Origin of the sequence: Streptomyces kronopolitis (assembly GCF_050953795.1) — a bacterium.
Classification (GTDB): Bacteria; Actinomycetota; Actinomycetes; order Streptomycetales; family Streptomycetaceae; genus Streptomyces; species Streptomyces kronopolitis_A.
Window position 1 is genome coordinate 6,842,576 of the sequence record NZ_CP191850.1, and the last position, 115,343, is coordinate 6,957,918.

At 72.9% G+C, this 115,343-nt stretch carries 92 protein-coding genes and 1 pseudogene (2 of these 93 running past the window's edge); 42 read left to right on the top strand and 51 right to left on the bottom strand.

Annotation, left to right across the window (positions count from 1 at the left end; all coding sequences use genetic code 11):
- The 5 genes from egtC to ACQP17_RS30195 all read right to left on the bottom strand — a co-directional run.
- On the bottom strand, positions 1-381 hold the 5' portion of the coding sequence (egtC, locus tag ACQP17_RS30175; RefSeq protein WP_433859112.1) for an ergothioneine biosynthesis protein EgtC. The gene continues 375 nt to the left of window position 1, outside the view; 381 of the gene's 756 nt are visible here — the first part of the coding sequence; the start codon lies at positions 379-381; the stop codon falls past the left edge of the window.
- Between the two features lie 37 nt (positions 382-418).
- Complete coding sequence (gene egtB, locus ACQP17_RS30180) at positions 419-1,738, bottom strand: ergothioneine biosynthesis protein EgtB (protein WP_433859113.1); 1,320 nt, start codon at positions 1,736-1,738, stop codon at positions 419-421.
- Complete coding sequence (gene egtA, locus ACQP17_RS30185; protein ID WP_433859114.1) at positions 1,735-3,012, bottom strand: ergothioneine biosynthesis glutamate--cysteine ligase EgtA; 1,278 nt, start codon at positions 3,010-3,012, stop codon at positions 1,735-1,737. Before egtA ends, egtB begins: the two co-directional genes overlap by 4 nt.
- Before the next feature lie 425 nt (positions 3,013-3,437).
- A complete protein-coding gene (locus ACQP17_RS30190) occupies positions 3,438-3,704 on the bottom strand; it encodes a hypothetical protein (RefSeq protein ID WP_229699653.1) in 267 nt (88 codons plus the stop codon).
- Between the two features lie 67 nt (positions 3,705-3,771).
- The gene (locus tag ACQP17_RS30195) at positions 3,772-4,092 is read right to left on the bottom strand and encodes a hypothetical protein (protein ID WP_433859115.1); all 321 of its coding nucleotides are present in this window, start codon (positions 4,090-4,092) and stop codon (positions 3,772-3,774) included.
- Positions 4,093-4,566: 474 nt separating this feature from the next.
- Here ACQP17_RS30195 and ACQP17_RS30200 point away from each other — a divergent pair, with 474 nt between their 5' ends.
- Positions 4,567-5,034, top strand: coding sequence for a hypothetical protein (locus ACQP17_RS30200; RefSeq protein ID WP_433859116.1), 468 nt, complete (start codon positions 4,567-4,569; stop codon positions 5,032-5,034).
- 24 nt (positions 5,035-5,058) lie between these two features.
- On the opposite strand, the gene ACQP17_RS30205 is transcribed toward ACQP17_RS30200, so the two are convergent.
- Entirely contained in the window at positions 5,059-5,535 is a 477-nt protein-coding gene (locus ACQP17_RS30205) for a polyketide cyclase (RefSeq protein WP_433859117.1), read from the bottom strand.
- Positions 5,536-5,731: 196 nt separating this feature from the next.
- Positions 5,732-7,177: a glyceraldehyde-3-phosphate dehydrogenase gene (locus tag ACQP17_RS30210; protein ID WP_364875938.1), complete on the bottom strand. Its 1,446-nt coding sequence runs from the start codon at positions 7,175-7,177 to the stop codon at positions 5,732-5,734.
- A gap of 249 nt (positions 7,178-7,426) precedes the next feature.
- On the opposite strand from ACQP17_RS30210, the gene ACQP17_RS30215 reads away from it, so the two are divergent.
- From ACQP17_RS30215 to ACQP17_RS30230, 4 genes are all read left to right on the top strand, one after another.
- Positions 7,427-8,497 carry a glycosyl hydrolase family 18 protein gene (locus ACQP17_RS30215; protein ID WP_433859118.1) on the top strand — a complete coding sequence of 357 codons (1,071 nt, stop codon included), beginning with the start codon at positions 7,427-7,429 and terminating at the stop codon, positions 8,495-8,497.
- Positions 8,498-8,667: 170 nt separating this feature from the next.
- Positions 8,668-9,666 (top strand): NADPH:quinone oxidoreductase family protein, encoded by a 999-nt coding sequence (locus ACQP17_RS30220; RefSeq protein WP_433859119.1) that lies wholly within the window; start codon positions 8,668-8,670, stop codon positions 9,664-9,666.
- Complete coding sequence (locus ACQP17_RS30225; RefSeq protein WP_433859120.1) at positions 9,663-10,895, top strand: acyl-CoA dehydrogenase family protein; 1,233 nt, start codon at positions 9,663-9,665, stop codon at positions 10,893-10,895. The genes ACQP17_RS30220 and ACQP17_RS30225 overlap by 4 nt, the downstream gene beginning before the upstream one ends.
- Entirely contained in the window at positions 10,892-12,049 is a 1,158-nt protein-coding gene (locus ACQP17_RS30230) for an acyl-CoA dehydrogenase family protein (protein ID WP_433859121.1), read from the top strand. Before ACQP17_RS30225 ends, ACQP17_RS30230 begins: the two co-directional genes overlap by 4 nt.
- 16 nt (positions 12,050-12,065) lie before the next feature.
- On the opposite strand, the gene ACQP17_RS30235 is transcribed toward ACQP17_RS30230, so the two are convergent.
- Positions 12,066-12,608 carry a Ser-Thr-rich GPI-anchored membrane family protein gene (locus ACQP17_RS30235; protein ID WP_433859122.1) on the bottom strand — a complete coding sequence of 181 codons (543 nt, stop codon included), beginning with the start codon at positions 12,606-12,608 and terminating at the stop codon, positions 12,066-12,068.
- A 203-nt stretch (positions 12,609-12,811) separates the two neighbouring features.
- On the opposite strand from ACQP17_RS30235, the gene ACQP17_RS30240 reads away from it, so the two are divergent.
- The 13 genes from ACQP17_RS30240 (at position 12,812) to ACQP17_RS30300 (ending at position 38,105) form a co-directional block, all read left to right on the top strand.
- The gene (locus tag ACQP17_RS30240) at positions 12,812-14,176 is read left to right on the top strand and encodes a hypothetical protein (RefSeq protein WP_433859123.1); all 1,365 of its coding nucleotides are present in this window, start codon (positions 12,812-12,814) and stop codon (positions 14,174-14,176) included.
- 356 nt (positions 14,177-14,532) lie between these two features.
- A complete protein-coding gene (locus tag ACQP17_RS30245; protein ID WP_433859124.1) occupies positions 14,533-15,762 on the top strand; it encodes a S1 family peptidase in 1,230 nt (409 codons plus the stop codon).
- A gap of 195 nt (positions 15,763-15,957) precedes the next feature.
- Positions 15,958-16,389, top strand: a complete 432-nt coding sequence (locus tag ACQP17_RS30250) for an acyl-CoA thioesterase (protein ID WP_364876275.1) — start codon at positions 15,958-15,960, stop codon at positions 16,387-16,389.
- Between the two features lie 139 nt (positions 16,390-16,528).
- Positions 16,529-18,550, top strand: a complete 2,022-nt coding sequence (locus tag ACQP17_RS30255) for a LodA/GoxA family CTQ-dependent oxidase (RefSeq protein WP_433859125.1) — start codon at positions 16,529-16,531, stop codon at positions 18,548-18,550.
- On the top strand, positions 18,547-19,683 hold the full coding sequence (locus ACQP17_RS30260) for an NAD(P)/FAD-dependent oxidoreductase (protein ID WP_433859126.1): 1,137 nt from the start codon (positions 18,547-18,549) through the stop codon (positions 19,681-19,683). Before ACQP17_RS30255 ends, ACQP17_RS30260 begins: the two co-directional genes overlap by 4 nt.
- A gap of 467 nt (positions 19,684-20,150) precedes the next feature.
- Positions 20,151-27,137, top strand: a complete 6,987-nt coding sequence (locus tag ACQP17_RS30265; RefSeq protein ID WP_433859127.1) for an SDR family NAD(P)-dependent oxidoreductase — start codon at positions 20,151-20,153, stop codon at positions 27,135-27,137.
- Entirely contained in the window at positions 27,130-31,758 is a 4,629-nt protein-coding gene (locus ACQP17_RS30270) for a beta-ketoacyl synthase N-terminal-like domain-containing protein (protein WP_433859128.1), read from the top strand. The genes ACQP17_RS30265 and ACQP17_RS30270 overlap by 8 nt, the downstream gene beginning before the upstream one ends.
- Entirely contained in the window at positions 31,748-32,062 is a 315-nt protein-coding gene (locus ACQP17_RS30275; protein WP_433859129.1) for a phosphopantetheine-binding protein, read from the top strand. Before ACQP17_RS30270 ends, ACQP17_RS30275 begins: the two co-directional genes overlap by 11 nt.
- 7 nt (positions 32,063-32,069) lie before the next feature.
- Complete coding sequence (locus ACQP17_RS30280; RefSeq protein ID WP_433859130.1) at positions 32,070-32,861, top strand: alpha/beta fold hydrolase; 792 nt, start codon at positions 32,070-32,072, stop codon at positions 32,859-32,861.
- A gap of 2 nt (positions 32,862-32,863) precedes the next feature.
- Positions 32,864-34,102, top strand: a complete 1,239-nt coding sequence (locus ACQP17_RS30285) for a glycosyltransferase (RefSeq protein ID WP_433860045.1) — start codon at positions 32,864-32,866, stop codon at positions 34,100-34,102.
- Between the two features lie 5 nt (positions 34,103-34,107).
- Complete coding sequence (locus tag ACQP17_RS30290) at positions 34,108-35,961, top strand: class I SAM-dependent methyltransferase (RefSeq protein WP_433859131.1); 1,854 nt, start codon at positions 34,108-34,110, stop codon at positions 35,959-35,961.
- The gene (locus tag ACQP17_RS30295; RefSeq protein WP_433859132.1) at positions 35,958-36,914 is read left to right on the top strand and encodes a galactokinase; all 957 of its coding nucleotides are present in this window, start codon (positions 35,958-35,960) and stop codon (positions 36,912-36,914) included. Before ACQP17_RS30290 ends, ACQP17_RS30295 begins: the two co-directional genes overlap by 4 nt.
- A 39-nt stretch (positions 36,915-36,953) precedes the next feature.
- Positions 36,954-38,105: an alkaline phosphatase family protein gene (locus tag ACQP17_RS30300; protein ID WP_433859133.1), complete on the top strand. Its 1,152-nt coding sequence runs from the start codon at positions 36,954-36,956 to the stop codon at positions 38,103-38,105.
- Positions 38,106-38,238: 133 nt separating this feature from the next.
- Here ACQP17_RS30300 and lysX read toward each other — a convergent pair whose 3' ends face one another.
- Both lysX and ACQP17_RS30310 read right to left on the bottom strand, forming a co-directional pair.
- Positions 38,239-41,556, bottom strand: a complete 3,318-nt coding sequence (gene lysX, locus ACQP17_RS30305) for a bifunctional lysylphosphatidylglycerol synthetase/lysine--tRNA ligase LysX (RefSeq protein WP_433859134.1) — start codon at positions 41,554-41,556, stop codon at positions 38,239-38,241.
- Positions 41,557-41,624: 68 nt separating this feature from the next.
- On the bottom strand, positions 41,625-42,479 hold the full coding sequence (locus ACQP17_RS30310) for an Ig-like domain-containing protein (RefSeq protein ID WP_433859135.1): 855 nt from the start codon (positions 42,477-42,479) through the stop codon (positions 41,625-41,627).
- Between the two features lie 421 nt (positions 42,480-42,900).
- Here ACQP17_RS30310 and ACQP17_RS30315 point away from each other — a divergent pair, with 421 nt between their 5' ends.
- On the top strand, positions 42,901-43,095 hold the full coding sequence (locus tag ACQP17_RS30315; protein ID WP_129250376.1) for a hypothetical protein: 195 nt from the start codon (positions 42,901-42,903) through the stop codon (positions 43,093-43,095).
- A gap of 30 nt (positions 43,096-43,125) precedes the next feature.
- On the opposite strand, the gene ACQP17_RS30320 is transcribed toward ACQP17_RS30315, so the two are convergent.
- The 6 genes from ACQP17_RS30320 to xylB form a co-directional block, all read right to left on the bottom strand.
- The gene (locus ACQP17_RS30320) at positions 43,126-44,355 is read right to left on the bottom strand and encodes a phosphodiester glycosidase family protein (RefSeq protein ID WP_433860046.1); all 1,230 of its coding nucleotides are present in this window, start codon (positions 44,353-44,355) and stop codon (positions 43,126-43,128) included.
- A 177-nt stretch (positions 44,356-44,532) separates the two neighbouring features.
- Positions 44,533-45,177 carry an N-acetylmuramoyl-L-alanine amidase gene (locus ACQP17_RS30325; RefSeq protein WP_433859136.1) on the bottom strand — a complete coding sequence of 215 codons (645 nt, stop codon included), beginning with the start codon at positions 45,175-45,177 and terminating at the stop codon, positions 44,533-44,535.
- A gap of 242 nt (positions 45,178-45,419) precedes the next feature.
- Complete coding sequence (locus ACQP17_RS30330) at positions 45,420-46,835, bottom strand: family 2B encapsulin nanocompartment shell protein (protein WP_433859137.1); 1,416 nt, start codon at positions 46,833-46,835, stop codon at positions 45,420-45,422.
- A gap of 104 nt (positions 46,836-46,939) precedes the next feature.
- Positions 46,940-48,352, bottom strand: coding sequence for a family 2B encapsulin nanocompartment shell protein (locus ACQP17_RS30335; RefSeq protein ID WP_433859138.1), 1,413 nt, complete (start codon positions 48,350-48,352; stop codon positions 46,940-46,942).
- Positions 48,353-48,519: 167 nt separating this feature from the next.
- On the bottom strand, positions 48,520-49,794 hold the full coding sequence (locus ACQP17_RS30340; RefSeq protein ID WP_433859139.1) for an ROK family protein: 1,275 nt from the start codon (positions 49,792-49,794) through the stop codon (positions 48,520-48,522).
- 56 nt (positions 49,795-49,850) lie between these two features.
- Positions 49,851-51,281 carry a xylulokinase gene (gene xylB / locus ACQP17_RS30345; RefSeq protein ID WP_433859140.1) on the bottom strand — a complete coding sequence of 477 codons (1,431 nt, stop codon included), beginning with the start codon at positions 51,279-51,281 and terminating at the stop codon, positions 49,851-49,853.
- 233 nt (positions 51,282-51,514) lie between these two features.
- Here xylB and xylA point away from each other — a divergent pair, with 233 nt between their 5' ends.
- Entirely contained in the window at positions 51,515-52,678 is a 1,164-nt protein-coding gene (gene xylA, locus ACQP17_RS30350; RefSeq protein WP_364875992.1) for a xylose isomerase, read from the top strand.
- Positions 52,679-52,829: 151 nt separating this feature from the next.
- Here xylA and ACQP17_RS30355 read toward each other — a convergent pair whose 3' ends face one another.
- Entirely contained in the window at positions 52,830-53,795 is a 966-nt protein-coding gene (locus ACQP17_RS30355) for an acetylxylan esterase (RefSeq protein WP_433859141.1), read from the bottom strand.
- 135 nt (positions 53,796-53,930) lie between these two features.
- Between ACQP17_RS30355 and ACQP17_RS30360 the strand changes: the two genes are divergently transcribed.
- Positions 53,931-54,788 carry a hypothetical protein gene (locus ACQP17_RS30360; RefSeq protein ID WP_433859142.1) on the top strand — a complete coding sequence of 286 codons (858 nt, stop codon included), beginning with the start codon at positions 53,931-53,933 and terminating at the stop codon, positions 54,786-54,788.
- 73 nt (positions 54,789-54,861) lie between these two features.
- Here the strand turns inward: ACQP17_RS30360 and ACQP17_RS30365 are convergent, their stop codons facing one another.
- The 5 genes from ACQP17_RS30365 to ACQP17_RS30385 form a co-directional block, all read right to left on the bottom strand.
- Positions 54,862-55,692, bottom strand: coding sequence for an amino acid ABC transporter ATP-binding protein (locus tag ACQP17_RS30365; protein WP_433859143.1), 831 nt, complete (start codon positions 55,690-55,692; stop codon positions 54,862-54,864).
- Between the two features lie 5 nt (positions 55,693-55,697).
- The gene (locus ACQP17_RS30370; RefSeq protein WP_381468768.1) at positions 55,698-56,483 is read right to left on the bottom strand and encodes an amino acid ABC transporter permease; all 786 of its coding nucleotides are present in this window, start codon (positions 56,481-56,483) and stop codon (positions 55,698-55,700) included.
- A gap of 11 nt (positions 56,484-56,494) precedes the next feature.
- Positions 56,495-57,292, bottom strand: a complete 798-nt coding sequence (locus ACQP17_RS30375) for an ABC transporter substrate-binding protein (protein WP_433859144.1) — start codon at positions 57,290-57,292, stop codon at positions 56,495-56,497.
- 164 nt (positions 57,293-57,456) lie between these two features.
- A complete protein-coding gene (mmuM, locus tag ACQP17_RS30380; protein ID WP_433859145.1) occupies positions 57,457-58,377 on the bottom strand; it encodes a homocysteine S-methyltransferase in 921 nt (306 codons plus the stop codon).
- A gap of 112 nt (positions 58,378-58,489) precedes the next feature.
- Positions 58,490-61,534, bottom strand: a complete 3,045-nt coding sequence (locus tag ACQP17_RS30385) for a glycoside hydrolase family 2 TIM barrel-domain containing protein (RefSeq protein ID WP_433859146.1) — start codon at positions 61,532-61,534, stop codon at positions 58,490-58,492.
- Between the two features lie 328 nt (positions 61,535-61,862).
- Here ACQP17_RS30385 and ACQP17_RS30390 point away from each other — a divergent pair, with 328 nt between their 5' ends.
- Together ACQP17_RS30390 and ACQP17_RS30395 are read left to right on the top strand one after the other, a co-directional pair.
- The gene (locus ACQP17_RS30390) at positions 61,863-62,255 is read left to right on the top strand and encodes a nuclear transport factor 2 family protein (RefSeq protein ID WP_433859147.1); all 393 of its coding nucleotides are present in this window, start codon (positions 61,863-61,865) and stop codon (positions 62,253-62,255) included.
- A gap of 387 nt (positions 62,256-62,642) precedes the next feature.
- Positions 62,643-62,825: a hypothetical protein gene (locus ACQP17_RS30395; protein ID WP_433859148.1), complete on the top strand. Its 183-nt coding sequence runs from the start codon at positions 62,643-62,645 to the stop codon at positions 62,823-62,825.
- A gap of 160 nt (positions 62,826-62,985) precedes the next feature.
- Here the strand turns inward: ACQP17_RS30395 and ACQP17_RS30400 are convergent, their stop codons facing one another.
- Positions 62,986-63,768: a hypothetical protein gene (locus tag ACQP17_RS30400; protein ID WP_364876010.1), complete on the bottom strand. Its 783-nt coding sequence runs from the start codon at positions 63,766-63,768 to the stop codon at positions 62,986-62,988.
- A 382-nt stretch (positions 63,769-64,150) separates the two neighbouring features.
- Between ACQP17_RS30400 and ACQP17_RS30405 the strand changes: the two genes are divergently transcribed.
- Positions 64,151-65,050, top strand: a complete 900-nt coding sequence (locus tag ACQP17_RS30405; RefSeq protein ID WP_433859149.1) for an oxygenase MpaB family protein — start codon at positions 64,151-64,153, stop codon at positions 65,048-65,050.
- 34 nt (positions 65,051-65,084) lie between these two features.
- Here ACQP17_RS30405 and ACQP17_RS30410 read toward each other — a convergent pair whose 3' ends face one another.
- Complete coding sequence (locus tag ACQP17_RS30410; protein WP_433859150.1) at positions 65,085-65,696, bottom strand: class I SAM-dependent methyltransferase; 612 nt, start codon at positions 65,694-65,696, stop codon at positions 65,085-65,087.
- Positions 65,697-66,179: 483 nt separating this feature from the next.
- Here ACQP17_RS30410 and ACQP17_RS30415 point away from each other — a divergent pair, with 483 nt between their 5' ends.
- Complete coding sequence (locus ACQP17_RS30415) at positions 66,180-66,794, top strand: GTP-binding protein (protein WP_433859151.1); 615 nt, start codon at positions 66,180-66,182, stop codon at positions 66,792-66,794.
- Positions 66,795-66,851: 57 nt separating this feature from the next.
- Here the strand turns inward: ACQP17_RS30415 and ACQP17_RS30420 are convergent, their stop codons facing one another.
- Positions 66,852-67,280, bottom strand: a complete 429-nt coding sequence (locus tag ACQP17_RS30420) for a PPOX class F420-dependent oxidoreductase (protein WP_433859152.1) — start codon at positions 67,278-67,280, stop codon at positions 66,852-66,854.
- Positions 67,281-67,447: 167 nt separating this feature from the next.
- Here ACQP17_RS30420 and ACQP17_RS30425 point away from each other — a divergent pair, with 167 nt between their 5' ends.
- Together ACQP17_RS30425 and ACQP17_RS30430 are read left to right on the top strand one after the other, a co-directional pair.
- A complete protein-coding gene (locus ACQP17_RS30425; RefSeq protein WP_364876019.1) occupies positions 67,448-67,855 on the top strand; it encodes a roadblock/LC7 domain-containing protein in 408 nt (135 codons plus the stop codon).
- A gap of 79 nt (positions 67,856-67,934) precedes the next feature.
- Positions 67,935-68,834 carry a DUF6397 family protein gene (locus ACQP17_RS30430; RefSeq protein WP_433859153.1) on the top strand — a complete coding sequence of 300 codons (900 nt, stop codon included), beginning with the start codon at positions 67,935-67,937 and terminating at the stop codon, positions 68,832-68,834.
- On the opposite strand, the gene ACQP17_RS30435 is transcribed toward ACQP17_RS30430, so the two are convergent.
- Complete coding sequence (locus tag ACQP17_RS30435) at positions 68,765-69,634, bottom strand: acyl-CoA thioesterase (protein ID WP_364876021.1); 870 nt, start codon at positions 69,632-69,634, stop codon at positions 68,765-68,767. The genes ACQP17_RS30430 and ACQP17_RS30435 overlap by 70 nt on opposite strands.
- A gap of 52 nt (positions 69,635-69,686) precedes the next feature.
- The gene (locus ACQP17_RS30440) at positions 69,687-72,200 is read right to left on the bottom strand and encodes a DEAD/DEAH box helicase (RefSeq protein WP_433859154.1); all 2,514 of its coding nucleotides are present in this window, start codon (positions 72,198-72,200) and stop codon (positions 69,687-69,689) included.
- A 1,320-nt stretch (positions 72,201-73,520) separates the two neighbouring features.
- On the opposite strand from ACQP17_RS30440, the gene ACQP17_RS30445 reads away from it, so the two are divergent.
- Positions 73,521-74,312: a metal-dependent hydrolase gene (locus tag ACQP17_RS30445; RefSeq protein ID WP_433859155.1), complete on the top strand. Its 792-nt coding sequence runs from the start codon at positions 73,521-73,523 to the stop codon at positions 74,310-74,312.
- Between the two features lie 323 nt (positions 74,313-74,635).
- Here ACQP17_RS30445 and ACQP17_RS30450 read toward each other — a convergent pair whose 3' ends face one another.
- Both ACQP17_RS30450 and ACQP17_RS30455 read right to left on the bottom strand, forming a co-directional pair.
- Entirely contained in the window at positions 74,636-76,417 is a 1,782-nt protein-coding gene (locus ACQP17_RS30450; protein WP_433859156.1) for an ABC transporter ATP-binding protein, read from the bottom strand.
- Positions 76,414-78,219, bottom strand: a complete 1,806-nt coding sequence (locus ACQP17_RS30455) for an ABC transporter transmembrane domain-containing protein (protein ID WP_433859157.1) — start codon at positions 78,217-78,219, stop codon at positions 76,414-76,416. The genes ACQP17_RS30450 and ACQP17_RS30455 overlap by 4 nt, the downstream gene beginning before the upstream one ends.
- 236 nt (positions 78,220-78,455) lie before the next feature.
- On the opposite strand from ACQP17_RS30455, the gene ACQP17_RS30460 reads away from it, so the two are divergent.
- Positions 78,456-79,202 carry a L,D-transpeptidase family protein gene (locus tag ACQP17_RS30460; protein ID WP_433859158.1) on the top strand — a complete coding sequence of 249 codons (747 nt, stop codon included), beginning with the start codon at positions 78,456-78,458 and terminating at the stop codon, positions 79,200-79,202.
- Positions 79,203-79,324: 122 nt separating this feature from the next.
- Here the strand turns inward: ACQP17_RS30460 and ACQP17_RS30465 are convergent, their stop codons facing one another.
- Positions 79,325-80,767, bottom strand: a complete 1,443-nt coding sequence (locus tag ACQP17_RS30465; protein WP_433859159.1) for a Gfo/Idh/MocA family protein — start codon at positions 80,765-80,767, stop codon at positions 79,325-79,327.
- 328 nt (positions 80,768-81,095) lie between these two features.
- Between ACQP17_RS30465 and ACQP17_RS30470 the strand changes: the two genes are divergently transcribed.
- Positions 81,096-82,466 (top strand): alpha-amylase, encoded by a 1,371-nt coding sequence (locus ACQP17_RS30470; RefSeq protein WP_433859160.1) that lies wholly within the window; start codon positions 81,096-81,098, stop codon positions 82,464-82,466.
- A 24-nt stretch (positions 82,467-82,490) separates the two neighbouring features.
- Here the strand turns inward: ACQP17_RS30470 and ACQP17_RS30475 are convergent, their stop codons facing one another.
- Entirely contained in the window at positions 82,491-85,460 is a 2,970-nt protein-coding gene (locus ACQP17_RS30475; RefSeq protein WP_433859161.1) for an FAD-binding and (Fe-S)-binding domain-containing protein, read from the bottom strand.
- A 32-nt stretch (positions 85,461-85,492) separates the two neighbouring features.
- Positions 85,493-85,951 carry a MarR family winged helix-turn-helix transcriptional regulator gene (locus tag ACQP17_RS30480; protein ID WP_433859162.1) on the bottom strand — a complete coding sequence of 153 codons (459 nt, stop codon included), beginning with the start codon at positions 85,949-85,951 and terminating at the stop codon, positions 85,493-85,495.
- 125 nt (positions 85,952-86,076) lie between these two features.
- On the opposite strand from ACQP17_RS30480, the gene ACQP17_RS30485 reads away from it, so the two are divergent.
- Both ACQP17_RS30485 and ACQP17_RS30490 read left to right on the top strand, forming a co-directional pair.
- Complete coding sequence (locus tag ACQP17_RS30485) at positions 86,077-87,894, top strand: ABC transporter ATP-binding protein (RefSeq protein ID WP_433859163.1); 1,818 nt, start codon at positions 86,077-86,079, stop codon at positions 87,892-87,894.
- A 101-nt stretch (positions 87,895-87,995) separates the two neighbouring features.
- Complete coding sequence (locus tag ACQP17_RS30490; RefSeq protein ID WP_433859164.1) at positions 87,996-88,382, top strand: DoxX family protein; 387 nt, start codon at positions 87,996-87,998, stop codon at positions 88,380-88,382.
- Here ACQP17_RS30490 and ACQP17_RS30495 read toward each other — a convergent pair.
- Genes ACQP17_RS30495 through ACQP17_RS30505 form a run of 3 tightly spaced genes read right to left on the bottom strand, consistent with a single transcriptional unit; the run spans position 88,360 to position 91,243 of the window.
- Positions 88,360-89,007 (bottom strand): LutC/YkgG family protein, encoded by a 648-nt coding sequence (locus ACQP17_RS30495; protein ID WP_433859165.1) that lies wholly within the window; start codon positions 89,005-89,007, stop codon positions 88,360-88,362. The two genes, ACQP17_RS30490 and ACQP17_RS30495, sit on opposite strands and share 23 nt — an antisense overlap.
- Positions 89,004-90,494, bottom strand: a complete 1,491-nt coding sequence (locus ACQP17_RS30500; protein ID WP_433859166.1) for a lactate utilization protein B — start codon at positions 90,492-90,494, stop codon at positions 89,004-89,006. The genes ACQP17_RS30495 and ACQP17_RS30500 overlap by 4 nt, the downstream gene beginning before the upstream one ends.
- A complete protein-coding gene (locus tag ACQP17_RS30505; protein WP_433859167.1) occupies positions 90,491-91,243 on the bottom strand; it encodes a (Fe-S)-binding protein in 753 nt (250 codons plus the stop codon). The genes ACQP17_RS30500 and ACQP17_RS30505 overlap by 4 nt, the downstream gene beginning before the upstream one ends.
- 122 nt (positions 91,244-91,365) lie before the next feature.
- Here ACQP17_RS30505 and ACQP17_RS30510 point away from each other — a divergent pair, with 122 nt between their 5' ends.
- Together ACQP17_RS30510 and ACQP17_RS30515 are read left to right on the top strand one after the other, a co-directional pair.
- The gene (locus tag ACQP17_RS30510) at positions 91,366-92,709 is read left to right on the top strand and encodes an MFS transporter (protein ID WP_433860047.1); all 1,344 of its coding nucleotides are present in this window, start codon (positions 91,366-91,368) and stop codon (positions 92,707-92,709) included.
- A 191-nt stretch (positions 92,710-92,900) separates the two neighbouring features.
- Positions 92,901-93,353: an ankyrin repeat domain-containing protein gene (locus tag ACQP17_RS30515; protein WP_433859168.1), complete on the top strand. Its 453-nt coding sequence runs from the start codon at positions 92,901-92,903 to the stop codon at positions 93,351-93,353.
- Positions 93,354-93,496: 143 nt separating this feature from the next.
- On the opposite strand, the gene ACQP17_RS30520 is transcribed toward ACQP17_RS30515, so the two are convergent.
- The 8 genes and pseudogenes from ACQP17_RS30520 to ACQP17_RS30555 all read right to left on the bottom strand — a co-directional run bounded on the left by ACQP17_RS30520 (position 93,497) and on the right by ACQP17_RS30555 (position 101,763).
- Positions 93,497-94,144 (bottom strand): class I SAM-dependent DNA methyltransferase, encoded by a 648-nt coding sequence (locus ACQP17_RS30520; RefSeq protein WP_433859169.1) that lies wholly within the window; start codon positions 94,142-94,144, stop codon positions 93,497-93,499.
- A 92-nt stretch (positions 94,145-94,236) separates the two neighbouring features.
- A complete protein-coding gene (locus tag ACQP17_RS30525) occupies positions 94,237-95,202 on the bottom strand; it encodes an oxidoreductase (protein WP_433860048.1) in 966 nt (321 codons plus the stop codon).
- A 584-nt stretch (positions 95,203-95,786) separates the two neighbouring features.
- The gene (locus tag ACQP17_RS30530) at positions 95,787-96,920 is read right to left on the bottom strand and encodes an NAD(P)-binding domain-containing protein (RefSeq protein ID WP_433859170.1); all 1,134 of its coding nucleotides are present in this window, start codon (positions 96,918-96,920) and stop codon (positions 95,787-95,789) included.
- A 179-nt stretch (positions 96,921-97,099) separates the two neighbouring features.
- On the bottom strand, positions 97,100-98,305 hold the full coding sequence (locus ACQP17_RS30535; RefSeq protein ID WP_433859171.1) for an LLM class flavin-dependent oxidoreductase: 1,206 nt from the start codon (positions 98,303-98,305) through the stop codon (positions 97,100-97,102).
- A 1-nt stretch (position 98,306) separates the two neighbouring features.
- On the bottom strand, positions 98,307-99,353 hold the full coding sequence (locus ACQP17_RS30540; protein ID WP_433859172.1) for an ABC transporter substrate-binding protein: 1,047 nt from the start codon (positions 99,351-99,353) through the stop codon (positions 98,307-98,309).
- A gap of 185 nt (positions 99,354-99,538) precedes the next feature.
- Positions 99,539-100,309: pseudogene (locus ACQP17_RS30545) on the bottom strand (ABC transporter ATP-binding protein); the annotation flags it as partial.
- On the bottom strand, positions 100,282-101,244 hold the full coding sequence (locus tag ACQP17_RS30550; RefSeq protein ID WP_433859173.1) for an ABC transporter permease: 963 nt from the start codon (positions 101,242-101,244) through the stop codon (positions 100,282-100,284). The pseudogene ACQP17_RS30545 and the gene ACQP17_RS30550, both read right to left, overlap by 28 nt.
- Before the next feature lie 429 nt (positions 101,245-101,673).
- Complete coding sequence (locus ACQP17_RS30555) at positions 101,674-101,763, bottom strand: putative leader peptide (RefSeq protein WP_433859174.1); 90 nt, start codon at positions 101,761-101,763, stop codon at positions 101,674-101,676.
- A 145-nt stretch (positions 101,764-101,908) separates the two neighbouring features.
- On the opposite strand from ACQP17_RS30555, the gene ACQP17_RS30560 reads away from it, so the two are divergent.
- Entirely contained in the window at positions 101,909-102,331 is a 423-nt protein-coding gene (locus tag ACQP17_RS30560) for a secondary thiamine-phosphate synthase enzyme YjbQ (RefSeq protein ID WP_433859175.1), read from the top strand.
- 170 nt (positions 102,332-102,501) lie between these two features.
- Here ACQP17_RS30560 and ACQP17_RS30565 read toward each other — a convergent pair whose 3' ends face one another.
- Together ACQP17_RS30565 and ACQP17_RS30570 are read right to left on the bottom strand one after the other, a co-directional pair.
- Positions 102,502-103,059, bottom strand: coding sequence for a DUF3291 domain-containing protein (locus ACQP17_RS30565; protein ID WP_433859176.1), 558 nt, complete (start codon positions 103,057-103,059; stop codon positions 102,502-102,504).
- Positions 103,060-103,837: 778 nt separating this feature from the next.
- On the bottom strand, positions 103,838-104,632 hold the full coding sequence (locus ACQP17_RS30570) for an SDR family NAD(P)-dependent oxidoreductase (protein WP_433859177.1): 795 nt from the start codon (positions 104,630-104,632) through the stop codon (positions 103,838-103,840).
- Positions 104,633-105,210: 578 nt separating this feature from the next.
- Here ACQP17_RS30570 and ACQP17_RS30575 point away from each other — a divergent pair.
- Positions 105,211-105,396, top strand: a complete 186-nt coding sequence (locus ACQP17_RS30575) for a hypothetical protein (RefSeq protein ID WP_433860049.1) — start codon at positions 105,211-105,213, stop codon at positions 105,394-105,396.
- A gap of 289 nt (positions 105,397-105,685) precedes the next feature.
- Here ACQP17_RS30575 and ACQP17_RS30580 read toward each other — a convergent pair whose 3' ends face one another.
- On the bottom strand, positions 105,686-105,952 hold the full coding sequence (locus ACQP17_RS30580) for a DUF4404 family protein (protein WP_433859178.1): 267 nt from the start codon (positions 105,950-105,952) through the stop codon (positions 105,686-105,688).
- A gap of 209 nt (positions 105,953-106,161) precedes the next feature.
- On the opposite strand from ACQP17_RS30580, the gene ACQP17_RS30585 reads away from it, so the two are divergent.
- Positions 106,162-106,632, top strand: a complete 471-nt coding sequence (locus ACQP17_RS30585) for a pyridoxamine 5'-phosphate oxidase family protein (RefSeq protein WP_433859179.1) — start codon at positions 106,162-106,164, stop codon at positions 106,630-106,632.
- Positions 106,633-107,311: 679 nt separating this feature from the next.
- Here ACQP17_RS30585 and ACQP17_RS30590 read toward each other — a convergent pair.
- Positions 107,312-107,683 (bottom strand): VOC family protein, encoded by a 372-nt coding sequence (locus tag ACQP17_RS30590; protein WP_433859180.1) that lies wholly within the window; start codon positions 107,681-107,683, stop codon positions 107,312-107,314.
- Positions 107,684-107,761: 78 nt separating this feature from the next.
- Here ACQP17_RS30590 and ACQP17_RS30595 point away from each other — a divergent pair, with 78 nt between their 5' ends.
- A complete protein-coding gene (locus ACQP17_RS30595) occupies positions 107,762-108,223 on the top strand; it encodes a MarR family winged helix-turn-helix transcriptional regulator (protein WP_433859181.1) in 462 nt (153 codons plus the stop codon).
- 310 nt (positions 108,224-108,533) lie between these two features.
- The gene (locus ACQP17_RS30600; RefSeq protein WP_433859182.1) at positions 108,534-109,016 is read left to right on the top strand and encodes a DedA family protein; all 483 of its coding nucleotides are present in this window, start codon (positions 108,534-108,536) and stop codon (positions 109,014-109,016) included.
- Between the two features lie 182 nt (positions 109,017-109,198).
- Here ACQP17_RS30600 and ACQP17_RS30605 read toward each other — a convergent pair whose 3' ends face one another.
- Positions 109,199-109,768: a CGNR zinc finger domain-containing protein gene (locus tag ACQP17_RS30605; RefSeq protein ID WP_433859183.1), complete on the bottom strand. Its 570-nt coding sequence runs from the start codon at positions 109,766-109,768 to the stop codon at positions 109,199-109,201.
- Positions 109,769-109,870: 102 nt separating this feature from the next.
- Between ACQP17_RS30605 and ACQP17_RS30610 the strand changes: the two genes are divergently transcribed.
- The 3 genes from ACQP17_RS30610 (at position 109,871) to ACQP17_RS30620 (ending at position 112,135) form a co-directional block, all read left to right on the top strand.
- Positions 109,871-111,034: an epoxide hydrolase family protein gene (locus ACQP17_RS30610; RefSeq protein WP_433859184.1), complete on the top strand. Its 1,164-nt coding sequence runs from the start codon at positions 109,871-109,873 to the stop codon at positions 111,032-111,034.
- Positions 111,035-111,272: 238 nt separating this feature from the next.
- Positions 111,273-111,887: a hypothetical protein gene (locus tag ACQP17_RS30615; protein ID WP_433859185.1), complete on the top strand. Its 615-nt coding sequence runs from the start codon at positions 111,273-111,275 to the stop codon at positions 111,885-111,887.
- Complete coding sequence (locus ACQP17_RS30620) at positions 111,884-112,135, top strand: hypothetical protein (RefSeq protein WP_433859186.1); 252 nt, start codon at positions 111,884-111,886, stop codon at positions 112,133-112,135. Before ACQP17_RS30615 ends, ACQP17_RS30620 begins: the two co-directional genes overlap by 4 nt.
- Positions 112,136-112,195: 60 nt before the next feature.
- On the opposite strand, the gene ACQP17_RS30625 is transcribed toward ACQP17_RS30620, so the two are convergent.
- The 3 genes from ACQP17_RS30625 to ACQP17_RS30635 all read right to left on the bottom strand — a co-directional run.
- On the bottom strand, positions 112,196-113,011 hold the full coding sequence (locus ACQP17_RS30625; RefSeq protein ID WP_433859187.1) for an SDR family NAD(P)-dependent oxidoreductase: 816 nt from the start codon (positions 113,009-113,011) through the stop codon (positions 112,196-112,198).
- 228 nt (positions 113,012-113,239) lie between these two features.
- Positions 113,240-114,466: an MFS transporter gene (locus ACQP17_RS30630; protein ID WP_433859188.1), complete on the bottom strand. Its 1,227-nt coding sequence runs from the start codon at positions 114,464-114,466 to the stop codon at positions 113,240-113,242.
- Between the two features lie 235 nt (positions 114,467-114,701).
- Positions 114,702-115,343 carry the 3' portion of a hypothetical protein gene (locus tag ACQP17_RS30635; protein WP_433859189.1) on the bottom strand. The gene runs 486 nt beyond the window's last position, so the window shows 642 of its 1,128 coding nt (coding positions 487-1,128); its start codon lies beyond the right edge, outside the window — the gene reads right to left on this strand; it ends in the stop codon at positions 114,702-114,704.

The window sequence follows — 115,343 nt, forward strand, 5'->3', positions numbered from 1 at the left end:
CGGGGCGAGCGAGTCGGGCCAGCCGGTCACCGCGCCGTTGTGGCTGAACAGATGGCGTCCGCCGGCGAACGGCGCGGCCGCGGCCTCGGCGTCCGCGCCGGCGACCGTGGCGTCCCGCACGGCGGCGAGCAGCGCGCCGGTGCGCACCACCCGCGCCAGGTCGGGCAGCAGCTCGTCGCCCCAGATCGGCCCGGCCCGCCGGTAGCGGGCGGGCACCGGGTCGCCCGGCGCGTACCAGCCGACGCCGAAGCCGTCCGCGTTGACCGTGCCGTGCCGCTGGTGGCGCGGCGCCCACGACTGGCGGTAGAGGCTGTGCGGCGGGGACAGCACCAGCCGCTCGAAGGGTATCTCGGGCCCCAGATACGCAACATGACGGCACATCAGAAACGGGCCTCCCGGGCCGGCCGGGCGGTGGACCTCATGCGCCCGCCTCCGGGTCGGCATCGCGGGCGGTACGGAAGCCGGCGAAGATCTGCCGCCGCACCGGCAGGTCCCAGTTGCGGAAGGTGCCCCGGCAGGCAACCGGATCGACGGCGAACGACCCGCCGCGCAACACCTTGTGCTCGTCGCCGAAGAACACCTCGGAGTACTCCCGGTAGGGGAAGGCGGCGAACCCCGGGTAGGGCAGGAAGTCGCTCGACGTCCACTCCCACACATCGCCGATCAGCTGCCGTACGCCCAGCGGGGACTGCCCCTCGGGGTAGCTGCCGATCGGGGCGGGCCGCAGATGCCGCTGGCCGAGATTGGCGTGGGCCGGCGTGGGGTCCTCGTTGCCCCAGGGGTAGCGCCTGGCCCGCCCGGTCGCCGGGTCGTAGCGGGCGGCCTTCTCCCACTCGGCCTCGGACGGCAGCCGCCGCCCCGCCCAGCGGGCATAGGCGTCCGCCTCGTACCAGCTCACGTGCAGCACCGGTTCGTCCGGCGGCACCGGCTCGGTCACCCCGAACCTCCGGCGCAGCCACTGGCCGCCGTCCCGCTTCCAGAACATCGGGGCGCGCAGCCCGTGTTCCTGTACCTGCGCCCAGCCCTCCGGGGCCCACCAGCGCGGGTCCTCGTAGCCACCGGCTTCCAGGAACCGCTGGTAGGCGCCGTTGCTGACGGGCGTGGTGTCGATGAGGAAGGCCGGGACCAGCCGCGGGTGGGCGGGCCGTTCGTTGTCCAGCGCCCAGGGCTCGGTGGAGGTGCCCATGGTGAACGGGCCGCCGGATATCAGGACCTCGGCCGGAATGATCTCGTCCGTGACGGGCGGCGGCTCGGGCGCGGTGAGCACGGCGGGGCCGCTGCGCAGCTGGTGGGTGATGAGCATGGTCTCGTCGTGCTGCTGCTCGTGCTGGGCGATCATGCCGAAGGCGAAGCCGGAGTCCAGCAGCGGACCGCCGTGCAGCGGGGTGCTCTGAAGGATGTCCAGCACCCGGCCGCGGACCTCGGCGACATAGCCGTGCGCCTCGTCCGGCGCCAGCAGCGGCAGCGAGGGACGGCTGGCGCGGGGGTGCTCGAAGGCGTCGTAGACGGAGTCGATGTCGGGGCGCAGCGCGTCACGGCCGCCGACGGTGCGCAGCAGCCACTGCTCCTCCTGGTTGCCGATGTGCGCCAGGTCCCACACCAGGGGGGACATCAGCGGGGAGTGCTGGGCGACGAGATCGGGATGCTCGACGCAGGTGGTCAGCAGCCGGGTGCGGTCGCGGGCGGCCAGCAGCGCCGAGGCAGCCCGCTCACGAAGGAGCTCGGGGTCGATGGTCACTGGCTGTCCTTCCCAACGATGAGGTCGCCCTCCGCGGCGTACAGGGCGTCGAGATGGTCGTCCGCGGGGCAGCGGCCGCGTGCCACATAGCGCTCGGTGAACTCCGCGACCGCCGCGCACACCTCGGGCGAGGCGGCGAGCCGCGGCAGGGCCTCCTGCGCGGCGGCGAAGCAGGCCACCGCGGCGGCGTGCAGCTCGGGGTCGGTCAGCGCCCCGCGGGCGGCGCGCCGCCACAGCGGGTTGCGCGGCGCCGGCCGCGCACCGGCGGTCTCCGCGAGGGGCTTGACGACGCGGTAGGCGCACTCCGTGGCCTCCGGGTCGTCGAACAGCGCGGCGGTGACGGCCAGCGGCACGATCCACCCGGCCTCGCCCGACTGCGCGTCGATCATGCGCAGTTCCAGATGGCCGCGGGGGCGCACCGGCGGGAAGAGCGTGGTGACGTGGTAGTCCAGATCCTCCTGGGTGGGCGGCCGGGGGACGCCGGTGCGGACCCACTCCCGGAAGGTGAGCCCCTCCGGCGCGTCCCAGGGGCCGTCCTCGGCGCGGATGCACATCACCGGCGCGTCCATGACGTAGCGCACCCAGGCGCCGCGCGGGTCGGGCCCCTGCGGCGGGGCGAGCGTACGGGCCGGGTCGAGCTGGGACCAGACGACCTGGCGGGTGGTGCGGTAGCCGGTGGGGCAGCCCTCACTGGTCGGCGAATTCGCGAACGCCGCGGCCAGCACCGCGCCCAGCAGATGGGCCAGCAGCCAGCGCCGGCCGTGCCCGAACGGGCCGGGCTCCTCGTACCCGGCGTCCACGCACACCTGCACGGAGGCGGTGGCGCACATCATGGACCGCCCGGCGGACCCCCAGCGGTCGAAGTACGCCTCCATGGCGTTGTAGCGCGGCTCGGTCAGCACCCGCTGCGGGCGGTGCCAGGGGTTGTGACCGTGGCCGGCCATGCCCAGACCCATCGCCCGCATGGCGGGGCGGACCAGGGCGAGATCGGCGGTGACGGCCTCGATGCAGCCGGTCAGGGAGGTGGCAGGGGGCGAGCTGAGTTCCAGCTGGCCGCCCGGTTCGAAGGTCAGCAGGGAGTTCAGGGGCAGGGCGCGCAGGGTCGTGGCGGCGCTGCGCAGCCGGTCCGGTGCGACCGGACACCGGGGGTTGCGCGCGTCGTGGACCAGCCATTCGATCTCGACCCCGAGACGGCTCGGCGGCCCGGTCTTGAAGCATATTCCGCGCAGGTGAGCTTCAAGCTCCGCTTCCGTGACAGCAGGTCGTGCGGGCATGGAATCCCTCTCCCTCGTGGGGCGGCGGCAGGATTGCCGCCCTCCACCTAATCTCCTGCGGGCGATGCACTCAAGGGCGCATCCGCCGCCAGGACGGCGGCGGAGGGGTTCTCGCCGGGCCGACCGGTCGTCCGGGCCGGGAGACTTCCGAAGGGTGTCACGGCGCCTCCGGGGCGCCAGGACGGCCGCTTCGCCCGCCGTGGGCCCCGGCGACCCGCCGGGTGACCGGCGGACGGGGACGAGCGGAGCGTACGGCTGTTCGAGTGAGTGTGCCGCGGGGTGTGCCGTGACGGCGGCTGCAGGTGCGCTTCACGCGGCCGGCGGGGGATCCGGCCGGCTCGCCCTGTGCCGTACGGGCGCGGCCCTCGCACCCGTGCCGCCACTGCGGCGAGCACACGGATTCCCCACCGCCGTGAAGCGTTCACTCATACCGTGAAGTAGTCGTTCCAGGCGTCGACCAGTGCCTGCCGGACGGCCTGATCGGCCTGTTGTGCCGCCTGATTGAACGTCCCGGTCACGCCGTAGTAGTAATAGGCTCCGTCGTTGGTTGCCATATGGTCGTCGGCGGGGTTGTCGACGTGGCGGCTGAAATGGAGATTCGCGAAGGCCGCCGCGGCGGAACAGATGTAGTACACCCAGTTCCCGGTCCGGTTCTCCATGGCATTCGTGATGCGCCAGTTGTCCATGGGCATGCTGATCCCGTCCCCCTCTTTCGTTTCCGGTTCCGCTCTTGCGCTCCTTCGCTGACGAGTGCGCGGATCAGACCGCGGCCAGCGTGATGTCGCCCGTGGTGCTGACCGTCATGCGGTAGTCCTGCGGGCTGTGCTCGACCTTGGCGAGGACGACCTCGCCCCGGCCGTCGTCCCACTGCCCCTTGATCTTCCAGTCGTCGTCCCAGATGATGCAGCGGCCCCGGCCGGTCTGTACGCTCAGCGGCTTGTCCTTGTGTTGCGAGATCCACGCGTAGGCGTCGCTGTACGACCGCGGGGACACCGACTCGCTGTCCCCGGCGTGCTCCTCGTTGACGAAGGACACGAACGAGTTCGACTGGTTGTCGCAGCCCTTGATTCCAGTGGTCATGCGGGATCGATTTCCTTTCTCCGGTCATCGCGAATTCGACGTGCCGGCCATGGCGGTGGGTGCAGAATTCCCGAACGCCGCGCCTTCGGGCCGGACATATCGCGGCACGGCACAAAAACTACCCAGGCGCCGGGTCGCTCGCGGGGCAACGGAGGGAATCGGCTGGAAAGTTGATCCTGGCCGGTGGGGAGCTCTTGCGCAGAACCGGAAGGGCGAATGTCATCTGCCGTGACCGCAGAGGTCTTTGTGCCGCGCGAATTTCCCGTCCGCGCGCCCTCTGTGTCCTCTGCCGCCCTCTTCCGCGCCCTCCCGCTCAGCCCGGGTATCGCGTCCCGTATCACCATCGCCTGCCCCTCGCACGGGGATGCGATTCCGTCCGGTCCGCGGCCACCCCGGCCGAGCCCCGGCGAAGACGACGGACACGCACGACGACGGAAACGGAAGGGGACGGCGACGGAAGAGGATGACGACGGCATGACGGCACGCCCCCTGGCGGTCTTCGACCTGGACGGCACCCACCGGCAGCACCTGCTGGAGGGCACCCCACGCGGCTGGAAGGCCTTCTTCGCGGCGGCCCCCGAGGACCCGCCGCTCGCCGAGGGGGTGGCCCGGGCGCTCCGCGACGCCGAGGAGTGCGAGGTGGTCCACCTCACCGGCCACCCGGAGCGCTGCCGCCGCGACACGCTGGCCCGGCTCACCCGGCACGGCCTGCCCGAGGGCCGGTTGTGGATGCGCCCCGACCGCGACCGGCGCCCGGCCCGGCACACCAAGCCGGAGATCCTGCGCCGGATGGCCCGCGACCGCCGGGTGCGCCACGTGGTCGATGGCGACGAACTCGTCTGCGACGCATGCGAGGAGGTTGGTTTCCCGGTGATCCGGGCCCGCCGGTCCGCCCCGTCCGACACCCTGCGCGACGCCCAGCAGCGGGCGGGACGCACCTAGGGTGCGCCGTCCCGGACGGCGGCTTCACTCACCGCGGACAAGCCCGGCCAGGTGGTTGAGCGAGTTGATCAGATGCTCGGGGCCGAACGGCGGGAAGTGGAGGTACTCCCGGACGGAGCCGGGCACCGCGGACCAGTCGTAGGTGAGCGTGACCTCGGTCTCGGAGGGGCCGAGCGGGGCGAGGTCGTAGCGCCAGGTCCAGCCGCCGAACTCCAGGCGGCCGTCGTCCTTCTCCGTTCCCGTCCGCCAGCCGATGGCGCGCGGCGGATCGAGCACGTGGACCTGGTTGGCCACCCGGTAGTCGCCGTCGGGGTGCCGGGAGTGGTACATGTCCATCCGGAAGACCTGCCCCACCTCGGACAGCGGGGCCCGGTCGGCGGCCTCCCGCACCCAGCCGGTGCCGTCGATCGCGGCATGGGTCGTCGGGTCCGCCAGCACGGCGAACACCCTGGCCTCGGGCACGGCGACCGTCAGGGTGGCGCTCACGTTCTCCTGGTCCACGGCGGGCACGCTCCTTGTCCTTGTCGCTCGCCCCCCGCAGGTGCGGAAGGGACATTCTCCCGTGTGGACGACGTGGCGGGGCGGAACTCGTCGGTCGCGGGGGGAAACGCGCAAGGGCGGGCGGCGGTGGAGCAACCTGTATCGGCTGCCGTCCCACTGCCACCCGCCCCGCACCGGGCGGCTCGGTCCGCCGTGATCAGACGACCGGGGCCGGGTACGTCGGGTACTCCACCCCGGAGACGTGCTGGACGACGCGGATGACCTGGCAGGAGTAGCCGAACTCGTTGTCGTACCAGAGGTAGAGGATGGCGTTGTCGCCCTCGACCTTGGTGGCGCCGGCGTCGACGATCGAGGCGTGCCGCGAGCCGATGAAGTCGTTCGAGACCGCGTCCGGTGCGCTGGTGAAGTCGATCTGGCGCTTGAGCGGCGAGGTCAGCGACACGTTGCGGAGGTAGTCGAGGACCTCCTCGCGGTCGGTCTCCCGCGCGAGCTGGAGGTTGAGGATCGCGATCGAGACGTCCGGCACCGGGACGCGGATCGAGCTGCCGGTGATCTTCGCGTCCAGGTCGGGCAGTGCCTTGGCGACGGCCGAGGCGGCACCGGTCTCGGTGATGACCATGTTCAGCGGCGCCGAGCGGCCGCGGCGGTCGGAGTTGTGGTAGTTGTCCAGCAGGTTCTGGTCGTTGGTGAACGAGTGGACGGTCTCCACGTGACCGCGCAGGACGCCGTACTCGTCCGCCATCGCCTTCAGCGGAGGGACGATCGCGTTGGTGGTGCAGGACGCGCAGGACAGGATCTGCTCGTCCGGCTTGATCGAGTCGTGGTTGACGCCGTGGACGACGTTGGGGACGTCACCCTTGCCCGGGGCGGTCAGGACGACCTTGTCGACGCCGGGGCGCAGGTGCTTCGAGAGGCCCTCGCGGTCGCGCCACTTGCCGGTGTTGTCGATCAGGATGGCGTTCTTGATGCCGTACGCCGTGTAGTCGACCTCCGACGGGTCGCTCGCGTAGATCACCTTGATCTCGTTGCCGTTGGCGATGATCGAGCTGTTCGCCTCGTCGACGGTGATCGTGCCCTGGAACTGGCCGTGGATGGAGTCACGACGCAGCAGCGAGGCCCGCTTGACGAGGTCCTGCTCGCCACCCTGGCGGACGACGACGGCGCGCAGCCGCAGGCCGTTGCCGGAGCCGGCCTTCTCGATGAGCAGGCGGGCGACGAGGCGGCCGATGCGGCCGAAGCCGTAGAGGACGACATCGCGGGGCTCGCGGCGCTCGATCTTGTCGGTGCCCGTGGCGCCGGCGACGGCCTCGGCGGTGAATTCCTCCACCGACAGTCCGCGGTCGTCGGTGCGGTAGGACTCGGCGAGGATCGCGATGTCGATCTGCGACGGGCCGAGGTCGAGCGTGGTGAGGGCCTGCAGGAACGGCAGCGTCTCGGTGATCGAGAGCTCCTGGCCCGCGATCTGCCGGGCGAAGCGGTGCGTCTTGAGGATGCTGACCACCGACTTGTTCACCAAGGAGCGGCTGTGCAGCAGGACCGTGACGTCCCGCTCACGGTGCAGCTTCCCGATGATCGGGATCATCGACTCCGCGATCTCTTCGCGGTTCTTCCAGTTGGTGAACGAGTCGTCATTGACAGTCACAGGTTTATCTTTCGAGCTAGGCGGTGCTCATATGCTAACCCGACGCCCGTTCGCTCCCTCAAGGGGTGCCGTCGCGGGGGTGCGCCCGGGAAGTGTTCCCTGGTCATCGCGGGTGCGGGTGGGCTCGTCGCGGGAGGGTGTCGGTGCCGCCCCGCCGGTCGCCCCCGGGGGTGGCCCGCCGCTTCGCCCGGCTCCCCGTTCGGCTCATCTGACGGTGCGTCAGGAGTGGTGCCGGGTGACGCTCGGATCATGGAACAGGCTTCGGGATCCCGGCTGCGCACCGGTCTTGCGCTCCTCCTGGCCGTGACGGCGCTCCTGGTGCCCTGGTCCCCGGCGGCCGCCTCCTCCAAGGGGTCGAGGGACGGCGGGCGCACCGGTTCGGCCTGGCTTCCCTACTGGGGCGACACCGACGCCGCATACCGCGACGCGCTGCGGCACGCCTCCCAGCTGCACACCGTCAGCCCGTTCTGGTACCAGGTCTCCTCGGGCGACACCGTCGCGGGGCACGAAGGGGCGGGCCGGCGCGGCGTCATCGACGGGCTGCACGACGCCGGCATCGCGGTCGTCCCCACCGTGACCGAGACCCTCGGCGCCGAGCGGATGGCCGAGCTGATGCACGATCCGCAGCGGCGCGCGGACCATGTGGAGGCCCTGCTGGGGATCATGGACAGCCGGCCGTACGACGGGCTCGACCTGGACTACGAGTCGATGGCGCTCACCCACGACAAGAAGGTCCGCGCACGGGTGCGCACGGGGTACGGCGCACTCGTCCGGCAGCTGTGCGCGCGGCTGCACGCCCGCGACGCGCAGTGCGTGGTCACGGTGCCCGCACGGGTCCGCGGGGCCGGCGAGGCCTTCGACTACGAGCAGCTCGGCCGGTATGCCGACCGGGTCCGGATCATGGGCTATGACCTGCACTGGTCGGGCGGCGAGGCCGGCCCGCTGTCCGCCCGGGACTGGTACGGCGAATTCCTGCGCTACGCCACCGACACCATCCCCCGGGACAAGATCGAGGTGGCCTTTCCCGGCTACGGCTGGGACTGGGTCACCGGCGTCACCGGCCATGCCGCGCACCGGACCTGGAAGGAGGCCGAGGCGCTGCGCGCGCGGGAGGACGCGGACTACCTCTTCGACGAGCGCTCCGGCACCCCGCACTTCACCTACCGCAAGGACGGCGACGACCACGAGGTCTGGTACCAGGACGCACGGGGCGTCCGGGAGCTGATGCCGCTGCTGCGGAAGTACGGGGTGCGCGGCACCGGGCTGTGGGCGCTCGGCTTCGAGGACCCGGAGACCTGGGCGGCCCTGCGCGGCGAGTAGCCGCCGCGCCGCCCGGGGACTGCCGGAGGACGGATGCCCGCCCCCGCACGGTGTCGTCGCCGGGTGGCGCAGGCTGTTCCCTCGGGGATACCGACCGCTTAGTATGCCACTGGCGAAGGGGCCGGTGTGCCCTTCGCCCCACCGCGTATCCAACTCAGTGGAGGCACCAGGTGAAGGCATGGCGCGTACACGCGAACGGCGAGCCGCGTGAAGTGATGCGGCTGGAGGAGGTGCCGGATCCGCAGCCGGGCCCCGGGCAGCTGCTGCTGCGGGTGCGGGCCGCCAACATCAACTTCCCGGACGCGCTGCTGTGCCGCGGGCTCTACCAGGTGCGGCCGCCGCTGCCGTTCACCCCGGGCGTGGAGGTCTGCGGCGAGGTCCTCGCCGTGGGGGAGGGCGCGACCGGGGACCTCGGCGCGCGGGTGCTCGCCCAGCCGCCGCTGCCCGACGGGGGACTGGCCGAACTCGCCGTCGTCGACACCGCGACCGTCCGGCCCGCACCCGAGTCCCTGGACGACGCCGAGGCCGCGGCGCTGCACGTCGGCTACCAGACCGCCTGGTTCGCCCTGCACCGCCGGGCCCGTCTCCAGCCGGGCGAGACGCTGCTGGTGCACGCGGCCGCGGGCGGCGTCGGCAGCGCCGCCGTCCAGCTCGGCAAGGCCGCCGGGGCGCGGGTCATCGGCGTCGCGGGCGGCGCGGAGAAGGTCAAAATCGCCCGGGAGCTGGGCTGCGACCTCGTGCTCGACCGGCGCAGCGACGACCTCGTCGCCGCCGTCAAGGAAGCCACCGGCGGCCGCGGCGCCGACGTCGTCTACGACCCGGTGGGCGGCGAGGCCTACGCCAAGTCCGTCAAGTGCATCGCGTTCGAGGGCCGGATCGTGATCGTCGGCTTCGCCGGCGGCGCCGTCCCCACCCCGGCCCTCAACCACGCGCTGGTGAAGAACTACGCGATCCTGGGCCTGCACTGGGGCCTGTACCAGGCCAAGGACCCGGCCGCGGTCGACGCCTGCCACGAGGAGCTGACCAAGCTCGCCGCGCAGGGCACCGTCAAGCCGCTCATCGGCGGGCGGGTCCCGCTGGCCGCGGCCGCCGACGCCGTCCAGCGCGTCGCCGACGGGACATCCGTCGGCCGGCTCGTGGTGCTCCCCGGAGCGGAGGAGGCACGATGACCGACGCCGCCGACCTGCGACGCCGCACCACCGCCCTGCTCGCCGCCCACCCGCCGGCCACCACCGGCCGGCTGGACTTCCTGCGCGCCCGCTTCGACGCCGGGCTCGCCTGGGTCCACTTCCCCGAGGGCCTCGGCGGACTCGGCGCGCCCCGCTCCCTGCAGTCCGTCGTGGACGCCGAACTCACCGCCGCCGGCGCCCCCGACAACGACCCCGGACGGATCGGCATCGGCCTCGGCATGGCCGCGCCGACCATCCTGCGCTTCGGCACCCAGGAGCAGCGGCGGCGCTGGCTGCGCCCCCTGTGGACCGGCGAGGAGGTGTGGTGCCAGCTGTTCAGCGAGCCCGGGGCCGGCTCCGACCTCGCGGCGCTGGCGACCCGCGCGGTACGCGACGAGCAGGGCGCGGTCGGCCAGGGTGAGGCCGGCGGAGACTGGATCGTGGACGGCCAGAAGGTCTGGACGTCCAGCGCGCACCTGGCCCGCTGGGCCATTCTGATCGCCCGCACCGACCCCGCGGTCCCCAAGCACCGCGGCATCAGCTACTTCGTGTGCGACATGACCGACCCCGGCGTCGAGGTGCGGCCGCTGCGGCAGATCACCGGCGAGGCCGAGTTCAACGAGGTCTTCCTCACCGGGGTCCGGATCCCCGACGCCCACCGTCTCGGCGAGGTCGGCGAGGGCTGGAAGGTCGCGCAGACCACGCTGATGAACGAGCGGGTCGCCATCGGCGGCGCCCGCATCCCCCGCGAGGGCGGCATGATCGGCGTCGCCGCCGAGGACTGGCGCGCCCGCCCCGAACTGCGCACCCACGACCTGCACCAGCGGCTGCTGACGCTGTGGGTCGAGGCCGAGGTCGCCCGGCTGACCGGCGAACGGCTGCGTCAGCAGATGTCCCCCTCCTCCGGCTCCGCTCCCGCGGCCCAGCCCGGCCCCGAGGGCAGCGGGATGAAGCTGGCGTTCGCCCGGCTCGCCCAGCAGATCAGCGGCTGGGAGGTGGAGTTCCTCGCCGAGGACGGGCTGGCCTACGACGACTGGACGATGCGCCGGCCCGACGGCGTCGACTTCACCGGCCGCGAGGCCGGCTACCGCTATCTGCGCGCCAAGGGGAACTCCATCGAAGGAGGCACCTCGGAAGTGCTGCTCAACATCGTCGCCGAACGCGTGCTGGGGCTGCCGCCCGAGCCGCGCACCGACAAGGACGTCGCGTGGAAGGACCTGCCCCGATGACCGACGCGACACCCCGCCCCGGCGCCCCGGCCCCCGACCCCGACCTGCTGTACTCCGAGGACGAGGAGGCGCTGCGCGCCGCCGTCCGCTCGCTGCTCACCGACCGCGGCGCCCCGGCCACCGTGCTCGCCGGCCTGGAGTCCGGCGCCCCCCACGACGCCGGCCTGTGGCGGGCGCTCGCCACCGACATCGGCACCGCGGGACTGCTGGTCCCCGAGAAGCTCGGCGGACACGGCGCGAGCGCCCGCGAAGCCGCCGTGGTCCTGGAGGAGCTGGGCCGCTCGGTGGCGCCCGTGCCCTATCTGACCAGCGCCGTCATCGCGGTGACCGCACTGCTCGGCTGCGGCGGCGGCGCGGAGGTCACCGGGCCGCTCGCCGCGCTCGCCGCCGGCGACACCGTCGGCGTGCTCGCTCTCCCGCTGCCCACCGCTCCCGGCACCCCGCCGGACCTCGCCGTACGGGTCGCGGCCGACGGCACCCTCACCGGCCGGGTCACCTCGGTCGCCGACGCCGCCTCCGCCGACCTGCTGCTCGTTCCCGCCGAGGGGCCCGACGGACCGGCGCTGTACGCGGTCGAGGCCACGGCGCAGGGCGTTCGCACCGACACCGTCACCCCGCTCGACCTCACTCGTCCCCTCGGCCATCTCACCTTCGACGGTGCCCGCGGCCGCCTGCTGGCCACCGGGGACCGGGCCCGGGCCGCGGTGGACCGTGCCCTGCTCACCGGCGCCGGGCTGTTCGCCTCGGAACAGCTGGGCGTGGCCGAGTGGTGCCTGGCCGAGACCGTGCGGCACACCGCCGGGCGCACCCAGTTCGGCCGCCCCGTCGGCTCGTTCCAGGCGCTCAAGCACCGGATGGCCGCGCTCTGGCTGGAGGTCGCCTCGGCCCGCGCCGCCGCCCGCTACGCCGCCGACGCGCTGGCCTCCGACAGCCCCGACGCCCCGGTGGCGGTCGCCGTCGCCCAGGCGTACTGCGGGCCGGTGGCGGTACGCGCCGCCGAGGAGTGCGTCCAGCTGCACGGCGGCCTCGGCATGACCTGGGAGCACCCGGCCCATCTGTTCCTCAAGCGGGCCAAGAGCGATGAACTCGCCCTCGGCACCCCGGGACGGCACCGGAACGCCCTGGGCGCCCTGGTCGGCATCGACGCACCGTAGGACGGCCCGGCGGCGGTCACGCGGTGACGGCGAAGGGATGGCTGACACCGCGGACCGCGCCGTCGCCGGCGGTCGCCACCTCCAGGAAGTACCGGGGCCCCGGCGGCACGTTGGGCAGCGTCACCAGCGCCTCGCCGTGGCGCCCGGCGCCGGCCCGGGGCGCCACCACAGAAACCCGCTCCGCGGGGCCGTGGCCGTTGTCCGCCCACAGCCAGATGTCCACCTGCTCACCCGTGGTGTTCGTCCACGCCACCGAGGTGCTGCCGTTCGCCTTGTAGTCGACGCCCGGCGCCGGGGCGGTCACCACGATCCGTCCCGTCGGGGGCGAGAGGTAGCGCCCGTCGTCGGCGCCGGCGGCGGGTGCGCCCAGGGCCGAGGTCGCGGCCCGCGCGGCCGAGCCCGCATGCCCGGACACCGCGGCCACCGCACCGTCCTCCCGCGGCCGGCTCTTCGCGGCCTCGGGGTGCGACGGCGCCAGCGAGATCACCAGCATGCATCCGACGGCGGTGGTGGCGACGGCGACGGCCAGATTGGTGGCCATCGAGGTGGCCCTGCACATCGTCTCCTCGTTTCCTCGGGGGAGGGGCGAGCGGGTACATCCCCGGCACTTCGATCATCAAAAACGACGCGCTGAGCGATCACCTGGATGGACATCCCCGGCGCGACAGGCTCCCCGTGGTGCGGGAAAATCCCTCGGTGTGAACGCTGCCGGCCGCTACATCGGTGATGTCTGGAAAGTGCGGTTCGGGTAGCGTCGAACGCATGAAGACCGCAACTCGTCGTGCGCTGATAGGACCCGTTCTGCTGCTGGTGGCCCTGCTGCTGGCGGCGGCCGGGGCGATGGCACCGCAGGCCCGTGCCGCCGGGGGGCTCGACGACGCCGCGGCCGCCCTGAAGAAGGGCCCGGTCTACGTCGATCCGCGCGCCTCGGGCCAGTTCTCCGCCGCCCAGGCGGACAGCCTGGCCAAGAAGATCAAGGACGCGGACAAGCCCGTCTTCGTCGCCGTGCTGCCGCGCACCGCGGACTTCCCGCCCCGGACCCTGCTGAAGGACCTGCGCACCAAGGTCGGCATCAGCGGCGTCTACGCCGTCGCCCTCGGTGACGGCTTCAACGCCGCAGCCGACCCGCGGGTGATGTCGCGCAACTCGGTGCAGAACCTCGTCGGCTCGGTCAAGCGCTCGGGGTACCCGACGGTCGGCGACCGGCTGAACAGCTTCGTCGACTCCGCCGACCGGTCGGCCGGCGGCCAGGCCCCGTCCTCCTGGGGCGGCAGCGGCGGCTCCGGCTTCGACACCGGCACGGCGATCGGACTCGGGGCGCTGGTCGTCGTCGGCGGTGGCGGCGCCTACGCCCTCGCCCGGCGCACCCGCAAGCGGCGCGAAGAGGCGGAGCGGGCCGCGCTGGAGGAACTGCGGGTCGTCGTCGACGAGGACATCACGGCCTTCGGCGAGGAACTGGACCGGCTCGACTTCCACCCCGGTGAGTCCGGCGCCGACGACGCGATGCGCGCGGAGTACACCCGGGCGCTGGACTCGTACGAGAGCGCCAAGTCCGCGATGGCGGCGGCCCGGCACCCGGGCGAGGTGCAGGCCGTGACCCAGGCCCTGGAGGACGGCCGGTTCTCGCTGGCCACCCTCGCCGCGCGCCGGTCGGGCGAGCCGCTGCCCGAGCGCCGGCTGCCCTGCTTCTTCGACCCCCGTCACGGTCCGTCCGTCGTCGACGCCACCTGGGCGCCGGCCGGCGGTGCCCAGCGCACCGTGCCGGTCTGCGCCGCCGACAAGAGCCGTCTGGACGACGGCCGCGAGCCGCTGGCCCGCACGGTACGCACGGAGAGCGGCGATCGCCCCTATTGGGACGCGGGACCGGCCTACGCCCCCTGGGCCGGCGGCTACTTCGGGGGCGGTCTGCTGCCCGGACTCCTGGTGGGCACGCTGCTCGGCAACGTCATGATGTCGTCGGACGCCTACGGGGCCGACTTCGGCGGTGGTGCGGACGGCGGGGACTTCTCCGGATCCGACTTCAACCCGGACGACTTCGGCGGCGGCTTCGGTGACGGCGGCGGGTTCGGCGACGGGGGCGGGTTCGGCGACGGAGGCGGCTTCGGCGGGGGAGACGGCGGCTTCTGAGCCGTCAGCGGCCCTCGTGCGCCGCACCCGTTCGGCACCGAGGAAGCGCCGGTGGCGCGGCCGCGCCGCGAAGTCCGCACAGCCCCGGACGACGGGCCGGCGGCTCCCTCCGGGAGGTGTGACGGGCATTCAGGTGTCCCGCCTCCCGGATGGCGGGCACCCGAGCAGGTCACCTTGCGCAGCGCCTCCGGCCGCCGGGAGAGCGCTACCACGCCGTTGGCGGCGGGGACTTGGCGGCGGGGGGCGTCGGTCATCCGGTCAGGGTGCGCGGGGTCCTTCTCGTGCCGCACGTCGTGGTGTCGCGCAGGCTCGCTCCATCGGATCCGACGTGCACTCGACACCGCGAGGAGACCCCGATGGAACGCCGCTTTCGCCTGGCAGCTCTCTGGGGCGCGACCGTCGCCGCCGTCCTGCTGGCGGCCGGCCCGATCGGACCGGCACACGCCGGGCCCCGGCCCGACCCGTCGCCCCAGCCCGCGCCGCGCGGCATGCTCGACGCGATGCGGCGCGACCTCGGGCTGACGGCGGCGCAGGTGCGGACCCGGCTCGCGCAGGAGGCCGAGGCCCACCGGTCGGTGGCCGCCGTGCGCCGGGCGCTGAGCGCGCCGCCCGCCGGCATGTGGTTCGACCCCGCGACGGGGCGGCTGGTGGTCGCGGTCACCGGCGCCGCCGACGCGCGGCGGGTGCGGGAGGTCGGCGCGGTGGCCAGGACGGTGCCGCACAGCCGGGCCGCGCTCACCGGGCTCGTGCGCCGGATCAACCGCCGGGCCGGCCACGGCGTGCCGGGCGTCACCGGGTGGGGGGTGGACGAGCGCGCCAACGGTGTCGTGCTCCGGGTCGCGCGCACCCGGCGCGGCCCGCGGACCGGCGCCTTCGAGCGGACCGTCCGTGGCCTGGGGGCGCGGGCGAGGATCCCGGTCGCCGTCGAGCGCAGCGACCAGACGCCGCGCCAGCAGGGCGGATCGGTGGTGGGCGGCGAGCGGTGGATGCCCGGCAGCGAGGGCATCTGCTCCATCGGCTTCTCGGTGACCGGACCGGGCGACTTCCAGGGCTTTTTGACGGCCGGCCACTGCACCCTCACCCCCGACCAGGCCGCCTACGGCAAGGACGGCAGCCTCCTGGGGACGTCCAACCAGGGCGGCGGGCACAGCGTCAACGGGCCCGAGGGCGACTTCGGGCTGGTCGGGGTCGACGGGCCGGGCTGGACCGTCAGCGCGAACGTGGCGGGCCAGGGCGGTACGCCGGTCGCCGTCACCGGCTACCAGGAGGGTCTGGTCGGGATGTCCATGTGCCGCTCCGGACAGAGCAGCGGCTGGCACTGCGGGCAGATCACCCGGGTCGACCAGACCGTGGACTACGGCAACATCGTCATCGAGGGCCTGTCGTTCACCAACGCCTGCTCGGCGCCCGGGGATTCGGGCGGCTCGTACGTCACCCAGCCCAGCGCCCCGATGGCGCTCGGTGTGCACTCCGGCGGCGGCCCCGCCACCTGCGGAAACTTCGGCGGCCCCACCCTCACCATCTTCCAGCCGATCGGCGAGGCCCTGGCCAAGTGGAATCTGCGGCTGAAGACGGGCAGCCCCTGACGCCGGCCGGCCCGCGCGACGACCGCGGTCCGGCGCCCGCCCGCCGGGGACGCCCGGCCCCCGGCACCCGGCGCCTACGATGGGAAGCCAGTTGCTGATGAGGCCCGGTGTGCCCCCTGTGGCGGGCCGGCGCCCGAGGGGAGCGGAGCGATCGTGACGGAAGCATCGGGCACGGCAGCGGGCCCCACCGAGGACGTGGCGGAGCCGTTCGCCGTCGCCGTCACGGTGCGCGGCTACGAGACGGACACCCAGGGCCATCTCAACCAGAGCGTCTACCTCCAGTACGCCGAGCACGCCCGCTGGTCGCTGCTCCAGGCCAGCGGGATCCGCCAGAGCACCATGGTCGAGCGGCGCGTCGGCCCGGTGACGGTCGAGACCACCATCCGCTACCGGCGGGAGCTGAGGGCCGGTGACGAGACCGAGGTGAGCTGCGCGTTCGTCTGGGGCGAGGGCAAGACCTTCCGGATCGAGCAGACCGTGCGCAGGGCGGACGGGGTGGTGGCCGCCGAGGTGAGCGCCGTCTGCGGACTGCTCGACCTCACCACGCGCAAGCTGCTGGCCGACCCGCGGGAGGCCTTCCGCGAACTGGCCGACGACCCCTCGCTGCTGGGTCTCACCGCGGACTGACGGGCGTGCCGCGGCGAGCCGTCCCGAAAGGATGAATCCCTGCGCCCATTGCGACGCCTCGACCTCACCCCCCACCGGACGCCGAACCTACGTTTGACGCCACCGGGGGCATCCCCACCTGACGAGTGAGAGGCCTTCGATGGACACGCAGATCGTCCAGGTGAAGATCCACCCCGCCCTCGGCATCGCCCGGGTCGGCAACAGTGACCAGCCGGCCTTCCTCGGCCCGGAGTCCCCCGACCAGCCACCCCCACCACCCGGCTCCCGCAAGGACGGCGCGGGGAAGATCATCCGGCAGGCCGCCCGCTTCCGGGTCTACGGCTACAACCAGGCCGGGGAGGTGGTCAGGGAGCTCAAGCTGGGCGAGGGGGAGGTCACCGAGATCAAGTGGTCGGTGCACCTGGCCAACAAGAAGGCCGCCTGGTACCAGTTCCACCTCCCGCTCGACATCCCCGAGGCCGCCGGCCTGTCGGACGCCCAACGCCGGCGGCGCAACTTCGCCGTGCGGGGAGCCGAGCGCAAGAAGCTGGTCATCGATCCCGGCCGCCGGACCATCCGCGCCTCCACGCACGAGACCGCCACCTTCGCCGGGAAGATCATGAACAAGCCGGTCTCGCTGGGTGCGATCTCCACCCAGGCCGACGGCCGCCTGCTGGTCATCGGTGGCGTCGGCCGATCGGCGTCCTACACCACACCCGAGACGCCGATCACCGGCGTCACCAACAACGACACCTGGTACGACGACGTCTCCGACGGACCGGTCACGGCGGAGGTCACCCTCCGCGGCGTCACGAGGACCGCGACCCCCGCCTGGGCCGTGGTCGCCCCTCCGCACTTCGCGCCCGGCGTCAAGACCGTCCGCACCCTCTACGACCTGTTGTACGACGTGTTCGTCACCGAGCACACCCTGCCGGTCGTGCAGCAGTTCTCCTACCCGGACCACATCGAGCCGCTGCTGCGGCGATTCTGCGACCTCCAGTGGGTCAACCACGGCTTCGCCACCCAGTTCGGCCGGCAGGGCCCCTGGGACTTCCTCGACCCGGCCCTGCGCAGGAGGCTCGCCGACCCGGGCCCGGCCTGCCAGGAACTCCGCCGCCAGGTCTATGTGCACATGCGCGACGTCGACCGCGACGGCACCTCCCCGGTGCCCTGGCCGTGGCTCTACGGCGACGCCATGTCCAGCGGCCGGCCCACCTCCGTCCGGCAGCACCGCACGCTCTCCCCGGCCCAGGACCGGATGCTGGCCGAATGGGCCGCGGGCCGCTTCACCACCGGCCCGCCCCGCACCGGCTTCCCCGCCGTGGACGAGGCGCCGCCCGCCGAGCAGCCGGGGCTGCTGGACCGGGCCGCCCTGGAGAACTGCGCCGCCGACGCCTTCCACCCCGGCATCGAGGTCACCTGGCCGATGCGGCACAAGACCCTCTACGCCGAGCCGTTCCGCATCCTGCACCGTGCCCCGGACGATCCGGAACGCGACTACGGCGACGTCCTCACCCTCCAGGACGCCCTGGGCAAGAACGGCCCGCTCTACGCGCAGGGCCCGGGCGACCTCACCCGCTGGATGGCGGCCCCCTGGCAGTGCGACGCGGCGAGCTGCCGCTCCGGCTACGAGGTACGGTCCGGGCTCGGCCCCCGCTACAGCCCCTACCTGCCCACCTTCTGGCCCGCCCAGGTCCCCAACCACGTGCTCAAGCAAGCGGACTTCGCCACCGTCAACACCCCGCCGGCCGGCCCCGACGACAGCGCCCGGGAGCGGGCCTTCGAGAACCGGGCGGTGTGGCTGCGCGGCCTGACCGGCTCGGACCTCGGCAAGCAGCGCCGGCAGATGATCGACGACTGGTTCCGGTTCGGCATCGTCGAGACCCGCGAATACACCGTGGGCGACGGCGCGTTCCCCCGGTACCTCCAGGTGGAGTCCGAGCCCGGCTATCCGCCGGCCACCGACCACGCCAACCTCGTCAACATCCAGGTGCCCGAGGCGGGCGTGCCCCAACTGGCGGCCGTGGCCGGTACCTGGACCGGGGAGGTCGAGGCCGGGACGGTCGAGGACGTGCTCGTGCGGCAGGCGGTCGAGGAGGTCAAGGAGGCGACCGGACACGACGAGACGGCGATCGCCGCCGGATACCTGGAGAAGCTCGACCCCCTCCACGGCGCCCGGTGACCCCCGCGCCCCGCTACGACGTGGTGATCGCGGGCGGCGGGCCGGCCGGCTGCGCCGCCGCGCTCACCCTCCTGCGGGCCGGGCGCACGGTCCTGCTGGCCGACGCCGGCACCGGCCCGCCCAAGCTCGGCGAGGCGCTGGTGTCCACGGGCCGGATGCTCCTGGCCGACCTCGGCGTCGCAAAACCGGTCCTGGGCAGCGGCCATCTGGCCTGCCACGGCACCCTCTCCGCCTGGGGTTCGGCCGCCCTGCACACCGTGGACTCCCTCCAGGACCCCTACGGTCACGGCTGGCACCTCGACCGTCCGCTCTTCGACCGCCGGCTGCGCGCCGCCGCCCGCGCGGCGGGTGCCGAGGTCGCCGAACACACCGGCGTACGGCGCCCCGTCCGGCAACCGGACGGCACCTGGCGGCTCGCACTGTGCGACAGCTCCGGCGCGGGGGAGCGGACCGTGCGCTGCCGCTGGGTGGTGGACGCCACCGGGCGGAAGGCCGCGCTCGCCGTCCGCGCGGGCGCCCGGCGGCGCACCGGCGACCGGCTCACCGCGCTGCACGTCCTCCTCGACCCGGCCCCGCGGACCCCCGCCGACGGCCGATCGCTGGTCGAGTCCGACGAGGACGGCTGGTGGTACACCGCGCTGCTGCCCTCCCGGCACCGGCTGGTCGCCTACTTCACCGACGCCGACCTTCCGCTCGCCGCCGCCCGTGGCGCCGAGCGGTTCCGCGACCGGCTGCTGGCCACCCGGCACCTCTCCCGCCACGCCCGCCCGCACGGCCTGACCACCCTGCGGCCGCCCCGCCGCGCCCCCGCGCACAGCGCCCACCTGGACCGGGTGCACGGCGCGGGCTGGACGGCCGCCGGCGACGCGGCGGCCGCCTTCGACCCGCTCAGCTCCCAGGGCATCCTCACCGCCCTCTACACCGGGCTGAGCGCCGGCGAAGCGGTCGACGCCCGGCTGCGCGGCGACCCGGCGGCACTCACGGACTACGCCGCGAAGGTCGCCACGGCCCGCGCCGCCTACCGGCACGGGCACCGGTCCGTGCACGCCCGGGAAACCCGCTGGGCCGACCGCCCCTTCTGGGCCCGGCGGCAGCGGACCACCCACTCCGCGGCGGGCGCGGCCGCCTCCTGACGCCCGTGCTCCCACCGCTGCAGTGCCCGCCTCGGGCGCCGGGCCGGCGGATTGCGGGAAGCGGTTATCGGCCACCCCTGGGGCCGGTGGGCGATAACGGGCCGGTGGGGATCGCGGGGCCCGGGGTCGCCGGTGTGACGGCGTGTGGACAGCGGCCTTGCGCCCCACCGCCACGGGGCAGGAGCGGGCCGGGCGGGAAGCGGCGCTGCTCGACGGGGCGGTACGCCGGGTCCGACGCTCCCGGACACCCGGTGCGGCGCTGCACCTCGGAGCGGGGACACCGGCCACCACGAGGGGCCGACCGGACGCCTTGGTGACCTTGGCGGAATCAACTACCGCCTGGCGCAGATGCGTTGACAGTGCACGGGGGCGGCCCCACGATGCACGCGGTAATCAGCGGGCTACCACTCGGTAGCGCAGGTGGCAGTGGTCAGCGTGTACGCCCCCCTCCGGCAGAAGGAGCGCCCGTGGTCCCCCCGCCCCCGTTCCCCGGCACCCCCCGCCCCCGATCGTCCGCCCCCGCCGGACCTCCGCCCGAGGTCGCCGCACGTGATCTCGTCGTCGTGCTCTCGCCCTTCGAGGAGCCGGACGAGCGGATCGTCGTGGCGGCCGCCCGCGCGGGCGCGCTCGGCCTGTTGGACCTCGGCCGGGACGCGGACGCGGCGCACGCGGCGCTGGCCCGCACCGGACGGCTGCCCCACGGCGTGCGCATCCCGGTCGGCTGCCCCTGCGTCCCCGGCGACCTGCCCGACACCGTCGACACCGTGCTGCTCGCCGATCCGCGGGCGTACGCCTCCGCGCCGGGCGGCAGTCGGTCCGCCGGGTCCGCACCGCCCGGCCCGCGGGACTGGGCCGACGGCGGACGCCGCCGCGTATGGGCCGAGGCCACCACCCCCGAGGAGGCCGCCGCGGCCTGCGCCGCCGGCGTCACCGCGCTGGTCGCCCGCGGCCACGAGTCGGGCGGCCGGGTGGGCGAACTCACCACCTGTGTGCTGCTCCAGCGGATCCTGGCCGACCCGGCCGTGACCGTGCCCGTCCTCGCCGCCGGCGGCATCGGTGTGCACACCGCCGCCGCGGCCGTCGCCGGCGGGGCCGCCGGCGTGCTGCTCGACGCCCAGCTCGCGCTCACCACCGAGGGCGCGGACCGGCTGCCCCGGGCGGTCGCCGCCGCACTCCGCGCCATGGACGGCAGCGAGACCACGCTGATCGCCGGCCACCGGGTCCTGCGGCGCCCCGACTTCACCCCGCCGGGCGCCGACCCGGCCGACCGCACGGGCGGCGCGCCCGAGACAGTCCAGGACCTCGACCCCGCCCGCCTCCGCGCTCTCCTGGGCACCCGTGACCTGTCCGTCCAACTGCTCCCCGTCGGTCAGGACGGCGCGTTCGCCGCCCGGCTCGCCGCGCGCCACCACACCACCGCCGGCATCGTGCAGGCCGTCCGCGCCGCCCTCACCGACCACCTCACGGCGGCGGCCCGCACCCGCCCGTTGGCCCGCCGTCCCGGGGCCCGCCACCTCCCCGTCGCCCAGGGGCCGATGACCCGGGTCAGCGACGGCGCCGCCTTCGCCGCCGCCGTGGCCGCCGAGGGCGGGCTGCCCTTTCTCGCCCTGGCCGTCATGGACGGCGCCCAGGTGCGCCGGCTGCTGGCCGAGACCGCCGAACGGCTCGGCGAGCGGCCCTGGGGCGTCGGCCTGCTCGGCTTCGCCCCGCCCGCGCTGCGCGCCGAACAGCTCGCCGAGGTGGCCGAGTTCGCCCCCGAATACGCGCTGATCGCCGGTGGCCGGCCCGCCCAGGCCGCGCCCCTCGAAGCGGCCGGCACCCGCACCTACCTGCACGTCCCGGCGCCCGGCCTGCTGACGCGCTACCTCGCGGAGGGCGCCCGCAGATTCGTCTTCGAAGGGCAGGAGTGCGGGGGCCACATCGGCCCCCGGGCCAGCTTCCCGCTGTGGGACGAGCAGATCGAACGCCTGCTGGAGCACGCCCGGGCACACGGCGGCACCGCCGAGGACCTGGACGTGCTCTTCGCGGGCGGCATCCACGACGCCCGCTCGGCCGCCATGGCCGTGGCGGCGGCCGCCCCGCTCGCCGAACGCGGCGCCACCCTCGGGGTGCTGATGGGCACCGCCTACCTCTTCACCCAGGAGGCCGTGGCCACCGGCGCCGTCGTCCCCGGCTTCCAGCAGACCGCGCTGGCCTGCGACCGGACCGTCCTGCTGCGCACCGCCCCGGGCCACGCCACCCGCTGCGCCGACACCGCCTACGCCGGCGAATTCGCCGCGGCAGCCCGCCGGCCCGCCGCGGACGGCACCGACCCGCGAGCCCGCTGGGAGGAGCTGGAGCGGCGCAACCTCGGCCGGCTGCGCCTGGCGAGCAAGGGCCTGCGGCACGCCGACGGCGGAGAGCCGGCGGCGGTGGCGGAGCCGGAACAGCTCCGCGAGGGCCTGTACATGCTGGGCCAGGCCGCCACCACCCGCAGCGCCACCACCACACTCGCCGCGCTGCACACCGATGTGACCGACGGTGCCACCGCCCTGCTCGGCGCGCGCGCCCGGCGGTTCCGGCCGCCGGCCGCGGCGCCGGGCCCCGAGGCGGCGCCGCTGGACATCGCCATCGTCGGCATGGCCTGCTGCTTCCCGGGCGCCACCGACACCGCCCGCTACTGGTCCAACGTCGTCCACGGCGTCGACTCCGTCACCGAGGTGCCCGCCGAACGCTGGGACGCCGCCACCTACCACGACCCGGACCCCGCGCGGGCGGGCGAGCGCACCCCCTCGCGCTGGGGCGGCTTCCTGCCGCCGGTCCCCTTCGACGCCCTCGCCCACGGCATCCCCCCGGCCTCGCTCACCGCCGTCGAACCCGTGCAGCTGCTCGCCCTCGACGCCGCGGCCAAGGCCCTGGCGGACGCCGGATACGCCGAGCGGGACTTCGACCGCTCCCGCACCGGCGTCGTCTTCGGCGCCGAGGCGGGCACCGAACTCGCCGGCGCCTACGGGCTGCGCGCGCTGCACCCCGGCTACCTCGGCCCGCTGCCGCCCGCCCTCGACGCCGAACTGCCCCGCCTGACCGAGGACTCCTTCCCCGGCGTGCTCGCCAACGTCATCGCGGGACGGATCGCCGGCCGGCTCGACCTCGGCGGCGCCAACTGCACCGTGGACGCCGCCTGCGCCTCCTCACTCGCCGCGCTCGACCTGGCCTGCCGGCAACTGCGCGACCACGACGCCGACATGGTCGTGTGCGGCGGCGCCGATGTGCACAACGGCATCAACGACTACCTGATGTTCGCCTCCGTCCGCGCACTGTCGCCCACCGGCCGCTGCCGCCCCTTCGACGCCGCGGCCGACGGGATCGCGCTCGGCGAGGGCGTCGGCGCGCTGGTGCTGCGGCGCCTCGCGGACGCCGAACGGGACGGCGACCGGATCTACGCCGTCGTCAAGGCGGTCGGCACCTCCAGCGACGGACGCTCCCTCGGCCTCACCGCCCCCCGGCCCGAGGGACAGCGGCGCGCCCTGGAACGTGCCTATGCGCGCGCCGGGATCAGCCCCGCGCAGGTGGGCCTCCTCGAAGCGCACGGCACCGGGACCGTCGTCGGCGACAGCACCGAACTCGCCGTCCTCACCGACCTGTTCGACGCGGCGGGCGCGGAGCCCGGCAGCTGTGCGCTCGGCTCGGTCAAGTCGCAGATCGGGCACACCAAATGCGCGGCCGGCCTGGCCGGACTCATCAAGGCCGCACGCGCCGTGCACACCGGCGTACGGCCGCCGACCCTGCATCTGACCCGCCCGGCCGCGGACGACGCCGCGGCCGCCGGCCCGTTCCGCTTCGACACCCGCGGCGCCCGCCCCTGGCCGGTCCCCGCCGGGCGGCGGATCGCCGGAGTGAGCGCCTTCGGCTTCGGCGGCACCAACTACCACGCCGTGCTCGCCGGTTATGCGGGAGTGCCGGAGCCCGCCCACGCCCTGGAGGAGTGGCCCGCCGAACTCTTCTGCTTCCGCGGGGCCGACCGCGCCGCGGCCGTACGGGCCGTGGACCGTCTCGCCGCGCGGCTGGCCGACAACGACGCCGCCGGGCGGCCGTGGCCGCTGCGCGACCTGGCCGCCGAGACCGCCGCGGCGCCGGGACCGGTACAGCTCTGCGTGGTGGCCGAGGACCTCGACGACCTCGCCGGAAAGCTGGCGGCGGCCCGCGCGTGCACCGCCGCCGACGGGGTCCACCCGCGCCCCCGCGACGCCGACCCCGGTCTGCTCGCATTCCTCTTCCCCGGCCAGGGCAGCCAGCGCACCGGCATGCTGGCCGAGCTGTTCACCGCCTTCCCGGCGCTGCGCGCCCTGCTGGACGGCGCCGATCCGCGGTGGACCGAGGCCATGTTCCCGCCCGCCGCCTTCACCCCCGGGCAGCGGACCGCGCAGCAGGCGGCCCTCACCGACACCCGCGTCGCCCAGCCGGCCCTGGGCCTCGCCTCCGCCGCCGCCTACCGGCTGCTCACCACCCTCGGGGTGCGCCCCGACTGCACGGCCGGGCACTCCTACGGCGAGCTGACCGCCCTGTGGGCGGCGGGCGCCTTCGACACCGAGGCGCTGCTGCGGCTCAGCGCCCGCCGCGCCGAGGCGATCCTCACGGCCGTCGGGGAGGACCCCGGGGCGATGGCCGCCGTGGTGGCCACGCCCGAGCGGGTGGCTGAGCTGGTCGGTGTCACCGACGGCACCGGTGTCGTCGTCGCCAACCACAACGCCCCCGCCCAGAGCGTGATCTCGGGCCCGACGGACGCCGTGGAGCGCGCCGTGGCGGCCCTGCGCGCGGCGGGGGTCGACGCCCGGCGGCTGCCGGTCGCCTGCGCCTTCCACAGTCCGCAGCTCGCCACCGCCCGCGAGACGCTCGCCGCCGCACTGGACACCACCGAGGTCTGCGCCCCCACCGTCCCCGTCTGGTCCGGCGCCACCGCCCGCCGCTACGACCGCACCCCGGCCGCGCTGCGCGCCACCCTGGCGGGCCAGGTCGCCGCGCCGGTGCGCTTCGTGGCACAGATCGAGGACATGTACGCCGCCGGGGTGCGCACCTTCGTGGAAGCCGGCCCCGGGCGGGTCCTCACCGGGCTCGTCGGACAGATCCTGGGCGAACGCCCGCACACCGCCGTGCCGCTGGACGTACCGGGCGAGTCCGCGCTCGCCCGGCTGCCGCACGTCCTGGCCCGGCTCGCCGCGGCCGGGGTCCCCTTCGACCCCGAGGCCCTGTTCCACGGGCGTACCGGGATCCTGCCCGAGGCCGCGCCGCGCCGCCCGGGATGGCTGGTGGACGGGCATCTGGTCCGCACCGCCGACGGCGCCTGTCTGCCGGGCGGGCTGCGCCCGGCACGGCGCGTGGACACCGGGCGGGCCGGTCCGGTTCCGGCGCCCGCACCGGGCGCCGCGCCCGGCGGCCCCGCCCCGCAGGACGCGGTCCTGGAGTATCTGCGGACCACCCGGGAGCTGGTCGCCGCCCAACGGGACGTCGTCCTGCGGTACTTGGGGGAGGGGGCGGCGGCAGCACCGGCGGAGCAGGCCGTTCCGTCTTCCCCCGCACCGGCCCGTGAGGAGCCTCGTGCCGAGGCCCCCGCCGTCCCCGCGCCGCCGCCCGCCCGGCCCGGGCCGTTGAGCCCCGAGCAACTGCTCGACGCCGTACGGGAGATCATCCACACCCGGACCGGCTACCCCCGCGAGATGCTGGACGCCGGGCTCGACCTGGAGGCCGACCTCTCGGTGGACTCCATCAAGCGGGTGGAGATCATCGGCGCGCTGGCCGACCGGATCGGACTCCCGCAGGACGCCGACGGGGCCACGGAGTCGGCGGTGGAGCACCTCGCCCGGGTCAAGACCATCAGCGGCATCGTCGACTGGATCGCGGCCGCCCGCCCCGAGCCCGCCCCGGCCCCGTCCGCCCCGGCCCCCGCCCCCGCACCGCTGACCCCCGGCCCGGCCGAGCCGGACGAACCCGGCGGCGGGCCGGGCCCGTTGCCGCCGACCCGCTCCCTCGTCCGGGCCGTCCCCCTCGGCCCGCCCGCCGGCCGGCCGCCCGCGGAGGTGGTCGCCGGGCTCGACTTCGCCGTCGTCGAGGACGGCCACGGAGTGGCGCTGGCCCTCACCGCCCTCCTGGAGAGCCACGGCGCGCGGGTCCGCACCGTCCCCGCCGAGCGGCTGGCCGCGCTCACCGCGGACGGCGTGGACGGGGTCGTGGACCTCAGCGCGCTGCGGGCGGGCCGCGGGGCCGTACTGCCCGGCCGATTCGCCGCCCTGCGCGGCGCGCTGACCGGCGGCAGCGGCCGGCTGCTGCTGGCCACCGCCGCCGGCGGCACCTTCGGGCTGGACGCCGCCGGGGACGCCCCCGACCCGCTGCCCGGCGCCGGGCTGCGCGGCTTCGCCCGCACCGCCGCCCTCGAATACCCCGACGCCCTGATCCGCGCCGTGGACATCGACCCCAAGGACCGCCCCGAACGGATCGCGGACCACCTCCTCGCCGAACTGTGCGCACCCGGCGAGCCGGTCGTCGTCGGCCACGCCCGGGGCGCGCGCACCACCCTGCGCACCGTGGCCGCGCCGCTGCCCCGCGACCGCGCCGCCACCGGTCGGCCGCCGCTCGGCCCCGGCTCGGTGGTGCTGCTGACCGGTGGCGCCCGCGGAATCACCGCCCGTACGGCCCTCGCCCTGGCCCGTGCCCACGGCTGCCACATCGAACTCCTGGGCCGCACCCCCCTGGAGACCACCCCCGAGGACCCCGCCCTCGCGCACGCCCACGACCGCATCGCGCTGCGCGCCGCGCTGATCTCCCGGGGACTGCGCCGGCCCGCCGAGATCGAGGCGGCGGCCGGCCGGGTGCTGGCCCGCCGGGAGATCGCCGCCACCCTCGCCGCGCTGGAGCCGCTCGCCGCCTCCGTGCGCTACCACGCCGCCGATGTCACCGACGAGGGCGCCGTCCACGCCGTGGTGGACGACATCCGGGCCCGCCACGGCCGTCTCGACGGCATCGTGCACGGCGCCGGCACCCTGGAGGACAAGCTGCTGCGTGACAAGGATCCGGCGTCCTTCGCCCGGGTCTTCGCCACCAAGGTCGACGGCGCCCGGCACCTGCTGTCGGCCGCCGGCGACGACACCGGGTTCCTCGTCCTCTTCGGCAGCGTCGCCGGGGTCTTCGGCAACCGCGGCCAGGCCGACTACGCCGCCGCCAACGACGCCCTGGACACCCTCGCCGGCGCCTGGTCGGCCCGCGCGCCCGGCCGCGTCCTCGCCGTCGACTGGGGCCCCTGGGCCGCGACCGGCGGCGGCATGGTCACCGAGGAACTGGAACGCGCCTACGCCCGCCGCGGCATCGCCCTCCTGGACCCCGACGCCGCGGCCGCCGCCCTCCTGGACGAACTGGCCCGGGGCACCGCGGCCCAGGTCGTGCTGGCGGCGCAGGCCGGCGGCCGGGCGGCGGACGATGAGTGAGCCGGCGGCGCGCTCCGCCGGGCCCCGGCCCACGGACGCCGCGATCGTCGGCATGGGGGCGCTCTTCCCCGGCGCCGGTGACCTCGCCGCCTACTGGCGCAACCTGGTGGCCGGCACCGACTGCCTCACCGACGTGCCGCCCGGCCGCTGGGACCCGGAGGTCTACTACGACCCGCGCGGCGCCGAGGGCCCCGTCCGCAGCGACCGCTTCTACTGCCGGCGCGGCGGCTTCCTGGACGAGCACGCCGTCGTCGACCCCACCCGCTTCGGCATCATGCCCGCCGCCGTCCCCGGAGCCGAGCCCGATCAGCTGCTCGCCCTGCGGGTCATCGCCGACGCCATCGCCGACGCGGGCGGCCAGGAACGGCTGCCCGCCGACCGCTCCCGCATCGGCGTCGTCCTGGGCCGCGGCGGCTACATGGGGGTCGCCACCGCCCGCCTCGACCAGCGCGTGCGCACCGCACACCAGCTCGCCGCCACCCTGCGCGAACTCGCCCCGGAACTGGGCGAGGAGAAGATCTCGGCCGTCCGGGAGGCCTTCCAGGCGGGCCTGGGCCCCGAGGCGCCCGAGGCCTCCATCGGCCTGGTCCCCAGCTTCACCGCCGCCCGCACCGCCAACCGGCTGGACTTCCGCGGCCCCGCCTACACCCTCGACGCGGCCTGCGCCTCCTCCCTGCTGGCCGTGGGCCAGGCCGTCGACCTGCTGGCGGCCGGCCGCTGTGACCTCATGGTCGCCGGCGCCGTGCACCACTGCCACATCGCCACCCTGTGGAGCGTCTTCACCCAGCTGCGCGCGCTCAGCCCCAGCCAGCACATCCGCCCCTTCGACCGCCGGGCCGACGGAACCCTGCTCTCCGAGGGCACCGGCGTCGTCCTCCTCAAACGGCTGGCCGACGCCGAGCGCGACGGGGACCGGATCTACGCGGTGATCCGCGGAGTGGGCGTGGCCGGGGACGGGCGCAGCTCCAGTCTCATGAGCCCGCAGGTCGACGGCCAGGTCCAGGCACTCCAACAGGCCTGGCACGGCGCGGGCCTCGACCCGGCGGCCCCCGGCGCGCTCGGGCTGCTGGAGGCGCACGGCACCGGCACCCCGGTGGGCGACCGCACCGAACTGGCCACCCTGGCACGGGTGTTCGGGCCGCCCGGAGCGGGCCGGGCGCCGGTCGCCCTGGGCTCGGTCAAGTCGACCCTCGGCCACACCATGCAGGCCGCCGGCATCGCCGGACTGATCAAGGCCGCCCTCGCCGTCCACCACCGCACCCTGCCGCCGACCCCGCACCTCGACGAGCCCCACGAGGACCTGGCGCGCACCCGGATGCGCCCGGTCGCCGCGGCCGAACCCTGGGACACCGGTCCCGCGCCGCTGCGGGCGGGCGTCAACGCCTTCGGCTTCGGCGGCATCAACGCACACGCCGTCCTGGAGGAGGCACCCGGACGCCCGCGCCCCGACGCACCGCCCGTCCGCCGCGGAGCACCGCCCGTCCGCCGCGGCGCACCGCTGCGGACGACGGAACCGGAGCGCACCTTCTGGCTCACCGCGGACACCCCCGCCGAACTGGCCGAGGAACTGCGCAAGGCCGGGGACCGGGGTGCGGACACCGGCGTCCCCGCACACCACCGCCCCTGCCGGCTCGCCCTGCCCGACCCCACCCCGCGGCGCCGCGCCCTGGCCGCCAAGATCCTCGCGCGCGGACTGCCCTGGCGCGGCCGCGGCGAGGTGTGGTTCACCCCGGCCCCCTTCTTCGGTCCGTACGCCCCGGAGCCGGGAGCGCGGCTCGCGTTCCTCTTCCCGGGACTGGAGGCGGAGCTGCCGCCCCCGGTGGACGACATCGCCGACCTGCTGGACCTGCCCCACCCCCACGTCACCGGCGGCGAGGGACTGGTCGAGCGGGCCGTCGACACCCTCACCACCGGACGGCTGCTCGCCCGCGCCCTGCGCGAGATGGGCATCGCCCCCGACCTGCTGGCCGGCCACAGCCTCGGCGAATGGACCGCGATGGTGGTCGCCGGCATGTACCCGCCGCACGCCGTGGACGCCTTCCTCGGCTCGCTGCGGCCCACCTCCCTCGCCGTGCCGGACCTGGTCTACGCGGCCCTGGGCTGCGGCGCCGCACAGGCCGCCGAGGCGCTGACCGGGCTCGACCGGGTCGCCGTGAGCCACGACAACTGCCCGCACCAGTCGGTGATCTGCGGGGACTCCGGGCAACTCGCCGAGGCCGCCCGCCGCCTGGCCGCGCAGGGCGTCCGGGCCCAGGAGATGCCCTTCCGCTCCGGCTTCCACACGCCGATGTGGGCGCCCTACCTCGACCAGGTGGGCGCCGCGTTCGACGCCCTGCCGCAGCGTGACCCGCAGCTCCCCGTGTGGTCGGCCACCAGCGTCGCGCCCTTTCCCGAAGAGCCCTCCGCGGTGCGCCGGCTGGTGCTGCGTCACCTGCTGGAGCCGGTCCGCTTCCGGGAGCTGACCCGTCGGCTGTACGAGACGGGGGTGCGCGCCTTCGTCCAGGTCGGCGCCGGCAGCCTCACCGGTTTCGTGTCCGACACCCTCCACGGGCAGGACCATCTCGCGGTGGCGGCGGCCGGCTCCCGTGACGGCGGCACGGCCCCGCTGCGCCGACTGGCCGCCGCCCTGTGGGCCGAGGGACTCAGCCCGCGCTGGGACCGGCTGGCGGGGCCCGCCGGCGCCGCCCCACCCGCGGCGCCGGCCTCCCTCCCGCCCGCGGGGCCCGCCACCGGCCCGGCGGCATCCGGCCCGCCGGTCCGACTCGACCTCGGCTCACCGCTCGTCCGCCTGGGCACCACGGTGCCGGTGACGGGGATTTTCGCGCCCGCCGGCCACCCCCCACCCCCGAACCCACCCCCCGCCCCCTCCCCCGAAGGGGGAGGAGGGGGAGGGGGCGGGGGAGCGCTGCCGCCCCCCGGCCCGCCCGTCGCCGAACCCGTCCGGCAGGCCCTGGACGCGCTCCTGGCCGAGACCCGCGCCGCCACCCGGACCGTCGCCGCCGCGGCCGCCACCCACACCGCCGCCACTCGGCCCGCCCACCCGGCCGCGTCCCCCGCCGGCCCCCGCCGCACCGTTCGGCGTCTCTCCCTCGACACCCTCCCGTACGTCCGTGACCACTGCGTCTACCTCCAGCCCGCCGACTGGCCGGAGCCCGCCGACCGCTTCCCCGTCGTGCCGATGACCACGCTGCTCGAACTGGCCGCCGAGGAGGCCCGGCAGCTCGCCCCGGGGCAGACCGTCACCGGCTACTCCGACGTACGGGCCCTGCGCTGGCTGCCCGTCGCCCCGCCGCTCGACCTGCCCGTCACCGCCACCCCCGCCGGGGACGGCCGGATACGGGTCGACCTCGGTGCGTACGCCACCGTCACCGTCCACCTCGGGGCACAGCACGCGGCCCCGCCGCCCCCCGACCCCGCGGCGCTGACCTCCGGCGGGCCGGCGCCGGTGAGTGCGGCCGCGCTCTACCGGGACCGGTGGATGTTCCACGGCCCGGCGTTCGCCGGTGTCCACGAGGTCGCCACGCTCGCGGCCGACGGCATCCGCGGCACGTTGCGCGTCCTGCCCGCACCCGGCGCCCTCCTGGACGCCGCTGGCCAACTGCTGGGCCACTGGATGCAGTGCAAGCTCGCCGGCGACCGGCTGGTCTTCCCCGCCACCCTGGAGCGGATACGGCTGTACGGGCCCCAGCCCCCCGCGGGGACCCTGCTGGCGGCGACCGCCCGGATCCGCGCGGTACGGCCCGGCACGGTCCGCGGGGACGTCGAACTGTGCCGCGCCGACGGCACCGTGTGGGCGCGGCTGGAGGGCTGGACGTACCGGCGTTTCGGTGCCGACGAGCGGGTGTGGCCGATGAAGTTCACCCCGGAGGTGTGCGGCATCGGTGAACCCCGGCCGGGCGGCTGGTGCCTGGCCCGGCGCCGCTGGTCGGACCCGGCCTCGCAGGAGCTGGTCATGCGCCGCTACCTGGGCGCGGCCGAACGTGCCCGCTACGAACGGTGCGCGCCGCACGCCCGCACGGCCTGGCTGCTGGGCCGGATCGCGGCCAAGGACGCGGTCCGCGAACTGCTGTGGGACGAGGAAGCCGGTGGGGTCTTCCCGGCCGAGGTCGCCGTCGTCGACGACGAACGCGGCCGCCCGCGCCCCGACGGCCCGCTCACCCGCGGCATCCATCTCTCGCTCGCCCACAAGGACCGGATCGCCGTCGCCCTCGCCCACCGGGCGGGGCCCGTCGGGATCGGCATCGAGACGGTCACCGAGGATCCGCGCGCCCTCGAACGGATCGCCCTCACCCCGGCCGAACACCGCCTGGCGGACGGCCTCCACGCCCGCGACGCCGACGGCGGCCGGGCCCACTGGCTCACCGCGCTGTGGTGCGCGAAGGAGGCCGCGGCGAAGGCGGCGGGCACCGGCCTCGGCTGCCGTCCGCAGGCCTGGACCGTGGCCACCGCGACGGGCGGCGCCCTGTGGGTGACCGCCCCGGACGGCCACCGCCACCTCGTCCACCTCGACCGTGTCCACGACCCGTCCGCACGCCATGTCGTCGCCTGGACCGGGCCGCGGCCCGGGGACCGTACGGGCGCCGGCACCCCCACATCCCCGGAGGTCATCCATGGCAGCTGAGCCCCGCACCGCGCGCACCCGGACGATCGTGGACGAGATCACCGACATGCTGGTCAGCGTCGTCGGCGAGGAACTCCTCATCGTCGGCGAGATCGGCCCCGCGACCACCTTCAACGACGATCTGGCCCTGGAGAGCATCGAGTTCGTCGCCCTGGCCGAGCTGCTCCAGGAGCGCTACGGCTCGTCGGTGGACTTCCTCGGCTTCCTCGCCGAGAAGGACATCGACCAGATCCTGGCCATGTCGGTGGGTGAACTCGCCGTCCATGTCGAGCGGGTCACCGCCGGCCGGGCCTGCGCGAGCTGAGCGCGCCATGGCCCACACCTCCGCAGGCGGGCTGCGCCTGCACACCCAGCGGCTGCCGGGCCGCGGCGACGGCCCCACCGTGGTCTTCCTCCACGGGCTGGTGATGGACAACCTGTCGAGCTTCTACTGCACCCTGGCCGGCCCGGTCTCCCGCGCCGGCCACCCGGTGCTCCTCTACGACCAGCGCGGGCACGGCCGCAGCGAGCGGCCCGTCGACGGCTACGACCGGGACACCGCGCTGGCCGACCTGACCGCCCTGCTCGCCGCCCTCGGGCTCGACCGCCGCCCGGTCCATCTGGTCGGCAACAGCTACGGCGGCGTGCTCGCCCTGCACACCGCGCTCCGCCGCCCCGACCTGGTCGCCTCGCTGGTGCTGATCGACGCCCAGCTGACCGGTGACTGGGTGGCGGACATGACCGACACCCTCTCCGTCGCGGCCCTGGGCCTGGAGGACAGCCGGCTGCCCGAACAGCTCGCCGCGCTCGGGCGCCGCAAGGAGGCCCGGCTGGCGGCCGGGGCCGACGCGCTGCTCAACCGCACCACCCTGATCGAGGACCTCGCCTCGTCCACCGCCTTCACCGCCCGCGACTTCACCCGGCTGGAGTGCCCGGTCCTCGCCGTCTACGGCGCGCACTCCGAACTCCTGCCCGGCGCCCGGGAATTGGCACGCGCCGCGCCGGACTGCGAGCTGTGCGTGCTGCCGGGGGTGGGGCACACCGTGCTCAACGAGGCCACCGAGGGACTGTGCGCCGCGGTGCTCGCGCGGCTCGGCGCCCGGGCCGGGGCGGTGGCCGGATGAGAGTGCTCTTCGTGGTCCCGCCGCTGGCCGGACACGTCAACCCCACCGTCGCCGTCGCCGCCGAACTCACCGCCCGCGGCCACCAGGTCGCCTGGAGCGGACCCGCCGCCGCGCTGGAGCCGCTGCTGCCCGCGGGCGCCCTGCTGTATGCGGCGGGGGACCGGAGCGCGGCCGAGGGGCATGACGTGCTGCACGCGCGCTGGTGCGATCTGCGGGGCGTCGCCGCGCTGCGGTTCCTGTGGGCGGACGTCCTCATCCCGCTGGCCCGCGCCATGCTGCCCGGCGTGCACGCCGCCGTCGCCGCGTTCCGGCCCGACGTGCTGGTGGCTGACCAACAGGCCCTCGCCGGGGCCGTGGTGGCGCGCCGGCACGGCCTGCCCTGGGCGACCTCGGCGACCACGTCGGCGGAGTTCACCCGGCCGTTCGCCGGGGTGCCGAAGGTGGGGGAGTGGGTGGCGCACAGCATCGCCGCGCTGCTCGCCGACTGTGGCGCCCCCACCGGCTGGGACCCGCGGTTCTCGCCCCACCTCGTCCTGGTCTTCTCCACCCCCGCCCTCATCGGCGCCGGGCCGGACACCGGGGGCGCGGGCGGGTATCCGTCCCACTACGCCTTCGTCGGCCCCGCCTTCGGTGCCCGCCCGGCGTCCCGCGGCTTCCCCTGGCACCGGCTGGATCCCGCCCGGCCGCGGGTGCTGGTCTCGCTGGGCACCCTCAACCGCGAGGCGGGCGCCCGCTTCTACCCCGCGGTGCTGCGCGCCGCGGACGCCCTCGCCGACCGGGCGCAGCTGATCCTCGCCGCCCCGGGCGACCTCGTCGGAACCGTCCCGCCGCACCTGGTGCACCAGGAGTACGTCCCCCAGCTGCAACTGCTGCCGCACCTGGACGCGGTGCTGTGCCACGGCGGCCACAACACCGTGTGCGAGGCGCTCGCCTACGGGCTGCCGCTGGTGGTGGCGCCGGTCCGCGACGACCAGCCGATCGTCGCCCGCCAGGTCGCCGAGGCCGGCGCGGGCGTCCGGGTGCGCTTCGGCCGGGCCCGCGCCGACGAGCTCCACCGCGCCCTGGCCGCCGTCCTGGACGACCCGGCGCACCGCCGCGCGGCCCGCCGCATCCAGGCGTCGTTCGCCGCGGCGGGCGGCGCCCCCGCCGCGGCCGACCGCCTGGAGAAACTGCCGCTCGGGCAGCGCCCGCACCCGTCCCACCCCGGCGCCGCCCGCACCGTGACGAAGAAGGGACCGTGAGCCGGATGACGCGAGCGCACCGTTCGCAACGACGCACGCGATGGGCGGCGGCCGCCGCCTGCACGGCGCTGGGCGCGGGCACCGTACGCGCCCGCCGCCGCCTCGCCGCGCTGCCCGTCCTCGACCCCGCCCCCGAGGACACCGGGCCGCCGCTGGGCTGGCGGTTGCTCACCGCACCCGGTGTCACCGCCGACGCGGCGACCCTGCGCGCCGCGGTCGCGCACGCCGTACGCGAAGGACTCCAGGTGCTGGACCTGGTCCCGGCGCGGCTGGACGCCGAGAGCACGCTCGGGCTGCTGCGGCTGCTCGACCCCGCGGCCCACCGCACCGACCGCTGCGCTCCGGGGCACGGCGCGGGCCGTGCGCTGCTGGTGACCGACGAGGTCCTCGGCCGGGCCGGGCTCGCCGACGGGGAGCCCCCGCGCTCGCCGGCCGACCTGCTCCGCCTCGTGCGCACCCTCAAGGAGTACGCCCCGGACGCCACCGGCTGGGCCCTCGCCCCCGGCCTGACGGCGCCACTGCCCACCCCCGGGGAGCACGCCGAGGAGCTGCGCGCCCGCGGCCTGCCGCCGGGCCTCATGTCCGCCGCCCGGCTCGCCGGCCTCGCCCTGCTGGTCAAGTGCTGTGTCACGGCGCCGCGTTGGGGCGCCGCGGCGGCCGCCCTGTACTGGCTGCAGCCCGTCGTCGTGCTGGCCCCGGGCCGCGCCCCGCGCCCCGCCGGACTGGCCCGCGACACCGCCGCCCGCCCGCTGCGCTCCCTGACCACCGCCCTGCGGACCCTGGCGACCCGCCCCGCCGACCCGCCCGAACCCACCGACCGGGCGGCGCGCAAGGCGGCCTACACCGGCGAACTCGCCGCCGGTACCGAGCGGTTCCTCGAACCCCGCCGCACCGACTGCCCCTGGTGCTCCGCGCCGGACCTCACCGTGCGGGTCCGCATGCCCGACCTGCTCCAGGGCAAGCCCGGCCGCTTCACCCTGGAGGAGTGCCGCCGCTGCGGTCACGTCTTCCAGAACCCCCGCCTCACCCCGGACGGACTGGACTTCTACTACCGCGACTTCTACGAGGGCCTCGGCGGCGAGGGCGCCGCCCTGGTCCTGGGCCGGATGAGCGGCACCTACCGCGACCGTGCCGCCCTGCTGCGGCCCTTCACCACCCCCCGGGCCTGGCTCGACGTCGGCACCGCCGCGGGCCACTTCTGCAACGCCGCGCGCGCCGTGTGGCCCGACACCCGCTTCGACGGCCTGGACATGGGTGAGGGGGTCCACGAGGCCGCCCGCCGCGGCTGGATCACCACCGCCTACCAGGGCCAGTTCCCCGACCTGGCCGACCGGCTCGCCGGCCGCTACGACACGGTGAGCATGCACCACTACCTCGAACACACCCGGGACCCCTTCGCCGAACTCGACGCCGCCGTCAAGGTGCTGGCCCCCGGCGGCCATCTGCTGATCGAGCTGCCCGACCCCGAATCCCGTACGGGCCGACTGCTCGGCCCCTACTGGCTGCCCTGGTTCCAGCCCCAGCACCAGCACCTGATGCCGGTCGGCAACCTCAAACAGGCCCTGGCCGCACGGGGCTTCACCGTCCTCGCCGAACAGCACGGCGCGGCGCACCAGGGCAACGGCGACTTCCTCGCGGCCGTCGCCCTCCTCGCGAACCGGCTCGTCCCCGACCCGCAGGCTCCCTGGGCCACCGTCCCCGACACCCCGGCCCGCCGCGCCGCCCGCCGTACCGTCCAGGCCGTGGCGGTGCCCTGCTACGCCGCCGCCTTCGCCCTGGACGCCCTGGGCACCGTGGCCGCCCGGGCGACCGACGGCGGCAACGCCTACCGGCTGCTGGCCCGCAAAGCACTGGGGTGAGCCCGGTGGACCTGGCCCGGCGCGCGACCGCGGACCCGCTGCTGCGGCTGCTCGCCCACGGCTTCGCGACGACCTACGGGCGGCCGCCCGGCGCGGTGTGGCGGGCCCCGTACGCCTTCCGGCTCGCCGCCTCCGCCGTCGACCCCGGCCCACCGCCCGCGGCGGGCCCGGGGACCGACTGGGTCGCGGCGGCCAACTGGTACGTCGCCGCGGCCGTCTCCCCGCGCGCCGACGGGCTGCTGCGCTGCGGCTCGCTCAACCACCCGGCCGAGTCCGCCGAACTCCCCCTGACCGGACCGGCCGCTCCCGCCCCCGGCTGGGCGGCCCGCCCCTACGCCGTGCTGCGGGCGCTGGCCGCCGCCGGCTTCGGCCGGGGCGGCGCGGATCTGCACGTGAACGCCACCCTGCCCGACGCCGTGGGGCTGCCCGTCGCCGAACCGCTGGAGTGCGCGGTCGCGCTGGCCCTCGCGGACGTCCACGCCGCCCGGGGCGCCCGCCCGCTCTCCCGCGCCCGGCTGGCGGACCTCCTCGGAGCCGCCGTACCGGGTGATCACGGGCTGCGCCGCGCGGTGCTCTTCGGCCGCACCGGTCACCTCCTGTCCGCCGACGGCGGCACCCACCGGCCGCTGCCCGCCCCCGACGGCGGCCCCGCCCCCAGCCTGCTGCTCCTGACGGCCCGTACCGCCCCCGGCGCCGGCAGCGATACGACGGACCACGGCGCCGCCGCGGTGGCCACCGGACTGGCCACCGCGGTCCGCGAAGCCCTCACGGCCGGGGCCCGGTCCGCCTCCTGGCCGGGCAGTCGCCCCGGCCGCAGTGTCCTGCTGCTGATGCCCCCGGAGCGGCGCGGCGCCGTCCGCACCGCCGTCATCGACGCCTTCCGCCGCTGCGACCTGCCCGTACCGCGTCTGCTGCGGATCCGTGTCACGGCCGCCGCCCGCCGCGAGGACTGAACCCACCGGCCCCGCCCACCCCAAAAGGAGTGAGAGCTGATGAGACGAAGACTCAGCCGCGGGCGCCGAGCGCTCGCGGCCGTGCTCGGCACGCTCGGTCTGCTCGCCGCCGCCACCACGGCCGACGCCCGCCCCGCCCGGTCCGCGCTGCCGTCCTACGACCATGTCGTGGTCGTCGTCTTCGAGAACAAGCAGTACGGCGAGATCATCGGCAACGGCGACGCCCCCTACCTCAACGAACTCGCCCGCACCGGCGCCGACCTGACCGGCATGAAGGCGCTGACCCACCCCAGCCAGCCGAACTACTTCAACCTCTTCTCCGGCGCCACCCAGGGCATCACCGGCGACGGCTGCTACACCGCCCGGTCGATGACCGCGCCCAACCTCGCCCAGGAACTGATCGCGGCCGGCAAGACCTTCGCCAGCTACAACGAGGGCCTGCCCGCCCAGGGCTCCACCACCTGCTCCGACGGCCGCTACGCGCAGCGGCACAGCCCCTGGTTCGCCTTCCGGAACGTGCCGCTGGACACCGGCAAGACCTTCGCCCAGTTCCCCCGGGACGACTTCAGCACGCTGCCGACCGTCTCGTTCGTCATCCCGGACATGTGCAACGACATGCACGACTGCGCCGTCGGCAGCGGGGACACCTGGCTGAAGAACAACCTCGCCGGCTACGCCCGGTGGGCCGAGGACCACAACAGCCTGCTGATGGTCACCTGGGACGAGGACAACTACCTCGGCTCCAACCGGATCGCGACCGTCTTCCACGGCGCCCACCTCACCCGCGGCGGTCTCGGCGGCGACTACAACCACTACAGCCTGCTGCGGACCTTGGAGGACATGTACGGCACCGGCCACGCGGGCAACGCGGCCACCGCCACCCCGGTCACCGGCGTCTTCGACACCGGCGGCACCGAACCGCCCGGCGACGGCCTCACCCTGGCCACCCCCGGCCCGCAGACCTGCCGCTTCCTCCAGGAGTGCACCGTCAACCTCACCGCCACCGGCGGCACGCCCCCGCTCACCTACCGCGCCACCGGACTGCCGCTGGGCCTGTCCGCCGACGCGGGCGGCGGCCGGATCGGCGGCCGCCCCTGGCAGACCGGCGGCTTCCCGGTCACGGCGACCGTCACCGACGCCCGGGGCGCCACCGCCACCGTCACCTTCCCGCTCACCGTCAACTGGTTCTGACCGATGGTTCTGACCGACGGCAGACGAGGCTCCCCGGGAGCACGAGAAGCCCGGAGCCTCCTGCGAAAAGGGCCCGGGCCCGTCACCACTGCGGTGACGGGCCCGGGCCGGGTGCCGGCAGGCGGTGCCGCGCTCAGCGGCGCCGCACCAGCGGGAACGGCAGCGTCTCGCGGATCGACAGACCGGTGAGGAACATGACCAGCCGGTCCACGCCGATGCCCAGACCACCGGTCGGCGGCATCGCGTACTCCAGCGCCTGGAGGAAGTCCTCGTCCACCTCCATGGCCTCCGGGTCACCGCCGGCCGCCAGCAGCGACTGCGCGGTCAGCCGCCGGCGCTGCTCCACGGGGTCGGTCAACTCCGAGTAGGCGGTGCCCAGTTCGGTGCCGAACGCGACCAGGTCCCAGCGCTCCGCGAGCCGCGGGTCCCGCCGGTGCTGACGGGTCAGCGGGGACACATCGGTCGGGAAGTCCTTGTAGAAGGTGGGGAGCGTGGTCTTCTCCTCGACCAGGCGCTCGTACATCTCCAGCACGATGTCGCCCCGGCCGCTCTCCGGCTTGACCGGCACGGCCGACGCCGCGCACAGCCGGCGCAGCACGTCCGGGTTCGTGTCCGCGTCGACCTCTTCCCCGAGCGCCTCCGAGATCGCGCCGTAGACGGTCTTGACCGGCCAGATCCCCGAGATGTCGTGCTCGACCAGCCGGCCGCGCTCGTCCGCCTTGCGGGCGGTGGCGCTGCCGAACGCCGCGACGGCCGCGCCCTGGATCAGTTCCCGGGTCAGGTCGAGCATCACGTCGTAGTCGGCGAAGGCCTGGTAGGCCTCCAGCATCGTGAACTCGGGGTTGTGCTTGTAGGAGATGCCCTCGTTGCGGAAGGTCCGCCCCATCTCGAAGACCTTCTCCATGCCGCCCACGCACAGCCGCTTGAGATACAGCTCCGGCGCGATCCGCAGATACAGATCGAGGTCGTAGGCGTTGATATGGGTCTGGAAGGGGCGGGCGTTGGCGCCACCGTGGATCTGCTGGAGCATCGGCGTCTCGACCTCCAGGTAGCCCCGGTCGATCAGCCCCTGGCGCAACGCCTGCACGGCCGTGCTGCGGGCCCGCAGATTGTCCCGGGCGTCCGTCGAGACGACCAGGTCCACATAACGCTGGCGGACCTTCGCCTCCGGGTCGGACAGCCCGCGCCGCTTGTCCGGCAGCGGCCGCAGGCACTTGGCGGTCAGCCGCCAGGTGCGGACGAACACCGTCAGCTCACCGCGGTCGCTGGCGCCGGTCTCGCCCTCCACCTCGACATGGTCACCGAGGTCGATGTCCGAGCCGAAGCGGTCCAGCAGCTCGGCGCCGCTGCCGTCGCGGGTCAGCGCGATCTGCAGATCGCCCGACCAGTCGCGCAACACCGCGAAGAGCACTCCGCCGTGGTCGCGGGTGAGCAGCACCCGGCCCGCGACGGTGACGTACTTGCCGGTCCGCGCCCCGGCCTTGAGGTCGGGGAATTCGCCGCGGACCTCCTTGAGGGTGTGCGTGCGCTGCACGCCCACCGGATACGGGTCGGTGCCGGCCTCGCGCAGCCGCTCCAGCTTGCGGTGGCGCACCCGCACCTGCTCGGGCAGCGCGGCGAGCTCCCGCTCGTGCAGCTCCTCCTCGGTGGCCGGACCCGTCTGGACCAGGCCGAGTTCGTCCAGCGACGGCAGGCCCGCGGTGCTCGCCGGGGCCAGCAGCCGCTTCTTGTGGCCCTTGCCCCACAGCTTGCCCAGGCTCGGCACGGCGACGAAGCCCTCGGCGATACCGGAGGCCAGACCGATCCGGGCCAGCGCGCCGGCGTCCGCGTAGCACAGGAACCGCGGGTACCACTCCGGGTTGTACTTCGCGTTGGAGCGGTACAGGGCCTCCAGCTGCCACCACTTGGAGAAGAACAGCAACAGCCGGCGCCAGAACTTCAGCACCGGCCCGGCACCGATCCGGGCGCCCTCCTCGAAGGCCGACCGGAACACCGCGAAGTTCAGCGAGACGCGGCGTACGCCCATCGTCCCGGCCTGTGCGCACAGCCGGGCCACCATGAACTCCATGACACCGTTGGGCGCGGTACGGTCACGGCGCATGACGTCCAGCGAGATGCCGTCCTTGCCCCACGGCACGAACGACAGCAGGGCGATCATGTTGCCGTCGCCGTCGAACGCCTCGGCCAGCAGGCAGTCCCCGTCCTCCGGGTCGCCCAGCCGGTCCAGCGCCATGGAGAAGCCGCGTTCGGTCTCGGTGTCCCGCCAGGCGTCGGCCCGGTGAATGACTTCCTGCATCTCCTCGTCGGTCAGCGCGGAGTGCCGCCGCAGCCGGAAGGTCGCGCCGGTCCGCTCGACGCGGTTGACCGCCTGGCGGGTGACCCGCATCTCCCGGCCGTCCAGGTCGAAGTCCTTGACGTGCAGGATCGCCTCGTCACCGAGCTGGAGCGCACCGAGGCCGCAGCGCGCGAACGCCTTGGCGCCGCTCTCACTGGCGCCCATGACGGCCGGCTGCCAGCCGTAGCGCCCGGCGACCTCCAGCCAGGCCTCGATGGCCTGCGTCCAGGCCTCGCGGTCACCGACCGGGTCACCGCTGGCCAGACAGACCCCGGCCTCGACGCGGTAGGTGACGGCGGCCTTGCCGCTGGGGGAGAAGACCACGGCCTTGTCGCGGCGGGAGGCGAAGTAGCCGAGCGAGTCCTGGCTGCCGTAGCGCTCCAGCAGCGCCCGGATCCGGTCCTCCTCGTCGCCGTGCAGCGCGGCTTCCATCCGCTGCGAACGGAACAGCGTGGCCGCCGCGTTCAGCAGCGCCAGCGCACCGAGCAGACCGAGCAGGAAGGTGGTCCAGTGCGGCGGGTGGCCCTCGATCAGCCGGCCGCCGACCAGCCCGAAGCAGACCCGGTTGGCCGCCCACAGCAGCCGGTTGCCGCCACCGGCCTCCAGGGTGCCCGGCGTCAGCGTCACCAGCCCCCAGCCGATCAGGACCGCGACGACCGCCCCGGCGATCAGCACACCGATGGCCCGCAGGAACGCGCCGCGCCGGGTGATCGCGTAGAACTCACGGTGCGACAGGAGCAGCAGCACCAGCACGCCGACGCACAGCACCAGGGAGAAGGCGAACTCCCAGTAGCCCATCGCCAGGAACAGCACGTCCGCCACGGTGACCAGCACCATGTACGCCACCAGGCACCACAGCGCCACCCGTTTGCGTGCGGTCAGCGCCGCGGCCAGCAGGAAGAGGAGCACCGCGTAGGCGAGGTTCGGCGGCACCGGGACGGTGAGCGTGTCCAGCCAGTAGATGACCGGATGCAGTCCGCGCCGCAACGGCCCGATCACCGCGGTCAGGGCGCAGAAGAGCCCCAGCATGGTGAAGATGATGGCGAAGCCATTGGGGACCCGGCGCCGGAAGCGCCGCCACCCCGTAAGTTGATCCTGGTCCTGCACGGTGCTCATTCCGTCACATTAGGCTCTGAAAAGGGTCAGCTGCTCGGCGCGAGGGCGCAGTTCGTCCGTCGTGGGGATCAGCCGGCATGCCAGTCTCCGATCCTCGTGGTCCTGTCGTCTTTCCCTCGTACGGAGGACGCGGCGACCTCAAGGGGGTCACCCACCTGGACCTTGCCACACTCCTGGTCCCCCGCCGAGTCGGTGCAACTGCGGCCGATGGTGAAGTTCAGGTCATAGTCCCGGGTGACGCCGCCGCCGGAGTCGTCCGCGTCCCGCTCCGCCCGCAGGGCGACCGGTGCGCCGGACCGACCGTGCCGCGCGGGCGACCAGTCCGCCCGGTCCGCGCCGCCGTGGTCCTTGCTCCAGGTCCATGATCCACTCGTGGGGCGGCCGGTGAGGACGTTCAGCCGGCGCTGCACCTCGTCCCGGTGGATCACCGGGAAGCCGAAGGTGACCGTCAGGGGCCGGTCGGTGCCGGCCACGGCGTCCGGCCGGCCGGGGCCGGCCGTCTGCAGGTCGAGCCGGTCGGGCTTCGCGGTGGTCAGTGATTCCTTGGTCGCGGCGACGTCGCCCTGCGGGTTCCTGGTCCGGGCGACGACGGAGTATTTGGTGCCCGGCGCGGTCTTCGCCCGGGCCGTCCACACCGTCCGGTCGCCCGCGAGCCCGCCGGGCAGCTTGTGGCCGCCGGGGTCGGTGACGGTCACCTCGGTCAGTACCCCGCCCCGCGCGGTCACCGTGATCCGGTCGCCGGCCTGCACGGTTCTCGTCCCGCTCGCCGCCCCCAGCGCGACCTTCACCGGCTCGCCCTCGGGAGCCGACGAGGCGAGGCCGCCGCATGCGCTGAGCGTGCCCATGGCGATCACCGGGAGCGCGCACAGCGGGACGCGCAGTGACCGGGCCGGCCAACGGCGGAGCGAGGGGGTCTGGCTCATACGGTCTTTCCGTCTGCGAGGAGGGGTGAGGGGCGCGATGTCGGCCGCTAAGACGAACGGGCGGCATCATTCGTTGCAGGGAGTGATGTGATCCGCGCCACATTGGCTGACATGGTGCGACGGGTGACCTGAACGCGCCACCGCCGCAGGGCACTTGAGGTGATATGGCGCCCTATATCTCTCATGGGGTGCATGGCGGTGGGTGAAGCGGGCGCCGGGGCACGGTCGGTCGCCGGCGAGGGTGGCGTCCCGCCCCGGGGTGGGACGCGCGACGGTGCGCTCCGGTCGTCGGTCCGCCTCCGGTGACCCGCAGTGATCACCCGATCGGAGCACCCACCCAGGAACCGGACATACCCTGAAATACGCCAAACTAGCCACCCATTGCCGCTCGTTCGGGCGGCGGTCGAGGAGGGTGCGTCCCGTGGCAATTTCCATCTCGGTCGTGCTGTTGCTGGTGGTCCTGACCGTGATCTTCCTGCGCAGCGGCAAGCTCAAGTTCTCGCACGCCCTGGTGTGCGCGCTGCTCGGCTTCTACCTGGCGAACAGCAGCCTCGCCCCCGACATCCACCAGGGCCTGGCCGGCGCCGCCGATGTGGTGAGCAGCGTGCGTCCGTGAGGCGGCGGCCCGCCCGGGCCCACCGGGTGCTCAGTCGCGTGCCGGCGTGCCCGGCCGCTGCCCGGAGAAGACCCCGATCGCGTTGGCGACCGGCCGCTCCGCACCGCCCGACGGATGGTTGCGCACCGTCTCCCCGTAGGCGTCGCCGGTGACCAGGGTGGAGGACCCGCCCCCGTCCAGATCCACCGCGTCCCGCGCCCCCAACTGCGTCATCAGGTCGGCCAGCTCACTGACCGTCAGGCCGGTCCGGCCCGGCCCGCCGTCCAGCGCCAGCAGATACAGCACCCGGCCGCCGGCCCCCATCCCCGCGGAGGTGCGCACCGCCACCGCCGCGGAGTCGAGCCCGGCCACCGGCACGCCGTGGCGCACGACGGGGAAGCCGCCCACCGCGAACCGCAGCGGGACCGGCCCCCGGCCCGTCAGACGTTGGCTGACACGCACCCGCTCACCGAGGTGCAGCTTGCGCAGCTGCCGGGCCCCCTCTTCCCTCCCCACCAGCACCACGCTGCCCTCGGCCACCCCGCCGGCGCCCGGCTCGTCGTCGAGCGCCACCACCCGTCCGTGACGGACCGTCACCTCCGCGGTGTCCTCGCTGCACGGTGCCGCCCGGTCGAAGTCCGTCCCGCAGGTGGCGCGCAGCCGGGAGGCCGGACCCCACCGCTCCGTGTAGGCGCCGATCCCGTCGACCGGCAGGGCGTACTGGTTCAGCCCGCGCAGCGGCAGCGTCCCCTCGGGGGTGAGCACCGCACCGTGCAGGGTGAGCCGGTCCAGCCGGGCCCGGCGGTCGTAGCCGACGCCGATGACGTCCTCGGTGGTGGCGCCGGGCGGCATGACCGGCCCGAAGCGCTGGCCGTCGGGCACCGCGCCCTTGAGCTGCCGCCCCGAGGCCACGGCCGGGCCGACGGAGGCTCCGGTGGCCTCCACGCCGGGGTGCTGGCCCTCACTGATGTTGAAGAAGTCGCCGTTGACCGCGCCCACCGCGCCGCGGTCCGCGGCCAGTTGGGACACCGGAGCCCGGGCGCCCACCGCCCCCGGGTACAACAGATCCACCGCGACCCGCGGATCGGCCAGATCGACGGTCAGCAGATGCCCGTGCACCAGGCCGCGGGGCAGCGTCATCCGGAATTCGTCGTAGGAGACACCGGGCGCGACCGACGCGGCGGCGTAGCGGCCGAGGCCGGCGTCCAGGGCGGTCGCCGGGGCGCCGCCCGCCATTCCGCCGCCGGTCAGCGCACCCCATGCCACCAGCACGGTCAGCATCGCGCGCACTCGAACGAATCGCTGCTTCACGAGCCCCCCTGACGTCACGCCAACTGTCCCAGGTGCCGAAGATGTTCACTATGGCCCGGAGATGTCATGAATCCGTACACCCCGGGAACGGCCGTCGTGTCGCCGGGCGGGGTGGCCGCGCCGGGTCGCTGGACGGCCGGCGGGCGCTCAGAGATCAGCGCGCCAGGAGAGGCCGTTCACCAGCTGGAGGTAGCGCGTCCAGTCCCAGAACTGTCCGGGGTCCGTGTGGTCGGATCCGGGGACCTCCACATGGCCGATGATGTGCTCGCGGTCCTTGGGGATCGAGTAGCGGTGGCAGATGGCGGCGGTGAGCTGGGCGGACCGGGCGTAGAGGGCGTCGGTGAACCACGCCGGGTCGTCGATCCAGCCCTCGTGCTCGATGCCGATGCTGCGGGTGTTGTAGTCCCAGTTCCCGGCGTGCCAGGCCACGTTCCGCTCGCTGACGCACTGGGCGAGATGGCCGTCGGCGGACCGCAGGACGTAGTGCGCGGCCGCCTTGTGCGCCGGGTTCGCGAAGAGCTTGAGGGTGTGGGCGTAGGTCTCCTGTGTCACATGGATCACGACCATCTCGACGGGGTACTGCGTCGGACGGTCGGCGGCGGTGTAGTTGGACGTACTGGCCGGGACCCACTGCCTGCGGGGATAGCCGCCGCCGGGCAGGGAGTGCCGGTGCGCGGCGGCTGCGGCGCCGGAGGTGGCCGTGGCGAGGGGGGTGAGTGCGGCGGACGCGGTGAGCGCGGCCGCACCGGTGAGCAGGCGTCTGCGGGCCGGGCGACGGGGGTCGGGCTCCATGTGAACTCCTGACGGTGACCGAGGGGTGGTCGCGTACATGTCACGCACAGCCGGTGCGTTCATGATGCGCAACAGACCTCGCCCTGCCAAGGGAATGGCCGTTCTGCCAATGGCTCGACCAAAGGCAGAACGGCGCAGGTCAGGAGTTCAGGAGATACCTGATCGGACGTCACCCGGGTGCCGCACCCCGGCCCCGCAGGGCGGTGGCGGGCACGGCACCCGAAGCGCCGGGTCCCCGGCGGTCAGTGTCCGATCTCTACGTCCTCCAGGATGCCCAGCGCGTCCGGCACCAGCACCGCCGCGGAGTAGTAGGCACTGACCAGGTAGTTGATGACGGCCTGGTCGTTGATGCCCATGAAACGGACCGACAGGCCGGGGCGGTACTCATCCGGGATACCCGTCTGGTGCAGCCCCACCACGCCCTGGTTCTCCTCGCCGACCCGCAGCGCCAGCACCGAGCTGGTCCCCTCCGGGGAGATCGGGATCTTGTTGCAGGGCAGCAGCGGAATGCCCCGCCAGGCACGGACCGCGGTGCCCTCGACCTCGGCGGTCGTGGGATAGATGCCCCGGGCGTTCCACTCCCGCCCGATGGCCGCGATGGTGCGCGGGTGGGCCAGCAGGAACTGGGTCTTGCGGCGCCGGGAGATCAGCTCGTCGAGGTCGTCGGGGGTGGGCGGACCGCTGTGGGTGTGCAGGCGCTGCTTGAGGTCGGCGTTGTGCAGCAGACCGAAGTCCCGGTTGTTGACCATCTCGTGCTCCTGGCGCTCCCGCAGCGCCTCGATGGTCAGCCGCAGCTGCTGGTCCAGCTGGTTCATCGGGTCGTTGTAGAGATCGGCGACCCGGGAATGCACCTTCAACACGGTCTGTGCCACGCTGAGTTCGTACTCCCGCGGCGTCATGTCGTAATCCGCGAAGGTGCCCGGCAGGGCCGGCTCGCCGACATGGCCCGCGGCCAGCTCGATGGCCGACTCGCCGTGCTTGTTTTGCGCGGGCACCAGCGCCTCGCGGAAGTCCTCCAGATGGGAGCGCAGCGACTCCGACCGGCCCAGCACCTCCTCGAGGTCGCTGCGGTAGAGGGTCAGCGCGGTCACCCGGGTCACCGCGCGCACGGAGTGTTCCCACTGCGCGTCCGGCGACAGCAGCGCCGCCGCCCCGAGGGAGTCACCGTCGGCCAGCACCCCCAGCACCGTCTCGTCGCCGTACTTGCCGGTGCCGGTGCGGTCGAGCTTGCCGTGCGCGATCAGGATGACCCGGTCGGCCTGGCCGCCCTGCCGGGCCAGCACATCACCCGGCGCGAACTCCCGCTGGACGAACCGGTCGGCCAGTGCCTCCAGCGTCGCCGCGTCCGTGTAGCCGCGCAGCGGGGCCAGCTCGCGCAGCTCCGCCGGGATGACCCGGACGTCGGAACCGGTCGAGACGAACTCCACCCGGCCGTCACCGAGGGTGTGGGTCAGCCGCCGGTTGACGCGGTAGGTGCCGCCGGAGACCTGCGTCCAGGGCAGGATCCGCAGCAGCCAGCGGGAGGAGATCCCCTGCATCTGCGGCACGGTCTTGGTCGTGGTCGCCAGCTTGCGGGCGGCCGCGGTGTCCAGGCTGGACCGAATCTGCTCGGGCGCGGACGGCTCGGAGCCGGACGTCGGATCCACCGATGTGGTCATGAAGAAAGCTCACCTGTTCCAGTTCGCTGCGGTGCGTACGGTGCGCGCGCCGGGCGGACACACGGGGCCGCTCCCCGGGCGCGCGGTCTTCTTCCGCGGTTCGTTCAGTGGCCGATCTGCACGTCGTCGAGCACGCCCAGGGCGTCGGGCACGAGAACGGCCGCCGAGTAGTAGGCGCTGACGAGATATTTGAGAACGGCCCGGTCGTCGAGGCCCATATAGCGCACCGAAAGGCTCGGCTCGTATTCATCCGGAATTCCGGTCTGATGCAGACCGACCACGCCCTGCTTCTCCTCGCCGGTGCGCATCAGCAGAATGGAGCTGGTCCGCTCCTTGGTCACCGGAATCTTGTTGCACGGGAAAATCGGCACGCCGCGCCACGACGGCAGCGAATGCCCCATGAAATCGACCGCCGTCGGATACAGGCCGCGGGCGGAGCACTCCCGGCCGATCGCGGCGATCGTCTGCGGATGGGCGAGCAGGAAGCCCGGGTCCTTCCAGACCGTCGCGAGCAGGTCGTCGAGGTCGTCGGGGGTGGGCGGGCCGCTGCGGGTGTGGATGCGCTGCGGGAGCGCCACATTGTGCAGCAGCCCGAACTCCGGGTTGTTGATCATCTCGTGTTCCTGGCGCTCCCGCAGCGCCTGGACCGTCAGCTTCAGCTGCTCCTCGACCTGGTTCATCGGGTCGCTGTAGAGATCGCCGACCCGGCTGTGCGTGCGCAACACCGTCTGCGCGACGCTCAGTTCGTACTCCCGTGGCGCCAGGTCGTAGTCGACGAACGTACCGGGGAGGGACGGTTCGCCGTGGTGCCCGGAGGAGAGCGAGACCGCCGACTCCCCACTGGCATTGGTGGGCGGTGCCGCCCCGTCCTGCCCGGCGGTCGCCAGATGCTCGCGCAGCGCGGGGGAGCGGTCCATGACCTCCTGCGCGGCCAGGCGGGACAGCGCCATCACCGTCACCCGGGTCACCGCCCGATAGCTGAAGCGCCAGGTCCCGTCCGGGTCGGTCAGCGGCTCGTCGCCGAGGTGGTCACCGCCGGCCAGCGCCTCCAGGACGGTGTCCTCGCCGTACTTGCCGCTGCCGATCCGGTCCACCCGGCCGTGCGCGATCAGCACCAGGCGGTCGCCCGGCGCGCCCGCCTCGGCGATGAGCTCACCGGGTGCGTATTCCTGCTGGGTGAACCGCTCGCCCAGCGCGGACAGTGCCCCGGCGTCGGTGAATTCCCGCAGCGCGGGCAGCTCGCGCAACTCCTCGGGGATGATCGACACCTCGCTGCCGGTGATGTCGAAATCGATACGCCCGTCGCCGACCGTGTACGCCAGCCGGCGGTTCACGCGATACGTACCGCCGGAGACCTGCACCCAGGGCAGCAGCCGCAGCAGCCAGCGGGACGTGACGCCCTGCATCTGGGGTGCGGTCTTGGTGGTGGTCGCCAGATTCCGCGCCGCGGTGGTACTCAGACTGGAATTCTGGGATTCTTCCGCGTGGTCCTGCAGCGATTCGTCGGCAATCGTCATCCTGCCACCTGTCTCTTCGGAGGGTGCTCAACAGGCGGCCCCGAAACGCCAGTTCAGGGCAGTTCCGCGGCAACCCGCCGCACCGAAGGTAGCCGTGCGGATTTTATCGGCACAATCGCCCGATGGGGTGGCATGGAATTCCCGTTCCCTGGAAAGGTTTAGCGGGCTCAATTGCGGGGAGAGTGTGCCGGGGTGCGGGAGTCGAGGGGATCATCGAGGACGCTCTGCAGCGTCGCGTGCGCCGCCCCGAGCAGCGGCCCGTCCGCCCCCAGCCGGGACACCGCCACCACCGGCCCGCCGCCTGGCCCGTCCGCCGCCGCGACAGCCGTCCGCCGCGTCAACTCCCGCTCCAGCGACGGCAAAACCCACGGCGCCAGCTCCGCCATCGCACCCCCGAGCACCACCGCCTGCGGGTCGAGCAGATTCACCGCGCCGGCCAGCGCGATCCCGAGCGCCGTCCCCGCCTCCCGCAGCGCCCGCAGCGTGGCCGCGTCCCCGTCGGCCGCCCGCCGCGCCAGCAGGCCGATCCGGGCCCCCGGCCCCGCGGGCACGTCCGCCGCCCCGTCCGGCGCGAGCCCGCCCGCGCGCAGTACGGCCCGTTCCCCCGCGTACTGCTCCAGACAGCCCCGGCCCCCGCAGTCGCACACCGGCCCGTCCGGATACACCGGCACATGCCCCAGCTCACCCGCGAACCCCCGTGCCCCCCGCAGTAGTCGGCCGTCCACCACGACCGCGGCCCCGATGCCGGTCTCGGCCGAGACATGCACGAAGTCCGGCGGCGGGACCGGCCCGCCGTGGCCCGCCCCCAGCCACAGCTCGGCCAGCGCACCGAGGTGAGCCTCGTTCTCGACGGTCAGCGGGAGCGCCGCCTTCTGCCCCGGGAGCGACGCTCCGGCGAGGCCCGGAGCCAGATCGGCCGCCCGCCAGCCGAGATGGGGGGCGTGCACCACCGTCGTCGACCCCCGCGCCACCAGACCGGGCACCGCCACCGTCAGCCCCGCCGGCCGCAGCCCCTCGGCCGCGAGACCGGCCGTCACCTCCGCCAGCAGCGCGGACAGCCGCCGCAGCACGGGCCCCGGAGCGCTGTGCCGGTTCGCCGCGCCGGCCGCCACCCGCGCCCGCACCCGGCCGCGCAGATCGACCGCGCACACCGCCAGATGATCGACGCCTATCTCCGCCCCGAGCCCGGCCGGGCCACGGTCACTGACCACCAGTTCACCGCCCGGCCGACCCCGCCCGCCGGTCGCCGCCCGCCCCGTCTCGACCAGCAGCCCGGCCCGCAGCAGCTCCTCGACGAGCGGCGCCACTCCCGCCCGGGTCAACCCGATCCGCGCCGCGACCGCCGGCCGGGACAGCGGCCCCGCTGCGGCCACGGTCCGCAGCACCCGGGCCAGATTGCGGCGCCGGATGCCGCGCTGGGTGTCGCCGCCGGACACGGTCACAGGGTCTCCTCGGGGTGCTGTGGGGGGCGTCCTGCCGGACGGAGACGGGGGAGCGGTCAGCGCCGCAGCAGCGCCGCACCGTCGGTGAGCGTCGCGGTCAGCCGGTCCCACGCCGCGCCGTCCCGCGGCCGCGCCTCGAACTCCGCGCCGCGCGCCGTGCCCCAGCGACGGGCCACCGCCGCCGGATCCTCGCCCAGCAACAGCCCGGCCGCCTGCGCCGCCGCGCCGAGCGCCACCAGCTCCTGCGCCTCGGGCACCACCACCGGACGGCCCGACAGCCGGCGCACCGTCTCGCGCCAGGCCCGCCCCCGCGCCCCGCCCCCGATCAGCAGCAGCGGGGCATCGGGCGCGGCATCCGCGTCCAGTACCCGCTCCAGCGCCTGCAGCAGCGCGAACACCGCACCGTCATAGGCGGCCTGGAGCAGCCGGCCGGGCGTGGTGTCGTGCCGCAGCCCGTGCACCAGCCCCGAGGCACCGGGCAGATTCGGGGTCCGCTCGCCGTCCAGGAACGGCAGCATCACCACCTCGCCGCCCTCCTCCACGGCCTCCCGGTCGCGCCCCAGCAGCGCCGCCACCCGGTCCACGGCGAGCGTGCAGTTCAGGGTGCAGGCCAGCGGCAGCCAGTCGCCGCGGGCATCGGCGAACCCCGCCACGGTCCCGGTCGGATCGGTGGGCCGGCGGGTGGAAAGGGCGTAGACCGTCCCCGACGTCCCAAGGCTCAGCACCGGCTGCCCGGGACGCAGGCCCAGCCCGAGCGCGGCCGCCATGTTGTCGCCGGTTCCGCCCGCCACCCACGCGCCGCGGGGCAGCGGCAGATCCTCGGCGTGCACCGTGCCCGCCGCCTCGCCCGGCCCCGCCACCCGCGGCAACGCCCCGGCGGACAGCCCGACATGGTCCAGGATCCGCTGGTCGTAGGACTCGGTGCGCGACGCCCACCAGCCGGTGCCGGAGGCCTCCCCGCGATCGGTGACGGCCTCACCGGTCAGCCGCTCCACGAGATAGTCGTGCGGCAGCCGCACCGCGGCGGTGGCCTCGGCCGCGGCCGGCTCGTGCTCCCGCAGCCAGGCCCACTTGGCCACCGTGAAGGCCGGTCCCGGCACGCTCCCCACGTGCTCCGCCCAGGCCCCCGCGCCGCCCAGCTCCGCGATCAGCCGCTCGCTCTGCGGCGCCGGACGGACGTCGTTCCACAGCAGCGCGGGGCGCACCGGCGCCCCGGCCGCGTCCAGCGTGACCAGCCCGTGCTGCTGACCGCCCACCGACAGCGCCGAGGCCTGCCGCGCCGCCTCGCCGCACTGCGCCAGCGCCTCGCCCAGCGCCCGCCACCACTGGCCGGGGTCGCTCTCCTTGCCCTCGCCGCCGCTGACCGTGTGCGGGGCCTGGCCCCGGGCGAGCACCACGCCGGTGTCGGCGTCCACGACCAGCGCCTTGGTGGACTGGGTCGAGCTGTCCACCCCGACGACGAGCGGTCCCGCTGACTGTGCGCCCATCGTGCACTCTCCCTCGGCGGCCGGTGACCCGGTCTCGGTTCAGGGGGTTCCCCGGTGTGCTGCCGCATATTAGTTTGGCCGCGGCGGAATTTGTAAAGCGCGTTGACGAAATGACCGAGGGAGTGGCGCATGAGGAAACGCAGCGTGGGGACCCGCCCCGCCCGGAGCCGGTGGAGGGCCACCGGAGCGCGCCCGCCGCGCGCCCACGGCGCCGCACGGAGCGAGGCGCCGGCATGAGCCGCCGGCCCGTCCCCGCGGACAAATTCAGCTTCGGCCTGTGGACCGTCGGCTGGCAGGGCCGTGACCCCTTCGGGGACGCCACCCGCCGCGCCCTGGACCCCGTCGAATCGGTCCACCGCCTCGCCGACCTCGGCGCGTACGGCGTCACCTTCCACGACGACGACCTGATTCCGCCCGGCGCCGGGGAACCCGCACGCGAGACGGCCGTGGCCCGCTTCCGGCAGGCCTTGGACGCCACCGGCCTGGTCGTCCCGATGGCCACCACCAACCTCTTCACCCACCCCGTCTTCAAGGACGGCGCCTTCACCGCCAACGACCGCGACGTGCGCCGCTACGCGCTGCGCAAGACCCTCCGCAACATCGATCTCGCCGCCGCACTGGGCGCCCACACCTACGTGGCATGGGGCGGCCGGGAGGGCGCCGAGTCCGGCGCCGCCAAGGACGTCCGGACGGCGCTGGACCGGATGAAGGAGGCCTTCGACCTGCTCGGCCAGTACGTCGTCGAGCAGGGCTACGACCTGCGGTTCGCCCTTGAGCCCAAGCCCAACGAGCCGCGCGGCGACATCCTGCTGCCCACCGTCGGCCACGCCCTCGCCTTCATCGAACGGCTGGAGCGCCCCGAGCTGTACGGCGTCAACCCCGAGGTCGGCCACGAGCAGATGGCCGGGCTGAATTTCCCGCACGGCATCGCCCAGGCGCTCTGGGCCGACAAGCTCTTCCACATCGACCTCAACGGCCAGAGCGGCATCAAGTACGACCAGGACCTGCGGTTCGGCGCCGGCGATCTGCGCTCCGCGTTCTGGCTGGTCGACCTGCTGGAGACGGCCGGCTACGACGGTCCGCGGCACTTCGACTTCAAACCGCCGCGCACCGAGGACCTCGACGGCGTCTGGACCTCGGCGGCCGGCTGTATGCGCAACTACCTCCTCCTGCGCGAGCGCGCGGCGGCCTTCCGCGCCGACCCGGCCGTCCAGGACGCCCTGCACGCCGCCCGGCTGGACCAGCTCAGCCGCCCCACCGCCGACGACGGCCTCGCCGGGCTGCTGGCCGACCCCACCGCGTACGAGTCCTTCGACGCCGAGGCCGCCGCGGCCCGGGGGATGGCCTTCGAGCACCTGGATCAGTTGGCGCTGGAGCATCTGATGGGGGCGGTCTGAGGGGGCGGTCTGAGGGGCTCGGCGCGGTGCCCGGGGCTCTCCCCCGCCCCCTCCCCCTCCTCCCCCTTCGGGGGAGGGGGCGGGGGGTGGGTTCGGGGGTGGGGGGAGCGGCACGGCACGTTTTCGGAGCCCCGCCCGCCCCGCTACCTCCTCACCCGAGCACCCGCCGGGCGAACGCCAGCTCCGCCGCCCGCTGGTCGCCGCCGCCGCTCTCATGGGCGTTGAACCGCCACACCTCCAACTCCTTCTCGCCCGTGTAGTGGTGGTACGCGGCGAAGCCGGTGGACGGTGGCACCACCGCGTCGCGCAGCGCCGTGCCGAACAGGGCCGGGGAGGTGGCGCGGACGGCGAAGTTCAGGCCGTCGAAGTGGTCCAGGGTGTGCAGGGCGGTGTCGATATGGCCGCGGGCGCCGGCGAAGTAGCGGGACAGCTCGCCGTACGGGCCCGCGTCCGTGACCTCCAGGGCCCGCCGGATGTGCGTCAGGAACGGCACGTCGATCAGCGCCCCCGCCAGCCCGGGGACCAGTCCGGTCATCGCCAGGGCGAGTGCGCCGCCCTGGCTGTGCCCGGCCACCACGATCCGGTCGGGGTCCACCGCGTCATGACCGCGTGCCGCCTCCACGGCCCGTACGGCGTCGGTGTACAGCCGCCGGTAGTAGTAGTCGTCGGGGTCGAGCAGGCCTTGGGTGAGTTTGCCGGGCACACCCGGATTGCCCGAGCCGACCGGATCGGGGGTGTCCCCGGGGCGGTTGGGTCCGCTCTGGCCGCGGGTGTCCATGACCAGCGTGGCGTACCCCGCCGACGGCCACAGCAGCCAGTCGTGCGGCAGCAGCCGGCCGCCGCCGTAGCCGAGGTACTGCACGACGCACGGCAGCGGCCCGGTGGCCGCGCGCGGGCGCAGGAACCAGCCGCGGATGCGGTGTCCGCCGAATCCGGCGAACTCGGTGTCGTGGCAGCGCAGGAGGGCGAGCCCGGTATCGATCTCGGTGAAGCGGGCGTCCAGGTCATGACTGCGGGCCCCGTCGAGGGTGCGCTGCCAGAACGCGTCGAAGCCGGGCGGTTCGGGCACCGGCGGGCGGTAGGCGTGGAGCTCGTCCAGGGGCAGGTCGATGAACACGGGAAACCTCCGCGCCGTAGGGTGGCTGGCCGTTCTGTCGCCAACGGTGCCCAGGAGGCGGACATTTCAGACGCGCAATGTTCCAGGTTGGTCACCGGGCCGCTCAGAGCCGGGTAAAGAAGCGATCATTTCCTTATGAGTTTTCCTCCGCCGCCGCCGAACCAGCCGCCTTCTGACCCGTCCGGCGGCTTCGGCCCGCCGGCCGGCGGCTACGGCCCCGCCCAGGGCGGTTACGGCCCCGGTGGCTACGGCTCGCCTCCGGGCGGCATCCAGCCTCCGGCCGGGTTCGGCCCGCCCACGGGCGGCTACGGGCCGGACGGCCCCCAGGGCCCCGGCGGCTGGCAGCAGCCCCCCGGCCCGCCCGGCGGTGGCGGCGGCAACGGCAAGGTCATCGCGGCGATCATCGCCGGCGGTGTGCTCGTCCTGGCGGTCGTGATCACCCTCGTCGTGGTGAACACCGGCGACAGCGACACCCACCGTGCACAGCCGTCCGCTTCGCAGAGCCTCGCCACCCCGTCCGGGGACGCGTCCGCGACGCCCACCTACGGACCCGACCCCACCACGACCCCCACCTACGGACCAGACCCCGCCGGCACGCCCACCGACAGCGACTTCGCGAGCGGCATGCCGACTCCCTCCAACGGCAAGCTCCCCTTCTACCTGCTGAAGGTCGGCGACTGCTACGACCTTCCGGCGGGCGGCGGCGGTAACAACGACGCGGCCTCCTGCAACGGGCCGCACGACGCCGAGGTCGTCACGACCCACCGCCTGGACGCCGGTCTGGCGACCGAATCGGCCATCAAGGGCAAGGCCTCGTCGCTGTGCCGCGGCGAGCTGGAGCGCAAGGCGGCCCGGCAGCCCGCGGGGACCACCCGGGGCACCTACATCCAGTACCCCAGCCTCGGCGGGTACAAGCTGGGCATCAAGTCCGTCAGCTGCAGCCTGATGGCCGACCGCACCGGCACCAAGCAGCTCACCAAGCCGCTGAGCTGAACGAACGGGCGGGTGCCCTCGCGGCCGTGCGCTCCCCGCCCGGCGGCCGTGTGCGTGCCGGGCGGGCCGCCGGTCACCGGTCGACGCGCCGGCCCGCCGCGCCGCCGTCCGCGACCTCCCCGACCTCCGCGGCCGCCGGATCGAGCACCCGCGCCAGAAAGGTCCTGGTCCGCTCGTGCTGCGGGGCGCCCACCACCTGCTCCGGGGTGCCCTCCTCGACGATCACTCCGCCGTCCATGAACACCACCCGGTCGGCGACCTCCCGGGCGAAGCTCATCTCATGGGTGACGACCAGCATGGTCATGCCGTCCTGCGCCAGCCCGCGCATCACCGCCAGCACATCCCCGACCAGCTCCGGGTCGAGCGCCGAGGTCGGCTCGTCGAACAGCATCAGCTCCGGTTCCATGGACAGCGCCCGCGCGATGGCCACCCGTTGTTGCTGGCCGCCCGACAACTGCGCCGGATAGGCGGCCTCCTTGTCGCCGAGCCCCACCCGTTCGAGGTTGGCGCGGGCGATCCGCTCCGCCTCCGCGCGGTCGCGGCCGAGCACCCGCCGCTGCGCGATCGTCAGATTCTGCAGCGCGCTCAGATGCGGAAAGAGGTTGAAGGCCTGGAAGACCATCCCGATCCGCCGCCGGACCCGGTCGATGTCCACGTCGGGGTCGGTGACCTCGGTCCCGGCCACCGTCACCCGGCCCGCGCTCGGCTCCTCCAGCAGATTCACACAGCGCAGCAGCGTCGACTTCCCCGACCCGGACGGCCCGATGACACACACCACCTCCCCGCGCGCCACCGAGAAGTCGATCCCGCGCAGCACCTCCAGATCACCGAACGCCTTGCGCAGCCCCTGTACCTCGATGGCGTTCACCGCCGCCGCACCCGGCGCCGTCGTCTCCGCCGTCACGTCCCTCACCTGGCCTTCGCCGTACGGGCCTCCAGGCGCCGGACCAGCTGGCCGAGCGGGAGGGTGATCACGAGATAGAGCAGCCCGGCGATCAGGATCGGGGTCAGGCTCTTGTGCTCATTGAGCGCGTCCCGGCCGAAGTTGGCCAGTTCGAACTGGGAGAGGGACAGCCCCAGCAGATACACCAGCGAGGAATCCTTCGTCAGCAGGATCAGTTCATTGGTCAGCGGCGGCAGCACGATGCGGAACGCCTGCGGAATGACGATGGAGACCATCGCCCGCCCGTGCGACATTCCCAGCGAACGTGCCGCCTCCGTCTGGCCCTTGGGGACCGCCTGAATTCCCGCCCGGATGGTCTCGGCCATGTACGCCGCGCCCACCAGCCCGAGCGACAGCATCACCGTCACGTTCATGTCGAGTGCGACCTCGAACGCCAGCGGCACACCGAAGCCGAGCGCGATGAACACCAGCAGACAGGGGATGCCGCGGAAGAATTCGATATAGGTGACGGCGATCCAGCGGTAGGGCGGCACGGACGACAGCCGCATCAGGGCGAGCACCAGCCCCAGCGCGAGTCCGAAACCGAAGCCGAGCAGGGTGTAGAGGACGGTATTGACCAGTGCCGTGGTGATGATCTCGGGGAACAGCGCCTTGACGACGCCGACATCGAAGAACGCCATCCGCAGCTGGTGCCAGTCGGCGACCAGCGCGAAGACCACCACGGCGACGACCAGGACGCCGTACTGCACACCGCGGACGATCCGGGCGCGCTGTCGTTTGGACACAGACATGACGGCCGGCCTCAGCTCTGCGGGGTGGTGCCGAACCACTTCTTGTAGATCCGGTCGTACGTCCCGTCGGATTTCGCCTTCTTGATGACCTCGTTGATCTTCTTGCGCAGCGCGTCGTCCCCGGTGCGCACGCCGATGCCGTAGTGCTCACCGGTATTGAATTCCGCGGTGACCGCGGTGTCGGGGTTCTGCTTCACATAGTCGAAGAGCACACCGTTGTCATTGATGCCGGCGTCGACCTGGCCGGACTTCACGGCGGTCAGCAGCAGCCCCAGGTCCTCGAACTCCACGAGTTCGACGCCCTTGCCGTGGTTCTTCGCGTAGATCCCGCCGGTGGTGGCCTTCTGATAGCCGAGCTTCTTGCCCTTGAGGTCCTCGACCTTCTTGTAGGGCTTGCCCTTCTTCGTCAACAGCGCCTGGGTGGCGTTGAAATAGGGGTCGGAGAAGTCCATCACCTTGTCGCGCTCGGGCGTGATCGTCATGCCGGCGGCGGCCAGATCGCATTTGTGGATGGTGAAGTCCTGCCCGGTCTCGATGCCTTCGAAGGGGGTGTTGACGATCTCCTGCTTGATGCCGAGGTTCTTGGCGACGAGGTCGACCAGATCCACGTCGAACCCGACGATCTTGCCGTTCTTCTTCACCTGGAACGGCGCGTACGGAAGGTGGGTGCAGGTCTTCAGCGTCCCGGAGGAGACCAGCTCCAAGCCGCCGGCCCCCTTCTTCCCGCCGGACGCGGTGCTGGTGCAGCCCGCCACGACGGCGACGGCAGCGACCACGGCTATGACAGACGACACGGAGCGAGCGGACACGGGTCCTCCAGGGCATGATGCTGATCAACCAAGCCGCGCATGCTGCGATGTGGCTGCATCCTGCCACCGGCCCGGTGCGCTGTCCCCGCCCCCGTCGGTTGCGTCTGTGTAACGCCTTCGGCCCGCGACCCGGCCCCGTCCGCCCGCCCGTTCCCCGGGCGGACCTAGCGGCCCAGCGCGGCCGCCACGGCGGCGATGGCCTCCGGGCCCACCCGGCAGCAGCCACCGATGAGCGCTGCGCCGTCCGCGGCCCAGGCGGCGACCCGCTCCGCGTCGAACGCCGCGCTCCCGCGCCAGGCCCGGGCCCCGGCGTCCCAGCGCTCCCCGCTGTTGGGGTAGACCACCACCGGCTTTCCGGTGAGCCGCGCCGCCAGCCGCACCGCGCCGTCCGCGTCCTGCGGCGCGCAGCAGTTCACCCCCACCGCGATCATCTCGTCGGCCTCCGCCGCCACCGCGAACGCCTCCGCCAGCGGCTGTCCGGCGCGGGTGCTCCCGCCCGCGACGCTGTACGACAGATACGCCGGCACCCCGAGCCCGCGCACCGCGCGCAGCAGTGCCCGGGCCTCGTCGACGTCCGGCACCGTCTCCAGCGCCAGCACATCGGGCCGCGCCGCGGCCAGCACCTCCAGCCGCGGCCGGTGGAAACGCTCCAGCTCCGCCACCGACAGGCCGTAGCGGCCGCGGTATTCGGAGCCGTCCGCCAGCATCGCCCCGTACGGGCCCGCCGACGCGGCCACATACAGCGGCCCCGCGACCCCGCCGTCCCACGCCCGCCCGGCCGCCTCACGGGCCAGCTCCACGCTCCGGCCGAGCAGTTCCGCGGCCTGCCGGGTGCCGATGCCGCGCCGCGCGAAGCCCTCGAACGTCGCCTGGTAGCCGGCGGTGATCGCGACCTGCGCCCCGGCCTCGTAGTACGCCTGGTGCGCGCGGACCAGGGCCGCCGGCTCCTCGGTCAGCAGCCGGGCCGACCACAGCGCGTCGCTCAGGTCGTGCCCGTCGGCCTCCAGCTGGTTCGACAGGCCCCCGTCGAGGACGACCGGCCCCGCGGCGAGGGCCTCGGCGAATGACGGGGACGTGCTGACCATGGTGCGAAGCCTCCCGGTGCGGTCCGGACGCGTGCGGTGTGCGCCCCTCCTCCCGAGCGTAGTGCCGCCCGCTGACAGCGCCCCGGGCGGCACCGTGGGTGCCGGCGCCGGATCAGCGCAGCGACGAGAACACGAACGAGAACCGCGCCGGGGCCACCTCCAGCCGGTGCTGCGGCAGCACCCCCGGGCCGCACGACTGGCTACCGATCCCGTGCTGCGCATGGTCGAGATGGAGCCACACCCCTCCGCCGGGCCGCAGATCCGTGGTGTGCCGGGCCGCGGTGAGTTCCTCGGCCGACCACCGGCGGGCGGAGAAGTAGAAGTCCGGGTCGCCCTCGATCCGCAGGCCCGAGCCGTCACCGCGGGTCAGCTCCGCCCAGCGCACGCCGGGCCGCGCGCCGTTCTCCTGCGGCCGCACATACGGCGTCTGCAGCGCGTCCACCGGCATCGACCAGCGGCCCACCCGGGTCGCGGCCCGGGTGTCCGGATAGCCCTCGCCGGGCCCGCCGCCGAACCACTCGGCGTGGCCCAGACTGCCGCACACCAGCATCCGCACCCCCAGCCGCGGCAGCGGAACCGGCCACTCGCCTTCCGGTTCGACGCTCAACTCCAGCCGCAGCAGGTCCGCTTGAGCCGTCCAGTGGTAGACCGCACGCAGCGCGAGCGGCGAGCCGGCCGGGGCGAGACGGGTCCGTACCCGCACGGAGTCCGGCCCCGTCCCGACGGCGTCCACGCGGTGCCGCATCCGGTGCAGTCCGATCCGCCGCCACTCGGTGGCCGGCCGCGGCCCCGGCTGCCAGGGCGCGGCCTCGTCGTTGTCGGTCGGCGCCCGCCAGACGTCCAGCCGGGGGCCGCCGATCCGGAAGCCGTCCAGATAGCCGAGCGTCCCCGTGGCGGCGTCGAAGGTCCCCGGGCCCAGCACGATCACATTGCCCACGCCGCGGCGCGGGGCGGCGGTGGCCGTCCAGGAGGCGGCGGGGCGCGGGCCGGCCGGCAGCTGACCCCAGGCGATCTCGTGCCCGGCCGGCGCCCAGGCGGTGTCCTCCTCCAGCACCGCCGCCACCGTCCACAGCGCCTCCCCGTCCTCGCCCGGCTCGACCGGCGGCGTCGGCAGCGGGACCGTCACCGACGCGCCGGGCGCCAGGGGCGGGACGTCCAGCCGGCCGTGCCCGCGCAGCTCGCCGGCCACCTCGTAGATCCACCGGAAGGTGAGATGGCCCAGGCCGCTGAAGTCGTACCCGTTGGTGAGCCGGACCGCGTCCGGGTGGCCCTCGTCGTCGGTCCCGGCCTCGATCCGCACCGGCTCGAAGACCTTCTTCAGCTCCAGCAGTCCCGGCGACGGCATCCGGTCGGGGAAGACCAGTCCGTCGCAGACGAAGTTCCCGTCGTGCAGCTCCTCGCCGAAGTCGCCGCCGTAGGCGTGGAAGGGCTCGCCGCCGGGCGTCCGCTGCCGCAGCCCGTGATCGATCCACTCCCACACGAAGCCGCCCTGGCAGCGCGGGTACCGCTCGAACAGCCGCTGGTACTCGGCCAGTCCGCCGGGGCCGTTGCCCATGGCGTGGGCGTACTCGCACAGCAGGAACGGCAGCTGCCGCCGGCGGGCGTCCTGCTCCGGGTCGGGCAACGGGTCCTCGGCGCGCTGCCCGATGCGCGCGACCTCGGCGTGCCCCGCGTACATCCGGGAGTAGACATCGGTGTCGGCGCAGCTGGGGTCGCCCTCGTAGTGCAGCGGGCGGGACGGGTCGCGCTCCCGCATCCACGCGGCCATGGCGGACAATCCGCGTCCCGTGCCGCACTCGTTGCCCAGGGACCACAGCACGATGCCGGGGTGGTTCTTGTCCCGCTCGACCATCCGCCGGGCCCGGTCGAGCAGCGCCGGCTCCCAGCGCGGGTCGTCGACGGGGTTGTCCCGCCAGCCCTGCTGGGCGAATCCGTGCGTCTCCAGATCGCACTCCTCGACGACCCACATGCCCAGCTCGTCGCACAGGCCGAGGAAGGCGGGGTCCGGCGGATAGTGGCTGGTGCGCACGGCGTTGATGTGGTGGCGCTTCATGAGCAGCAGATCGCGGCGCATCGTTTCGGCGTCCAGGGCGCGGCCGTGACGCGGGTGGAACTCGTGCCGGTTGACGCCGCGCAGCAGAATCGGGCGGCCGTTGACCGTCAGCAGACCGTCCTCGACGCGGACCGTGCGGAAGCCGATCCGCAGCGGGATCCGCTCGCCGGGGGTGACCAGCTCCCCGTCGTAGAGGTGCGGATCCTCGGCCGACCAGGGGCGCACCGGCACGGTCGCGCGCTCCCCGGTCGCCAGGTCGAGGCCGAGCGCCGGCACGGTCACCCGGCCTGCCGGACGGCACTCCACCCGCAGGGTCCCGTCGCCGGTCCGGTGGTCGAAGTCCGCGTGGACGAAGTGGTCGGCGACCGAGCCCTCGGGGCGCCGGTGGAGGGAGACCTCCCGGAAGATGCCGGGCAGCCACCACTGGTCCTGGTCCTCCAGATAGCTGCCGGACGACCACTGGTGGACCCGCACCGCCAGCACATTGCGGCGCGGCCGCAGCAGATGCCCTGCCTCGAACTCGTGCGGCAGCCGGCTGCCCTTGAAGTGGCCCAGCTCCTGCCCGTTGAGCCAGACCCGGGCGCAGGACTCCACCCCGCCGAAGTGCAGTACGGCGGGCCCCTCACCCCACCCCTCGGGCAGGTCGAAGACCCGCCGGTGATCGCCCGTCGGGTTCTCGTCCGGCACCCGCGGCGGATCGACCGGGAAGGGATAGGCGGTGTTGGTGTACAGGGGCGCGCCGTTCGCCCGTGCCGCGCCGCCGCCCTCGTGCGAGCGGTCGGCCGCGGTGCGCCCCTGCAGCACCCAGTGGCCGGGCACCCGCAGGTCCTGCCACCGCGCGTCGTCGAAGTCCGGCCGGGCGAACGACTCGTCCTGGGTGGTGGCGCCCGCCGAGAGCCGGAAGCGCCAGCTCCCGTTCAGCGAGAGCCGGGCGGCATCCGATGCCGCGTACCAGGCGCGTGGCGGAAGGACCCCGCTCCCCGGCGAACGGTCCTCGTAATACGGGGAGGTGGGCGCGGTGCGGTGCGGTGCGTGGTCCGTCTCGTCGGCGGTCCGGGGGGCGGGCGGCGTGTGGTGCGGCGCGTGCGGCGAAGTGCCGGTCACTGGTCCTCCTGCTGCGGGCGAGGTGCCGGGCGGTGGGGGATCACTTCAGCGAAGCATGCGCGGCCGCGGGGCGCAGCAGGATGCACAGGATTCGGGGCCTCTCCGTCCCGGGGAGCCCCGGGCACGAGGCCGCCTCCGTCGCGCGAACGGGCCCTCGGCCGTGAAACGGCGCAGGAGGCGGGCGAACTGCCGCGCCGCGTCCCGGGGCTTCTCCTGGAAGAAATAGCGTGCGCTACGCACGCATGTAGTGCTACAGTTCAGGAGTTGCGTGCGAGGAGCACGCATCACTTCCTCTCTCTCCGCCCTTCCCCGAAAGGAACGAACCCCCATGAAGCGCACCCGTATTGAGGCCGCCCTGACCGACCTGCTCTTCCACGGCGACCTCGCCCTGGAGGAGGCCGTGGACCGCCACTTCACCCCGGACTACCGCCAGCGCACGGACGGCGAGTGGGCCGACCGCTCCGAGTTCATGGAGCACATGACCCATGTACGCGGCCTCGTCGCCGACGGCCGTGTAGAGGTGCACGAGGAGCTGTACGGCGGCGGCCACTACGCCGACCGGCACACCGTCCACCTCACCAAGAAGGACGGTTCGGCCGTGAGCATGGAGGTCTACGTGTTCGCCGACCTCGCGCCGGACGGCCGGTTCAGCCGCATCGAGGAGACCACCCTGCTGCTCCAGGGCTCCGAAGCCGACCGCACCATCGGCAGCGACCGTTAGGACGTGCTTTCCGGACGGCTCCCGGGCGCGGGGCCCAGGCACCGGCCCCGTGGGCACCGGCTCGTGTTCTTCCCGGCTCCTCCGCGCCCGTACCAGGCAGCCGCCGGGTGCCCCGGAAGGCGGCGGCCGGAGGAGTGGCCCGGGCGGCCCGTGCGGGGGCGCGCACCGGCGGGGCGGTGGCCGGCGCCCACAGGCCGGTGCGGGCGCGACGGCCGGACCGGGGCTGATGTCACGAGCCCCCTCTCTGATCACGGGTGACTACTGAGGGTTCCCGAAAACGCCCCGGAGCTACCCGACCGGGCGCCGCCTTGGTGGAACCTGCGGCGCGCGATCGGCGTTCAATGGAGTACACAGAGCGCGGCAGGCGCCGCGGAAGGGGCGTGAAGGATGTCCACACAGGCGAAGGTCGCGGTCGGCGGAGTCGCGGTGGGAGTGATCCTGCTGTGGCTGCTGCCCTTCTGGGCGGCTCTCCTGGTCATGGTCGGGATTCCAGCCGTCGCGTATCTGACGCTCGACTCCTCTCAGCGGCGCCGGCTGCGTCGCGCCGGCCGTAAGCAGATCGGCCGCTGAGCGACCCGGCCGCTGCGTAACTCCCGTAGTGGGCGAGGCGACGCATGGAGGGCGGCGGGGCCGGGGCCCGGCCGGCCCGGTGGGCGCGGGCCCGGGTGCCACCTGAGCCCGTCGAACCGGACGGGCACGATCCGGGCCACGGCGGACGTGCCGGTCCGGCTCAGACCGGCCGGACCGCCAGCTCGTCCAGCGACGACAGCAGACCGGGCAGCTCCGGCCCCCGTCCCACCGGATGCACCTCACCCGGCTCCTCGTCCAGCAGCACGAACGCGATGTCATCGGTGCGGGCGACCATGCTCCACCCGGGCCCGTCGACCCGCAGGGTGCGCGCCTCACCGGCCGCGAACGACGACCGCACCCGCCCGGGCGGCGGCGGCTCGGCGACATAGCCGCGCGCCTGCGCCAGCACCCTGCGCACCCCCTGGTGCGTCTCGTCGCCCGGCTCGGCAAAGCCGTCGTCGCCGTCCACCTGCTCGCGCCAGGCCGCCCACTGCATGGCGATCTCGTCCGCGCCGAGCCGCCGTTGCGCAGGGCCCCAGGCCTCGGCATCCGGCGGCGCCAGCGGCGCGGGGTCACCCTCCTGCGGTTCCGGATCGTGTGGCTGCGGCACCCCCGGCGCCGCGACGGCGAGCGCGAGCGGCCATCCCGGTAGCGCCCCGACGATGCTGTGCTCCCCGGGGGAGAGGTCATACTCCATCCCGCAGTCCCAGGCCGCGATCGCACAGGCCACCAGGGACACGTCCTCGGTCACCACCGTCCAGCGGGCGCCGTCCCCGTCCTGGCCGAGGACCAGCCCGTAACCCTCCGCGTACGGTTCGAGGCCCAGCCCCGCACACACCTCGGGGTAGTCGTCGCCGAGCACGCTCGGGAACTGCGCGGGCGTCAGCAGCACCGCCGTCAGCACGAACAACTGGTCGTCGTCGGCGCTCTCGGTAGTGGGCACGAGGGCCTCCCCCATCCAATCCGGTGCGGAGTACGTCGGCGCACCCTAATTGGCCCGGCATGGCCTTGTCACCAGCTCTACGCTGCGCGGATGCGTGGTGCCGGGGCGAAACGACCCTCGCGTGGGCGGCGCGCCGGGCCGCGGGAAAGGGGGGTGCCGCACCCGACGCAGCCCCGGTGGCGCCGTCGTACCCGGCCCATGGGGACGTGATCCCGGTGGCGCGACCCGCCCGGCTGCCGCCCCGACTCACCCGCCCCCGGACCCGCCCGCCACGACGGGATCCGGCCACCGTACGGCCCGATCCGCCACCCGGCGCCACCCCTCAACTGCCGTCCATCGCACTAAAATTGGCCTCCTCGGCAAGGGAAGGGACGGTTATCAGGTGCGGCGCTACGACTGGTTACGGGAGATCCGGCGGCTCGACCCGGAGCGCGATTTCCTGCGTATCTACCGCATCATCGCCACCCATGAATTCCCCTGGGACATGACCCGCGCCCTGGAGCTGGCGCTCTATCGCACCTACGCCGTGCCGAGCATCGGCCGGCTGCTCGCCGAGACGGCGGAGCTGACGGACCGTACGCAAAGGCGCTATGACGACACCGCCCTCCTCCTGGACGCCGTCGTCGAGCACGGCTTCGACAGCACCGACGGCCGGACGGCGATCCGCCGCATCAACCAGATGCACCACGGCTACGACATCAGCAACGAGGACATGCGCTATGTCCTGTGCACCTTCGTGGTGGTGCCCAAGCGCTGGCTCGACGCCTACGGCTGGCGGCGGCTGACCGCACACGAACAGCAGGCCGTCGCCGCCTACTACCGCACCCTCGGCCGCCACATGGGCATCACCGAGATCCCGCAGACCTACCAGGAGTTCGAACGCTGCCTCGATGCCTACGAGGCGGCCCACTTCGGCTGGGACGAGGGCGCACGCCGGGTGTCGGACGCCACCCTGGATCTCATGGCGGGCTGGTACGGCCTGCTCGCCCCGGTGGTGCGCGGCGCCGGCATGGCCCTCCTGGACGACAGTCTCCTGGCGGCGTTCCGGTACGAGCGGCCCGCGCCGGCGGTGCGCAAGACGGTCCGCACGGCGCTGAAGCTGCGCGCTCGGGCCGTGCGGCTGCTGCCGCCGCGCCGCGCCCCGCACTACGCCCGCCAGAATCCCGAGATCAAGGGCTACCCGAACGGCTTCCGGCTGGCCGCCCTCGGCACCTTCCCCGCCGCCCGCCGCACGGGCAGCTGCCCGGTCCCGCACGAGGAGGAGGCCGCGGCCCCCGAATGACACAGCGGTGGCCCGCCCGCTGCCGGGCGCCGGCTCATCCCTTCCGGACGGCCAGCGCCAGGTAGCGGGCGTCCTCGTCCTCGTACCGGATCAGCTCCCACCCGGCGGCGGTGAGAAGGGGCCGCAGATTCGGCTCCGCGCGCAGGTCGTCAGGGGTCAGCGGGTGCCCCTTGCGCGCGGCGAGGGCGGCCCGCCCGATGGGGTGGAACAGCGCCAGCCGGCCACCGGGGCGGACGACCCGGGCGAGTTCAGCCAGGCCACCCGCCGAGTCGGGCAGATGGGACAGCAGCCCGGCGGCGAAGACCGCGTCCAGCGCGGCGTCCGGCAGCGGCAGCCGGGTCACGTCTGCGAGCAGCAGCCACGCCGTCCGGTCCCGCCCGGCCCGCACGGCGGCCGTCAGCATCTCGGGCGTGAGATCCGCGCCCAGCACCGTCCCGCGCGGCCCCACGGCCGAGCGCAGCGCGGACAGCGCGCGTCCCGTGCCGCAGCCGGCATCCAGGACCCGGTCGCCTTCCCGGAGGCCCAGTTCGGCGACGCCCGCGGCGTAGGCCGGGCCGTCGTCGGGGAACTTGGCGTCCCAGCCGGCCGCGCGGGCGGCGAAGAACGCGCGGACCTCGTGCGGCCGGTCGGCGTGATGGTCGGTCATGGGGCTCCTTCGGGACGGACGGTCAGGGACGCGGCGCAGGCGCACCGGGGCGGAGCCGGCCCGGGCCACCGGGAAGACCGGCGCCCACGGGCCGGCACCGGGGCGTGCGACGGCGCTGTCTGCGGGAACCCGTGCGCCGGGGTGTACCGTGCCGCTCCTGCGCCTGCTGCTGAGACATGCCCCGCATGATCCCGCAATGATCCGCTCCACGACGGGCGAACACCGGGTGCCCCCGGGGCCGGTGGTGCTCAGGTCCCCGGGCGGGGCCCCGTCACGACCGGCTATCACGAAATCCGGGGCCGGGGCGCTTCTTGATCGGAAGACGTGGCGGCTTTGGTGAATCCTCGGACATCCCGGTCAGCGGGCGGTACGGTCCTCGCCATGGATTCGGACGGCGTCGCGCCGCCGAAGGCTCCTCTCGCCGAGCCGTGGATCCGTACACCCCGTGACGCGCAGGACCCTTGCACCTGGAGGAGACGGCCGATGAACGGCGCACAGGGGGCCCCGACGGGCACAGGCCCGGGCTCCGACCCCGATGTGACCCTGAAAGTCTTGGTCGCGGGCGGCTTCGGCGCGGGCAAGACGACCCTGGTGGGCTCGGTCAGCGAAATCCACCCGCTGCGCACGGAGGAACGGCTCAGCGAGGCGGGCGAGTCCGTGGACGACACCGGGGGAGTGGACCTCAAGGGCAGCACCACGGTGGCGATGGACTTCGGCCGCATCACCATCCGACAGGGCCTGTCCCTCTACCTCTTCGGCACCCCGGGGCAGGACCGCTTCTGGTTCCTGTGGGACGACCTGTCGGAGGGCGCGCTGGGCGCCGTGGTGCTGGCCGACACACGGCGGCTGCAGGACTGCTTTCCGGCGGTCGACTACTTCGAGCGCCGCTCGATCCCGTTCCTGGTCGCCGTCAACTGCTTCGCCGAGTCGCACTCCTACGGCGCCGACGAGGTCTCCCGGGCGCTGGACCTGGACCGCGGCACCCCCGTCGTGCTCTGCGACGTGCGCGACCGCGACTCCGGCAAGGAAGTGCTGGTCCGGCTCGTCGAGCACGCGGGGCGGTGGCGCTCGGACCGGGTCCTGGACCCGGTGGGGTGACCGCGCGGAGGGGGCGGGCACGGCGCGGACCACGGACGGCCCGCGCCCCCGGCACGCTCAGCTCGCCAGTGCCGCCATCGCGACGACCTTGTCGATCCTGACCCGTACGACGAGCTCACCCGGCACGCCGTTGCGCGCGCCGTACTCCTCCGCACGGTCCTCGCCCATGTAGCGCGCCGCGATCCGCGTCGCCCAGTGGCGCACGTCCGCCGGCTCGCTGCCGATCTCCGCCGTCCCGTGGACGACCGCGAAGGAGAACGGCGGGGTGTCGTCGTCGACGCACAGCGCCACCCGGCCGTCACGGGCGAGATTGCGGCCCTTGACCGTGTCCTCACCGGTGTTGAACACCAACTCCTCGCCATCCATGAGGAACCACACCGGCGCGACGTGCGGGCTGCCGTCGGCCCGCACGGTCGCCAGCTTGCCGGTACGGGTCCCCTCGGAAAGGAACCTCTGCCACTCGTCCTTGGTCATCTTGTGTGCCATGCGGACATCCTCATCCATGGGGCGCGCAGCGGCGCCGCGTGGCACGCCGGGCCGTGGGCCGCTTGCCGAGACGGCGGCGGTGGGACAGGCTGGCACGGCAGTTCGCGGACGGACCGCGGGCTGCCGTCCGGCCGGATGCGCGGCGAGGACACGGGGAGGAAGCGGCAATGGCATTGAGCAGCGGACTCGACTGGCTGCTGGACGACCTGACCAAGCGGGTGGAGAAGGTACGGCACGCGTTGGTGCTCTCCAACGACGGGCTGGTGACCGGGGCGAGCGAGCAACTGGCGCGGGAGGACGCCGAGCATCTCGCGGCGGTCGCCTCGGGACTGCACAGCCTGGCGAAGGGATCGGGGCTGCACTTCGGCGTCGGCCGGGTGCGCCAGACGATGGTGGAGTTCGACGACGGGGTGCTGTTCGTGACGGCGGCGGGGGACGGCAGCGCGCTGTGCGTGCTGGCCGGTGCCGAGGCCGACATGGGCCAGATCGCCTACGAAATGACGCTGCTGGTCAACCGCGTCGGGGAACATCTGGGGGTCGCGGTCCGCCGGCCGGAGAGTTATCCACAGATCTGAGGCGGGCATTGACCGGCTGTCATCGCCTGCGGCACAGTCGTCACTGTCAGTGATCGACCGAGTGGCCGGGGGAAACGGCATGACAGTGATGTGCGACGGGCAGCAGACGCTCACGACCGGGCGAGCGGCCCGCGAACTGGAGTTGCGCACCGGCGAGTTCGAGCTCGCCGTCCAACTCGGCGAAGTACGGACGGTCCCGGCCGGGAGCGAACGCCGGCCGGCGGGGACCGGATCACCGGGCCGACAGCACCGGATCCCGGCGGAGGAGATCGCCCGGCTACAGGCCGAACCGGGCTTTCCCGAAGCCCTCCGCGAACGGATCCGCGCGGTCAGCACGACCGAGGCCGCCGCGCTGATGGGCATCGGACCCGGCCGGGTGGTGCGCCTGACCCGCGCCGGCTGCCTCGGCCCCGTCCGGTTCTACGTGAACCGCTTCGGCGCGGTGGTCTGGCTGTACCTCGCATCCGAAGTCACCCGTCTCGCCGAGCGGGAACCCGAACTCATGCGGGGCAACACCCCGGCGGCGATGCGGGTGATGCTCGACAGCGGGCAGGACTGGCGGGCCCGCCAGTGGCGCAGCCGCCGCGTCGGCCAGCTCATGGGGCAGACCGACGACCCATGGGAAACGGCTGCCGTGATCGCCGCGGTGCTCCCGCCGGAGGAACTGGCCTCGGTGGCCGAGGACCCGAGGGAACGGTCCCTGCTGCGCAGGCTCCGGCCCACGCTGGCCTCCGTCATCACGGTGACTCCGGCCGCCCGGGAATCCTTTGAACGGGTGGTGACGGCGGAGGAGTTCGACGAGGTGCTGTGGTACCGCGTCAACCTCTCCCGGGCCCTGGAGCGCGCCCGCCGCAACGATCCGGGGCGGCTGCGGACCCCGGCCGCCACGGCCTCCGCCGCCCGCCCGGGTCAGCCGCCCAGCTTTCTGAACAGCCCCTCCTGGACGACCGAGACCAGCAGCCTGCCCTCCCGGTCGTAGATCCGTCCCCGGGCCAGACCGCGGCCGCCGGTGGCGATCGGCGACTCCTGGTCGTAGAGGAACCACTCGTCGGCGCGGAACGGCCGGTGGAACCACATCGCATGATCGAGCGAGGCCATGTCGAACCCACGCGGCCCCCAGAGCGGCTCGATCGGGATGCGGACCGCGTCCAGCAGCGTCATATCGCTGGCGTACGTCAGCGCGCAGGTGTGCACCAGCGGATCGTCGCCCAGCGGCCCGACCGCGCGCATCCACACCGCGCTGCGCGGCTCGGCACCCTCGATCTCGTCCGGGGTCCACCGCAGCCGGTCGACATACCGGATCTCGAACGGCATCCGGCGCGCCATCCGCTCCAGGGACTGGGGCAGTTCGCGCAGATACTCGCGGACCTCTTCGGCGAGCGTGGGCAGCTCCTCCGGGTCGGGCACCGCCCGGCGCAGCGGCAACTGATGATCGAAGCCGGGCTCCGGCTTGTGAAAGGAGGCGGTCAGATTGAAGATCGTGCGTCCCTGCTGGACGGCGACGACCCGTCGGGTGGTGAAGGACCGCCCGTCGCGCACCCGCTCGACCTGGTACACGATCGGCAGCCCGGGTTGGCCCGGCCGCAGGAAGTACGCATGGAGCGAGTGGACCGGGCGGTCACCTTCCGTGGTCCGCCCGGCAGCCACCAGCGCCTGTCCCGCGACCTGGCCGCCGAAGACCCGCTGCAGCGATTCCTGCGGGCTGCGGCCGCGGAAGATGTTCACCTCGATCTGTTCGAGATCCAGCAGATCGACCAGCTTGTCGGCGGGATTGCTCATGACCGGTGGCCCTCCGTCGCATCCTCCGGCGGCCTCGGACGAAGCCGTCGCCTCACATCTGACCCACATCCGTGACCCGCACCACCGCGCGTCCCTCCTCGTCGGAGGCGGCCAGGTCCACCTCCGCGGAGATACCCCAGTCGTGATCACCGTTCGGGTCCGCGAAAGTCTGCCGCACCTTCCACAGCCCGTGCTCGGCATCCTCCTCGATCTGAAGGAGCTTCGGGCCACGCGCGTCCGGACCGGTGCCCAGATCCTCGTATTCGTCCCAGTAGGCGTCCATCGCCTCGCCCCAGGCGTCCGCGTCCCAGCCGGACTCGGCATCCATCTCACCGAGCTCCCCGACCTTGTCCAGCGCCGCCAGCTCCACCCGCCGGAACATCGCATTGCGCACCAGCACCCGGAACGCCCGCGCGTTGGCCGTGACCGGCCGGACCTGATCCGCCCGCTCCGCGGCCTGCTCCGCCGTCTCCACCTCCGGATTGGCGAGCTGCTCCCACTCGTCCAGCAGACTGGAGTCGACCTGCCGCACCATCTCGCCCAGCCAGGCGATGATGTCCTCGAAGTCCTCCGACTTCAGATCGTCCGGCACGGTGTGGTCCAGCGCCTTGAAGGCACTCGCCAGGTAGCGCAGGACGATGCCCTCGGTGCGCGCCAGCTCGTAGAAGGACGTGAATTCCGTGAAGGTCATGGCGCGCTCGTACATGTCGCGGATGACCGACTTCGGCGACAGCGGGTGGTCGCCGACCCACGGGTGGCTCTTGCGGTAGAGACCGTAGGCGTGGAAGAGCAGCTCCTCCAACGGCTTGGGGTACTCCACGTCCATGAGCCGTTCCATGCGGTCCTCGTACTCGACCCCGTCGGCCTTCATCTGGGCGACCGCCTCGCCGCGGGCCTTGTTCTGCTGCGCGGCCAGGATCTGGCGCGGATCGTCCAGCGTGGACTCCACGACCGAGACCATGTCCAGCGCGTAGGACGGCGACTCGGGGTCGAGCAGGTCGAACGCGGCGAGCGCGAAGGTCGACAGCGGCTGGTTGAGTGCGAAGTCCTGCTGGAGGTCCACGGTCAGCCGGACGATCCGGCCCTCCGCGTCCGGCTCGTCCAGCCGCTCCACGATTCCGCCGTCCAGCAGCGAACGGTAGATCGCGATGGCCCGCCGGATGTGCCGGAGCTGGTTCCTGCGCGGCTCGTGGTTGTCCTCCAGCAGCTTGCGCATCGCGTCGAACGCATTGCCCGGCCGCGCGATCACCGACAGCAGCATCGCGTGCGTCACCCGGAAGCGCGAGGTCAGCGGCTCCGGGTCGGAAGCGATCAGCTTCTCGAAGGTGTTCTCACCCCAGTTGACGAAGCCCTCCGGCGCCTTCTTGCGCACCACCTTCCGGCGCTTCTTGGGGTCATCGCCCGCCTTGGCCAGCGCCTTCTCGTTCTCCACGACATGCTCGGGAGCCTGCGCGACCACGAAGCCCGCGGTGTCGAACCCGGCCCGCCCGGCACGGCCCGCGATCTGGTGGAACTCCCGCGCCCGCAGCGTCCGCACCCGCGACCCGTCGTACTTCGTCAGCGCCGTGAACAACACCGTGCGGATGGGGACGTTGACGCCCACACCAAGGGTGTCCGTGCCGCAGATGACCTTCAGCAGGCCCGCCTGCGCCAGCTTTTCGACGAGCCGACGGTACTTCGGCAGCATGCCGGCATGGTGCACACCGATGCCATGGCGCACGTACCGCGAGAGATTCCGGCCGAACTTCGTGGTGAACCGGAAGTTCCCGATGAGCTGCGCGATGTCGTCCTTCTCCGCGCGCGTGCACATATTGATGCTCATCAGGGCCTGCGCCCGCTCCACGGCGGCGGCCTGGGTGAAGTGCACGATGTAGACGGGGGACTGGCGGGTCTCCAGCAGCTCGGTGAGCGTCTCCGTCATCGCCGTCGTGCGGTACTCGTACGACAGCGGCACCGGCCGCGTCGCCGAGCGCACCAGCGACGTCGGCTTGCCCGTGCGCCGGGTCAGGTCCTCTTCGAAGCGCGACATGTCGCCGAGCGTCGCCGACATCAGAATGAACTGCGCCTGCGGCAGCTCGAGCAGCGGAATCTGCCAGGCCCAGCCGCGGTCCTGCTCGGCATAGAAATGGAACTCGTCCATCACGACCTGGCCGATGTCCGCGTCCTTGCCGTCCCGCAGCGCTATCGAGGCAAGGACCTCGGCGGTGCAGCAGATGACGGGCGCATCCGCGTTGACCGACGCGTCGCCGGTGAGCATGCCGACGTTCTCGGTGCCGAACAGCTTGCAGAGGTCGAAGAACTTCTCCGAGACCAGTGCCTTGATGGGCGCGGTGTAGAAGGTGACCTGATCGTTGGCGAGGGCGGTGAAGTGCGCACCGGCCGCCACGAGGCTCTTGCCCGAGCCGGTGGGGGTGGACAGGATGACGTTCGCCCCCGAGACCACCTCGATCAGCGCCTCCTCCTGGGCAGGGTAGAGCGAGATGCCCTGCTGCTCGGCCCAGCCCGAAAAGGCTTCGAAGAGGGCATCGGGGTCGGCGTCGTTCGGCAGATGATCGATGAGGGTCACGCCCCCATACTGCCTGCATTGGGCCCGGATCAGGGAACCGGCGGCTCACCGGAAGATCAACTCAAGCACCCCACCCCCACCGGCCGGCCGCCCGACCGACCGCGCCACCCCACGTCCCGGGCACCACCACCGCCCCGGTGCACGGTTGCGGCGATGCTGAGCAGCACACATGTCCACCTTTGCCGCTTGGGTCGGGGGCGATGAGAGAGGGCTCCCTCGCTTTCCGTGGTGCCGCGTGTACGCATCGTTGTGCTTGAGGTTTACCGGTCGCTGTGTCGGCGGTCTGCACGTGGTGGAGATCACGCAGGGTATGCGAGGCGCGGGGGTGGAGGGGGCATGCGCCTTGATCGTTGTGGGGCGTGGTCGATGGTCGGCCTGGCCCGTGCCCGTTCTGGTCCGTGCTCGGTCTGAGCGATGTCAGGCCTGAGCGAAGCCGACTTGATCAACGTGCGGTCTGGGCGACGCTGAGCTGAGCAACGTCTGGCCCTGAGCGCGCCGGCCCGGTGAAGGGCAGGTCTGAGGGGCGCCGACCGTGACTGGGGTTTGCCCTGAGCGATGTCGGCGGCCGTGGTCGAAGTCGGGGGAGGTCGCCCTCCGGCGCGGTCGATTCTCGCGGGAGGCGGGAGGCGGGAGGCGGGAGGCGGGAGGCGGGAGGCGGGAGGCGGCAGGTCACTGGTGATGGCTGACATCTGACAGCCGACGGTGGATGGGCTGCGGGGAGCGGGTGGTGGGGGTGAGGGGCGGGAGGGGGGAGGGGGCCCCTGGCTTCGTCGCAGCAAGTCGGGCTGTGGGAAGGCGGTGCCGGGCAGCTAGCGGTATGCCCGATCTGTCGTGGGATGGCGTGAAGGGGGCTCTCGGCCCTTACTTGAGGGGGAGTGCTGTCCGGCGTGCGTGTCTCTGTGGTCTCGGGGGCCGTCGGTTCGCGCCTGTCGTGGCAGGGGGCGGGATGCGTCGGTGTGCGTGGGGGATCGGGCGAGGCATGGGGGAAGTCGGTGCGGAGGGCTCCGTAGTGCGGCGGTCGGCCTTCCCGCCGTCAGAAGCCCGTACCGCAACTGCTCGTCTTGCCGAGTCATCTGACCGTGGTCGCCGGCCATCAAGGTCACGTTCGCCCCGGCCGCCTTCGGTCAGACCTCGCCCTGTGCACCCGCTCCCTGGCGCCCCGTCATCCGGTGGCGTGTGGGGATACCCGGACCCGGGGGCGAGATCATCTGACGCTACGCTGAGTCGCCGAACGGGTGTCAGAGGCGCAGCTCAGCGGCGTGCGAGGCACATGGTGCGTGCGGGAGTACACGCGCAAGAGAACAAAGGGTGGGAGCAATCATGATGGGACCGGCGCACTCGCTGTCCGGGGCTGCGGCCTGGCTGGGGGTGGGTGCCGGGGCCGCTGCCGCCGGATATCCGATGCCTTGGCCGGTGCTCGTCTGCGGAGCCCTGATCTGTGCCGGAGCGGCGCTGGCCCCGGACCTCGACCACAAGTCCGCGACCATCTCGCGGGCCTTCGGTCCGCTCTCGCGGATCCTGTGCCAAGTGGTCGACGCCCTCTCGCACGCGGTCTACAAGGCGACCAAGATGCGCGGAGACTCCAACCGCAACGGCGGGCACCGCACGCTTACCCATACCTGGTTGTGGGCCGTGCTGGTCGGTGGCGGGGTGTCGCTGCTGGCGATGAAGGGTGGCCACTGGGCGGTGCTCGGCGTCCTCTTCGTTCATATGGTGCTGGCCATCGAAGGATTGCTGTGGCGGGCGGCGCGGGTCTCCAGTGACGTGCTGGTGTGGCTGTTGGGCGCCGCCGCGGCCTGGATCCTGGGCGGCATACTCGATCAGCCGGGCAACGGCGCGAGTTGGCTGTTCACCGAGCCGGGGCAGCAGTACCTCTGGTTGGGGCTGCCGGTCGTGCTGGGGGCCCTGGTCCATGACATCGGTGACGCCCTGACGGTCTCGGGCTGTCCCGTCCTGTGGCCCATCCCGATAGGCCGCAAGCGCTGGTTCCCGGTCGGCCCGCCCCAGGCCATGCGCTTCAAGGCCGGCAGCTGGGTGGAGCTGAAGGTGCTGATGCCGGTGTTCATGCTGTTGGGAGGCCTCGGCGGCCTGGGCGCCCTCGGTTACCTCTGACGAATCCCGGGGCCGGGCGGGGAGTTAGACGATCCACGCACCCTGGAGTTCGTCAGCCGTTAGCCGTCAGCCGTGAGTTGCCGGCCGTCAGCCATCACCCACTACTGACACCCCCAACGCCCACCCCGAGCGCCGGAATCCAAGGCCCCCGCCCCCAAGCCTCTGGGGCGGGAACCGGAGCCCCCGGGCCCCACCCCAACTCACCAGAGCGGGAAACCGGCCCCCCAGCCCCCGCCCCCAGCCACCAGGCTGAGGACCCGCGCCGCTAGCCACACAACCCGGACCCCCACTTCCCCCTCTCCCCCCTCTTCCCCCTCTCCCCCTCACCCGTGCCAAGACCGCCACAGCGCCGCGTACGCGCCCTCGGCTGCCACCAGTTCGTCGTGGCTGCCCAGTTCGCTGATGCGGCCCTCCTCGACGACGGCGATCACGTCGGCGTCGTGCGCGGTGTGCAGCCGGTGGGCGATCGCCACCACCGTGCGGCCGTCCAGCACCTTGCCCAGCGAACGTTCCAGATGGCGGGCCGCCCGGGGGTCGAGCAGGGAGGTCGCCTCGTCCAGGACGAGGGTGTGCGGGTCGGCGAGGACCAGCCGGGCCAGTGCGATCTGCTGTGCCTGGGCCGGGGTCAGCGGGTGGCCGCCCGAGCCGACCTCGGTGTCCAGGCCCTCGCCCAGGGCCCGTGCCCAGCCGTCGGCGTCCACCGCGCCGAGTGCGGCCCACAGTTCGGTGTCGGCCGCCGTGGCGCGGGCCAGGCGGAGGTTGTCGCGCAGGGAACCCACGAAGACATGGTGTTCCTGGTTGACCAGCGCCACCTGCTCGCGGATCTGCTCGGCCGGGAGTGCGCACAGCTCGGCCCCGCCGAGGGTGACGGTCCCGGCGCGGGGGCCGTAGATGCCGGCCAGCAGCCGGCCGAGCGTCGACTTTCCGGCGCCGGAGGGCCCCACCAGGGCCAGCCTGCTGCCCGGGCGGATCTGCAACGAGACCTCGCGCAGCACGTCCACGTCGGCGCGGTAGCCGAAGCTGACCCGGTCGGCGTGCACGTCGCGACCGTCCGGGTACCGCTCCGGATCCCCGGCTTCCGGTTCGATCTCCCGGACGCCGACGAGTCGCGCGAGGGACACCTGGGCCACCTGCAGCTCGTCGTACCACCGCAGGATCAGGCCGACCGGCTCGATCATCATCTGTGACAGCAGCGCGCCGGTCGTCAGCTGCCCCGGGGTGATCCAGCCTGCGATGACGAAAGCCCCGCCGAGCAGCAACACCGCGCCCAGCAGCAGCACATGTGTCAGGTCGACGACGGGGAAGAGCACCGACCGGAGGGAGAGGGTGTAGCGCTCCCATTGGGTCCATTCCCGGACCCGGTGCTCGGAGAGTGCGATGCGGCGGGCGCCGAGCCGGTGGGCCTCGATGGTGCGGCCCGCGTCGACGGACTCGGTGAGCACGGCGGACACTGCGGCGTAGCCGGCCGCCTCCGAGCGATAGGCGCTCGGGGCCCGCCTGAAGTACCAGCGGCAGCCGACGATCAGCAGCGGCAGTGCGAGCAGCACGGCCAGCGCGAGCGGCGGCGCGGTCACGGTGATCCCGCCGATCAGCAGCGCCGCCCACACCACCCCGATGGCCAGTTGCGGCACCGCCTCGCGCATCGCGCTGGAGAGCCGGTCGACGTCGGTGGTGATCCGGGACAGCAGGTCGCCGGTGCCGGCCCGTTCCAGGACGCCCGGCGGCAGGGACACGGACCGTACGAGGAAGTCCTCACGCAGGTCCGCGAGCATCTGCTCGCCGAGCATCGCCCCGCGCAGCCGGACCATCCGGACGAACACCGTCTGGGCGGCCAGCGCGAGGGCGAACAGGACGAGGGTGTGCTCCAGCGGGATGTCGCGGTCGCCCGCGGAGAGTTTCTCCACGACGCCGCCCAGCAGGTACGGCCCGGCCATGGAGGCGATCACCGCTGCGGCGTTCACGGCGACCAGCACCGTGAAGGCCGTCCGGTGACGGCGGATCAGGCCGCCGACGTAGGCGCGCACCGTCGCCGGTGAGCCGACCGGCAGGGTGGTGGCGGTCTGCGGGGCGTCCGGATCGTGGGCCGGGGGCGCCAGGCCGATCATGCGGTTTTCCCTTCTTGCCGGGGACGGCCGGCCGACATCGCCGGCTCGGGGTCCGGTGCGCGGGTGACGACCGCGCGGTAGGCGGGGTACAGGTGCAGCAGTTCGCGGTGGGTGGCCCGGGCGACGACGGCGCCTTCCTGGAGGAACACCACCTCGTCGGCCCGGTCCAGCAGAAGCGGGCTGGAGGTGAGCACGACCGTCGTGCGTCCGCTTCTGAGCTCCCGCATGCCGTCGGCGATCCGGGCCTCGGTGTGGGCGTCGACGGCACTGGTCGGCTCGTCCAGCACCAGCACCTCCGGGTCGGTGACCAGCGAGCGGGCCAGCGCCAGCCGCTGCCGCTGGCCGCCGGACAACGACCGGCCGCGCTCGGTGATGTGGGCGCGCATCGGGTCGCCCGAATCGTCGGCGGAGGCCTGGGCCAGCGCGGTCAGCACATCGCCGCACTGCGCCGCGGCCAGTGCCTGCGTCGCGCCCACCCGCCCGGAGGCCGGTACGTCGAGCAGCTCGCCGAGGGTGCCGGAGAGCAGCATCGGGTCCTTGTCGTGGACGAGTACGGCCCGGCGGGCGGCGTCGCGCGGCAGTGCGTTCAGCGGGGTGCCGCCGAGGACGACGGAGGGCGGGCCGCCCCGTGCGTCGTCGTCGGCCGACGACGGGTGCCCGCCCAGGTGTTCGGCGAGCCGGCCCGCGGCGTCGGGGTCGCCGCAGACCACGGCGGTGAGCCGGCCGGCCGGTGCGGTCAGACCGCTGACCGGGTCGTGCAGCTCGCCGGCCGGTGCCGCCGCCAGGTCCTCGGTGGGTTCGCCGGCCGGACGGTGCTGGGCCAGCACGCGGGCCGTGCGGGTCGCGGAGGGCCGGGCGAAGGCATAGGCCTGGGCGATCTCCTCGAAGTGCCGGAGCGGGACGAGCAGGAAGGCGACCGCGCTGTAGAGGGTGACGAGATCGCCGACGCCGATCGTGCCGTCGAGGGCGAGCCGGGCGCCGTACCAGACCACCGCGAGCAGCAGCAGGCCCGGCAGCAGTACCTGGACGGCCGAGATCAGCGACCACATCCGGGCGCTGCGGACGGCGGCCCTGCGGACCTCCTGGGAGGCGGTGCGGTAGCGGCCGAGGAAGAGCTCCTCACCGCCGATGCCGCGCAGCACGCGCAGCCCGGCGACGGTGTCGGAGGCCAGTTCGGTGGCCTGACCGGCCTTGTCGCGCTGTGCGTCGGCGCGCCGGATGGCGGGCGGCAGCAACGGCAGGACGGCCAGCGCCATGACGGGGACGCCCAGTGCGACCAGGGCACCCAGCGCGGGCTGGTACCAGGCGAGTGCGACACACAGGCCGGCCGTGGTCACCGCCGAGGCGCCGAACCGGGAGAGCGCCTCGACGAACCAGCCGATCTTCTCCAGGTCGCCGGTGCTGACGGCGGCGATCTCGCCGGCCGCCACTCGACGCGTCATGGCCGCGCCCAGTTCCGTGGTCTTGCGGGCGAGCAGCTGCTGCATCCGGGCGACGGACGTGATCCAGTTGGTGACCGCGGCCCGGTGGAGCATCACCCCGCCGAACGCGATCAGCAGTCCCAGGGCCAGCACCAGCCCGCCGGCCAGGAGGAGGCGGCCGGCGTCGCGGTCCACCACGGCCTGCACGGCGAGGCCCACCGCCAGCGGGGAGGCCGCGATGCCGCCGAGGTTCAGCAGTCCCCAGGCGAGGGCCGCCAGCTGTCCGCCGATCTGCCGGGCGCAGAGCCAGCGGAGGAAGGCGCCGCCCGTGCGGACGTCCGGGACGCCAGGGTCGGTATGCGGAAGGTCGCGAATGTGCATGATGTCCCAGGCGAAGTCGGAGTGAGGTGGGGGGCGGCGGGCCGTCCGGGCAGGGTGAAGTGGTCCTCGCGCCGGTCGTGTCGCGGGCGGAGGTTCTGGAAGGTTGGCCCGGCGGGAGGTCTGATTTCAAACGGTTTTTCCGCAGTGCCCGCCTCTTTCGGACAATCGTGTGGCGGTCCGCACGGAGCGGGCGGGTGCCGGAAGCGCGCCGTTGCGGCGGTGCGACCATTAGGGCCATGCGAACAGCGGGCAGTGCGATGCGGATGACGGCGGTGGCCGCGGCGGGGCTGGTCCTTCTGGCCGGCTGCGGCGGCAGCGGCAAGGGCGACGGCAGGGACGACGGCGCGGGAAAGGGGGAGCGCCCCGGCGGCCCGGCCCGCGGGGCGTCGGCCACCACCCACCTCGCGCACATCCCCGAGGTCGGCTCCGCGCTGCGCTCACGGATCCCCGCCGCCTCCCGGCAGGTCGTCGCGGTCTACGGGGACGGGGCGGACTCCGCCGACGCCACCGTCGTGCTCTACGACAAGGGCGCCAAGGGCTGGGACCAGAAGGGGCGTTGGGCCGCGCACAACGGCCGCCGCGGCTGGACGGTGCACCATCACGAGGGGGACAAGCGCAGCCCGGTCGGGGTCTTCACGCTCACCGACGCCGGCGGTGTGCTCGCCGACCCGGGCGCCAAGCTGCCCTATACGCACTCCTCGGCGTTCACCCCGCCGTCGTACTGGTCCAAGAACACCCGCCACGACTTCGACTACGTCGTCGCGATCAACTACAACCGCGTCAAGGGGACCTCTCCGCTGGACCCGACCCGTCCCGAGGGGCAGTCCAAGGGCGGCGGGGTCTGGCTGCACATGGACCACGGCAGCGGCACCTCCGCCTGCGTCAGCGTGCCGAAGGCCGCGATGCAGGCCCTGCTGCGCGCCCTGGATCCGGCCCGGCAGCCGGTGGTGGTCATGGGTGACAAGGCGCATCTGGCGGCCTGACGCCGGGCCTTCGGTGCCGCGGGGCGTTTCGCGGCACCTCGGCGGTACGCCGGGCCGGGGCGCGCACCGGCGGACGCGCGGGCCCGGCGGACGCGCCGCCCGCCGGGCCCGCGCCCGTGTGCCTACTCCTGCGGCTTCTGCGAATCCATCCCCGGGCGGGCCTTCTTCCACAGTCCGCGGGTGAAGTCGGGGATCTCCTGCGGCGCGCCGTTCGCCTTGATCGAGAGGTCGCTCAGCGGCACCGGCGCGGTCCAGGTCGCCGCGTCATAGACGTCGAAGTCCGGTACGAGGCCCAGCCGCATGCACTGCATCAGCCGGAAGACCAGCAGGTAGTCCATGCCGCCGTGGCCGCCGGGCGGGTTGGCGTGCTCCTTCCAGAGCCAGTGGTCCCACTGCGCGTACGTGCCGAAGTCGCCCCACTCGTCGTTGCTGTGGTCCGGTTCGAGATAGATCCGCTCGGGGTAGTCCTCGAAGAGCCCCTTGGTGCCGCCGAGGCTGTTGATGCGGCTGTAGGGGTGCGGGGTGGAGACATCGTGCTCCAGCCGGATCGCCCGTCCCCTGGCGGTCTGGACGAGGCTGATCGTCCGGTCGCTCCCGATGTAGGACTCCTTCCAGCTCGGGTCGCCGGCGGGCATGTGCTCCTTGCGGTAGGCGGCGAGGCCCAGGGCGGGGGTGCCGATGCTGGAGATGCGGACGGCGCGGTCCCCGCGGTTGAGGTCCATGTAGTTGGCGACCGGGCCGAACCCGTGATTGGGGTAGAGGTCGCCGCGCAGCCGGGTGTGCCACAGCCTGCGCCACGGCCCCTCGTAGTACTTCGGGTCGAACATCAGGCCGCGCAGATCGTGGACGTAGGCGCCGGCGCCGTGCAGCAGCTCGCCGAACAGGCCCGCGTGCGCCATCCGCAGCACCCGCATCTCGTTTCTGCCGTAGCAGCAGTTCTCCAGCTGCATGCAGTGTCTGCGGGTGCGCTCGGAGAGGTCGACCAGCTCCCACAGCTGGTCCAGGCGCAGCGCGAGGGGGCATTCGACGCCCACGTGCTTGCCGTGCAGCAGCGCCGCCTTCGCCATCTCGAAGTGCCGGTCCCAGGGCGTGGCGGCGTAGACGAAGTCGATGTCGCCGCGGGCGCAGAGGTTCTCGTAGTCGTGCTCGCCGTGGGTGTAGACGGCAGGGGCGGGCTGACCCGCGGCGGTGACCTTCGCGGCGGCCTTGGCGGTCTTCTCCGTGACCGGGTCGCACAGGGCGACGACGCGGACGCCCGGCACCGCGAGAAAGAGGTCGATCATGCTGCCGCCGCGGTTGCCGAGACCGATGATGCCGACGCGCACGGTGCCGCGCCGCTCGAACGGCACCCCGATCATGGTCTTGCCGGTGGCCGTGGGGGAGGCGGCGGAGCCCGCCGCCGCGGGTGCGGCCGCCGCGGCCTGGGTGGACGACAGGCCGCCGAGCCCCAGCCCGGCGCCCGCCGCACCGGCGGTCCACAGGACCGAACGGCGGCTCGGACCCGCCTCGTTGGCGTCGCCGCGGTCGTTGTGCGCGTCGTGGTGCTGCGCGGGTGCCTCGTGCATCGATCCTCCAGGGAACGGTGGGGTACCGGGGCATGCGTGAACCTCGGTCAGGACCTTGTCGGCCGCTGGGCCGGGGCACAAGAGGGCCAAGGGGAGACCGGTCGGGGCACGGGCGGATTCTCTGCCGCATCGGCCGATCTTCTTCCGCAAGTCCGGACGAGATGCCGTCAGCTTCTTTCGCAAGCAACTGAAATGCCTTGCGGAAGGCCTTGACGTGTCCACAAGGCGAACGGCAGGCTCCGGTACACCATCCCCCATGGCGGCCGGCGCGTGGCTGCACTCGTGGGCGCGGTGTGCCTGCCGTGCCCCATGACCAAGGAGCCGCAAGATGCAGCAACGTTCCCGTGTGCTCGGCGGGGCGCTGGCCGGCGTGCTGGCCGCGGCCGGCCTCGCCACCTTCGCGCCGTGGTCCTCCCAGGCCGCCCCGCCCGGCGAAAAGACCGTCACCGCCACGCTGTTCGAGTGGAAGTACACGGATGTCGCCAAGGCCTGTACGGATCAGCTCGGTCCGGCCGGCTACGGCTATGTCGAGGTCTCGCCCGCCACCGAGCACATCAAGGGCGACCAGTGGTGGACCTCGTACCAGCCCGTCAGCTACAAGATCGCCGGCCGGCTGGGCGACCGGAACGCCTTCGCCTCGATGGTCCGCACCTGCCACGGCGCGGGCGTCAAGGTCATCGCCGACGCCGTCATCAACCACATGGCCGCGGGATCCGGCACCGGCACCGGCGGCACCCGGTACAGCAAGTACCGCTACCCCGGCTTCTATCAGGACCAGGACTTCCACGGCTGCCGCCGGAGCATCTCCGACTACGGCAACCGCACCGACGTCCAGACCTGCGAACTGGTGGGCCTGTCCGACCTCGACACCGGCAGTGAGTACGTCCGCACCACCCTCGCCAAGTACCTCGACGGCCTGCGGTCGATGGGCGTGGACGGCTTCCGGGTGGACGCCGCCAAGCACATCTCCGCCACCGACCTCGCCGCCATCAAGGGCAAGATGCGCGACCCCGGTTACTGGGTGCAGGAGGTCATCCACGGCGCCGGCGAGGCCGTACAGCCCGACGAGTACACCGGCACCGGCGACGTCGACGAATTCCGCTACGGTAGCCAGCTCAAGAGCGCCTTCCAGGGCGGCGGCCTCGCTCAGCTCAAGTCGGTGGCGGACGGCAAGCTCGGCGGCGACAAGGCCCGTACCTTCGTCGACAACTGGGACACCGAGCGCAACGGCTCGACGCTGACCTACAAGGACGGCGCGGTCTACACCCTGGCCAACGTCTTCATGCTCGCCTCGCCCTACGGCGCACCGAACGTCTACTCCGGCTACGAGTGGACCGACAAGGACGCCGGACCGCCGAGCGGCAGCGCCGGCTGGACCCGCGAGCACGCCAGGCGGGAGATCACCGGGATGGTCGGGTTCCGCAACGCGGTGGGCGCAGCCCAGCTGACCGACTGGTGGGACAACGGGAGCAGCGCGCTCGCCTTCGGGCGCGGCGGCAAGGGCTTCGTCGCGCTCAACAACGGCGACGGGGAGCTGAACCAGACCTTCGCGACCTCGCTGCCCGGCGGGACGTACTGCGATGTGGTCGCCGCCGACCCGTCGTCGTGCGACGGCCACACGTTCACCGTCGGGGGTGACGGGAAGGTCCGTCTGACCGTCCCGGCGAAGCGCGCGGTGGCGCTGCTTCCCGTGCGCTGAGCGCGCCGCTCCTCCCCTCGTTCCTCACCCGCCGGACGGGCCCGGCCGCCCCGGCCCGTCCGGCCCGCCGGTCCGGGTGGCGCGCTCCAGCGCCATCACGACCGAGTGGTAGCCGCGGCCCCCGGTGGCGTGGTCCATCCCGATCTCGCACATCCGGTTCGCCGACAGATACGCGTCGAAGTGCCGCTCCGCCACCTCGGCGGCCTCCTTGGCGGTGGCCGACTCCGTCAGCTCCCGGTGCAGCATTCCGCGGTCCCCGGCGAAGGCGCAGCAGCCCGCGTCGTCGGGCACCACCACCTCCCGCGCACACGCCCGGGCCACCTCCCGCAGCTGCTCCCCGTTGCCCAGGTGCGCCGTGGCGCAGGTGGGATGGAGCACCGCGGAGCCGGCCGGGCGCACCGGCTCCAGACGCGGCAGCAGCTCTCCGGCGGCCCAGACGACGGAGTCAACGACGGTCAGCCCGTCGTGCAGGGCCCGGTTGGCCGGCGTCAGATACGGCAGGACTTCCCGGGACAGCCCCAGGGTGCACGAGGAGGCGTCCACCACCAGCGGCAGTCTGCCGCCCGCCGTCCACCCCCAGGCCGCCTCGACCACGCGGTTGGCCATCACCGCGGTCCCGCGCCGGTATCCCTTGGACTGCCAGATCGTCGCGCAGCAGGTCCCGGCGACATCCGGCGGGATCCACACCGGCCGGCCGGCCCGCCGCGACACCGCCACCATCGACTCCGGCAGGGAGGGCCCCCGGTACCCGGCGGGCCCGCCGAAGATCCGGTTCACGCACGCCGGGTAGTAGACCGCGGCCGCTCCCGCCCGCCGGGTCGCGGGCAGTGCGCGAGCCGCCGGACCGGGCATCCGCGGCAACCACTCGGGCACCAGATCGGGGCGTACGGCCCGGCGGGCGGCGCGGGTGAGCGCGGTCAGCAGCCGGTCGTCGAGCCGGTCCGCCGCGGCCACCGCCAGCCGCGCCGCCCGCTCGACGGTCCGGAAGTGCCGGGCGGCCAGGGCCGCGGCCGACTCCTCGCGGGCGGTGTGGCGCCGGTGGCGGAAGTCCTTCATCAGCGCGCCGGTGTCGATGCCCACCGGGCAGTCCAGGGCGCAGGTCGAGTCGCCGGCGCAGGTGTCCACCGCGGCATAGCCGTACGCGTCCAACAACGCGGCGGTGACCGGGGAGCCGGCCGGCTGCCGCAGCATCTCGCGGCGCAAAACGATCCGCTGGCGCGGTGTGGTGGTCAGGTCCGCGCTGGGGCAGGTCGGTTCGCAGAAGCCGCATTCGATGCACGGGTCGGCGGCCGCCTCGATGCCGGGGAGGGTCTTCAGCCCGCGCAGATGCGCCCGGGGGTCGCGGTCGAGCAGGACGCGGGGAGCCAGCACGCCGTGCGGGTCGACCAGCTCCTTGATCCGCCACATCAACTCCGTGACCCGCGGCCCCCATTCGAGGGCGAGGAACGGTGCGATGTTGCGGCCGGTGGCGTGCTCGGCCTTCAGCGACCCGTCGAAGCGCTCCACGACCAGCCGGCAGAAGTCCGCCATGAACGCGGCGTAGCGCGCCACGTCGTCCGGCTTCGCCGCGTCGAAGGCGAGCAGGAAGTGCAGATTGCCGTGGGCGGCGTGCCCGGCGACCGCGGTGTCGAAGCCGTGCCGTGACTGGAGCTCCAGCAGGGCCGTACAGGCGTCCGCGAGCCGGGCCGGCGGCACCGCGAAGTCCTCGGTGATCAGTGTCGTCCCCGGGGGCCGGGAGCCGCCGACCGCCGTGACGAACGCCTTGCGGGCCTTCCAGTAGCCGCCGAGGACCGCCGGGTCCCGGGTGAAGGAGTTGCGGACGGACGCGACCGGGGCGACCGGCTCCAGCGCGGCCAGCACCCGCCCGGCGGCCCGCTCGTACCCGTCGAGGGAGGCCGCGTCGGGCGCCCGGAACTCCACCAGCAGCGCGGTGGTCTCCTTGGGCAGCGCCGCCCAGTCGGCGGGCACCCCGGCCACCCGCACGGAGGCGCGCAGGGTGTTGCCGTCCATCAGCTCCACGGCCCGTGCGCCCGCCTCGTTGAACCGCTCCACCGCCGCGGCCGCCGCGCGCAGCGTCGGGAAGAACAGCAACGCGCCGGTGGTGTGCCTCTCCAGCGGCACGGTGTCGAAGACGGTTTCGGCGATGAAGCCGAGGGTGCCCTGGGAGCCGACCATCAGCCCGCGCAGGATCCGTACCGGTGTCGCGCCGTCGAGGAAGGCGTCCAGGCGGTAGCCGTTGGTGTTCTTGATCGCGTACTTGGCGCGGATCCTGGCCACCAGCGCGGCATCCGCCTCGATCTCCGCCTTGAGCGCCAGCAGGCCCGCGCACAGCGCCGGTTCGGCCTCGGCCAGCCGCGCGTCGGCGTCCGGCCGTGCGGTGTCCACGACCGTGCCCGACGGCAGGACCAGGGTCATCGAGGCCAGCGTCCGGTAGGAGTTACGGGTGGTGCCGGCCGTCATCCCGGAGGCGTTGTTGGCGACCACTCCGCCCAGGGTGCAGGCGAGGGCGCTGGCCGGATCGGGCCCGAGCAGCCGGCCGTGGCGGGCCAGGGCCACGTTGGCGCGCAGCACGGTGGTGCCCGGCCGGATCCGCGCCCGGGCGCCGCCGTCGAGCACCTCGACCCCGGACCAGTGGCGGCGCACCTCGACGAGGATGTCCTCGCCCTGGGCCTGGCCGTTGAGCGAGGTCCCGGCGGCCCGGAAGACGACATGGCGGCCGTGGTCCCGGGCGTAGGAGAGGACCGCGGAGACGTCGTCGAGGTCCTCGGCCACGACCACGACGTGCGGCACGAAGCGGTACGGGCTGGCGTCGGAGGCGTGGCGGACCAGGTCGGAGAGGGAGTGGAGCACCTTGTCCGCGCCGAGCAGCGCGATCAGGTCGTCCCGCAGCCGCTCGGGGGTGCCCGCCGCGCGCCCGGCGGCCACCCGGTCGGGCGCGGGATCGGCGGGGGCGGTGGGCCGCAGGCTCTGGGGGTCCGGCTCCAGCAGGGGCATGGCGGCACTCCTCCGGTTGACGGCACGTCAGCTCAATGCGGTGCACCCGGCCCGTCGACCAGGGTGGACAGCAGTCCGCCGAGCACCTCGCGCTGATCGGTGGTCAGGGGGGCCAGGATCTCCTCCGCCGCGGCCCGCCGGGCGCTGCGCAACGCGCGCAGGGTGGACCGGCCGGTGTCGGTCAGCTCGATGCGCACCACCCGCCGGTTGGCCGGATCGGGCACCCGGCGCACCGCGCCGTTCGCCTCCAGCGCGTCCACCAGCGTCGTCACCGCACGCGGGACGACCTCCAGCCGCTCGGCGAGGTCGGCCATCCGCGGCGGGGTACCGCGGTAGTGGTCGACGATCCGCAGCAGCCGGGACTGCGCGGGGGTGAAGGCGATGTCCAGGTGCTCCAGATGGTGCTTCTGGGCGCGGTGCATCCGGCGGGTCAGCCGTACCAGCTGTTCGGCGAGGTTCGAGGTGCTGACCGTCGGCTCGGGGGAGGGCATGCCGCGAGGATAGCGGATATCAGGACCAGGTTCATTGTGAGTATAGGTAACAATGAGCTAAGCTCCACGACGCTTGCCTCCGGCCGCCCCCGGCCGGACCCTCCCGCACCCTTTCGAAGGAGCCCATGCGCAGCGACGATCCCCAGTGGACCCCACCGCCCAAGGACCCGGACACGCCGGTGCCGTTGCGGCGGATCCTCGCTCTCTTCCGCCCCTACCGCGGCCGGCTGATCCTCGTCGGCCTGCTCGTCGGCGCCTCCTCGCTGGTGTCGGTGGCCTCCCCGTTCCTCCTCCGCGAGATCCTGGACGTGGCCATCCCCGGCCGGCGCACCGGACTGCTGAGCCTGCTCGCCCTCGGCATGATCGCCACGGCCGTCACCACCAGCGTCTTCGGCGTGCTGCAGACCCTGGTGTCGACCACCGTCGGCCAGCGCGTCATGCACGACCTGCGCACCGCCGTCTACGCCAAGCTCCAGCGCATGCCGCTGGCCTTCTTCACCCGCACCCGCACCGGCGAGGTCCAGTCCCGGATCGCCAACGACATCGGCGGCATGCAGGCTACGGTCACCTCCACCGCCACGTCCCTGGTCTCCAACCTGACCTCGGTCCTCGCCACCGTCTGCGCCATGGTCGCCCTCGACTGGCGGCTGACCGTCGTCTCCCTGCTGCTGCTTCCGCTCTTCGTCTGGATCAGCCGCCGGGTCGGCAACGAACGCAAGAAGATCACCACCCGGCGCCAGAAGCAGATGGCCGCGATGTCCGCGATGGTCACCGAGTCCCTCTCGGTCAGCGGCATCCTCCTCGGCCGCACCATGGGCCGCGCCGACTCCCTCACCAAGGGCTTCGCCGACGAGTCCGAGCGCCTGGTCGAGCTGGAGGTCCGCGCCAACATGGCCGGCCGCTGGCGGATGGCCACCATCGGCATCGTCATGGCCGCCATGCCCGCGCTGATCTACTGGGCGGCCGGACTCGTCCTCCAGCTCGGCGGCCCCGCCTTCTCCCTGGGCACCCTGGTCGCCTTCGTCTCGCTCCAGCAGGGCCTGCTGCGGCCCACCGTCTCCCTGCTGTCCACCGGCGTGCAGATGCAGACCTCGCTCGCGCTCTTCCAGCGCATCTTCGAGTACCTCGATCTGCCGGTCGCCATCACCGAGCCCGCCGAGCCGGTCCGGATCGCCGCCCCGCGCGGCGAGATCCGCTTCGAGAACGTCACGTTCCGCTATGACCCCGACGCCGCCCCCACCCTCGACGGCATCGACCTGACCGTCCCCGCCGGCGGCAGCCTCGCCGTCGTCGGACCGACCGGCAGCGGCAAGAGCACCCTGAGCTACCTCGTGCCGCGCCTCTACGACGTGACCGGCGGCCGGGTCACCCTCGACGGCACCGACGTCCGCGACCTCGACTTCGACACCCTCGCCCGCACGGTCGGAGTGGTCTCCCAGGAGACCTACCTCTTCCACGCCTCGGTCGCCGACAACCTCCGCTTCGCCAAGCCGGACGCCACCGACGGGGAGATCGAACGCGCCGCCAAGGCCGCCCAGATCCACGACCACATCGCCTCCCTTCCCGACGGCTACGACACCCTCGTCGGCGAGCGCGGCTACCGCTTCTCCGGCGGCGAGAAGCAGCGCCTCGCCCTCGCCCGGACCATCCTGCGCGACCCGCCCGTCCTCGTCCTGGACGAAGCCACCAGCGCCCTGGACACCCGCACCGAACACGCCGTACAGCAGGCCGTCGACGAACTGTCCGCCGGTCGCACCACCCTCACCATCGCCCACCGTCTCTCCACGATCCGCGACGCCGACCAGATCGTGGTGCTGGACACCGGCCGGATCGCCGAGCGCGGCACCCACGACGAGCTGCTCGCCGCCGACGGACGCTATGCCGCGCTGGTACGGCGTGACGCAGACCTCACTCCGGCCGGTGAGCAGATGATGGCCCCGTAAGTGACCCGCGGGTAAGGTCGGGGGCGCGGCGGCCAGTTCATTGGTCGGGGTGGCCGCCGCACCCCCTTCCCGGCCCGCCGCCCTTCGATCCGGGAGCTCCCGTGACCGCCGACGACCGTTCCGCCCGCGCGCTGGCCCGTCTGCTCGCGGGGATGGGAACCCTCCACTTCCTCGCGCCGAAGCCCTTCGACGCGCTCGTGCCCCGCCGGCTGCCCGGCGGCCCGCGCGCCTGGACGTACGCCAGCGGCGCCGCCGAACTCGCGGTCGCCGCCGCCGTGGCCCTGCCCCGCACCCGCCGGGCCGGGGCGCTCGCCGCGGCCGGCCTGTTCGCCGCCGTCTTCCCGGCCAACGTCAAGATGGCCCACGACTGGCGCCACCGCCCCGCCCCGCTCAAGGCCCTGGCCTACGGCCGGCTGCCGGCCCAGCTCCCCCTGATCGGCTGGGCCCTGCACACCGCCCGGGCGGCTACGCCTCCGTCAGCAAAATGACCTCCAGCGTCCGCGGGCCGTGGACGCCCTCCACCCGGTCGAGTTCGATGTCGCTGGTGGCGGACGGTCCGGAGATCCAGGTCAGCGGGCGGTCCGGGGCCAGCCGCGGCAGCGCCTGCGGCACCGAGCCGACCACCTGATCGGGGACGCGCACCACACACAGGTGATGGTCGGGCACCAGCGTGATCCGGCGCCTGCCCTGATCGGGCCCGCCGTCCAGCACCAGGGTGCCGGTCTCCGCGATCGCCACCGCGCAGCCCGTCAGTACACTGTCCACGGCATCGAGTTCACCCGCCGTGGCCGACGCCCGGTCCTCGACACGGGTGACGTCCGGCGCGGCCACCCACGAGGCGTCCAGGCCCGGCGGCACCAGCAGCGTGCGCGCACCGCGCGCCGCCAGCAGCCGCCCGATCAGCTCCGGCAGCGCCCCGGCGGTACTGCGGTGCACCACCGCCCGGTAGTCCGCGAGATGCTCCGCGAGCAGCTCGACGGTCTCCTGCGCCGTACGCGACCCGTGCACCCGCCGGTAGTCACGCGCCACCGGCGCCCCGTCCGGCCACTCCTCGCGCGGCACATCCGCCAGCGCCCGGCGCACCCGCGCCAGCACCACCTCCCGGCTGCTCATGCGCCCTCTCCTCGCTGCTCGGACGGTTCCCGGCGGGTGCGCCGCCACCAGTCACGGAAGGACTCGGCGGGCACCGGGGGCAGATCGCGGGTCCGCGACCAGGCGCGCCCCGGCCCCGGCAGCCGCCGCGGATGCAGCCGCCGGGTGCGGGCCGCCAGCCGCTCCCCGGCGCGCAGCGCCCCCGGGTGGTCGAAGGCCCAGGTCGCCGCGCGCATCGCGGCCCGCTCCGCGGCATGCCCCCTGGCCGGCTTGAGCACGACCCGCGCCCCGCCCCGGGTGACCGGCCCGCCCTGCACCACCCGCTCCCGCAGATGCACCAGCACCTCGGGAATGTCGATCGCGACCGGACACACCTCGTAGCACGCCCCGCACAACGAGGAGGCGTACGGCAGCGATGCCTCCAACGAGCCCGCGATGCCGCGCAGTTGGGGAGTGAGGATGGCGCCGATCGGGCCCGGGTAGGGCGAGCCGTAGGCATGGCCGCCGGCCCGTTCGTACACCGGGCAGACGTTCAGACAGGCCGAGCAGCGGATACAGCGCAGCGCCTGCCGCCCGACGGTGTCGGCGAGGGTGTCGGTCCGCCCGTTGTCGAGCAGCACGAGATGGAAGGTCCGCGGACCGTCGCCGTCCGTCGTACCCGTCCATGTGGAGGTGTACGGGTTCATCCGCTCCGCGGTGGAGGAGCGCGGCAGCAGCTGGAGGAAGACCTCCAGGTCCTGCCAGCTCGGCACCACCTTCTCGATGCCCACGACGGAGATCAGGGTCTCGGGCAGGGTCAGACACATCCGGCCGTTGCCCTCGGACTCCACCACGACCAGCGTGCCGGTCTCGGCCACCATGAAGTTGGCGCCGGAGATCCCGACCTTCGCCGACAGGAACTTCTCCCGCAGGTGCAGCCGCGCCGCCTCGGCCAGCTCGGCGGGGGAGTCGGAGAGCCCCTCGGGCGCCGGACGGCCCCAGCCGGCCATCTCCCGGCGGAAGATGTCACGGATCTCCGAGCGGTTGCGATGGATCGCCGGCACCAGGATGTGCGACGGCAGATCCCCGCCGAGCTGCACGATCAGCTCGGCCAGATCCGTCTCGTAGGCACGGATACCGGCCTCGGCCAGCGCCTCGTTCAGCCCGATCTCCTGCGTCGCCATCGACTTGACCTTGACGACCTCACGCTCACCGGTCTCCCGCACGAGCCGGGTCACCAGCGCGTTGGCCTCGTCGGCGTCCGCCGCCCAGTGGACCTGCCCGCCGGCGGCCGTGACCGCGGTCTCCAACTGCTCCAGATAGTGGTCCAGGTGGCGCAGCGTACGGTCCTTCACCGCGGCGCCCGCCGCCCGCAGCTGCGCCCAGTCGTCCAGCTCGGCCACGGCCGCCGCCCGCTTGTCACGGATGGTGTGAGTGGCGTGGGTGAGGTTGGCGCGCAGCCGGCTGTCCCGGGTGGCGGCCGCCGCGGCCCGGGGGAAGGCCGGCATGCCCAGGTAGGTACCGCTCACCACACACTCCCTTCCGTACTGGCCAGAATCTCGGCGATGTGCACCGGGCGGACCGCCGCCCCCTGCCGGCTGAGGGTCCCGCCCAGATGCAGCAGACAGGAGTTGTCGACCGTACAGAGGGCCTCGGCGCCGGTCGCGCGCACATGGCGGACCTTGTCGGCGCCCATCGCCGCCGAGACCGCCTCGTTCTTCACCGCGAAGGTGCCGCCGAAGCCGCAGCACTCCTCGGCGCCCGGCAACTCCCGCAGCTCCAGCCCCCCGACCCGCTCCAGCAGCCGCCGCGGCCGGTCACCCAGCCCCAGCATCCGCAGCCCGTGACAGGTCGGGTGATAGGTGACGGTGTGCGGGTAGTAGGCGCCGACGTCCTCCACCTTCAGCACGTCCACCAGGAACTCCGTCAGCTCGTACGTCTTGGCCACCGCGGCCGCCGCCGCGTCCGCGAGCTGCCGGCCGCGCCCCTCGGCGGCCGCCTTCGCACCGATCCGCGGGTAGTTGTCCCGCACCATCGCGGCACACGAACCGGACGGGGTGACCACATGCTCGAAGTCGCGGAACACCCGGTCGAAGCGGCGCACCAGCGGCTCGGTCGCCTGCCGGTAGCCGGTGTTGAACTGCGGCTGCCCGCAGCAGCTCTGCCCCTCCGGGAATGCGACCTCCACCCCCAGCCGTTCCAGCAGTGCCACCACCGCCTGCCCCGTCCGCGGCTGGAGCAGATCGTTGATACAGGTGACGAACAGTGCTACACGCACATTGCACTCTCCTTTCGACCGCCACGGCCCCTGGCGGCCATCCGCTTCCGCGGTACATGATCACCAGGCAGCCCATCCTGCCCCAGCGGCAGGCCCACGAGAAGAACCCGGAGCGGAGGACCATGTCGAGTGCCGAGTACATAGCCGAGGACCGGGCGCCCGACGGTGTCAGCCGGCAGTCGCGGCTGCGGCAGCTGCTCGCCGCCTCGGTCGGCAATGCGGTTGAATGGTATGACTGGTACACATACACCTTCCTTGCCACATATATCGCCGCGCAGATCTTCCCCGTCAGCGCGGCGAATTCGCTGGTGCCGCTGCTCTCGACGTTCGCGGTTTTCGCGGTGGGCTTCTTCATGCGGCCCGTCGGCGGGCTGGTGATGGGCGCGGTCGCCGACCGGCGCGGTCGCCGCGCGGCGCTGACGGTGACCATTCTGCTGATGGGCGGCAGTAGCCTGCTGGTGGCACTGACGCCGACGTATGCCGCCGCCGGGATCCTCGCACCGGTCGTCCTCGTCCTGGCCAGGCTGCTGCAAGGGCTGTCGGTGGGCGGGGAGTTCGCCGCCTCGACCACGTTCCTCGTGGAGTCGGCCGGGCCCGGGCGGCGTGGGCTCTTCTCCAGCTTCCAGTATGTGTCGACGACCATCGGCCAGCTCGTCGCTTCCGGCGTCGCGGCGCTGCTCGTCGCGAACCTCGCGCCCGCCACCATGGGCAGCTGGGGCTGGCGGGTCCCGTTCGTGCTGGGCGCGCTCCTGAGCCTGGTGGGCTTCTGGGTCCGGCGCGGCGCACGCGAGACGCTTCCCCAGGCTCTCGACTCCGTTCGAGCAGCGGAGACCCCCATCGAAGAGCAGGCGAAGGCCTCGCGGCCAGGCCTCTTCGAGGCGTTGCGCCGCCATCCGCGCGAGTCGCTGCTGATCTGCGGCATCACTGCGGGCGGCACACTCGCGTACTACACGTGGACGTCGTACCTGCCGACGTACGCCGAACTCAACGCCGGGGTGGAGAAATCAGACGCGTTGCTGGCGGGCACCCTCTCACTGACGTTCTTCGCCGTGCTCCAGCCCCTCGCGGGCATGGTGTCCGACCGGATCGGGCGCAAGCCGCTGTTGCTGATGTTCGGGATCGGCTTCGCCGTGCTCGTCGTGCCGCTGTTGCGCACGCTCGACGACTCCTTCGTCACCCTGCTGCTCGTGCAGTGCGCGGGCATGATCCTGTTGAGCGGCTTCACGGCCGTCTCGGCGGCCGTGAACGCGGAGACGTTCCCGGCACGGGTGCGCGCCGCGGGAATCGGTTTCCCCTACTCGCTCACCGTTGCGCTCTTCGGCGGCACGGCGCCCTATGTCGGCACGCTGTTCAAGGACACGGGACACACCGGCCTCTTCCCCGTCTACGTGGCCGTGCTGTGCCTGGTCTCCTCCGCCGTCTACTTTCGACTGCCCGAGACCGCTCACGGCCCGCTGGAGCGGTGAGGGTGCCGGGGGCCTACGTCCGGAGGGCTGCCTCATTCGGGCTTCGTCATGCACCAGTGCACTGCGGCCATTCGGCATCCGCGGCGTCACCGAACTTGCGGTTCGCTCCGCGACTCAGGTGGCCGCCGCCCCAAGGCGAGGCGACAGGCCCCGGGGTGTCCCCGTGACGCCCGGCCGCTAACCTCGGCGCCATGAACCAGCGGAAGCACAAGAAGCGTTCCCGGCGCCTTTTCAACGCAATTCTGATGGGTGACACCGCCGTCGTGAAGGCAGTGTTGCGGGCTGGGGCCGACCCCAACGAGCCATACAGCGACGGCACCACCTTTCTGTATCTGGCATCCGTCACCGGGGAAGCCGACATCGCCCGTCTTCTTCTCAAGGCCGGCGCCTCCCCCGACACCGAGAGCAGCGGCGGAATGGGCTCGGAGGGCACTGCGCTGTGCGCAGCCGCGTGCTGGGGACACACCGAAACAGTGCGCGAACTGCTGGCGCACGGTGCCGATCCGAACGTGCGCGAAGACCACGGAACGGGCAGCTCCCCGCTGGACTGGGCCAACGAAGGCCCCCACCCTGAAACCGCCGAACTCCTCACCGCGGCGGGAGCCACCTCCCGCAAGAACGACCGGACCACCCAAGGCCCCTGAAGTCCAGGGTGGTTCCCGAGCCGAGGGGGCGCACCTGGCGGCCCTCTCGAAATCCTCCGGCCACCCCGGCCTCGTCCCCTGGCCCTTCTCGGGCCCACGCCCAAAGCCACTGCTGTCACGAGCCCAGCCGGTGGCTCCCGCGCCTACACTCTGCACGCGAGCAGCTGGACCTCCCGGAACTGACGACGGTCGGTGGGCTTCGGCTGGATCACCAGACGGGCCGACTCCGCCAGTCCGTGCGCGCGCAGGAGCCCGGCGAGGTGATCGGGGGACCAGCGGTAGGCCGTCGTCACTGCGTGGTCGTAGGACTGCGTCTCGTGGCCGGGGCCGTCGGTGGCCGGGAACTCGATCAGCAGTTGCCCGCCGGGAGCCAGGACCCTGGCGAACTCGGCCAGGAGGGACGGAAGGTCACGCGGCGGGGTGTGGATGACCGACCACCGCGCGAGCACCCCGCCCAGCGTGCCGTCCCCGATGTCCAGCGCGGCCATCGAGCCGACCTCGAACCGCAGCCCGGGGTGGGCCGCCCGGGCGAGCTCGATCATCACCGGGGAGGCGTCGACGCCGAAGGCCGTCAGCCCCAGCCCGTGGAGGTGTGCGGTGAGGTCGCCCGGACCACAGCCGAGGTCCGCGACCCCACCGTCACCGTTCGTCCGCACCAGCTCCGCGAAGGCACTCAGGAGGCCGCGCTCCAACGGACGGTCGCGCAAGGGGTCGCGGAACTGCTCCGCGTAGGTGGGGGCGATGGCGTCATAGGCCGCGCGGGTGGCGTGCACGGTGTCGGATTCGGTCATCCGGAGACCGTAGCGGGCGGCGGCGGACTTCGTCGGTACAGCCCCCCGTCGCCGGCACCGGCAGGAAGCGCGGTGACACCCCAACTGCCTTGCTATGTAGGCTCGTTCGAGCCACCCCGTTCACTCGATCCGTTCACGTCGCCCAAGCCGTCGAGGCTGTCCAGGTCGGCGCGGGAGAGGCGCAGGGCGCCCGCGGCGATGTTCTCGGTCAGGTGGCCGGGGTCGGACGTGCCGGGGATCGCCAGTACGTGCGGGCCGCGGTGCAGCGTCCAGGCCAGCCGGATCTGCGCGGGTGTCGCGCCGTGTGCGCGGGCGACCGCGTGCAGCCGGTCGTCATGGGTGTCGGTGGCGGACGCCTCACGCCGCCGGCCCGAGATCGCGAAGAACGGTACGAACGCGATGTCCTGCCGACGGCAGAGGTCCAGCAGGCCGTTGGTGTCGGCGGTCCGCTGCTCCAGGCCGTACCAGTTCTGCACACAGACCACGGGCGCGATGGCCCGGGCCTCGGCGAGATGCCCGGGCGTGACGCTCGACAGGCCCAGGTGGCGGATGAGCCCGGCCTCTCGCAGCTCCGCCAGTGCGCCGAAGTGCTCGGCGATCGACGTGACACCGTTCCTGCGCAGGTTGACGACGTCGAGGTGGTCCCGTCCGAGCTGGCGCAGGTTCTCCTCGACCTGTCCGCGCAGTTGCTCGGGCCTGGCCATGGGCAGCCAGGCGCCGGACGGATCCCGTCCGGGCCCGACCTTGGTCACCAGGACCAGATGGTCGGGGTAGGGCGACAACGCCCGGTTGATCAGCTCGTTGGCGGAGCGCAGCGGGGAGAAGTAGAACGCGGCGGTGTCGATGTGGTTCACCCCGTGCTCGACCGCGCTCCGCAGCAGCCCGACCGCACGCTCCCGGTTGATCGGCGGGCCGTCCGAGCCCCCGCCCATCCCGTTGCCGGTCAACCGCAGCGCACCGAAACCGAGACGGTTCACCTCCAGGTCCCCGAGCTTCCAGGTACCCGCGCCCGCCGCGGCAACCGCCGCCGTACCCGCATCCGTCCCACCAGCCCGCAGTGATCCCACCGTGACGCACTCCCATGGTTTCTCCGGCCGGCCGGCCGGCCGCCACCGGCTCCGGCTTCGGTTCGGGAGTATGGCCGATGGCCACCACGGTGAGAAGGCGTACGGGGCGGGCGAAAGGTCACACCGGGGAGGGGAACTCGGCGGTGGGGCCCGGCCGTTGGAGAGGGTGGAGCGAGACGACGGGGGCTCCGGGCACGGGAGCCCCCGCACAGGAAGGCGCCGCCGCTCCAGGGACAGGGACGGCGGCGCCTCCATACGGGGTGGGTCAGACGAGCCACCCCACGATGTGAAGGACGCACGCGAGCAGGTTGGTGAGGATGTTCATGGGGGGCTTCTCCTTGACGTGTGGTGTGGGATCCAACTCGTCGTCCCGAAAAGGGATATCGACCGGAGGACGTCGGCTCACGGTCTGCAGCCCGCCGCCTGCGCCTCGTCAACAGTGACCGGCGCGGTAAGTCAATTGAAGGGCCCGCCTCTTCGATCATGTTTGCCCGGGAACGGGTGTTCCCGCACCCGGGTGTGGGCGGCTGCGGAGCCTGTTGCGGTGCCCCGGGGCGGCAGTGAGCCGCTCTCCCTCACGAGGCCAGACTTCCCACCAACTCCGCCTCACTGACGTCGGGTTGACGGGACCCGTCGAGCAGCCACCGGATGTCGCGGACCGCGGTGCGCCCCGCGCGGTTGGCGCCGATCGTGCTCGCCGAGGGGCCGTACCCGACGAGGTGCACCCGCGCATCACGCAGGGTGCGGGTGCCGTCCATCCGGATGCCGCCGCCCGGCTCGCGCAGCCGCAGCGGGGCGAGATGGTCCAGCGCCGCGCGAAAGCCCGTGGCGTACAGGATCACATCGGCCTCGACCGTACGGCCGTCGGCCCAGGCCACCCCGTCGGACGTGAGGCGCGCGAAGAGCGGCTGCCGGACCAGCACGCCGCTTTCCCTGGCCTGCCGCAGCGCCTCGGTCATCGGCAGCCCCGTCACACTCACCACGCTCTGCGGCGGCAGCCCCTGCCGTACCCGCTCCGCCACGAGGGCGACCGCGGCCCGGCCCTGCTCCTCGCCGAACGGCCCCTCCCGGAACACCGGCGGCCGACGGGTCACCCAGGTCGTGGCGGCCGCGACCGGGGCCAGCTCCAGCAGCTGCTGCACGGCCGACGTCCCGCCGCCCACGACCACGACCCGCGCACCGCGGAAGTCCTCCGGCCCCGTGTACTGCGCGCTGTGCAGCTGACGGCCGGCGAAGACCTCCTGGCCCGGAATCCGGGGCCAGAACGGCCGGTCCCAGGTCCCGGTCGCATTGATCAGCGCCCGTGGCGCGTACGTGCCCTCGGACGTCTCGACCAGCAGCCGCCCGCCGTCGCCCGTACCGCCGTCGCCCGTCCGCACCGCCGACACGCTCACCGGCCGGTGCACCCGCAGCCCGAAGGTCTCCTCGTAGCGTGCGAAGTACCCGCCGATCACCTCGGCAGACGGGCGCCGCGGGTCGGCGCCGGTCAGCTCCATGCCCGGTAGCGCGTGCATCCCGTGCACCTTGTCGTACGTGAGCGTGGGCCACCGGAACTGCCAGGCCCCGCCGGGGCGCGGAGAGTGATCGAGCACGACGAAGTCCCGGTCCGGCGCCCAGCCGGCCCGCCGCAGATGGAAGGCCGCGGCCAGGCCGGCCTGCCCGGCCCCGATCACCACGACCTCGACGTCCCGCACCCCGGAGTAGTTCATGTTTCATCCAACCCGGGAGGCGGCGGATGTCTTCCCGGCCCGCCGGACGCATCTCCGGCCCGGCGGACCACGGCCCGGACGCCGCCCGCGCCGACCTGACAGGCCCGCGTGGGGCGCGGCGGTCACCGCCACCACGCCCCACACCACCCATCACCCCTCCACGTCCCGCGCCTCCCCGCTCAGCGGCCGCCCGCGACCAGCAGGGGCGCGCCACCCGGCGCGGACGCCGGGCGGCCGTGCGCGGCGGGCACCCCGTCGAGCGGCGAGCGCCCGGCCTCCAGCAGCCCGCGGGCCGCCAGCTCCGGCCGTACGCCCTCCCCGAACCAGTACGCCTCCTCCAGATGCGGATAGCCGGAGAGCACGAAGTGCTCGACGCCCAGTGCGTGGTACTCCTCGATCCGGTCGGCGACCTCGGCATGGCTGCCGACCAGCGCCGTCCCGGCCCCGCCGCGCACCAGGCCGACGCCCGCCCACAGATTGGGCGAGATCTCCAGCCTGTCCCGCGACCCGCCGTGCAGCGCCAGCATCCGCAGCTGTCCCACCGACTCGCTCCGGCCCAGCGCCTGCTGCGCGGACGCGATCGTCTCCGGGTCGAGATCGTCGAGCAGCCGGCCGGCGGTCGCCCAGGCATCCTTCGACGAGTCCCGCGAGATGGTGTGCAACCGGATGCCGAACCGGACCGTACGCCCCTCCTTCTCCGCCAGCCCCCGAATCCAGTCGATCTTCCGCCGGACCTGCTCGGGCGGCTCCCCCCAGGTGAGGTAGACATCCACGTTCCGGGCGGCGACCGGGCCCGCGGCGGGGGAGGAGCCGCCGAAGAAGATCTGCGGCAGCGGATCCGGCGGCAGCGCCGTCAGGCCACCCTCGATCTGGAAGTGCTCGCCGCGGAAGTCGAACGGCTCGCCGCCCCACACCCCGCGTACGACCTGCAGGAATTCATCCGTGCGGGAATAGCGCCGGTCATGGTCGAGCGTGTCGCCGAACCGCCGCTGCTCGGTCGAGTCCCCACCGGTCACCACGTTCAGCAGCAACCGCCCCCGCGAGATCCGCTGGTACGTCGCGGCCATCTGCGCCGCCAGCACCGGCGAGATCACCCCGGGCCGGAACGCGACGAGGAACTTCAGCCGCTCCGTCACCTGGGTCAGCGCCACCGTCGTCAGCCAGGCGTCCTCGCACCAGGTACCGGTCGGCGTGAGTACCGCCTCGAACCCCAACTGCTCAGCGGCTTTGGCTATTTGGGCGAGGTAATCGATGTCCGGGGCCCGGACCCCGCTCACCGGAGTGATGCGGTCGCGCCGGATTCCTCCGTCGGTGTAGGCGTGCCGGTCGACGAGCGTCCGCCCGTCGCCGCCGGTCGGCAAAAACCAGTGCAGGTGTACGGACATCTCAGTGCGCCTTTCCGTAGGTGTGCGGTGCCGTGCTCGAAGGCGGCAGGTCACCGTTGAAGCGCGGGTCGACGAAGTCCCCGAAGCGGAAGGACCGCGGAATGAGCTTCTGCGCCGCGAACGCGTCCACGATCCGCTGTTCGGAGGCGATCGCGGGCTTGTCCACGGCGACCGCCACCGCCGTGCCCCGGGTGCGCCGGACCGCTTCCAGCGCCGCCTTCCGCGGCAGCCCGGTCTCCTTCGCCCAGGCCTTCGCGAAGCCGTCGGGGTGCGTGAACACCCAGCGCTGCGCCCGCCGCAGCCGGCCGGTGTAGTCCTTCAGGGCCGCGGACTTCTTCTTGTCGTCGAGCGCGGCCGGCGCGGCGACCTGGAAGCCCAGCCCGTTGACCACGCCCTGCCCGGTCGCCAGCACCCGGGCCCCGGCCCGGTCCAGCGCCTGCGAGGTGTACGGGTCCCACACCGCCCAGGCGTCCACCTTCCCCCGGGTGAACGCTGCGAGCGCGTCCGCCGGCTGGAGGTAGCTGAGCGTGACGTCCTCGGGCGTCAGCCCCACCTTCTTCAGCTGCGCGATGAGCTGGTAGTGCGCGGAGCTGCCCTGGGCGACGGCGATGGTCTTGCCCTTGAGCTGCGCCGACCGTCGGAGCGGGGAGCCCTTCCGTACCAGGATCGCCTCGCCGTCCGACCTGCTGTGCGTCGCGGCGACCACCTTGATCTTCGATTGCGCCGCCGCGGCGAACACGGGCGGGGTGTTGCCGACCGCGCCGACATCCACCGCCCCCGCATTGATCGCCTCCAGCAGCGGCGGTCCCGAGGTGAACGTCGACCACTTGATCTTGTACGGAAGGTCGTCCAGCTCCCCCGCGGCCCGCAGCAGCGCCTCCGAACCCCCCTTCTGGTCACCGACGTTGAGCGTCAGCGATCCCTTGCCGTCCGTACCGCTGCCGGTGCCGCCCCCGGCTCCCTGGGCCCGCGGCGCACCCCCGCAGCCGGCCGGCAACAGGGCGAGCGGAAGCAGCAGCGCGGCCGGGCCGAGGTGGTGTGCTCTCATGGCGTGTCCGTTTCGTTCTGGGGGTGGTGCGGGGTGGCGGGGACGGGAACCGGGCCGGGGGCGGGGACGGTTGAGGCGGCCGGGCGTCGCCCGGTGACGGTGACGGTCTCGGCTCCGGTGTCGGCGCCGGCGTCAGTGGTTGTGGTTGCCTGGGTGGCAGTACGAGCACGGAGGTCGGTGACGTCGGCCTCTTCCGCGCCCTCCACCCCGAGATGGTCGAGCAGTCGGGCGCGCAGCGCACCGAAGCGCGGATCGGAGACCTCGCGCGGCCTCGCCAGATCCACCGTGGCCTCGTACGCGATCCGCCCGTCCTCCATCACCAGCACCCGGTCGGCGAGCAGCAACGCCTCCTCCACGTCATGGGTCACCAGCAGCACCGCGCAGCCGCGCTCCTGCCACAACTCCGCCACCAGCCGCTGGGCCTTGAGCCGGGTCAGTGCGTCAAGGGCCCCGAACGGCTCGTCGAGCAGCAACAGATCCGGCTCCCGCACCAGCGCACGGGCGAGCGACGCGCGCTGTGCCTCACCACCCGAGAGCGTCTTGGGCCAGGCGTCCGCCCGATGGCCGAGCCCGACCTCCACCAACGCCCGCACAGCGTCCGCGCGTTGCGGACGCCCCGGCAGCCCCAGCAGCACATTGCGCCAGACCCGCTTCCAGGGCATCAACCGCGGCGCCTGGAACGCCACGGCCTTACGGCGCGGCACCCGCACCTCGCCCGTGATCTCCCGGTCGAGTCCCGCCAGTACCCGCAGCAGGGTCGACTTTCCGCAGCCGCTGCGCCCGAGCAACGCCACGAACTCACCGGGCCGGACGGACAGCTCCAGACCGTCGATGACCACCCGGTCACCGAACGCCCGCACCAGCCCGTCCACCTCCACGGCGGCACCGGAGCCCGCGGGGCGCGGACGCTCCCGGTCGTCGATCCCGGTCACTGGCCGGTGAACGTCGGTCGCCATTGCAGCAGCAGCCTTTCGAGAGTACGGATGAGGAGGTCGGCGAGCAGCCCGAGGAGCGCGTACACCACCAGGCACACCACGATCACGTCGGTGCGGAAGAACTCCCGGGCCTGATTCATCAAAAAGCCCAACCCGTCATCGGCGTTGATCTGCTCGCCGAAGACCAGCGCGAGCCATGCGGTGGCCAGCGAGTAGCGCAGCCCGGTCAGGGCGCCCGGTAGCGCACCGGGCAGCACGACATGCCGGATCAGACCCCAGCGGTTCAGTCCGAGCGAGTTCCCCGCCTCGACCAACTGCGCGTCCACGCCACGGATCCCGGCATGCACGTTCAGATACAGATGGAACGCCACCCCGAGCGAGATCAACGCGATCTTGGGTGCCTCGCCGATGCCCAGCCAGATGATGAACAGCGGAATCACCCCCACCCACGGGATGGCCCGCAACATCTGCACGGTGGCGTCGACCAGGTCCTCCCCGAGCCGCGAAAGCCCCGACACCAGCGCCAACACCACACCTGTCACCCCGCCCAACAGCAGCCCGACAGCCACCCGTTGGACAGAAACCCACATCGCCGAGGGCAACGTGCCGTCCGAGACCAAATCACCGGCGGTCGCCGCGATGGTGCCGGGCGACGCGAGAGTGCCGGCCGCCAGCACCCCACTCGCACTCAACACCTGCCACAACACCACCAGCGCCACCGGCCCGGCCGCACGCCGCACCCACCTCGGCACCGACCACCGCCGCCGGACCTCCGGCACCACCCGAACAAGCTCAACCCCCTCGCCCGGCCCACCGACCGCACGGTCCTCCTCACCACCCGCCGACACCTCCGGCGGCTCCCTCCACTCCTCCGAACTCTCCAAGAGGGCGGGCGACGACGGGGGATCGGCTATATCGGGCGGCACATGGCCGCGCACGGCTTGCTCAACAGTCATGAATGCTCCACGGACGAGGGAGGGGAAGGGAAGATCAGGAGAGAGGCGAGGGAGGAAGGGAAATCGGCGCTCTGAACCGCGAAGGAAGCGGGAATGCCCAACAGACCAGCGAGATCAAAGTCATGGGGAAGGGGAAACAGGCCACAAAGACGCGCACGCGATACGCATTCGCGAGCCACGCACGCGATACGCCTACATGAGACACCACGAAGATGCGCAACGCTCCGGAAGGACGCCTACGCACACAACCCGACGTCGCGAGCCCCGCAACGCCACGCCATTCCCGAGCTACAAAACCTCGGGTCGCCTGGGTTCCCTGGGTCCCCATCCCGCCGGAACCGAACCCCTCACGACCACGAACCCCTCACGCGCCAGGCCCGGCATTCGCAGCCCGCATCCCGCACGCCACATCCCGCATCTGCGGTGGCGTCAGCACCGGCCGCCGCGGCGACACGCGGCAGAGGACACCCGCACCAGGTCGATATGACCGCGCGTGGTGAGCAGGGCTGAGGTAGACATGCCGATGAACGTAGCTGCGCCGTCCAAGAGGGGTCAATCATCATCTCGGCTGGTGGATCCTTATTGCCGCAGCATGGCGGCAACATTGCGGAAGGCGCCCGTGGGGCTGGCGACGAGGACACGCCGCCCATAGGAAAATGAGGGCATGACCACCGCATTCACCACCCGCACCCTGGAAATCACCACCGGCACCACCGAGGCCGTCGCCGACCTCACCACCGACTGCGCCACATTCCTCCAGGAAGCGGCAGACGGCCGCGACGGCCTGCTGAACATCTTCGTCCCGCACGCCACGGCCGGTATCGCCCTACTGGAAACCGGCGCCGGGAGTGACGAAGACCTCCTGGCCGCCCTCCACGACCTCCTGCCCGCCGACAACCGCTGGCGCCACCGCCACGGCAGCCCCGGCCACGGCCGCGACCACGTCCTGCCCGCCCTCGTCCCACCCCACGCCACCCTCCCCGTCGTATCGGGCCGCCTCGCACTGGGCACCTGGCAGTCGATCTGCCTCATCGACACGAACGTGGATAATCCGCACCGGCAGGTGCGGTTGAGTTTCCTGGGCTGATCAAGAACGCCCTGGGGTGGTCGCTAGCCGAATATCTGCACCGCCTGCCGTCGTGCCGGCAGAAGGATCCGGCCACACGCAGGCCAAGCGCGGGTCGCTCCAGTCCACACTCTCCGCTGATTCGGTCCCCAGATTCCGCAGGTTCAGGTTTCCTGGTCAGCGGTCAGCGGTCAGCAAACCTGGTCGCTCTTCGGCCCAATGCCTGCGGTCCTGGTCGGAGTTCCGTCCGGGGCGAACGAGTGGTGGAAGGTGAAGGCGTGCGGCGTGGACCCCTGGTTGTGGAGGTGCTCCAGCCTGGAAACCCCGTCCTGCCAGGTGGGTATCGCGTCGTCGGAGGCCCACCAGCACACGTAAACCGGGTGTTCTGTCCTTTCGAACCAGTCGTAACGCCTGTTCAGCGCCGCTCGGTGCAGGCCGGTGTAGATGGCGTCGAAGGCGGTGCCCAGGTCGGTCCAGAGTGAGAGGGTCGCGGCCAGAGCGGTGGTTTCCGCAGTGCGGCCTTTCCCGTACCAGGCCGGAACAGCAAACTCTCCCCACTCACCCCAACCCGCGTCGAACAGCGTCCCTCGGCTGTGGTCTACCGGTTCAGCATGAGCGACATATCCGGGGCGCCGGCCGATCTCCCGGTAGACGTCCTCACCGCTGTCGTAGAACTCCTGCGTAAGGCGTCCTGGATCGGCGAGAGGTGCCTTCAGGACGCCGAATGTGTACAGAGCAAGATGGGGCATGCGTCTCTCCCTGGTTGAGGGTGCCCGGCGTGGACCCGTTTCGGTGGCTGAGGCATGGAGACGAGGGTTCGTGGGGCGTGACCGCCTTCTTCCGTCGCGGGCGACCCAGTTTGAAGGATCCCCTGTCCGACCGTGGACGACCACCGAAGACCAGGTGAAGGTAGCTGCCCCTGCGAGCCATGTCGAAGTTGCGATTTCCCCGTCCCAATGGCCTCTTGCGCAGGTCCTTGCGGACGCTGGAGTGGTGGCGCTGCCTGCCACCGTGGGATTCCGCTCGTCCCCGCAAATGCCGAGAAGTAGCCATCGGCAATGCCGCTCAAGCCGGTGCGCGGGGGCGACGGCGGCGTTGTCGGCGTCGACCGGGTTGGGTCACGGAGCGCCTGGGGCCAATGTCAAGCCACAGTTGTGGTAACTCGTCTGGGAAGCCTCACGGGACGGCTCATCCACCAGGGTGGTGGACGAGCCGTGGAGTGGTGGGAGGGAGGGACCAAGGCTTCGGTGCTGGTTCGGCGATGCGGGCTTGGAGGTCGACGACGCGCCCGCCCTGGAAGCGCAGGTGCAGGCGGGGGGCCTTGAGTCGCTCGTCGAGGGTGTAGATGTCGGTGATGAGTCGACGGCCGCGCTGTTTGAGCGTGCCTTCTCGGAGACGATCTGTTGGATTGGCGCGCCCTCGGCATACTCATACTCAGCTTCAAGCCACGGCCCTCCCTCCCCCGACGGGGACGCAGGCGCATGCAGGGACGTACTGTCCCGGGGCGTCCCCCCCAAGGATGTACCGCTAGGGCAGAATGGAGTCGATGTAGCCGCCGTCCACCCGTACGGCGCCGCCCGTTGTGGCCGAGGCCATGGGGGAGCTGAGGTAGACCGCCATGTTCGCGATCTCCTCGGGTTCGATCAGTCGCTGCAGCAGGGACTGCGGTCGGTGCTGGAGCATGAACTGTCGCTGTGCCTCCTCCCAGGGGAGATCCGTGCCGACGAGTTCATGGACGAAGTCCTCGACGCCGCCGGTGTGTGTGGGCCCGGCGACAAGGGAATTGACGGTGACTCCGCTTCCCGCCGCGTCCTTGGCGAAGCCACGAGTGACGCTGAGCAGCGCGGTCTTGGACATGCCGTAGTGGATCATCTCGACGGGAGTGACCACGGCTGAGTCGCTGGCGAGATTCAGGACCCGTCCCCAGGAACGCTCCTTCATACGGGGCAGGTACGCGCGGATCATCTTGACCGCCGACAGCACGTTCACCTCGAAGTAGCGGCGCCACTCATCGTCGCTGATCTCCAGTGCCGGTTGGGATCCGAAGATGCCCATGTTGTTGACGAGGATGTCGACGTCCGGAGCGGCCTCGAGGACGCGGCGGAATCCGTCATCCGTGGTGATGTCGCCTTCGGCGGGGAGGAAGCTGTCACTGCCCGTCTGCTCCCGGAGCCTGGCGACGGCCGACTCGACGGACTCCCGGCTGCGCCCGTTGATGGCCACCTGCGCGCCGGCGCGGGCCAGGCCGGCGGCGATGGCGAAGCCGATGCCTTGCGTGGAACCGGTGACGAGAGCGGTCCGGCCGGAGAGGTCGATGTGCACGTGTCTCCTCCTCAATGAGCGAACGGGGGCCTTCCTGACCGCCGCGTCGTGGTACTCCGCGTTCCCCGTGTCCGCCAGCACCTGGGCCCGCCGCGAAAAAGCAGCTCGGTGATCCCCCACGGCCAGTCCGGAAGCGAGCTCTCACTCTCCCGGCGCCGCCCGTCAGGCGTGGCCACGCTTGATCGCTGAGGCCCGGTCACATGCTACTGACGGATGCGGATTGCGGCGCGAAACAGTGCGGGTGATGGTGCAACCGGATGAAGCCGGAGACCGGCGCTGACGGCACTGCGCGAGGGCTCGTGCGTAGCGGTGTTCATACCGTGGACGTTGACCTCGTATCGCAGTCTCCGGCACGCCGCGTTGCGGGCGGGCACGATCCGGGCGCCGGTTTCCAGATCAATCGAGTGCTCCCTGACGTTCTTGGGGCAAGCGCCGGGCCGCATCCGAGGTATGGACGCGGCCCGCCGCGTCCGCGACCTGATCGAGGCCCTGCTCCCCACCGGCCGCTGCTCCCTCGACCGGGTCGCCCAGCAATACGTCGGCAGCTGGCCCCGCCCCTGACCCAGGTCGCCGAACTGCTGGGCTTCTCCGCCCCCAGCGCCTTCTCCCGCTGGTTCCGCGATGAGTTCGGCACCAGCCCGACGGCCTGGCGAGCGGCTGGGGGAAGGCTGGGTGAAGGGGCGCGGGAGGGGGTGGCCGGCCCGCCGCGCACGTATTGGCCAGGTCTGCACAGCCGACGAGCGGCCGAATGCGTCCTCTGGTGACGCCAGTTGTCACCGACTACCGCGTGGTTGCCCTAACTGGATTTCGCGGACATCGATGCGGACACCAACGTCGCCCCCAACCGTCAATCGCCGTGAGCTTCCTGGGCCGAGCAAGAGCGTCTTGGAGGTGGCCGCGAAGCCACGGATCCGATCACGCGGCCCGAGCTGCGCCCGTAGCTGCCTGATGAGCGAAAGCTGCTCTCACGTACGGCCATGACCGCCCCTAAGACCTCGACGAAGGCCACTGGCGAGAAATCAGGCGCTCCATGCCGAGTGTCTGGCTTGTGGCTCAGATGCCCATGTTCGCGAGGGCCAGCGCGATGTTCCGCAAGGTCGTGGCGAGACGGGGATGGTCGATCTCGAACCGTTCGACGGTCAGGTTCACGCCGTGCGCCAGGTTGTTGTCCGTCGTCGTCGCCGTCTCCACTGCGATCTCTGCGTCGATCTGCTGGATCAGGTCCCTGAGATGGTCGCGCTCCTCCGGAGAAAGCGGCGGGTTCTGCTCCAGCTGTCCCCGCAGGGTTGTCAGCTGCTCTTGGAGTTCGCGGGTCGACACGGTGGATCATCCTCTGGCGGTAGACGGGCGCCCATGATTCCTGGCGCAAATATGATCATGACGCCCATACCGGGGAGGCGCCAAGGGCGGAATCAAGCCACGAGTGCTGGGCTCTTTGAGTACGGCGCCAGTACGAGGACGACCATCCGCCGTGAGACCTAGTTCCGCTGCCGGATGTGACCGAGCGGCTCCCGCCGTAGCCTCCTCACATGACGGCGATGGACTCTCACCCCGGCGGGCCCCGTAGTCCGGAGCAGCGTAAGCGCGAGGCACTGGAACGGCTTGCGCGGGACAACGACGTGTGGGTCGCCACAGCCGACGCCACCGGGGAACCGTGCCTCGTTCCGTTGGCCTTCTGGTGGGATGGCGAGACGGTGTGGCTGGCCACCCGCGACACCAACCCGACCGGGCGCAATCTGTGTGCCTCGGGTCGGGTCCGGCTCAGCTTCGGCCACAGCCGGGACGTGGTCCTGGTCCACGGCACCGCGCGCACGGTGACCCGCGAGGAGCTTCCGGCCGAGGTGGGCGACGCGTTCGCCGCCAAGGACGGTTGGGACCCTCGCAAGGACCACCCCTCGTACGTCTTCTTCCAGGTAACCCCACAAGTGACGCAGGCGTGGGGCACGGTTCGTGAGATGTCCGGACGGACCCTGATGCGCGACGGGAAGTGGCTGGTCTGAACGAAGTCGCCGGTCGAACTCGGTTCCTGCTCGCTCGGCTCGGACCCTACCGGCTGAGCACACGGCTCTCAGGCGGGTGGTTCCGAACGCCAAGACGGGTTCCGGCTCCGCAGTTGTGAGCCGGCATGGCCGGCCATCGACATACCGGACTGTCCGCCGAAGAAGCCGCGCAGCTGGCCACGGCGCCGGCCGAAGAGCTGCGCTCCCTCCCGGTGGTGGCGGAGGGCCGATTCTCCGGCCCAGGGGGGCGACCTATGCCTTCTCCAAGCAGGCCAATCTGCTGGGCGTGAAGGCCGCGAGCTCCAGCTGGGGCGCATGGCACGCCCGGATCAACTCCGTGAGTCCCGGAGCGATCGCCACCCCCATGGGGTAGGCGGAACTCGCCGGCGAACACGGGGACACCATGCGCGAGTTGATCGTCGCCTCCAACGCCAAGCGGCCGGAAGCGCGGCCGACATCACCGAAGCCGTCGCCTACCTCGTCGGCCCTCGGCAAGCTTCATCTCCGGCACCGATCTGCTCTTGGACGGCGGCGTCACGGCGCTCGCCGCCGGGTGGCCCGGCTGACGTCACCGGGCCGGCCGGCGCGCCTCACTCCTCGTGCCGGCCCGACGTGCCGCTTGTCGTGCGAGGGTGTCGGCCGTCCTCCGGTGGCCGGATGCCGGTGGCGACGGTTTCGATCAGCCTCCGTGTGCGGTGAGGGTGTATCCCTCCGGGCCTTCGAAGGAGAACATCGGCCCGAAGGGGCTGTCCGTCATCGGCGTGAGGATCTTGATGCCGGCGGCGACGAGCTGGTCGTGGAGCTGATGCGCGTGGGGAGTTCGGAACCAGAGCACCATGCCGAGGCCCGGTCGTGGGACATCGGCGAGGTCGACGCCCGGGAGGAGCTCACGGACGGCGAACGGAATCGGCTGGGTGTCGAACACGACCGCGTGCGGAGGTGAGACCGCGGCTCGGCGGAGCCCCAGGTGCTGCTCGCAGAAGGCGGCCGCGGCTTCCACGTCGTGGACCTGCAGGGCGGCGAAGTCGGGACCGTCGATGGCAACAGGCATGAGTTTCCCCCTCGATGTCAGGACTTTGACATGCGAGAGAGGCTAGGTCGCCGCGTTCGCCTATGTCAAAATGCTGACATGGAAGAGAGTGTGCCGGCGAAGCCGTTCCGCCCCGCGGGCGACGTCACCCACCATGTGGGATATCTGCTCAAACGTGCCCAGGCCGCCCTGCGTGGTGCCATGGACAAGGTGCTGCGCGAGCACGGGCTGACGGTGCCGCAGTACGCCACACTCGAACTGCTGGCCCTGCACCCCGGCATGTCGAACGCCGAACTCGCCCGCGCGACCTTCGTCACCCGGCAGTCCGGGAACGTCGTTCTGCGGGGCCTGCAGGAAGCGGGGCTGATCACCCGCCCCGACACCGCCGACCAGGGACGGGCCCGGCCCGCCCGCCTCACCGAGGAGGGGCGCAGTCGCCTCGCCGCGGTCCAGGGCGCTGTCTACGCCGTCGAACAGCGCATGGTCGATGCGGTCCCACCCCAGCGCGTCACGGCGCTCCTCACCGACCTCGACCGCATTGCGGGAGCCCTGGAGGGCTGACCCGCCGGCGGGAAGAGGCTTCCCTCCTCGCTGCGCCGTGCGGTGTATCCGGGGGTACGTGCGTTCGGTTAGCCTTGCTTCACGGGGTGGTTCGGGTGGGGTCGTGCCGGGAAGGCCCAGGCGCCACGGTATGGCGCGTCGGGCCCGGGGGCTGGTTCCGTTCCGGTGCAGGCAGGTACGGAACCGGCAGCAGACCGCAGGTGAGGTATGGAGACCAGGTTCGTGCCCCGCGCGGGCTCGCCATGGCGGGCGTCGCGAAGCCGGATGCCGAGGGAAGCGGACCGCGGTCCGGCGTCGAGGGTGAGGCATTGTGGATAAGGTCGCGCTCACTGCCGCCGGTCTCTATGTCCTCGTTCTGCTGCGCGCCGGCGGAACGTTCGCCGTCGGATGGCTCGCGGGCGCCGGTACCAGGCGCAGCAGGTTCGCCGGGCGGATCTCATCGGCCAGGTTTCGGCGTGCCGAACGGGCGATCCAGCGGTGGGGCGCGCCGGTGGTGGCCGTCTCCTTCCTGACGGTGGGCTTCCAGACCGCTGCCAACTTTCTCGCGGGGAGCATGCGCATGCCCCTGTCGCGCTATCTCCCCGCATTGTTCGTGGGGGGAGCGGGGTGGGCGCTGATCTACGCAACGGTCGGGCTCGGCGCACTCGAAATGCTGGGAAGACTGTTCGCCGAACGGACGGTGCTCGGAGTGGCCGCGGTCGCCGCCCTCCTCCTCGTGGTGTGCGGTGTGGCGGTGTACCGGCGACGCATTGCCGTTTCGGCCCACCGAGACGCCGCAGCAGAAGAATCCTGAACGGTGCCCCGCGTCATGGAGAGCGGTCCTGCCGGCCGGACCTTTGGCGTCGCTTTCCCATGTAAGCGGTGAGGTACGCCGCCCAGAAAAATGCGGGAAAATCCCGGTGCTTCTGAGTTTCACCGGACGAGCAGGCGTAGATCCCGCCTTTAGTCCTTTAGTCCTTCTGGCGCCAGGCCAAGTCAGCTGGCTGCACTTTTGTGCTGGCCGGCATGGAAGCGCGCCTTCTTCTGGCGATTCCCGCACGTGTTCATATCGCACCATTTGCGGGTGCGGCTTTGGCTGGTGTCGAAGAAGGCGGCCTGGCAGGTCGGCGAGGCGCACAAGGCCAATTTTCCGTCGCGTTCGCCCGCGATGATGCTGATCGCGTCGGCGGCGATCACGCCCAGGGCGTCTTCTACGCAGGACGCCGAGCTGAGTCGCCAGTGCCGAGTGCTCTCGGGCGTCAGGATGGCCACGGCCCGACCCTGACCGCTGCGGTCATTGATGACGTGGACGGCAGGTGCAGGGAGTGGATCTCGGGTCGCGGTCGCCGTCAAGGCGGCGTGAATTGACTCCCTCAGTTCCCGCGCGAGTTCGAGCTGCGCGGTGGTGCAGGACTCCACGGTGAGACCGCTCACTGCCAGCCAGTCGGCGAGTCGGTGCGGCGTGGGGATGCGTTCCACGGCGTCGCCACGCCGCTCCGTCAGCGTCGCAGTGAAGCTGGTCGCCAGCACCTTACCGAGACGGAAGTCAGGGAGCCGAGCATGCATGGAACCACCTTAGCGGGTTGCGCGCCGGCGGCTGGGCGCGCTAGAACCGTCTTAGCCGGTTCGCGGCAGTGCGAGCCGGTGCCACGACGATCAGGAGGTCCCATGCCCGGCGACGTGCAAGCCTTTGAAGCCCACGCACCTGACGCTGACCTCGATGAGCTGCGTGCACGGCTGGCCGCGGCGCGGCTGCCGGAGGCCGAGACGGTCCATCGCGCCGCGCCCGACCCTCGACGTTGGGATCAGGGCGTTCCGCTCGCCGACCTCGTCGAGGTCGTGCACTACTGGCGCACCGCATACGACTGGCGGTCGTTCGAAGAGCGCCTCAACCGCATCGGTCAGTTCCGCACGACCATTGATGATCTGGGAATCCACTTCCTGCACCGCCGGTCGACGCGCGCGGACGCCACACCTCTGGTCTTGACGCACGGCTGGCCGGGCAGCATTGCCGAGTTCACCGAGGTAGTGGACGAACTGGCAGATCCGAACGATCCAGACGCGCCGGCTTTCCATGTCGTGGTTCCCTCGCTGCCGGGCTTTGGTTACAGCGACAAGCCGGCCACCACCGGGTGGGGAACCGAAAAGATCGCGGCCGCATGGGTGGAACTGATGGGAAGGCTCGGCTACGACGAATTCGTAGCCCACGGCGGCGACTGGGGAGGGAATATCACCACGGTGCTCGGCGGCAGGTTCCCGGCGCACGTGCTCGGTATTCACACCACCTTCGCGGAGGGACCGCCCGGGTTGACGACGGACGGACTGACGGCGGTCGAGCGCAGGTGGACCGAGGAGACCCGCGATTTCTGGCGCCATCGCGCGGCGTACGCGAAGCAGCAGGCGACCCGCCCGCAGACCATCGGCTACTCGCTCGTCGACTCACCGGTCGGGCTGCTCGCCTGGATCCTTGACAAGTTCGCCGAGTGGACGGACACCGAGGACAGCCCGTTCGAGACGATCTCCAGAGACCGGATTCTCGACGACGTCACCCTGTACTGGCTGACGCGGACCGGCGCCTCGGCGGCCCGCATTTACTACGAGAGCCACAACTCGCTGGATCCCGCACTTCGGGTCGACGTCCCGTCGGCAATCACCATGTACCCCCGCGACGTCGAGAAGTGTCCGCGCGTCTGGGCACAGGAGCGATACCGGCAGATCGTCCGTTGGGGGTCGCCTGAAGCCGGGGGACATTTCCCGTCGCTGGAGGTTCCCGAGTATTTCGTCAAGGATCTGCAGGAAGGCCTCGCGGCGGTGCTGGCCGCTCATCGATGAACGCGGCCAGGGCTGAGCCCGCCTCCACCGGCTGATGATCCGATGCGGTGAGCTGACGGTGAGTGGGGTGGTCCGCCGAGGGCTGTCCGTCCCGGGCAGGGAGGCGAGGGGGCGCCAGCGGGGTGCCCGCCCGTCTCACCGGCGTGCGGGTGAACCACGAAGCCGCGCCCTCGTGTCGGCCGAAGCCGGCTGATCACGCCCATTAATGTCAGCTCTCGTGCCGTTGAGCTGTGCGTTTGTGAACCTCAAGCCCGGCGTCGGAAAGACGACGAGTGCTGTGTGGCTGGCCCATGCGCTGCATGAGTTGGGACTGTCGCCCCTGCTGGTCGACGGTGACCCCGCCGCTTCCGCGCTGCGCTGGAGCGAGTTGGCCGGCGGCTTTCCGTTTCCGGTGATCGCCCTGCCGGTGGGGGACGTCCACCGTCGCGTGAACGACTTCCTCGGCAACCGGCAGGCCGTCGTGCTCGACGCGCCGCAGCTGGAGGACCACCCCCGGATCGCCCGCAGCATCATGCGGTACGCCGGTGAGTGGATCGTGCCCGTGACGCCCGCCCCCATCGAACTGGACCGGATGGCACCCATCCTCGGCGAGATGGCGGACGTGCAGTCCCTGCGTGCTCAGCCCGCCCGCACCGCGGTCCTGCTGAATCGCACCAACCGCCCCGACGCCACCCGCACCGGGCCCGACGCCGACGCTCGCGAAGCCCTCACCGAGCGGGGCTTCGAGGTGCTGGAAACCCAGATCGCGCGGCTCGACCTGTACGCGCAGTCGTTCGGGGACTCGGTCCAGGCCAAGGGGTCGGCGTACCTGGACTTCGCGGAGGAACTGATCAAGCGTCAGGATGAGACATGAGCCAGCGCAGGGAGAACTACCGCGCCGCACTGCGGCGCGAGCAGGACGACGTCTCCGCACCCCGACCCGCCAAGGTCACCTCGCTGCAGAACAGGTATATCCGGGTGACCGTCGAGGTGGACCCCGACCTGCAGGGCGATCTGACGCGATGGGTGGGCCGGCCGGTCTCCTCGGTGGTGTTCGCCGGCACGACGGTCCTGCGCACCCTGGCCGCCACCGTCGGCAGGGTGACTCGGCCCGGGGGGTAGACGGTCCGGGCAGCGGCTGCAAGACCGTCGCCGCCCGGCACGGACCTGTGCGGAAGCCCGCTACACCTGCGGGGTGCGCGGCTCGATCCGGTGGTCGAAGGCGGCGCCGCCTACGCCTACCTGGGTCACCCCGCCGTCGACGGTGAGGACGGCCCCGTTGACGTAGGACGAGGCGGGCGACAGCAGCCAGTCGATCGCCTCGGCGACCTCCTCCGGATCGCCCGGCCGCCTGGCGGGAGTCAGCTGGTTCGCCTCCCCGTACGCCGCCTCGGCGCCGCCCGCCAGCCCCGCCTCCGCCGCGAACCGCGCCATCCGCTGGTCGGCCATCTCCGTACGCACCCAGCCCGGGCACACCGCGTTGGCCCGCAGCCCCTGCGGCCCGTAGTCGACGGAGAGGGAGCGGCAGAGGTGGAGCAGACCCGCCTTGGACGTCGCATACGCGGCGTTGCCGACACTGTTGCGGAGCGCGGCGACCGAGGAGACCGCGACCACCGTGCCGCGGGCCGCCAGCAGATGCGGGAGCGCGGCACGCAGCAGCAGGAACGGGCCGGTGAGGTTCGTCCGTATCACTTCCTCCCAGTCCTCGACCTCGGTGTCACCGACCGCGCCGCCCCGCCCGACTCCGGCGTTGAGCACCACACCGTCGAGCCTCCCGTAGGCCGCCACCGTCGCCTCGACGAGCTCGCGCACGGCCTCGGGGTCGGCGGCGTCGGACGGGTGGGCCAGCGCTCCGGTCTCCTCGGCCACCCGGCGCAGTGGCTCGGGCCGCCGCCCGGAGATCACGACCTGGTGCCCGGCGGTGCGCAGCAGCCGGGCGGTGGCGGCCCCGATCCCCGTACCCCCGCCCGTCACCAGGACAACACGCTGTTCCGACATGCTTGTTCGCCTCCGAAGGTGGTCGACTTCAGGTCCCCGTATCGCGAGCATACGAAGCGCCGGCACCCCGGGGCCGATGGGGGACAGCAGTCGTTGGTGCCGCGGCCGGGTGTGAGGCGAGGAACGACCGAGGCGAGCGGAGTGGTGGTTGTCCGGTGGGAGATGGCATGACGGCGGAGGTGGCGGCGATTCTCCTGCGCGAGCCGCGCCGGACACCGCCGTGAGACCTCAACCGACGAGGACGGGTGCCTCCTGTGCCGGAACGGGGCGGGTGCGCAGGGCCCATCGGGTAAGCGGTCGGGTGGCGAGGCCGCAGAGGGCGAGGGCGATGCCCAGTGCCACCCAGCCGGGTCGGCCCCATTGGAGGCAGAGCGTGGTGAGGACGACCGGTGCCGCCGCGCGTACCGCGCCGTCAGCCAGGTTGAAGGCTCCCTGGTACTGCCCTTGGGCGTGTTCCGGGGCCAGTGTGAAGCTGATCTCGAACGCCCCGGCCGCCAGGCCGAGTTCGCCCGAGGACAGCAGGAGCACGCCGACGAGCAGCAGGGCCGCGGCGACGGGGGCGGAGGTCCCCGCGGCGAGGGCGAGCACGGTGCAGCCGGCGAGGGCCAGAAACCCCGCGCCGCGGAGCGCGGTGGAAGCGGGGAGCGGGCCCCGCACCCACCGGGTCGCCCTGACCTGGAACAGGACGACCACCGCCGTATTCACCACCAGCAGCGCGGAGAGCCACCACCGGGGCGCCGCGGTGTGCGACACCAGCCAGAGCGGCAGGACCAGGGACACCACGTCGTACTGGAACGCGATGACCCCGCACAGCAGCGACAGGGCGAGGTAGGGCCGGTCCCGCATGGCCTCCAGCCGCGGTGCGCCGGGCGGGCGGGGCACCGGTGCCACGGACGGGATCTTGAGCAGCAGCGCTGCCGCGGCGAGGAAGCTCAGTCCGTTCGCCAGGATGAGAAGGGTGTAGCCCGTCGTCGAGTCGAGTTGGAGCGCGATGCCGGCCGCGGCGGCTCCGATGCCCATTCCGAGGTTGGTGACCGCCCGGAGATGGCTGCGGACGCGGGTACGTTCCCCGGGCGCGCTGATCCGCGCGATGAGGGCGCCGCCGACCGCCTGGGCGCCGCGTTGTCCGACGGCGGCGACGGTGACCAGGGTGAGGAAGGCGGCGAAGGAGTGGGCCATCGGGAACAGGAACATCGCGGTCGCCTGGACGCCTTGGGTGGCGACATACAGGCCCCGTGGGCCGACGCGATCGGCCACCGCGCCGAGGGGGAGGCCGGACAGGACGCCGGCGACGGTCGCGAGGGCGAGGCCGCTGCCCACGGCCGCCACGCTCAGTCCGACGACGCGGGTGAAGAACAGCATGCTGCCGGCGAGATAGAGGCCGCTGCCGACGGTGGTGACGAAGCCGGCGACCGTCAGGAAACGTACCGGGCCGCGGAGGGCATCGACCGTCATATGCGCCTCTGCGGGGCGCTGTTGTTCTTCTGGTGGCACACGGCGCTTTCTTTCGGTTCGGGTTCGGATGGCTGTGCTTCCGGGACGGAGGGTCCCGGGCCCTCGCTGTGGTTCTCGAAGGGGTTTCGTTCGGGGGCGGCATTTCGGCCCGGCTCCTCCCGGTCGGGAGGCGGGGGAGAGGGGATGATGGTTGCGCGGCGGCGAAGACCGCCGTGGAGCGGTTTCCCGCGAGTTGCTAGCGGCAGCCCAGTTGCTCGCGCAGGGCCGACAGGCACTCGGTTCGGTAGGCCGTCAGTCCTGGCCCCGCTGTCCGCTTTCTGCGGTTGAACTCGTCGGTGTTCACCCAGTCGACGAGCAGGTCCGCCAGGGACGCGATGCCGTCGTACCGGGCCGTCATCCCGTCGAGATGGCCGCTCAGCGGATAGAAGGCGGGCAGGAGCGAGGGCAGGCCGAACCGGACCATGTCATTGACGTTGCCCGTCACACAGGTCTGGCCGCGAGTCTCGACGATGCCGTTACGTGTGAGGTATTCGGCGATCGGAAGAATGAGGAAGTCGGCCTCGGACAGCGTCCGGTCGAACTCCTCCTGCGCGACAAAACCCGGGTGATCCCGTAGCTCGACCGCGGGCGCAACCGCTTTCCTCGCCGTTTCGACGGTGGCCTTGGTCTCCTCGGTGGAGTGTGCTCCCAGAAAGTCGACGCGCAGCTGCTTCGTCAGCCGGGGGGCGGCGAGTTCCAGTGCGGACAGCACCTCGGCGTGGTCCCTGCCGGAATACAGCCTCCCCGGGACGCAGCACCGCACCTCGTCCCGCGTGAATTCCGTAGGCGGATGCTGGGGGTAGGCGATGTTGACCGCGCGGCTCCGCAGCGGGTCGCC

Excerpts from the sequence above, each read along its gene's own strand:
- egtA (WP_433859114.1), bottom strand. The coding sequence starts at position 3,012 with ATGCCCGCACGACCTGCTGTCACGGAAGCGGAGCTTGAAGCTCACCTG.
- ACQP17_RS30190 (WP_229699653.1), bottom strand. The coding sequence starts at position 3,704 with ATGCCCATGGACAACTGGCGCATCACGAATGCCATGGAGAACCGGACC.
- ACQP17_RS30195 (WP_433859115.1), bottom strand. The coding sequence starts at position 4,092 with ATGACCACTGGAATCAAGGGCTGCGACAACCAGTCGAACTCGTTCGTG.
- ACQP17_RS30200 (WP_433859116.1), top strand. The coding sequence starts at position 4,567 with ATGACGGCACGCCCCCTGGCGGTCTTCGACCTGGACGGCACCCACCGG.
- ACQP17_RS30215 (WP_433859118.1), top strand. The coding sequence starts at position 7,427 with ATGGAACAGGCTTCGGGATCCCGGCTGCGCACCGGTCTTGCGCTCCTC.
- ACQP17_RS30225 (WP_433859120.1), top strand. The coding sequence starts at position 9,663 with ATGACCGACGCCGCCGACCTGCGACGCCGCACCACCGCCCTGCTCGCC.
- ACQP17_RS30230 (WP_433859121.1), top strand. The coding sequence starts at position 10,892 with ATGACCGACGCGACACCCCGCCCCGGCGCCCCGGCCCCCGACCCCGAC.
- ACQP17_RS30235 (WP_433859122.1), bottom strand. The coding sequence starts at position 12,608 with ATGTGCAGGGCCACCTCGATGGCCACCAATCTGGCCGTCGCCGTCGCC.
- ACQP17_RS30240 (WP_433859123.1), top strand. The coding sequence starts at position 12,812 with ATGAAGACCGCAACTCGTCGTGCGCTGATAGGACCCGTTCTGCTGCTG.
- ACQP17_RS30245 (WP_433859124.1), top strand. The coding sequence starts at position 14,533 with ATGGAACGCCGCTTTCGCCTGGCAGCTCTCTGGGGCGCGACCGTCGCC.
- ACQP17_RS30255 (WP_433859125.1), top strand. The coding sequence starts at position 16,529 with ATGGACACGCAGATCGTCCAGGTGAAGATCCACCCCGCCCTCGGCATC.
- ACQP17_RS30270 (WP_433859128.1), top strand. The coding sequence starts at position 27,130 with ATGAGTGAGCCGGCGGCGCGCTCCGCCGGGCCCCGGCCCACGGACGCC.
- ACQP17_RS30275 (WP_433859129.1), top strand. The coding sequence starts at position 31,748 with ATGGCAGCTGAGCCCCGCACCGCGCGCACCCGGACGATCGTGGACGAG.
- ACQP17_RS30280 (WP_433859130.1), top strand. The coding sequence starts at position 32,070 with ATGGCCCACACCTCCGCAGGCGGGCTGCGCCTGCACACCCAGCGGCTG.
- ACQP17_RS30290 (WP_433859131.1), top strand. The coding sequence starts at position 34,108 with ATGACGCGAGCGCACCGTTCGCAACGACGCACGCGATGGGCGGCGGCC.
- ACQP17_RS30300 (WP_433859133.1), top strand. The coding sequence starts at position 36,954 with ATGAGACGAAGACTCAGCCGCGGGCGCCGAGCGCTCGCGGCCGTGCTC.
- lysX (WP_433859134.1), bottom strand. The coding sequence starts at position 41,556 with ATGAGCACCGTGCAGGACCAGGATCAACTTACGGGGTGGCGGCGCTTC.
- ACQP17_RS30310 (WP_433859135.1), bottom strand. The coding sequence starts at position 42,479 with ATGAGCCAGACCCCCTCGCTCCGCCGTTGGCCGGCCCGGTCACTGCGC.
- ACQP17_RS30320 (WP_433860046.1), bottom strand. The coding sequence starts at position 44,355 with ATGCTGACCGTGCTGGTGGCATGGGGTGCGCTGACCGGCGGCGGAATG.
- ACQP17_RS30325 (WP_433859136.1), bottom strand. The coding sequence starts at position 45,177 with ATGGAGCCCGACCCCCGTCGCCCGGCCCGCAGACGCCTGCTCACCGGT.
- ACQP17_RS30330 (WP_433859137.1), bottom strand. The coding sequence starts at position 46,835 with ATGACCACATCGGTGGATCCGACGTCCGGCTCCGAGCCGTCCGCGCCC.
- ACQP17_RS30335 (WP_433859138.1), bottom strand. The coding sequence starts at position 48,352 with ATGACGATTGCCGACGAATCGCTGCAGGACCACGCGGAAGAATCCCAG.
- xylB (WP_433859140.1), bottom strand. The coding sequence starts at position 51,281 with ATGGGCGCACAGTCAGCGGGACCGCTCGTCGTCGGGGTGGACAGCTCG.
- xylA (WP_364875992.1), top strand. The coding sequence starts at position 51,515 with ATGAGCCGCCGGCCCGTCCCCGCGGACAAATTCAGCTTCGGCCTGTGG.
- ACQP17_RS30360 (WP_433859142.1), top strand. The coding sequence starts at position 53,931 with ATGAGTTTTCCTCCGCCGCCGCCGAACCAGCCGCCTTCTGACCCGTCC.
- ACQP17_RS30370 (WP_381468768.1), bottom strand. The coding sequence starts at position 56,483 with ATGTCTGTGTCCAAACGACAGCGCGCCCGGATCGTCCGCGGTGTGCAG.
- mmuM (WP_433859145.1), bottom strand. The coding sequence starts at position 58,377 with ATGGTCAGCACGTCCCCGTCATTCGCCGAGGCCCTCGCCGCGGGGCCG.
- ACQP17_RS30390 (WP_433859147.1), top strand. The coding sequence starts at position 61,863 with ATGAAGCGCACCCGTATTGAGGCCGCCCTGACCGACCTGCTCTTCCAC.
- ACQP17_RS30395 (WP_433859148.1), top strand. The coding sequence starts at position 62,643 with ATGTCCACACAGGCGAAGGTCGCGGTCGGCGGAGTCGCGGTGGGAGTG.
- ACQP17_RS30410 (WP_433859150.1), bottom strand. The coding sequence starts at position 65,696 with ATGACCGACCATCACGCCGACCGGCCGCACGAGGTCCGCGCGTTCTTC.
- ACQP17_RS30415 (WP_433859151.1), top strand. The coding sequence starts at position 66,180 with ATGAACGGCGCACAGGGGGCCCCGACGGGCACAGGCCCGGGCTCCGAC.
- ACQP17_RS30420 (WP_433859152.1), bottom strand. The coding sequence starts at position 67,280 with ATGGCACACAAGATGACCAAGGACGAGTGGCAGAGGTTCCTTTCCGAG.
- ACQP17_RS30425 (WP_364876019.1), top strand. The coding sequence starts at position 67,448 with ATGGCATTGAGCAGCGGACTCGACTGGCTGCTGGACGACCTGACCAAG.
- ACQP17_RS30430 (WP_433859153.1), top strand. The coding sequence starts at position 67,935 with ATGACAGTGATGTGCGACGGGCAGCAGACGCTCACGACCGGGCGAGCG.
- ACQP17_RS30435 (WP_364876021.1), bottom strand. The coding sequence starts at position 69,634 with ATGAGCAATCCCGCCGACAAGCTGGTCGATCTGCTGGATCTCGAACAG.
- ACQP17_RS30445 (WP_433859155.1), top strand. The coding sequence starts at position 73,521 with ATGATGGGACCGGCGCACTCGCTGTCCGGGGCTGCGGCCTGGCTGGGG.
- ACQP17_RS30450 (WP_433859156.1), bottom strand. The coding sequence starts at position 76,417 with ATGATCGGCCTGGCGCCCCCGGCCCACGATCCGGACGCCCCGCAGACC.
- ACQP17_RS30455 (WP_433859157.1), bottom strand. The coding sequence starts at position 78,219 with ATGCACATTCGCGACCTTCCGCATACCGACCCTGGCGTCCCGGACGTC.
- ACQP17_RS30460 (WP_433859158.1), top strand. The coding sequence starts at position 78,456 with ATGCGAACAGCGGGCAGTGCGATGCGGATGACGGCGGTGGCCGCGGCG.
- ACQP17_RS30465 (WP_433859159.1), bottom strand. The coding sequence starts at position 80,767 with ATGCACGAGGCACCCGCGCAGCACCACGACGCGCACAACGACCGCGGC.
- ACQP17_RS30470 (WP_433859160.1), top strand. The coding sequence starts at position 81,096 with ATGCAGCAACGTTCCCGTGTGCTCGGCGGGGCGCTGGCCGGCGTGCTG.
- ACQP17_RS30475 (WP_433859161.1), bottom strand. The coding sequence starts at position 85,460 with ATGCCCCTGCTGGAGCCGGACCCCCAGAGCCTGCGGCCCACCGCCCCC.
- ACQP17_RS30480 (WP_433859162.1), bottom strand. The coding sequence starts at position 85,951 with ATGCCCTCCCCCGAGCCGACGGTCAGCACCTCGAACCTCGCCGAACAG.
- ACQP17_RS30485 (WP_433859163.1), top strand. The coding sequence starts at position 86,077 with ATGCGCAGCGACGATCCCCAGTGGACCCCACCGCCCAAGGACCCGGAC.
- ACQP17_RS30495 (WP_433859165.1), bottom strand. The coding sequence starts at position 89,007 with ATGAGCAGCCGGGAGGTGGTGCTGGCGCGGGTGCGCCGGGCGCTGGCG.
- ACQP17_RS30510 (WP_433860047.1), top strand. The coding sequence starts at position 91,366 with ATGTCGAGTGCCGAGTACATAGCCGAGGACCGGGCGCCCGACGGTGTC.
- ACQP17_RS30515 (WP_433859168.1), top strand. The coding sequence starts at position 92,901 with ATGAACCAGCGGAAGCACAAGAAGCGTTCCCGGCGCCTTTTCAACGCA.
- ACQP17_RS30520 (WP_433859169.1), bottom strand. The coding sequence starts at position 94,144 with ATGACCGAATCCGACACCGTGCACGCCACCCGCGCGGCCTATGACGCC.
- ACQP17_RS30530 (WP_433859170.1), bottom strand. The coding sequence starts at position 96,920 with ATGAACTACTCCGGGGTGCGGGACGTCGAGGTCGTGGTGATCGGGGCC.
- ACQP17_RS30535 (WP_433859171.1), bottom strand. The coding sequence starts at position 98,305 with ATGTCCGTACACCTGCACTGGTTTTTGCCGACCGGCGGCGACGGGCGG.
- ACQP17_RS30540 (WP_433859172.1), bottom strand. The coding sequence starts at position 99,353 with ATGAGAGCACACCACCTCGGCCCGGCCGCGCTGCTGCTTCCGCTCGCC.
- ACQP17_RS30550 (WP_433859173.1), bottom strand. The coding sequence starts at position 101,244 with ATGACTGTTGAGCAAGCCGTGCGCGGCCATGTGCCGCCCGATATAGCC.
- ACQP17_RS30555 (WP_433859174.1), bottom strand. The coding sequence starts at position 101,763 with ATGTCTACCTCAGCCCTGCTCACCACGCGCGGTCATATCGACCTGGTG.
- ACQP17_RS30560 (WP_433859175.1), top strand. The coding sequence starts at position 101,909 with ATGACCACCGCATTCACCACCCGCACCCTGGAAATCACCACCGGCACC.
- ACQP17_RS30565 (WP_433859176.1), bottom strand. The coding sequence starts at position 103,059 with ATGCCCCATCTTGCTCTGTACACATTCGGCGTCCTGAAGGCACCTCTC.
- ACQP17_RS30585 (WP_433859179.1), top strand. The coding sequence starts at position 106,162 with ATGACGGCGATGGACTCTCACCCCGGCGGGCCCCGTAGTCCGGAGCAG.
- ACQP17_RS30590 (WP_433859180.1), bottom strand. The coding sequence starts at position 107,683 with ATGCCTGTTGCCATCGACGGTCCCGACTTCGCCGCCCTGCAGGTCCAC.
- ACQP17_RS30595 (WP_433859181.1), top strand. The coding sequence starts at position 107,762 with ATGGAAGAGAGTGTGCCGGCGAAGCCGTTCCGCCCCGCGGGCGACGTC.
- ACQP17_RS30605 (WP_433859183.1), bottom strand. The coding sequence starts at position 109,768 with ATGCATGCTCGGCTCCCTGACTTCCGTCTCGGTAAGGTGCTGGCGACC.
- ACQP17_RS30610 (WP_433859184.1), top strand. The coding sequence starts at position 109,871 with ATGCCCGGCGACGTGCAAGCCTTTGAAGCCCACGCACCTGACGCTGAC.
- ACQP17_RS30620 (WP_433859186.1), top strand. The coding sequence starts at position 111,884 with ATGAGCCAGCGCAGGGAGAACTACCGCGCCGCACTGCGGCGCGAGCAG.
- ACQP17_RS30625 (WP_433859187.1), bottom strand. The coding sequence starts at position 113,011 with ATGTCGGAACAGCGTGTTGTCCTGGTGACGGGCGGGGGTACGGGGATC.
- ACQP17_RS30630 (WP_433859188.1), bottom strand. The coding sequence starts at position 114,466 with ATGACGGTCGATGCCCTCCGCGGCCCGGTACGTTTCCTGACGGTCGCC.